Source organism: Streptomyces sp. NPDC088730, assembly GCF_044751215.1.
Classification (GTDB): domain Bacteria; phylum Actinomycetota; class Actinomycetes; order Streptomycetales; family Streptomycetaceae; genus Streptomyces.
The window spans coordinates 1-110974 of record NZ_JBIVLK010000009.1 but is presented as its reverse complement, the minus strand read 5'-3'; the positions used below and the strand labels follow the sequence as shown (position 1 = coordinate 110974).

General features: G+C 71.8%; 103 protein-coding genes, 3 pseudogenes and 1 riboswitch (1 of these 107 cut by a window edge). Of the genes and pseudogenes, 53 read left to right on the top strand and 53 right to left on the bottom strand.

The window, feature by feature from the left end; all coding sequences use genetic code 11:
- Together ACIP89_RS25630 and ACIP89_RS25625 are read left to right on the top strand one after the other, a co-directional pair.
- Positions 1-671 carry the 3' portion of a cytochrome c oxidase assembly protein gene (locus ACIP89_RS25630; protein WP_401928730.1) on the top strand. Its footprint begins 280 nt before the window's first position, so the window shows 671 of its 951 coding nt (coding positions 281-951); its start codon lies beyond the left edge, outside the window; it ends in the stop codon at positions 669-671.
- 66 nt (positions 672-737) lie between these two features.
- Positions 738-896, top strand: a complete 159-nt coding sequence (locus tag ACIP89_RS25625) for a hypothetical protein (RefSeq protein ID WP_390091109.1) — start codon at positions 738-740, stop codon at positions 894-896.
- Between the two features lie 55 nt (positions 897-951).
- Here the strand turns inward: ACIP89_RS25625 and ACIP89_RS25620 are convergent, their stop codons facing one another.
- Positions 952-1350: an SSI family serine proteinase inhibitor gene (locus tag ACIP89_RS25620; RefSeq protein ID WP_402116941.1), complete on the bottom strand. Its 399-nt coding sequence runs from the start codon at positions 1348-1350 to the stop codon at positions 952-954.
- Between the two features lie 881 nt (positions 1351-2231).
- Between ACIP89_RS25620 and ACIP89_RS25615 the strand changes: the two genes are divergently transcribed.
- The 4 genes from ACIP89_RS25615 to ACIP89_RS25600 all read left to right on the top strand — a co-directional run bounded on the left by ACIP89_RS25615 (position 2232) and on the right by ACIP89_RS25600 (position 8160).
- A complete protein-coding gene (locus ACIP89_RS25615; protein WP_402116939.1) occupies positions 2232-3758 on the top strand; it encodes an endo-1,4-beta-xylanase in 1527 nt (508 codons plus the stop codon).
- A gap of 236 nt (positions 3759-3994) precedes the next feature.
- A complete protein-coding gene (locus tag ACIP89_RS25610; protein ID WP_402116937.1) occupies positions 3995-6109 on the top strand; it encodes a glycoside hydrolase family 6 protein in 2115 nt (704 codons plus the stop codon).
- 223 nt (positions 6110-6332) lie between these two features.
- Positions 6333-7046, top strand: a complete 714-nt coding sequence (locus ACIP89_RS25605; protein WP_401928722.1) for a lysophospholipid acyltransferase family protein — start codon at positions 6333-6335, stop codon at positions 7044-7046.
- A 64-nt stretch (positions 7047-7110) separates the two neighbouring features.
- Complete coding sequence (locus tag ACIP89_RS25600) at positions 7111-8160, top strand: NAD-dependent epimerase/dehydratase family protein (RefSeq protein ID WP_401930558.1); 1050 nt, start codon at positions 7111-7113, stop codon at positions 8158-8160.
- Positions 8161-8164: 4 nt separating this feature from the next.
- On the opposite strand, the gene ACIP89_RS25595 is transcribed toward ACIP89_RS25600, so the two are convergent.
- From ACIP89_RS25595 to ACIP89_RS25565, 7 genes are all read right to left on the bottom strand, one after another.
- Positions 8165-8938 carry an urease accessory protein UreD gene (locus ACIP89_RS25595; RefSeq protein WP_402116935.1) on the bottom strand — a complete coding sequence of 258 codons (774 nt, stop codon included), beginning with the start codon at positions 8936-8938 and terminating at the stop codon, positions 8165-8167.
- Positions 8935-9612: an urease accessory protein UreG gene (gene ureG, locus ACIP89_RS25590; RefSeq protein ID WP_402116933.1), complete on the bottom strand. Its 678-nt coding sequence runs from the start codon at positions 9610-9612 to the stop codon at positions 8935-8937. Before ureG ends, ACIP89_RS25595 begins: the two co-directional genes overlap by 4 nt.
- A 73-nt stretch (positions 9613-9685) precedes the next feature.
- On the bottom strand, positions 9686-10348 hold the full coding sequence (locus tag ACIP89_RS25585; RefSeq protein ID WP_402116931.1) for an urease accessory protein UreF: 663 nt from the start codon (positions 10346-10348) through the stop codon (positions 9686-9688).
- A 59-nt stretch (positions 10349-10407) separates the two neighbouring features.
- Positions 10408-12129, bottom strand: coding sequence for an urease subunit alpha (locus tag ACIP89_RS25580; RefSeq protein ID WP_401930550.1), 1722 nt, complete (start codon positions 12127-12129; stop codon positions 10408-10410).
- Positions 12122-12433: an urease subunit beta gene (locus ACIP89_RS25575; RefSeq protein WP_401930743.1), complete on the bottom strand. Its 312-nt coding sequence runs from the start codon at positions 12431-12433 to the stop codon at positions 12122-12124. Before ACIP89_RS25575 ends, ACIP89_RS25580 begins: the two co-directional genes overlap by 8 nt.
- A gap of 13 nt (positions 12434-12446) precedes the next feature.
- Entirely contained in the window at positions 12447-12749 is a 303-nt protein-coding gene (locus tag ACIP89_RS25570) for an urease subunit gamma (protein WP_402116929.1), read from the bottom strand.
- Positions 12750-13099: 350 nt separating this feature from the next.
- A complete protein-coding gene (locus ACIP89_RS25565; protein WP_402116927.1) occupies positions 13100-13384 on the bottom strand; it encodes a type II toxin-antitoxin system Phd/YefM family antitoxin in 285 nt (94 codons plus the stop codon).
- Between the two features lie 100 nt (positions 13385-13484).
- On the opposite strand from ACIP89_RS25565, the gene ACIP89_RS25560 reads away from it, so the two are divergent.
- From ACIP89_RS25560 to ACIP89_RS25550, 3 genes are all read left to right on the top strand, one after another.
- Positions 13485-14120, top strand: a complete 636-nt coding sequence (locus ACIP89_RS25560) for an ATP-dependent Clp protease proteolytic subunit (RefSeq protein WP_402116925.1) — start codon at positions 13485-13487, stop codon at positions 14118-14120.
- A gap of 7 nt (positions 14121-14127) precedes the next feature.
- Positions 14128-14436, top strand: coding sequence for a hypothetical protein (locus tag ACIP89_RS25555; RefSeq protein WP_401928706.1), 309 nt, complete (start codon positions 14128-14130; stop codon positions 14434-14436).
- A 329-nt stretch (positions 14437-14765) separates the two neighbouring features.
- Positions 14766-14938, top strand: a riboswitch (cyclic di-AMP (ydaO/yuaA leader).
- Positions 14939-14941: 3 nt separating this feature from the next.
- Complete coding sequence (locus ACIP89_RS25550; RefSeq protein WP_401928704.1) at positions 14942-15415, top strand: C40 family peptidase; 474 nt, start codon at positions 14942-14944, stop codon at positions 15413-15415.
- A gap of 34 nt (positions 15416-15449) precedes the next feature.
- Here ACIP89_RS25550 and ACIP89_RS25545 read toward each other — a convergent pair whose 3' ends face one another.
- Positions 15450-16106 (bottom strand): LysE family translocator, encoded by a 657-nt coding sequence (locus ACIP89_RS25545; protein ID WP_402116923.1) that lies wholly within the window; start codon positions 16104-16106, stop codon positions 15450-15452.
- A gap of 72 nt (positions 16107-16178) precedes the next feature.
- On the opposite strand from ACIP89_RS25545, the gene ACIP89_RS25540 reads away from it, so the two are divergent.
- The gene (locus ACIP89_RS25540; RefSeq protein ID WP_401928700.1) at positions 16179-17096 is read left to right on the top strand and encodes a LysR family transcriptional regulator; all 918 of its coding nucleotides are present in this window, start codon (positions 16179-16181) and stop codon (positions 17094-17096) included.
- 18 nt (positions 17097-17114) lie between these two features.
- Here ACIP89_RS25540 and ACIP89_RS25535 read toward each other — a convergent pair whose 3' ends face one another.
- Positions 17115-17546, bottom strand: coding sequence for an ATP-binding protein (locus tag ACIP89_RS25535; protein WP_401928699.1), 432 nt, complete (start codon positions 17544-17546; stop codon positions 17115-17117).
- Between the two features lie 225 nt (positions 17547-17771).
- Between ACIP89_RS25535 and ACIP89_RS25530 the strand changes: the two genes are divergently transcribed.
- Positions 17772-18632 (top strand): helix-turn-helix domain-containing protein, encoded by an 861-nt coding sequence (locus tag ACIP89_RS25530; RefSeq protein WP_402116921.1) that lies wholly within the window; start codon positions 17772-17774, stop codon positions 18630-18632.
- Between the two features lie 25 nt (positions 18633-18657).
- A complete protein-coding gene (locus tag ACIP89_RS25525) occupies positions 18658-18864 on the top strand; it encodes a DUF397 domain-containing protein (RefSeq protein ID WP_401928695.1) in 207 nt (68 codons plus the stop codon).
- A 48-nt stretch (positions 18865-18912) separates the two neighbouring features.
- Here the strand turns inward: ACIP89_RS25525 and ACIP89_RS25520 are convergent, their stop codons facing one another.
- Entirely contained in the window at positions 18913-20055 is a 1143-nt protein-coding gene (locus ACIP89_RS25520) for an 8-amino-7-oxononanoate synthase (RefSeq protein ID WP_402116919.1), read from the bottom strand.
- Positions 20056-20197: 142 nt separating this feature from the next.
- On the opposite strand from ACIP89_RS25520, the gene bioB reads away from it, so the two are divergent.
- From bioB to ACIP89_RS25500, 4 genes are all read left to right on the top strand, one after another.
- Complete coding sequence (gene bioB, locus ACIP89_RS25515) at positions 20198-21415, top strand: biotin synthase BioB (RefSeq protein WP_402116917.1); 1218 nt, start codon at positions 20198-20200, stop codon at positions 21413-21415.
- Positions 21408-22712 (top strand): adenosylmethionine--8-amino-7-oxononanoate transaminase, encoded by a 1305-nt coding sequence (locus ACIP89_RS25510; protein ID WP_401930533.1) that lies wholly within the window; start codon positions 21408-21410, stop codon positions 22710-22712. The genes bioB and ACIP89_RS25510 overlap by 8 nt, the downstream gene beginning before the upstream one ends.
- 1 nt (position 22713) lies before the next feature.
- Positions 22714-23403, top strand: a complete 690-nt coding sequence (gene bioD / locus ACIP89_RS25505; protein ID WP_402116915.1) for a dethiobiotin synthase — start codon at positions 22714-22716, stop codon at positions 23401-23403.
- A gap of 98 nt (positions 23404-23501) precedes the next feature.
- The gene (locus ACIP89_RS25500; protein ID WP_402116913.1) at positions 23502-24200 is read left to right on the top strand and encodes a class I SAM-dependent methyltransferase; all 699 of its coding nucleotides are present in this window, start codon (positions 23502-23504) and stop codon (positions 24198-24200) included.
- A 54-nt stretch (positions 24201-24254) separates the two neighbouring features.
- Here the strand turns inward: ACIP89_RS25500 and ACIP89_RS25495 are convergent, their stop codons facing one another.
- Together ACIP89_RS25495 and ACIP89_RS25490 are read right to left on the bottom strand one after the other, a co-directional pair.
- Positions 24255-24626: a hypothetical protein gene (locus ACIP89_RS25495; RefSeq protein WP_024493430.1), complete on the bottom strand. Its 372-nt coding sequence runs from the start codon at positions 24624-24626 to the stop codon at positions 24255-24257.
- Positions 24623-24850, bottom strand: coding sequence for a hypothetical protein (locus ACIP89_RS25490; RefSeq protein WP_030921856.1), 228 nt, complete (start codon positions 24848-24850; stop codon positions 24623-24625). Before ACIP89_RS25490 ends, ACIP89_RS25495 begins: the two co-directional genes overlap by 4 nt.
- A gap of 279 nt (positions 24851-25129) precedes the next feature.
- Between ACIP89_RS25490 and ACIP89_RS25485 the strand changes: the two genes are divergently transcribed.
- The 7 genes from ACIP89_RS25485 to ACIP89_RS25455 all read left to right on the top strand — a co-directional run bounded on the left by ACIP89_RS25485 (position 25130) and on the right by ACIP89_RS25455 (position 34384).
- Positions 25130-26407, top strand: coding sequence for a cytochrome P450 (locus tag ACIP89_RS25485; RefSeq protein ID WP_402116911.1), 1278 nt, complete (start codon positions 25130-25132; stop codon positions 26405-26407).
- Between the two features lie 83 nt (positions 26408-26490).
- Positions 26491-26916: a GNAT family N-acetyltransferase gene (locus ACIP89_RS25480; protein WP_402116909.1), complete on the top strand. Its 426-nt coding sequence runs from the start codon at positions 26491-26493 to the stop codon at positions 26914-26916.
- Between the two features lie 168 nt (positions 26917-27084).
- Positions 27085-28422 (top strand): hemolysin family protein, encoded by a 1338-nt coding sequence (locus ACIP89_RS25475; RefSeq protein WP_402116907.1) that lies wholly within the window; start codon positions 27085-27087, stop codon positions 28420-28422.
- Positions 28419-29438, top strand: coding sequence for a hemolysin family protein (locus tag ACIP89_RS25470; protein ID WP_402116906.1), 1020 nt, complete (start codon positions 28419-28421; stop codon positions 29436-29438). Before ACIP89_RS25475 ends, ACIP89_RS25470 begins: the two co-directional genes overlap by 4 nt.
- A gap of 190 nt (positions 29439-29628) precedes the next feature.
- Entirely contained in the window at positions 29629-30471 is an 843-nt protein-coding gene (locus ACIP89_RS25465; protein WP_401930521.1) for an SGNH/GDSL hydrolase family protein, read from the top strand.
- An 832-nt stretch (positions 30472-31303) separates the two neighbouring features.
- Positions 31304-33169 carry an ABC transporter ATP-binding protein gene (locus ACIP89_RS25460; RefSeq protein ID WP_402117070.1) on the top strand — a complete coding sequence of 622 codons (1866 nt, stop codon included), beginning with the start codon at positions 31304-31306 and terminating at the stop codon, positions 33167-33169.
- A 177-nt stretch (positions 33170-33346) separates the two neighbouring features.
- Entirely contained in the window at positions 33347-34384 is a 1038-nt protein-coding gene (locus ACIP89_RS25455; RefSeq protein WP_402116905.1) for a GNAT family N-acetyltransferase, read from the top strand.
- Positions 34385-34811: 427 nt separating this feature from the next.
- On the opposite strand, the gene ACIP89_RS25450 is transcribed toward ACIP89_RS25455, so the two are convergent.
- The 3 genes from ACIP89_RS25450 to ACIP89_RS25440 are packed head-to-tail and all read right to left on the bottom strand — an operon-like array spanning position 34812 to position 37189.
- Positions 34812-35606 (bottom strand): MerR family transcriptional regulator, encoded by a 795-nt coding sequence (locus ACIP89_RS25450; protein ID WP_402116903.1) that lies wholly within the window; start codon positions 35604-35606, stop codon positions 34812-34814.
- Positions 35607-35621: 15 nt separating this feature from the next.
- Positions 35622-36383, bottom strand: a complete 762-nt coding sequence (locus ACIP89_RS25445) for an ABC transporter permease (RefSeq protein ID WP_401928672.1) — start codon at positions 36381-36383, stop codon at positions 35622-35624.
- Entirely contained in the window at positions 36380-37189 is an 810-nt protein-coding gene (locus ACIP89_RS25440; protein WP_402116902.1) for an ABC transporter ATP-binding protein, read from the bottom strand. The genes ACIP89_RS25445 and ACIP89_RS25440 overlap by 4 nt, the downstream gene beginning before the upstream one ends.
- A gap of 69 nt (positions 37190-37258) precedes the next feature.
- Between ACIP89_RS25440 and ACIP89_RS25435 the strand changes: the two genes are divergently transcribed.
- Complete coding sequence (locus tag ACIP89_RS25435; protein ID WP_402116900.1) at positions 37259-37645, top strand: hypothetical protein; 387 nt, start codon at positions 37259-37261, stop codon at positions 37643-37645.
- A gap of 413 nt (positions 37646-38058) precedes the next feature.
- Here the strand turns inward: ACIP89_RS25435 and ACIP89_RS25430 are convergent, their stop codons facing one another.
- Positions 38059-38799: a class I SAM-dependent methyltransferase gene (locus tag ACIP89_RS25430; protein ID WP_401930511.1), complete on the bottom strand. Its 741-nt coding sequence runs from the start codon at positions 38797-38799 to the stop codon at positions 38059-38061.
- 476 nt (positions 38800-39275) lie between these two features.
- Positions 39276-39974: a TetR/AcrR family transcriptional regulator gene (locus ACIP89_RS25425; RefSeq protein ID WP_401928666.1), complete on the bottom strand. Its 699-nt coding sequence runs from the start codon at positions 39972-39974 to the stop codon at positions 39276-39278.
- A 134-nt stretch (positions 39975-40108) separates the two neighbouring features.
- Here ACIP89_RS25425 and ACIP89_RS25420 point away from each other — a divergent pair, with 134 nt between their 5' ends.
- Entirely contained in the window at positions 40109-41239 is a 1131-nt protein-coding gene (locus ACIP89_RS25420) for an FAD-dependent oxidoreductase (protein ID WP_402116897.1), read from the top strand.
- Between the two features lie 464 nt (positions 41240-41703).
- On the opposite strand, the gene ACIP89_RS25415 is transcribed toward ACIP89_RS25420, so the two are convergent.
- The gene (locus ACIP89_RS25415; protein ID WP_401928662.1) at positions 41704-42522 is read right to left on the bottom strand and encodes a hypothetical protein; all 819 of its coding nucleotides are present in this window, start codon (positions 42520-42522) and stop codon (positions 41704-41706) included.
- A 6-nt stretch (positions 42523-42528) separates the two neighbouring features.
- Positions 42529-42915, bottom strand: coding sequence for a hypothetical protein (locus tag ACIP89_RS25410; protein ID WP_401928660.1), 387 nt, complete (start codon positions 42913-42915; stop codon positions 42529-42531).
- Between the two features lie 62 nt (positions 42916-42977).
- On the opposite strand from ACIP89_RS25410, the gene ACIP89_RS25405 reads away from it, so the two are divergent.
- The 3 genes from ACIP89_RS25405 (at position 42978) to mug (ending at position 50076) form a co-directional block, all read left to right on the top strand.
- Positions 42978-47645, top strand: a complete 4668-nt coding sequence (locus ACIP89_RS25405; protein WP_402116894.1) for a CHAT domain-containing protein — start codon at positions 42978-42980, stop codon at positions 47643-47645.
- 405 nt (positions 47646-48050) lie between these two features.
- Positions 48051-49493: an adenylosuccinate lyase gene (gene purB, locus ACIP89_RS25400; RefSeq protein WP_073736229.1), complete on the top strand. Its 1443-nt coding sequence runs from the start codon at positions 48051-48053 to the stop codon at positions 49491-49493.
- A 19-nt stretch (positions 49494-49512) separates the two neighbouring features.
- Positions 49513-50076, top strand: a complete 564-nt coding sequence (gene mug, locus ACIP89_RS25395; RefSeq protein WP_402116892.1) for a G/U mismatch-specific DNA glycosylase — start codon at positions 49513-49515, stop codon at positions 50074-50076.
- 240 nt (positions 50077-50316) lie between these two features.
- Here the strand turns inward: mug and ACIP89_RS25390 are convergent, their stop codons facing one another.
- Together ACIP89_RS25390 and ACIP89_RS25385 are read right to left on the bottom strand one after the other, a co-directional pair.
- Entirely contained in the window at positions 50317-51054 is a 738-nt protein-coding gene (locus tag ACIP89_RS25390; protein ID WP_402116891.1) for an ABC transporter permease, read from the bottom strand.
- 2 nt (positions 51055-51056) lie between these two features.
- Positions 51057-51992 (bottom strand): ABC transporter ATP-binding protein, encoded by a 936-nt coding sequence (locus ACIP89_RS25385; RefSeq protein ID WP_402116890.1) that lies wholly within the window; start codon positions 51990-51992, stop codon positions 51057-51059.
- 108 nt (positions 51993-52100) lie between these two features.
- Between ACIP89_RS25385 and ACIP89_RS25380 the strand changes: the two genes are divergently transcribed.
- The 3 genes from ACIP89_RS25380 (at position 52101) to ACIP89_RS25370 (ending at position 55354) form a co-directional block, all read left to right on the top strand.
- On the top strand, positions 52101-53273 hold the full coding sequence (locus ACIP89_RS25380; RefSeq protein ID WP_402116888.1) for a sensor histidine kinase: 1173 nt from the start codon (positions 52101-52103) through the stop codon (positions 53271-53273).
- Positions 53274-53277: 4 nt separating this feature from the next.
- Positions 53278-53928, top strand: coding sequence for a response regulator (locus ACIP89_RS25375; RefSeq protein WP_401928650.1), 651 nt, complete (start codon positions 53278-53280; stop codon positions 53926-53928).
- A 268-nt stretch (positions 53929-54196) separates the two neighbouring features.
- Positions 54197-55354 carry an ROK family transcriptional regulator gene (locus ACIP89_RS25370; protein ID WP_401928649.1) on the top strand — a complete coding sequence of 386 codons (1158 nt, stop codon included), beginning with the start codon at positions 54197-54199 and terminating at the stop codon, positions 55352-55354.
- Positions 55355-55407: 53 nt separating this feature from the next.
- On the opposite strand, the gene ACIP89_RS25365 is transcribed toward ACIP89_RS25370, so the two are convergent.
- Both ACIP89_RS25365 and ACIP89_RS25360 read right to left on the bottom strand, forming a co-directional pair.
- The gene (locus tag ACIP89_RS25365; RefSeq protein ID WP_402116887.1) at positions 55408-56175 is read right to left on the bottom strand and encodes a GntR family transcriptional regulator; all 768 of its coding nucleotides are present in this window, start codon (positions 56173-56175) and stop codon (positions 55408-55410) included.
- A gap of 373 nt (positions 56176-56548) precedes the next feature.
- Positions 56549-57433 (bottom strand): RNA polymerase sigma-70 factor, encoded by an 885-nt coding sequence (locus ACIP89_RS25360; RefSeq protein WP_402116886.1) that lies wholly within the window; start codon positions 57431-57433, stop codon positions 56549-56551.
- A 153-nt stretch (positions 57434-57586) separates the two neighbouring features.
- Between ACIP89_RS25360 and ACIP89_RS25355 the strand changes: the two genes are divergently transcribed.
- Positions 57587-58417: an alpha/beta fold hydrolase gene (locus ACIP89_RS25355; RefSeq protein ID WP_402116884.1), complete on the top strand. Its 831-nt coding sequence runs from the start codon at positions 57587-57589 to the stop codon at positions 58415-58417.
- A 57-nt stretch (positions 58418-58474) separates the two neighbouring features.
- Here the strand turns inward: ACIP89_RS25355 and ACIP89_RS25350 are convergent.
- Positions 58475-59323, bottom strand: a pseudogene (locus tag ACIP89_RS25350) (DMT family transporter); the annotation flags it as partial.
- A gap of 47 nt (positions 59324-59370) precedes the next feature.
- Here ACIP89_RS25350 and ACIP89_RS25345 point away from each other — a divergent pair.
- The 4 genes from ACIP89_RS25345 (at position 59371) to ACIP89_RS25330 (ending at position 66566) form a co-directional block, all read left to right on the top strand.
- Positions 59371-60840: a PLP-dependent aminotransferase family protein gene (locus tag ACIP89_RS25345; RefSeq protein ID WP_402116883.1), complete on the top strand. Its 1470-nt coding sequence runs from the start codon at positions 59371-59373 to the stop codon at positions 60838-60840.
- A gap of 116 nt (positions 60841-60956) precedes the next feature.
- Complete coding sequence (locus tag ACIP89_RS25340; protein ID WP_401928641.1) at positions 60957-62330, top strand: SWIM zinc finger family protein; 1374 nt, start codon at positions 60957-60959, stop codon at positions 62328-62330.
- Entirely contained in the window at positions 62327-65011 is a 2685-nt protein-coding gene (locus ACIP89_RS25335; protein WP_402116881.1) for a DUF6493 family protein, read from the top strand. Before ACIP89_RS25340 ends, ACIP89_RS25335 begins: the two co-directional genes overlap by 4 nt.
- 115 nt (positions 65012-65126) lie before the next feature.
- Positions 65127-66566, top strand: coding sequence for a GNAT family N-acetyltransferase (locus ACIP89_RS25330; RefSeq protein ID WP_402116880.1), 1440 nt, complete (start codon positions 65127-65129; stop codon positions 66564-66566).
- Here ACIP89_RS25330 and ACIP89_RS25325 read toward each other — a convergent pair.
- Positions 66496-67746 carry a trans-sulfuration enzyme family protein gene (locus tag ACIP89_RS25325; RefSeq protein ID WP_402116878.1) on the bottom strand — a complete coding sequence of 417 codons (1251 nt, stop codon included), beginning with the start codon at positions 67744-67746 and terminating at the stop codon, positions 66496-66498. The genes ACIP89_RS25330 and ACIP89_RS25325 overlap by 71 nt on opposite strands.
- Before the next feature lie 59 nt (positions 67747-67805).
- On the opposite strand from ACIP89_RS25325, the gene ACIP89_RS25320 reads away from it, so the two are divergent.
- Entirely contained in the window at positions 67806-68324 is a 519-nt protein-coding gene (locus ACIP89_RS25320) for an Lrp/AsnC family transcriptional regulator (protein WP_401928636.1), read from the top strand.
- A 38-nt stretch (positions 68325-68362) separates the two neighbouring features.
- Positions 68363-70048, top strand: coding sequence for a DUF885 domain-containing protein (locus tag ACIP89_RS25315; RefSeq protein WP_401930459.1), 1686 nt, complete (start codon positions 68363-68365; stop codon positions 70046-70048).
- A gap of 56 nt (positions 70049-70104) precedes the next feature.
- Here the strand turns inward: ACIP89_RS25315 and ACIP89_RS25310 are convergent, their stop codons facing one another.
- The gene (locus ACIP89_RS25310; RefSeq protein ID WP_402116877.1) at positions 70105-70593 is read right to left on the bottom strand and encodes a rhodanese-like domain-containing protein; all 489 of its coding nucleotides are present in this window, start codon (positions 70591-70593) and stop codon (positions 70105-70107) included.
- 93 nt (positions 70594-70686) lie between these two features.
- On the opposite strand from ACIP89_RS25310, the gene ACIP89_RS25305 reads away from it, so the two are divergent.
- The gene (locus ACIP89_RS25305; RefSeq protein WP_401930456.1) at positions 70687-71133 is read left to right on the top strand and encodes an Lrp/AsnC family transcriptional regulator; all 447 of its coding nucleotides are present in this window, start codon (positions 70687-70689) and stop codon (positions 71131-71133) included.
- On the opposite strand, the gene ACIP89_RS25300 is transcribed toward ACIP89_RS25305, so the two are convergent.
- The 3 genes from ACIP89_RS25300 to ACIP89_RS25290 all read right to left on the bottom strand — a co-directional run bounded on the left by ACIP89_RS25300 (position 71123) and on the right by ACIP89_RS25290 (position 76127).
- Positions 71123-74200 (bottom strand): AAA family ATPase, encoded by a 3078-nt coding sequence (locus tag ACIP89_RS25300; protein ID WP_402116875.1) that lies wholly within the window; start codon positions 74198-74200, stop codon positions 71123-71125. The two genes, ACIP89_RS25305 and ACIP89_RS25300, sit on opposite strands and share 11 nt — an antisense overlap.
- Positions 74197-75363 (bottom strand): exonuclease SbcCD subunit D, encoded by a 1167-nt coding sequence (locus ACIP89_RS25295; RefSeq protein ID WP_401928627.1) that lies wholly within the window; start codon positions 75361-75363, stop codon positions 74197-74199. The genes ACIP89_RS25300 and ACIP89_RS25295 overlap by 4 nt, the downstream gene beginning before the upstream one ends.
- A 137-nt stretch (positions 75364-75500) precedes the next feature.
- Positions 75501-76127 carry a YigZ family protein gene (locus ACIP89_RS25290; protein WP_401930451.1) on the bottom strand — a complete coding sequence of 209 codons (627 nt, stop codon included), beginning with the start codon at positions 76125-76127 and terminating at the stop codon, positions 75501-75503.
- 59 nt (positions 76128-76186) lie between these two features.
- Between ACIP89_RS25290 and ACIP89_RS25285 the strand changes: the two genes are divergently transcribed.
- Together ACIP89_RS25285 and ACIP89_RS25280 are read left to right on the top strand one after the other, a co-directional pair.
- Complete coding sequence (locus tag ACIP89_RS25285; RefSeq protein WP_401928623.1) at positions 76187-76597, top strand: CoA-binding protein; 411 nt, start codon at positions 76187-76189, stop codon at positions 76595-76597.
- A gap of 64 nt (positions 76598-76661) precedes the next feature.
- Positions 76662-77519 carry an aminoglycoside N(3)-acetyltransferase gene (locus tag ACIP89_RS25280; RefSeq protein ID WP_402116873.1) on the top strand — a complete coding sequence of 286 codons (858 nt, stop codon included), beginning with the start codon at positions 76662-76664 and terminating at the stop codon, positions 77517-77519.
- A 22-nt stretch (positions 77520-77541) separates the two neighbouring features.
- On the opposite strand, the gene ACIP89_RS25275 is transcribed toward ACIP89_RS25280, so the two are convergent.
- From ACIP89_RS25275 to ACIP89_RS25265, 3 genes are all read right to left on the bottom strand, one after another.
- Positions 77542-78102: a YbaK/EbsC family protein gene (locus ACIP89_RS25275; RefSeq protein WP_402116872.1), complete on the bottom strand. Its 561-nt coding sequence runs from the start codon at positions 78100-78102 to the stop codon at positions 77542-77544.
- A gap of 44 nt (positions 78103-78146) precedes the next feature.
- Entirely contained in the window at positions 78147-78719 is a 573-nt protein-coding gene (locus tag ACIP89_RS25270; RefSeq protein WP_401928618.1) for a helix-turn-helix domain-containing protein, read from the bottom strand.
- A 154-nt stretch (positions 78720-78873) separates the two neighbouring features.
- Positions 78874-79611 carry an acyltransferase gene (locus tag ACIP89_RS25265; RefSeq protein WP_401928616.1) on the bottom strand — a complete coding sequence of 246 codons (738 nt, stop codon included), beginning with the start codon at positions 79609-79611 and terminating at the stop codon, positions 78874-78876.
- 169 nt (positions 79612-79780) lie between these two features.
- Between ACIP89_RS25265 and ACIP89_RS25260 the strand changes: the two genes are divergently transcribed.
- Positions 79781-80311 (top strand): gamma carbonic anhydrase family protein, encoded by a 531-nt coding sequence (locus ACIP89_RS25260; RefSeq protein ID WP_402116870.1) that lies wholly within the window; start codon positions 79781-79783, stop codon positions 80309-80311.
- A gap of 121 nt (positions 80312-80432) precedes the next feature.
- Here the strand turns inward: ACIP89_RS25260 and ACIP89_RS25255 are convergent, their stop codons facing one another.
- Together ACIP89_RS25255 and ACIP89_RS25250 are read right to left on the bottom strand one after the other, a co-directional pair.
- The gene (locus tag ACIP89_RS25255) at positions 80433-81092 is read right to left on the bottom strand and encodes a DedA family protein (protein WP_401928613.1); all 660 of its coding nucleotides are present in this window, start codon (positions 81090-81092) and stop codon (positions 80433-80435) included.
- Between the two features lie 155 nt (positions 81093-81247).
- On the bottom strand, positions 81248-81685 hold the full coding sequence (locus ACIP89_RS25250) for a DUF4442 domain-containing protein (protein WP_401930738.1): 438 nt from the start codon (positions 81683-81685) through the stop codon (positions 81248-81250).
- 154 nt (positions 81686-81839) lie between these two features.
- On the opposite strand from ACIP89_RS25250, the gene ACIP89_RS25245 reads away from it, so the two are divergent.
- On the top strand, positions 81840-82934 hold the full coding sequence (locus ACIP89_RS25245) for a hypothetical protein (protein ID WP_401928611.1): 1095 nt from the start codon (positions 81840-81842) through the stop codon (positions 82932-82934).
- A 54-nt stretch (positions 82935-82988) separates the two neighbouring features.
- Positions 82989-84293 (top strand): MFS transporter, encoded by a 1305-nt coding sequence (locus ACIP89_RS25240; protein ID WP_402116869.1) that lies wholly within the window; start codon positions 82989-82991, stop codon positions 84291-84293.
- Here the strand turns inward: ACIP89_RS25240 and ACIP89_RS25235 are convergent.
- Positions 84255-85100 (bottom strand): spermidine synthase, encoded by an 846-nt coding sequence (locus ACIP89_RS25235; protein ID WP_402116867.1) that lies wholly within the window; start codon positions 85098-85100, stop codon positions 84255-84257. The two genes, ACIP89_RS25240 and ACIP89_RS25235, sit on opposite strands and share 39 nt — an antisense overlap.
- A gap of 111 nt (positions 85101-85211) precedes the next feature.
- A complete protein-coding gene (gene tuf, locus ACIP89_RS25230) occupies positions 85212-86381 on the bottom strand; it encodes an elongation factor Tu (RefSeq protein ID WP_401928605.1) in 1170 nt (389 codons plus the stop codon).
- A 475-nt stretch (positions 86382-86856) separates the two neighbouring features.
- On the opposite strand from tuf, the gene ACIP89_RS25225 reads away from it, so the two are divergent.
- Both ACIP89_RS25225 and ACIP89_RS25220 read left to right on the top strand, forming a co-directional pair.
- Positions 86857-87570 (top strand): TVP38/TMEM64 family protein, encoded by a 714-nt coding sequence (locus ACIP89_RS25225; protein ID WP_401928604.1) that lies wholly within the window; start codon positions 86857-86859, stop codon positions 87568-87570.
- A gap of 184 nt (positions 87571-87754) precedes the next feature.
- A complete protein-coding gene (locus ACIP89_RS25220; protein ID WP_401928603.1) occupies positions 87755-88627 on the top strand; it encodes an undecaprenyl-diphosphate phosphatase in 873 nt (290 codons plus the stop codon).
- A gap of 460 nt (positions 88628-89087) precedes the next feature.
- Here the strand turns inward: ACIP89_RS25220 and ACIP89_RS25215 are convergent, their stop codons facing one another.
- The 4 genes from ACIP89_RS25215 to ACIP89_RS25200 all read right to left on the bottom strand — a co-directional run bounded on the left by ACIP89_RS25215 (position 89088) and on the right by ACIP89_RS25200 (position 93226).
- Positions 89088-89513, bottom strand: a complete 426-nt coding sequence (locus tag ACIP89_RS25215; RefSeq protein ID WP_402116865.1) for a hypothetical protein — start codon at positions 89511-89513, stop codon at positions 89088-89090.
- A gap of 201 nt (positions 89514-89714) precedes the next feature.
- A complete protein-coding gene (locus ACIP89_RS25210) occupies positions 89715-91223 on the bottom strand; it encodes a hypothetical protein (protein WP_402116864.1) in 1509 nt (502 codons plus the stop codon).
- A 557-nt stretch (positions 91224-91780) separates the two neighbouring features.
- Positions 91781-92350, bottom strand: coding sequence for a GNAT family N-acetyltransferase (locus tag ACIP89_RS25205; protein ID WP_401928597.1), 570 nt, complete (start codon positions 92348-92350; stop codon positions 91781-91783).
- A 36-nt stretch (positions 92351-92386) separates the two neighbouring features.
- Positions 92387-93226, bottom strand: a complete 840-nt coding sequence (locus tag ACIP89_RS25200; RefSeq protein ID WP_401930424.1) for a hypothetical protein — start codon at positions 93224-93226, stop codon at positions 92387-92389.
- 249 nt (positions 93227-93475) lie between these two features.
- On the opposite strand from ACIP89_RS25200, the gene ACIP89_RS25195 reads away from it, so the two are divergent.
- Positions 93476-94045: an excalibur calcium-binding domain-containing protein gene (locus ACIP89_RS25195; RefSeq protein ID WP_402116862.1), complete on the top strand. Its 570-nt coding sequence runs from the start codon at positions 93476-93478 to the stop codon at positions 94043-94045.
- 90 nt (positions 94046-94135) lie between these two features.
- Here the strand turns inward: ACIP89_RS25195 and ACIP89_RS25190 are convergent, their stop codons facing one another.
- The 5 genes and pseudogenes from ACIP89_RS25190 to ACIP89_RS25170 all read right to left on the bottom strand — a co-directional run bounded on the left by ACIP89_RS25190 (position 94136) and on the right by ACIP89_RS25170 (position 97869).
- Positions 94136-95086 carry an alpha/beta fold hydrolase gene (locus ACIP89_RS25190; RefSeq protein ID WP_402116860.1) on the bottom strand — a complete coding sequence of 317 codons (951 nt, stop codon included), beginning with the start codon at positions 95084-95086 and terminating at the stop codon, positions 94136-94138.
- A 108-nt stretch (positions 95087-95194) separates the two neighbouring features.
- On the bottom strand, positions 95195-95833 hold the full coding sequence (locus ACIP89_RS25185) for a TetR/AcrR family transcriptional regulator (protein ID WP_402116858.1): 639 nt from the start codon (positions 95831-95833) through the stop codon (positions 95195-95197).
- A 133-nt stretch (positions 95834-95966) separates the two neighbouring features.
- A complete protein-coding gene (locus tag ACIP89_RS25180) occupies positions 95967-96125 on the bottom strand; it encodes a hypothetical protein (RefSeq protein ID WP_401928586.1) in 159 nt (52 codons plus the stop codon).
- Between the two features lie 206 nt (positions 96126-96331).
- Positions 96332-97182, bottom strand: a pseudogene (locus tag ACIP89_RS25175) (hypothetical protein).
- A 348-nt stretch (positions 97183-97530) separates the two neighbouring features.
- Positions 97531-97869 carry a MerR family transcriptional regulator gene (locus ACIP89_RS25170; protein ID WP_402116857.1) on the bottom strand — a complete coding sequence of 113 codons (339 nt, stop codon included), beginning with the start codon at positions 97867-97869 and terminating at the stop codon, positions 97531-97533.
- An 875-nt stretch (positions 97870-98744) separates the two neighbouring features.
- Here ACIP89_RS25170 and ACIP89_RS25165 point away from each other — a divergent pair.
- Positions 98745-99926: a PP2C family protein-serine/threonine phosphatase gene (locus tag ACIP89_RS25165; RefSeq protein ID WP_402116855.1), complete on the top strand. Its 1182-nt coding sequence runs from the start codon at positions 98745-98747 to the stop codon at positions 99924-99926.
- Between the two features lie 106 nt (positions 99927-100032).
- Here the strand turns inward: ACIP89_RS25165 and ACIP89_RS25160 are convergent, their stop codons facing one another.
- The 5 genes from ACIP89_RS25160 to ACIP89_RS25140 form a co-directional block, all read right to left on the bottom strand.
- Positions 100033-100974, bottom strand: coding sequence for an SDR family oxidoreductase (locus ACIP89_RS25160; protein ID WP_402116853.1), 942 nt, complete (start codon positions 100972-100974; stop codon positions 100033-100035).
- A 456-nt stretch (positions 100975-101430) separates the two neighbouring features.
- Positions 101431-102744 carry an NtaA/DmoA family FMN-dependent monooxygenase gene (locus tag ACIP89_RS25155; RefSeq protein ID WP_402116852.1) on the bottom strand — a complete coding sequence of 438 codons (1314 nt, stop codon included), beginning with the start codon at positions 102742-102744 and terminating at the stop codon, positions 101431-101433.
- A gap of 778 nt (positions 102745-103522) precedes the next feature.
- The gene (locus tag ACIP89_RS25150) at positions 103523-104140 is read right to left on the bottom strand and encodes a class F sortase (RefSeq protein WP_401928576.1); all 618 of its coding nucleotides are present in this window, start codon (positions 104138-104140) and stop codon (positions 103523-103525) included.
- A gap of 46 nt (positions 104141-104186) precedes the next feature.
- Complete coding sequence (locus ACIP89_RS25145; RefSeq protein ID WP_401930394.1) at positions 104187-104855, bottom strand: hypothetical protein; 669 nt, start codon at positions 104853-104855, stop codon at positions 104187-104189.
- A 271-nt stretch (positions 104856-105126) separates the two neighbouring features.
- Complete coding sequence (locus ACIP89_RS25140; RefSeq protein WP_402116849.1) at positions 105127-106056, bottom strand: helix-turn-helix transcriptional regulator; 930 nt, start codon at positions 106054-106056, stop codon at positions 105127-105129.
- A gap of 56 nt (positions 106057-106112) precedes the next feature.
- Between ACIP89_RS25140 and ACIP89_RS25135 the strand changes: the two genes are divergently transcribed.
- Together ACIP89_RS25135 and ACIP89_RS25130 are read left to right on the top strand one after the other, a co-directional pair.
- Positions 106113-106580, top strand: coding sequence for a hypothetical protein (locus ACIP89_RS25135; RefSeq protein ID WP_402116847.1), 468 nt, complete (start codon positions 106113-106115; stop codon positions 106578-106580).
- Complete coding sequence (locus ACIP89_RS25130) at positions 106577-107125, top strand: NIPSNAP family protein (protein WP_402116846.1); 549 nt, start codon at positions 106577-106579, stop codon at positions 107123-107125. The genes ACIP89_RS25135 and ACIP89_RS25130 overlap by 4 nt, the downstream gene beginning before the upstream one ends.
- Positions 107126-107144: 19 nt before the next feature.
- On the opposite strand, the gene ACIP89_RS25125 is transcribed toward ACIP89_RS25130, so the two are convergent.
- A complete protein-coding gene (locus ACIP89_RS25125; protein ID WP_073736331.1) occupies positions 107145-107522 on the bottom strand; it encodes a hypothetical protein in 378 nt (125 codons plus the stop codon).
- A gap of 154 nt (positions 107523-107676) precedes the next feature.
- Here ACIP89_RS25125 and ACIP89_RS25120 point away from each other — a divergent pair.
- The 3 genes and pseudogenes from ACIP89_RS25120 to lnt all read left to right on the top strand — a co-directional run.
- Positions 107677-107961 (top strand): annotated as a pseudogene (locus tag ACIP89_RS25120) (universal stress protein); the annotation flags it as partial.
- A gap of 112 nt (positions 107962-108073) precedes the next feature.
- Positions 108074-108574 carry a nuclear transport factor 2 family protein gene (locus tag ACIP89_RS25115; protein ID WP_402116844.1) on the top strand — a complete coding sequence of 167 codons (501 nt, stop codon included), beginning with the start codon at positions 108074-108076 and terminating at the stop codon, positions 108572-108574.
- Positions 108575-108715: 141 nt separating this feature from the next.
- Positions 108716-110344: an apolipoprotein N-acyltransferase gene (gene lnt, locus ACIP89_RS25110; protein ID WP_402116842.1), complete on the top strand. Its 1629-nt coding sequence runs from the start codon at positions 108716-108718 to the stop codon at positions 110342-110344.
- A gap of 18 nt (positions 110345-110362) precedes the next feature.
- Here the strand turns inward: lnt and ACIP89_RS25105 are convergent, their stop codons facing one another.
- Positions 110363-110722 carry a hypothetical protein gene (locus ACIP89_RS25105; RefSeq protein WP_402116840.1) on the bottom strand — a complete coding sequence of 120 codons (360 nt, stop codon included), beginning with the start codon at positions 110720-110722 and terminating at the stop codon, positions 110363-110365.
- Between the last annotated feature and the right edge of the window lie 252 nt (positions 110723-110974).

Sequence of the window (110974 nt, the reverse complement as noted above, 5' to 3'; positions counted from 1 at the left end):
TGATCAGCATGCTGTCGCCGATCCTGCTGCTGCTGGGCGCACCCGTGACACTCGCGCTGCGTGCCCTGCCGGTCGCGTCGCGTGGCAGCAAGGGGCCGCGCGAGCTGCTCCTGATGCTGCTGCACAGCCGGTACATGAAGGTCATCACGCATCCGGTGTTCACCATCCCGCTCTTCATCGCCAGCCTGTACGGCCTGTACTTCACCCCGCTCTTCGACTTCCTGATGGGCTCGACGGCCGGGCACCTCGCGATGATGGTGCACTTCCTCGGGGTCGGTCTGGTCTTCTTCTGGCCGATCATGGGCATCGACCCGGGGCCGCACCGCCCGGGTTATCTGCTGCGGATGCTGGAACTGTTCGCCGGGATGCCGTTCCACGCGTTCTTCGGCATCGCGCTGATGATGGCCTCCCAGCCCATGGTCGAGGTCTACAAGAACCCGTCGGCCTCCCTCGGCATCGACGCCCTGTCCGACCAGAACGCGGCGGGCGGGATCGCCTGGGCGTTCAGTGAGATCCCCTCGGTGCTGGTGCTGCTCGCCCTGGTCTTCCAGTGGTACCGCTCGGATCAGCGGACCGCGAAGCGCTCGGACCGCGCGGCGGACCGCGACGGCGACCAGGAGCTTCACGCGTACAACGCGTATCTCGCCTCGTTGCAGGCGCGCGGACAGTAGCGCCGGACATGCCTTCGGGGTGACGATGGCAGTAACGGCCGCGCGGCCGACGAGGAGCGTGCGCGCATGTCCGGATCCACGAAGACCATGGGAGTGCTCACCATAGGGGCCCTGGTGACGGTCACCGGGTACACGGTGGCGCTGGGGAGCAACGGCTGGCTCTGGTTCGGCTGGGTGGTGCTGGGGCTGATCACGATCGGAATGGTCGCCACCCGCGAGACGTGAGCCCGGCAGCCCGGAGCCCGGCGAGGCAGAACGCGGCGACGCGGAACCCAGCGGCTCAGAAGCGGAACACCGGCCCGGTGACCGCGTCCATCAGGCATGCGCTGGAGAACGTGTGCCGCCAGTCGACGGCTCCGCCCTGCCGGACGCCCTCGGCCGTGACGGTCACCGGCTCGTCCTGATAGGTGCACGGATGCGGGTCACCGGCGAGGGCGTCGAAGTCCCCGTCCGCCGCGTCGAGCGCCGCGCAGGCGCCGAGCGCGTCGGGGTGCCGGTCACCGGGGCCCGGCGGGCAGTGCAGGACGACCCCACGGATCCAGGTGTTCCCGCTCCCGGAAACGGTCAGGAGAACCCCCCGGTCCGGCGCCGGATGCGGCGCGGCCGCGGCGGGCACGGCCGAACCGGGGGGCAGCAGGACGGTCAGGACGGCGGTGGCAAGGGCGGCGCGCACGCGCATGTCGGGCTCCGGTGCTCCGGGATCAGTGGCTCGGGACTGCGGGGCCACCCCACCCCGGCACCGTCGCCGTGACAAGGAGCCGCGCCGCGCGCCCCGCCTCCGGATGCCGGTACTCCGCCCGGAAGGGTCCGGCCGGAGTACGGGAGGCGGCACCGGCCCCGCCCGCCGGTGAGGCGCGGCCGCTGCCGCCGCGTGTGCCATCGCGCACGGTGAACGCCGCGCCGGGGACGCCTCGCGGATGGGCCGCCGGGCAGGCCGCCCGTCACTCCGCGTGGCGATCGGTACACGCCTGGTCGGCGCGCGGTACGAGGTGGAGGCTGTCCGGACCCGAGCGTCTCCGCGCCGCGCGGCCGGGGTGCGCCCGGCCCACGTCCCGCCGCCCCCGCTCTCGCGTCCGCACCTCCCGCCAGGCGCTTCTCCCCCGCCTCGCGGTGGACGCTCCCGCCCGGCCCGGCGGCGCGACGTGGCGGCTCCGGGGCGGTCCGGGCGCCGGTGCGCGTCCGACGCGAGGTGACTCCCCCGTCACCATACGCATCCACCCGGGAGGCCCCCGCGTCTGCCCGGGAGGACCGCGCACAGCCGCCACGACGCGGATGCGAACGCCTGCCGACGGAGCCGGCGACCGCGTCCGGACGCCGGCAACCAGGCTCCTTCCAGGGCTCGTTCGACGTATGACCGCGTTAACGCGCCCGTAAGCCAGTTGTGATTTAAGTCTTGACAGGTGCCTATCACCACGCCACTTTGGGAGCGCTCCCACAATCAAGACTTGCACACTCCACCCCCTCCCCTCTCCCCCGATACCGGGTGCCGAGACGGGCTCTTAGGGGCGCAGCCGCGCCCCGGGCCCGTTCCGCGCCGCCCGACAGAGGAAGGCGTTTGTCATGAACTTGGTGAAGCGCTGCGGGCGCGGCCGGACCGGAGGAATCCCGGTCCTGCTGGCCGGCACCCTCGCCCTCGCCTCCACCCTGCTGGGCGGGCCGGCGACCGCGGCCCCACAGGGCACATTGCATGAACTCGCCGCGGCCCAGGGCAAGTACTTCGGCTCCGCCACGGACAATCCCGAACTGTCCGACGCCGCCTACGCGGCGACCCTCGGGTCCGAGTTCGGGCAGATCACCCCGGGCAACTCCATGAAGTGGGACACCACGGAGCCGGCCGAGGGCCGGTTCGACTTCACCAAGGGCGACGTGATCACCGACTTCGCGCGGCAGCACGGCCAGACCGTGCGCGGCCACACGCTCGTCTGGCACAGCCAGCTGCCCGGCTGGGTGGCCGCGCTGCCGTCGTCGCGGGTCGAGGCGGCGATGACCGACCACATCACGCGGGAGGCCACGCACTACCGGGGCGCGGTGGCCGCCTGGGACGTGGTGAACGAGCCGTTCAACGAGGACGGGACCTTCCGCACGAGCCCCTTCTACTCCGCGATGGGCAGCGACTACATCGCCACCGCCCTGCGCGCCGCGCACGCCGCCGACCCGGACGCGAAGTTGTACCTCAACGACTACAACATCGAGGGTCTCGGCGCGAAGAGCGACGCCATGTACGCCCTGGCGAGTGAGCTGATCGACGAGGGCGTACCGCTGGACGGCGTCGGGATGCAGGCCCATCTGGCCGTGCAGTACGGCTTCCCGTACGAGATGCGCGAGAACATGCGGCGGTTCGCCGCTCTCGGCCTCGATGTCGCGGTCACCGAACTCGACGTCCGCATGCAGCTGCCGGCCGACGCGGCCAGGACGGCCACCCAGTCCTCCTACTACCGGCAGGTCGTCGAGGCCTGCCTGGCGGTCGAGCGCTGTGTCGGCATCACCGCGTGGGACTACACGGACAAGTACTCCTGGATCCCGAACACGTTCCCCGGCGAGGGTTCGGCCGGCCTGTACGACGAGAACCTCTCGCCGAAGCCCGCCTACGCCGCCGTGCGCACCGCGCTCGGCGGCGAGGACAGCGGCGGGGAACCCGGCGCGATCAAGGTGCGGTACCGCAGCGGTGACTCCTCTGCCGGTGACAACCAGATCAAGCCGGGTCTCCAAGTCGTGAACACCGGTACCACGGCGGTCAGCCTCTCGGAAGTGACCGTCCGCTACTGGTTCACCGGAGACAACGGAGCCTCCACGTACGCCACTTGGTGCGACTGGTCACCGCTCGGCTGCGCCACGGTCACCCACCGGGTCGCCGCGCCGGGCTCCCCCTCGGCCGGGGCGGACCACTACCTGGAGGTGGGTTTCACCGGCGGCAGCCTGGCGCCGGGCGCCTCCACCGGGGAGATCCAGCTGCGGCTGAGCAAGACCGACTGGTCGGACTTCGACGAGTCGGACGACTACAGCCACGGCTCAGGCACCTCGTACGGCGACACCCCGGAGGTCACGGCCTACGTGGCCGGGGACCTCGCCTGGGGAGTCGAACCCTGACCGTCCGCCGACCGCGGCGGCCACCACACCGCACTCCCGATGGCGGGCCCCATCCGCCCCGCTGAGCCCGCCATCGGGACACCACCACCCGCCTCACCGGAAACACCCCGACCGCCGTCCCCGCCGACGGCGGCCCGAAGGGGGTGCCGGGACCGACCGGTCCCGCCCCCGGCAACACCCCCACGAACCGTCCGCGGGGAGCTTCCGCGGACGTACGAGAGGAGCACGGAGCCGCAATGAGAACCAGAGGCACCATCACGCACCGGCTACGCAGCAGGCTGGCCGCACTCTCCGCCCTGGCCATGGGTGCGGCACTGGCGGTCGCCATTCCCGCCCCCGCCTCGGCGGCGGCGCGGGTCGACAACCCCTATGTGGGCGCCACGGCATACGTGAACCCCGACTGGTCCGCCAAGGCGGCGGCCGAGCCGGGCGGCAGCGCCATCGCCGACGAACCGGGATTCGTCTGGATGGACCGCATCGCGGCCATCGAGGGCTCGGCCGAGGCGATGAGCCTGCGCGAGCACCTCGACACGGCGCTGGACCAGGGCGCCAACCTGTTCCAGGTCGTCATCTACGACCTGCCCGGACGGGACTGCGCCGCGCTGGCGTCCAACGGGGAGCTCGGCCCGACCGAGCTGGGCCGGTACAAGGACGACTACATCGACCCGATCTCCGAGATCCTCGCGGACCCGGCGTACGCGAACCTGCGCATCGTCACGATCATCGAGCCGGACTCGCTGCCCAACCTGGTCACCAACGCGGGCGGTTCGGCCGGCTCGACCGAGGCCTGCGCGACCATGAAGGCGAACGGCAACTACGAGAAGGGTGTCGGGTACGCCCTGCACACCCTCGGTGCCATTCCGAACGTGTACAACTACGTCGACGCGGCACACCACGGCTGGCTGGGCTGGGACTCCAACTTCGTCCCGGCGGCGCAGGAGTTCAAGAAGGCCGCTACGTCGGAAGGGGCCACGGTCTCCGACGTCACGGGCTTCATCGTGAACACGGCGAACTACTCGGCCCTCAAGGAGCCCAACTTCACGGTCGGCGACACGGTCAACGGCACCCAGGTCCGGCAGTCCAAGTGGATCGACTGGAACTACTACGTCGATGAGCTGTCGTTCGCCAAGGCGCTGCGCACCGAGCTGGTGAGCCAGGGCTTCGCCTCGAACATCGGCATGCTGATCGACACCGCCCGCAACGGCTGGGGCGGCAGCCACCGGCCCGCCGGCCCCGGGCCGCAGACCAGCGTGGACGCCTACATCGACGGCGGCCGGATCGACCGGCGCATCCACGCGGGCAACTGGTGCAACCAGAGCGGCGCCGGCATCGGTGAGCGTCCCACCGCCGCACCGGAGCCCGGCATCGACGCCTACGTCTGGGCCAAGCCGCCGGGCGAGTCGGACGGCAACAGCGCCCCCATCGACAACGACGAGGGCAAGGGCTTCGACCGGATGTGCGACCCCACGTACACCGGCAACGGGCGCAACGGCAACAACCTGACCGGCGCACTGCCCAACTCCCCGCTGGCGGGTCACTGGTTCTCCGCGCAGTTCCAGGAGCTCGTCCGCAACGCCTACCCGCCGCTCGACGGCACCCCCGGCGGCGGCACCGACACCCAGGCGCCGACCGCGCCCACCGGCCTGACCGTCACGGCGAAGACCAGCGGCAGCGTCTCGCTGTCCTGGACCGCGTCGACCGATGACACCGGGGTGACCGGTTACGACGTGTTCCGCGGCGGAGTGAAAGTGGGCTCCACCACCACGACCTCGTACACGGACACCGGTCTGACGGCCTCGACCGCCTACAGCTACACGGTCAAGGCCAAGGACGCGGCCGGCAACGTGTCGTCCGCCTCCGGCGCGCTCTCCGCCACCACCTCCGCGGGCGGCGGCACCGGAACGGGCGCACTCAAGGCCCAGTACAAGAACACCGACTCCTCCGCCACCGACAACCAGATCCGGATGGGCCTGCAACTGGTCAACACCGGCAGCACCGCTGTGGACCTGTCCACGGTGAAGGTGCGGTACTGGTTCACCCCCGAGGCCGGGGCCTCCACCTTCGGCACCTCCTGCGACTACGCGGTGATCGGCTGCGGAAACCTGACCCACGGTGTGAAGACCGCCGGTTCGGCGGCCGGTGCCAGCCACTACCTGGAGGTCGGCTTCGGCAGCGGCACGCTCGCCGCGGGCGCCTCCACGGGTGAGATGCAGCTGCGGCTGAACAAGAGCGACTGGTCCAACTTCAACGAGGCGGACGACTACAGCCGTTCGACGACCACGAGCTACGCCGACGCGCCGAAGATCGGCGTGTACGTGACCGGCGCGCTCTCCTGGGGCACCGCGCCCTGACCGTCCCGCCCGCTCCACCCTTCCCGCCCGCTCCACCGCCCCCTGCCGGATGTCCGGCAGGGGGCGGTGTGGTGCCGGGGCGTCCCGGAGCCGGTGCCGACGCACCGGCATCGACTCGCCGGGCGCGGGTAGACGGGACGACGGCTGCACATATGGTGTCCTCTGCCGAGATCTCCGCTGACCTGGCAAAACGCAGCTGTGGAGTCGAACTGGGAGCCGCCCCGTGTTCTATTACCTGCTCAAGTACGTCGTCCTGGGGCCGCTGCTGCGGTTGTTCTTCCGCCCCGTCATCGAAGGAACGGAGCACATTCCGGCGGACGGCGCAGCGATCGTCGCGGGCAATCATCTGTCGTTCTCCGACCACTTCCTGATGCCCGCGATCATCAGACGCCGCATCACCTTCCTCGCGAAGGCCGAGTACTTCACCGGTCCCGGTGTGAAGGGCCGGCTGATCGCCGCCTTCTTCCGCAGCGCCGGCCAGATCCCGGTGGACCGGTCCGGGAAGGAGGCGGGGCAGGCCGCGATCCGCGAGGGCCTCGGGGTGCTGAGCAGGGGTGAGCTGCTGGGCATCTATCCGGAGGGCACCCGTTCGCACGACGGCCGGCTCTACAAGGGCAAGGTCGGGGTGGCGGTGATGGCCATCAGGGGGCAGGTGCCGGTGGTGCCGTGCGCCATGGTCGGCACCTTCGAGATCCAGCCTCCCGGCAAGGTCGTGCCGCGCCTCAAGCAGGTCACCATCCGCTTCGGCGAGCCGCTGGACTTCTCCCGCTACGCCGGGCTGGAGAACGAGAAGGCGGCGATCCGGGCGGTCACCGACGAGATCATGTACGCGATCCTGAGCCTCTCCGGACAGGAGTACGTCGACGAGTACGCGGCCAAGGTGAAGGCCGACGGACCGGCGGAACGCCCGGGAAAGTTCCCGAAACTGCGACGCTGACGGCGGATTCGCGGTGGGTGAACCCCGCAGGTCCGGGCTCCGCGCGCCTCATAGTGTGCTCTGCATGAGCAAGGGACACGCATGGGTGCTGGGAGCGACGGGCCAGATCGGGCGGGCGGCGGTGCGCTCGCTCGCCGAGGACGGGTGGACGGTGACCGCGGCCTCGCGCGGCGGCGGCCGTGACGAGCGCTGGGACGAGGGGGTGCGCACGGTCGCGCTCGACCGCGACGAGGAGGGCGCGCTCGCGACGGCGCTCGGGAACGGCTGTGACGTACTGGTCGACATGGTCGCGTACGGCGGACAGCACGCCCGGCAGCTGACGGACCTCGCGGACCGGATCGGTTCGGCTGTCGTCGTCTCCAGCGGTGCGGTGTACGCGGACGAACACGGCCGCAGTTTCGATACGCAGGGCGAGCCCGACGGATCGCCCCGCTACCCGGTGCCGATCCCGGAGTCGCAGCCGACCGTCGAGCCGGGCGATTCGACGTACGGAACCCGCAAGATCCAGCTGGAGCGGGATCTCCTCGCGGCGGGCGAGGCACTGCCCGTCACGCTGTTGCGGGCGGGTGCGGTGCACGGTCCGTACTGCCGCTCACCGCGCGAGCTCTACTTCGTGAAACGCGCCCTGGACGGCCGCGCCCGGCGCGTGCTGGCGTACGGCGGCAGCTCGCGCTTCCATCCGCTGCACTCCTCCAACGCCGCCGAGCTGATCCGGCTGGCCGCCCTGCGTCCGGGCTCCCGAGTGCTCAACGCCGCCGACCCGCAGGCGCCGACGGTCGCCGAGATCGGTGAGGCGGTCGACGCGGTGCTGGGGCGGGAGACCGAGACCGTGCTGATCGCGGGCGCCGCCCCGCCCGAGGGCGTCGGCCTGTCGCCCTGGGGTGCCCCTCACCCGATCGTGTACGACCTCACGGCCGCCGAACGGGAGCTCGGCTACCGGCCGGTGACGGGATACGCCGAGTCGCTCCCGGAGACCGTCGAGTGGATCACCGCGCGACTGGCGGGGCGCGACTGGACGGACGCCTACCCCGCCATGGCGCGGTCCTACGGGACGGGACTCTTCGACTACGCGGCGGAGGACGCCTGGCTGGAGCGGTACGACCGTACGGGGTGAGCCGTCAGCCGGGCCCGTCGGTCTTCAGCTCCTCCTGCGCGTGGTCCAGCACGGCCCGCAGCTCCTTCGCGTCGGCGGCCACCGCGGTCACCAGCACGGCGGGGCCGGCGAGGCGGGTGAGGACGGCGGTCGGCCCCAGCAGCCGGCTCTCCGGCCCCCGCTCCTCGAACGACGGCTCCACGAAGAGCAGTTGTCCGACGGCGCGGTATCCACCGAGCACGGCCGGACCGTCCCAGCCGCCGGGGGCGCCGGGTCCGTGGGCCGTCTGCTGGTCGAGGAGCGGGCGCCCTCCGCGGCGGACGGTGAGCCGGCTGAAGAGGGTGCCGGTGGTCTCCCCGTGGCGGCCGAGGATCTGTTCCTCACGCAGCACCAGGCGTGCGGTGGGCGCGAGTTCGGCGGTGGTCCTCATGATCAGTTCGCTGCCGTGGGCGGAGATGAGCTGCTCCGGCAGCCAGTCGAGCCGGGCCCCCTCCCCCGCCGTCAGACGTACCTCGTAGTGGGCGGGTCCGCTGTCGGACCCCGGACCGGGCAGCGCGACCGTCGCCGCGGCCGAGTCGACGGTGAGCCGGGCGCCCGGCTCGGCCCGGACCTCGATGGCGAGCCGGTCGCCGCCGAGCGGCCCGCTCATCGCGCCGACGACGGTGACGCGGGCCGATCCGGCCGTCAGGGATCTGGTCCGCCGCGGGGCGAGGGGCCCCTCGCTCTCCAGGACGGGCAGCGAGGTGGCGCCCCGGTCGTCGCGGACGGCGGTGACCCGGGCGGTGGCCCGGACGCTCATGCGTTCCAGGAGGCGAGCCGCCCCCGCACCCAGTCGGCCACCGGCCCGACGCCCTCGCCCGAGGTGAGCGAGGTGAGCAGGACGGGCAGTTCGCCCCGCTGCTCCGCGGCGTCCCTGGCCATCCGGCCGATGTCGGATCCGACGTAGGGGGCCAGGTCGGTCTTGTTGATCACGAGCAGATCGGACGTGGTGACCCCGGGTCCGCCCTTGCGCGGGATGTCGTCGCCGCCCGCCACGTCGATGATGAAGATCTGGGCGTCGACGAGTCCTTTGGAGAAGGTGGCCGTGAGGTTGTCGCCGCCGGATTCGACGAGGATGAGGTCGAGCGGTCCCACCGCGTCCTCCAGGTCCTCGACGGCTTCGAGATTGGCGGATATGTCGTCGCGGATCGCGGTGTGCGGGCAGGCCCCGGTCTCGACGGCCTGGATCCGCTCGGGCGGCAGTACCGCGTTGCGCAGCAGGAACGCGGCGTCCTCGCGCGTGTAGATGTCGTTGGTGACGACCGCGAGGGACAGCTGGTCGCGCAGGGTGCGGCAGAGCGCGGCCACGGTCGCGGTCTTGCCGGAGCCGACGGGTCCGCCGAGCCCGATGCGCAGCGCCCGGCGGCTGCCGTCGGGGCGTGCGGCGTCGGCGCCGACGGCAGCCGGGCCGGGATGGGAGTGGTCGAGGTGCATGTGCGGCTCCTGTGCTGTTTCGGGGCGACGAGCGGGTCTGCGGGGCTGGTCTGCGGGCCGGTCACGGGCGGGGTTACGAGGCGAACAGCCGGACCGGCCGGGCCGCGTGGGCCTCGGCGGCGATGTCGAGCAGCGGGGCGGAGGCGGCGGGCAGCTCGTCGATGCTCCCGCCGGCGGCGGCCGCCGCCAGCCCTGCCACGTGGTCGAGTTCGGGAGCGAGCCGGGCGAGGACGGCGGTGGCGTCGAACGGGTTGAGGGAGAGCAGCCTGACCACCGCCGTGGCCGGTCCGCTGACCGCTTCGTAGGCGGCGCAGTACGCGGCGTCCTCGGGACCGAGCCCGGCCGCGCGGGCGGTGAGACCCAGCACGACGGGCTGATGGACGCCACGCGGCCGGGCCCGCGCGAGCGCGTCGAGTTCCCCGCTGGGCCAGGTCGCACGGGCCGCCCGCATCAGTTGGCGGCCGAGCCTGCGGGCGACGGCGCGCAGCGCGGGCGAGGGGGTGCGGGCGTCGGCGGCCTCGTCGAGGGCGAGCGGGTCGCGCCCGTGGGCCGCCGCCGCGGCGAGCGCGGCGGCGGTCAGACCGGTGGTGTGGAGGCGGCCCCGGCAGAACGCGGCGAGGTCGTCCGCGTCGCGGACGCGCCCTGCCTCGACGGCGGGTTCGGCGCCGCCGGAGTGGGCGTGGCCACCGGCGGGGAACCGGCCGTCGGCCAGGACGAGCAGGGCTGCTCGGTTCATCAGGGGACCGCTCTCAGAAGGGCCGGAAGGGAGCAGAAGGGGCAGCGGATTCAGAGGAATCAGAAGAGGAAGTAGCGCTGGGCCATGGGGAGTTCGGCGGCGGGCGCCGGTTCGACCGGTTCACCGTCGATGGTGACGGCGAAGCTGTCGGGGTCGACGTCGACCCGTGGCAGCGCGTCGTTCTCCCGCATGTCGGCCTTGCCGACCCCCCGGGTGCTGGTGATCGGGACGAAGCGCTTCCCGAGCGCGAGCCGCTCCGGCAGCCCGTCCTCGATCGCCGCCCGCGCCACGAAGTTGAAGGAGTTGGCGGCCGGGGCCCGGCCGACGGCGCCGAACATCGGCCGGGGCAGGACGGGCTGCGGGGTGGGGATGGAGGCGTTGGCGTCCCCCATCTGCGCGTACGCGATCTGGCCGCCCTTGATGACGGTCTGCGGTTTCACTCCGAAGAACGCCGGTTCCCACAGGACCAGATCGGCGAGTTTGCCGCTCTCGACGGAGCCGATCTCCTGGTCGAGGCCCTGGGCGACCGCCGGATTGATGGTGTATTTGGCGACATAGCGACGGACTCGGTGGTTGTCGGCGCGCCCGTCGCCGGGCAGTGCGCCGCGGCGCCTCTTCATCACGTGCGCGGTCTGCCAGGTGCGCAGGACGACCTCGCCGATGCGGCCCATGGCCTGGGAGTCGGAGGAGATGATCGAGATGGCGCCGAGGTCGTGGAGGATGTCCTCCGCCGCGATGGTGGAGGGTCTGATCCGTGATTCCGCGAAGGCCAGGTCCTCCGGGACGGTGGGGTTCAGGTGGTGGCAGACCATCAGCATGTCGAGGTGTTCGTCGATGGTGTTGACGGTGTGCGGCCGGGTCGGGTTGGTGGAGCTGGGCAGGACGTACGGCTCCGAGACGACGCTGATGATGTCGGGTGCGTGCCCGCCGCCCGCCCCCTCGGTGTGGTACGCGTGGATGGAGCGCCCGGCGATGGCGGCCAGGGTGTCGGCGACGAACCCGGCCTCGTTGAGCGTGTCCGTGTGGATGGCCAGCTGGGCGCCGGTCTCCTCGCAGACGCCCAGGCAGGCGTCGATGACGGCGGGTGTCGCCCCCCAGTCCTCGTGGATCTTGAACCCGAGCGCCCCCGCGCGCAGCTGGGAGTGCATGGCGTCGCGGGACATCGTGTTGCCCTTGCCGAGCAGGCCGATGTTGACGGGGTAGGCCTCCAGCGCCGCGAACATCCGGGCGAGGTGCCAGGGGCCCGGGGTGATGGTGGTGGCCTTGCTGCCCTCGGCCGGTCCGGTGCCGCCGCCGACGAGCGTGGTGATGCCGCTGGAGAGCGCCTGGTCGATGAGGGTCGGCGAGATGAAGTGCACATGCGCGTCGATGGCGCCCGCGGTGATGAACTTCCCGTTGCCCGCGATGATCTCGGTCTCCGGGCCGATGACCAGTTCGGGATGGACACCGTCCATGGTGTCGGGGTTTCCGGCCTTCCCGATCCCGGTGATCCGGCCGTCGCGGATGCCGATGTCCGCCTTGACGATGCCCCAGTGGTCGATGATGACGGCCCCGGTGACGACCGTGTCGGGGGCGCCCTCGGCGCGGGTGGTGCGCGCCTGCCCCATGGACTCGCGGATCACCTTGCCGCCGCCGAACACCGCCTCGTCGCCCGCGAGTCCGGGCCCGCCGCAGCGGTCCTCCTCGATCTCCACGAGCAGATCGGTGTCGGCGAGGCGGATCCGGTCGCCGGTGGTGGGACCGAACAGGTCCGCGTACACGGCGCGATGGAGTTCAGCCATCGAGAGCACCTCCGGTCTCGCCGCGCAGGCCGGGGACGACGCGCCGTCCGGCCAGGGGCACGAGTTCGATGTCGACGGGTATACCGGGCTCGAAGCGGACAGCGGTTCCGGCGGCGATGTTCAGCCGCAGGCCGCGGGCTGCCGTCCGGTCGAACTCCAGACCGGGGTTGGCCTCGGCGAAGTGGTAGTGCGAGCCGACCTGGACCGGCCGGTCGGCGGCGTTGAGGACAGTGAGACGGGTGACGGTGCGGCCCGCGTTGAGCGGCACCGGCCCGTCCGCGTACAGGATCTCGCCAGGGATCATCGGCGGCGGCCCGTCAGACGATCGGGTCATGGACGGTGACGAGTTTGGTGCCGTCCGGGAAGGTCGCCTCGACCTGCACGTCGTGGATCATCTCGGCTATGCCGTCCATCACGTCGTCGCGGCTGAGCACCTTGCGCCCGGACGCCATCAGCTCGGTGACCGTACGGCCGTCGCGGGCGCCCTCCATCAGATGGGCGGTGATGAGGGCCACCGCCTCGGGGTGGTTGAGCCGCAGTCCGCGGGCGCGGCGCTTCTCCGCCACCTCCGCGGCTACGTGAATGAGCAGACGTTCCTGCTCGTGCGGGGTCAGTTGCACGTGTCCACCTCACAGTCGTCCGCCCAGTACCGGCCCTGGGCGCAGCGCGACACTAGCCCCCTTCAACAGACTGTTGAATACAGAACTGGTGTCATGCGGCGAGGTATTGCACGTTAGAGCCGAAGTTTTTCCGGCGCGTTAACTGATCTTTTGCACATCCATGGACATGAGCTCCCACGGGCCGTCCTCCACGCTCCCGGCCCGGCGCCACCGGACATCGCCGTCCGCATGACGAATCGTCCCGAGCCTGCGGCCCCGATGGGCACATCGCGCCGGCCGTCCGGGGGCGTGCCGGACGGTGCGATGCCGTGCGCCCCTGCCCTCCACGGGCGGGGTGCACGGCATTTCCGTCAGCTCCCGGGGTCGTGCCGCCCTCGGTGTTCCGCCGCGATCCCGAAGCGGTTCCGTTCGCCGGGAGCGGAAGAGGAGGAGTGGATCGAGGAGACCGAACTGATCACCTGCTCCTGCTCAGCCGTCTCCTCTCCCTCAAGTCTCTCCAGGTCAGCGGCTGACACCAGGGCCACGAGCGGCTTGCCGTGCCGCGTCACGACCACTCGCTCACCGCCGTAGACGACGCGGTTGATCAGCTCGGCGAGCTCAGCTCGGGCTTGCGTCACCGGAATCTCGTAGGCCATGCTCCACATCGTAACTTCTGTACGTCCTGTACATTTTTTACGGAAGCGTGCGCGCGCCCCCACACGGGCCCCCGCGCGCCCGGAGGAGAGGTCCCGCGCCATGCACCGCCCCGCCGCCCGATACGTACTGCCCGAGTTCACCGAGCGCACGTCCCAGGGGACGCGCACGCTCGATCCGTACTCCAAGCTGCTGGCCGAGCGCGTCGTCTTCCTCGGCACCCCGGTCGACGACATCGCGGCGAACGACCTGGTCGCACAGTTCATGTACCTGGAGCACGACGCACCCGACCGGCCCATCCAGCTCTACATCAACTCACCCGGCGGCTCGTTCGGAGCCATGACGGCGGTGTACGACACGATGACCTACCTCACCTGCGAGGTGGAGACGTTCTGCCTCGGCCAGGCCGGCGCGGGCGCGGCCGTCCTGCTGGCCGCGGGGGCCCCCGGCCGGCGGCACGCGCTGCCCGGCGCGCGGGTCGTGATGCAGCAGCCCGAGCTCTCCGAGCCGGTGCAGGGACAGCCGTCCGACCTGGAGATCGAGGCCCGGGAACTGGCCAGGATGCGCGAGACGCTGACGGGCATGCTGGCCCGCCACACCGGCCGCTCCGCCGAGCGGATCAGCGCCGACACCGAGCGCGACCTCATCCTCGACGCCGAGGGCGCCAGGGCCTACGGGCTGATCGACCACATCGTGCAGAACCGCGGGCCCGCACCGCTGCCGCCCGCCCTGGGGTGAACCCCTGATGCAGCCGCCCGAGCTCCCGCCGCTGCCCGCCCTGACCCGCGCGGAGGGCGAGTTCATCGACCGCTACCTGGAGGTCGTCGACCAACTGGGCCGGATCAACCCGGCCCGCGCCGACGACACCTACGGGGCCCTGCGCGCCGCGCAGGCGCTCGCCTCGCACGCCGCGGCACTGCGGGACGCGCTCGCGTTGATGCACGAGCGGGGTGAAAGGCGGATCCACTCCGCCACGTTGACGCGGGCGCTACGGGTGCTGGACGGGGAGCGCCGCGCCGGGCGGCTCACCGTGCCACCCGCCCCGCCGAGTTGATCAACTCCCTTGCGCCGACACGCCCGACGGGCGGACCAATTTATCTCGCTCGTTCGGCGTAGGTGTTACCTCTCAGGAGGGACAGCTCAACTTGCGCTTTCGAGGTGTGTCATGGGTGAAATCTCCCGTTCCGCCCCTGGTGCCGCACCTTACGGAGAGGTGCGGCACCTCCCCGTATGGCCCCCTGTCCACCCGAACGGGTCAGTGGTGATGAGCCTCACATATCACTGTTTCGCCTCGGAAATCCGGCGTTCGGTGAGTCAAGATCCCTGGGACGACAAGCCCCCGCCACCGCGGCGGGGCGGTCCGGGCGGACGCCGAGTCCTGCCGCTGCCCGGATGCCTGGTCGACAGGAGTGGATCGGCAGGAGTGGAGGACCCGAGCACAACGGGCCGACCGGGGATCCGGTCGTCCCTCGGGGTGAAGCCGCCACGTGCGGCCGGGCGACTTCGCCAGCCCGAACCCGACAGGTCATCCTTCACAGGCGGCTGACGAAGGGTTGCGCATGACTGCGCAGGTTCATGTCCCGTCTCTCCTCACCCGGGCCACGACGGCCTCGGCTCTGACTCTCGCCGCCGTCGGCGGCACGCTGTTCGTCCCCGGCGCCGTGACCGACGCCCAGGCAGCGACGCATTCGATGAAGGCGCTCACCATCGCCGCGTCGAAGAAGGGATCGCCGTACCGGTGGGGCGCCACCGGCCCCAGCCGTTTCGACTGTTCGGGTCTGACGCTCTATTCGTTCAAGAAGGCGGGCAAGAAGCTCCCGCGCACGGCCCAGCAGCAGTACAACAAGACCCGTCACATCTCGGCCTCGAAGCGGCAGCGCGGTGATCTGGTCTTCTTCCACTCCGGCCGCAGCATCTTCCACGTGGGCATCTACGCGGGCAGCGGCAAGATCTGGCACTCACCGAAGACCGGTGCCGTGGTGCGGCTGGAGAGGATCTGGACGAAGAGCGTCTACTACGGCCGGGTCAACTGACACCACCGCCCGCCGCCGGGGCGCGCACCCGGCGTCAGTGCGGCAGGGTGCCCGCCACCAGCACAGCTCCCAGCACGGTGAGTGCCGCGCCGCTGCCGCCCTCGATCGCGCGGGCGGTGCGCGGCCGGCGCAGCCACCGGCCCAGCCGGTCCACCAGGAGCGCCACGGCCGGGAACCAGATCAGCGCGAGCAGGACGACGATCGCGGCGAGCAGCAGCGTCCGGGGCAGCGGGGCGGCCCCGGACGGGACGAACTGCGGAAGCAGGCTCAGGAAGAGCACCGGCGCCTTGGGGTTCAGCGCGTTGGTCAGGAAGCCCTGGCGCAGTGCGCGCCGGGTCCCGTCCGTGGCGTGCGCGCCACCGTCCTGGCCTGCCGCGGCTTCGCCGGCCCCCGTGGCCTGCCCAGGGCGGCGCCGGGCCGCACGCAGGGCGCTGATGCCCAGGTAGAGGACGTACGCCCCGCCCAGGAGCTGGACCGTGCGGAACAGCACCGGCACCGCCACCAGCACGGCGGCCAGCCCGGCGACGGCGAGCGCGGTGTGGACGAGCAGGCCCCCGGCCACGCCCAGCGCCGTCGCCACCCCCGCGGAGCGCGAGGCGAGAGCGTTGCGTACGACGACGGCGAAATCCGCTCCGGGCAGCGCGACCATCACGGCGGCGACTCCGAGGAAGGCAGTCAGTTGGGCATCCATGGCTCCACCCTGGACCCGAACAGCCTTTAGCATGTACTTGCAATCTTGTGGGTCTGCCAAAAGGAATGCTTAATGTACGACCCGACGCGGCTGGCGGCGCTGGTGGCGGTCGCGGAGGCCGGTTCGATCACCCGGGCCGCCGCCCGGCTGGGCTATACCGCTCCCGCGCTCTCCCAGCAGCTCGCCAAGCTGGAGCGGGAGGCCGGCGCCGCGCTGCTGGTCCGGCACCACCGGGGTGCCCGGCTCACCGCCGCGGGTGAGCTGCTCGCGGGCCGGGCCCGGCGGGTCCTGGACGAGATGGACCAGGCGCGCCACGAGCTGGCCCGGCTGGCCGGGCTCTCCGGCGGGCGGTTGCGGGTCGGCACCTTCACCACGGCCGGCGTCCATCTGCTGCCTCCGGTGCTGAGCGCCTTCCGCCGAGCACACCCGGATGTGGAGCTGCTCGTCACGGAGTTCGAGCCGCCCGGCGGGGTGGCGGCCGTGGCGTCGGGTGAGGTCGACCTCGCGCTGACGCACGCCTACGAACCGGCCGCCGCGGAGTCGCTCCCCTCGGGCGTCAGCGCCGAGCCCCTGCTCGTCGAGGAGCTGGTACTGATCACCGCGGTCGGCCAGGTGCTGGCCGACGGCAGCGGACGGCTGCCGGTGACGGACCTCGCGGGCCGCCCGCTGATCAGCAGCGCGCCCGCCCATCCGCCGCGGCGCGGGGTGGAGAGCGCGCTGGCCGAGGCGGGGGCGCTGCCCGCGGTGGTCTGCGAGTCGCCCGGATACGCGCTGGTGTGCGCGCTCGTCAGCGCGGGCATCGGGATCGCGGTGGTGCCCGAGATGGTCGCCGCGATGTCACCGACGCCGCTCTCGGTGCGGAGGCTGGCGCCGGCCGCGTTCCGGCGGACCATCTCCGTGGTGCACCGCGGTGACCGGTCGAGCGCCGCGGCGGCGACCCTGCGGGCCCTGTTGCGCAGCGGATTCAGCCGCTCCGCCGCGCCCCAGTGACCACCGGGCCGGGTGCGGTCAGCCCTGGACGGGGACGTTCCAGGGGAGTGCGATCCAGACGGTCTTGCCGCCCTCGGCGGTGGGTGTGACGGTCAGCCGGCCTCCGTACTCCTTGGCCAGCGAGCGGATGATCACCATGCCGCGCCCGTTGTCCTGCTGGACGGCGGCGGGCAGCCGTCGGGGCCAGCGCGGGTGACTGTCCGTCACCCCGAGGTACAGCTGTTCCTCGCGCTCCAGGCGGAGGTCCACGGTGAAGGTGGGCGACTGGCCGAACGTGTGCTGGACGGCGTTGGTGGCGAGCTCGGAGACGATGAGCCGGACGGTGTCGGCGGCATCGCTCCCCTCCGACAGCCCCCATTCGGCCAATACCCGGGCCACGTACCTACGGGCCGCGGAGACCGAAACCGGCTCGCTCGGCAGCGTGACACTCGCCTCTTGTTGGTCCGCCATGACCGGCCGCCCCTTTCCCGCCCGAAACCGACCCGCGACCGGTCCGCGCTGTGCTGTGCTTCGCGCCAGATTGCCATTGATGCTGCCCTCTGTGACGGCGATCCACCAAGATATGCATATATCTGTCGCTCAAAGCGGTGAACTCTTCGCTGGATACCGTGCGGGAGCGGCACACTGTCCGCTCGGCACGGAGTGGCCGGCCGGGACTGGGAGGGGAGCCACCACATGCAGCACGGCCCCGCGGTGCGACGCCGCAAGCTCGGGGAGGAGTTACGGAGTCTGCGCCACACATCCGGCCTCACCAGCCGGGAGGCCGCTCAACTGCTCGGCTGGCACCAGTCGAAGGTGAGCCGGATCGAGACGGGCGTCAGCGGGGTGCGGCCGGCGGACGTCACCCGGCTGCTGGACGCCTACACCGTGGACGACCCGCAGTTGCGGGAGGTCCTGGAGACACTCGCGGGCTCCGCGGGCGGTGGCGGCGCGGGCTGGTGGCATGCCTATCGCGGGCTCATTCCGCCCCAGTACCGCGACTTCATCAGTCTGGAGTCACAGGCGCGCACCGCCCGCACCCTGGAAACCTCGGTGGTTCCGGGCCTGTTGCAGACAGCGGACTACGCACGCGCGGTGACCCGGGCCTCGCTCGACGGCCTGCCGGCCGGCCAGTTGGACTCGCTGGTCGAGGTGCGGCTCGCCCGGCAGGGGGTGCTCAGGAGCGATCCGCCGCTGAGGCTGAGCGCGGTGCTCGACGAGGCGGTGCTGAGACGCGCGGTGGGCGGCGGGCGGGTCATGCGGGAGCAGCTCCGCCATCTCATCCGGCTGGCCCGGCTTCCGCATGTGAACCTCCAGTTGCTGCCGTTCTCGGTCGGCGGCTATGTCGGCCTCACCGGACCTTTCGTAATCTTCTCGTTTCCGAGCACTTCTGATCTGGATGTGGTCGTTCTTGACCACTTGACGAGTAGCCTCTATCTGGAGCGGAAAGAAGACCTTGAGGCGTACAGCTCGGCCTTCCGCGCTCTGCAGGCGCACGCGCTGTCGCCGGAGCACTCGTTGGACCTGATCGCCACGATCGACCGCGGCGGTCAGTAACTACGGACTGCCCGAGGGGGGCGTCATGTCGGATTGCCTCGCACAGCACGCGTTACGTTGGCGGCGCAGCAGCCGCAGCACGGGAATGAACAACTGCGTGGAAGCCGCGCCGTTCGGCGGCAGACGGCTGGCCGTGCGCGACTCCAAGGATGTGTCCAGGCCGCCGCTGCAGTTCTCGGCCGCGGCCTGGACCTCCTTCGTCGCCGGCCTGAGCCTCGGCCCGGTCCGCTGACGCGACGCGGCGGACCGGTCAACGGCGCCGGACGACGCGGGTGTCGTCTCAGGCGTCCGGAGCGGTCCGCCGCACGATCGTGACCGCGGTCGCGATCTGCTCGTCCGTCAGATCGGCGCGTGCGGTCAGCCGCAGCCGGGAGATGCCGTCCGGCACCGAGGGCGGCCGGAAGCACCCCACCGCCATACCGGCCGCACGGCAGTCGGCCGCCCAGCGGACCGCCGCGTCGGCCGAGGGCGCCCGCACCGAGACGACGGCCGCGTCCGGGCGTACGGCGGTCAGACCCGCCGAGGTCAGCCGGTCGTACAGTGCGGTGGCGACCGTACGGGCCCGGACGGCCCGTTCCGGTTCGCGGCGCAGCAGCCGCAGGCTGCCCAGTGCGGCGCCGGCGGCCGCCGGGGCGAGACCGGTGTCGAAGATGAACGTGCGGGCGGTGTTGACCAGGTGGTCGATGACCCGGGCGGACCCGAGGACCGCGCCGCCCTGGCTGCCCAGCGACTTGGAAAGGGTCAGCGTGGCCACGATGCCCTCTGCGCCCGCCAGGCCCGCCGCCGCGAGCGTGCCGCGCCCGCCCTCTCCGAGGACCCCCAGACCGTGCGCGTCGTCGACGAGCAGCGCGGCGTCCTCGTCGCGGCAGGCCTCGGCCAGCGCGCCCAGCGGAGCGGCGTCGCCGTCGACGGAGAAGACCGAGTCGGTGACCGCCAGCGCCCTGCCGTCGTGCGCGTGCAGGGTTTTGCGCACCGCGTCCGGGTCGGCGTGCGGCACGACGGCGGTCTCGGCCCGGGAGAGCCGGCAGCCGTCGACGATCGAGGCGTGGTTGCCCGCGTCCGACACGATCAGGGCGCCCCGGCCGGTGAGGGCGGTGAGGGCGGCGAGGTTGGCCGCGTAGCCGGAGGAGAGGACGAGGGCCGCCTCGAAACCGCAGAAGTCGGCCAGTTCCCGTTCGAGTTCGGCGTGCAGCGCGGTGGAACCGGTCACCAGGCGCGATCCGGTGGCCCCCGCACCCCAGCGGCGCGCGGCGTCGGCCGCCGCCTCGGTCACTTCCGGGTGTCTGGTCAGGCCGAGGTAGTCGTTGCTGGCAAGGTCCAGCAGTTCCGATTCCGCGGGCCGGGGCCGGAGCGTGCGGACCAGTCCGGTGTCCGCACGGCGGCGGGCCTCGTCGTCCATCCAGTCGAACGGGGCGAAGGGCATGGGCAGTCCCTTTTGTAGGCAACTCACAGACCTTAACCGGGGGCGAAGCCGGACAGGGTGTGGCCATGCACACACCCTGAAGGCTCTCTGTTGTCCGGTTCTTCCTTGGCTCGGAGGCCTGCGGTGCGTCAGGATCATCGCCATGGACCTCCTGAACACGCTGGTGGAGAAGGGGCTGCGGCGCGAGCTGCCGACCCGTGAAGAAGCGCTCGCCGTACTGGCCACCCCGGACGACGATCTGCTCGACGTGGTGGCCGCGGCCGGAAAGGTACGCCGTCAGTGGTTCGGGCGGCGCGTGAAGCTCAACTATCTGGTCAACCTGAAGTCGGGGCTCTGCCCGGAGGACTGCTCGTACTGCTCGCAGCGCCTCGGCTCCAAGGCCGAGATCCTCAAGTACACCTGGCTGAAGCCCGACGAGGCGTCCAGGGCGGCTGCCGCCGGGGTGGCGGGTGGCGCCAAGCGGGTCTGCCTGGTGGCCAGTGGCCGGGGTCCGACCGACCGGGACGTCGACCGGGTCTCGCAGACCATCGAGGCGATCAAGGAACAGAACGAGGGCGTCGAGGTCTGTGCCTGCCTCGGTCTGCTCTCCGAAGGCCAGGCCGGCCGGCTGCGCTCGGCGGGGGCCGACGCGTACAACCACAACCTCAACACGTCCGAGGGAACATACGGGGCGATCACGACCACCCACACCTACGCGGACCGGGTGGAGACGGTGCACCAGGCTCAGGCGGCCGGGCTCTCCGCCTGTTCGGGGCTGATCGCCGGAATGGGTGAGAGCGACTCCGATCTGGTCGATGTCGTCTTCGCGCTGCGCGAGCTCGACCCCGACTCGGTACCGGTCAACTTCCTGATCCCGTTCGAGGGGACCCCGCTCGCCAAGGAGTGGAACCTGACCCCGCAGCGCTGTCTGCGGATCCTGGCGATGGTGCGCTTCGTCTGCCCGGATGTCGAGGTACGGCTCGCCGGCGGGCGCGAGGTGCATCTGCGTTCGATGCAGCCGCTCGCCCTGCACCTGGTCAACTCGATCTTCCTGGGCGACTATCTGACCAGCGAGGGCCAGGCCGGACAGACCGACCTCGACATGATCGCGGACGCGGGTTTCGAGGTCGAGGGCGCGGGCACCACCACGCTCCCCCGGCACCGCGCGGAAGCGGGCGGTGGCTGCGCCGCGCACTCCGGGGGGGGCGGCAGCACGCAGGCGGACGGCTGCGGTTCGCACTCCGGCGGCTGTGCGCCCTGCGGCGACGGCTCCGGGGCGGAGGCGGCTGCCGCCGAAGCCGCGGAGGTCCCGGCGGCACGCACGGATCTGGTGTCGGTCCGCCGTCGCGGCGCGGGAACGGATCTCGCACCCAATGCCTGAGCCGCTCTCCCCCGCCGGTCTGCGCGCACTGGACCGGGCACACGTCTGGCACCCCTACGGCCCGATGCCGGGCCGGCAGGAGCCGCTGGTCGTGGAGTCCGCTTCCGGGGTACGGCTCCGGCTCGCCGAACCGGCCCACGGGCAGCGCGAGTTGGTGGACGGCATGTCCTCCTGGTGGTCGGCGGTGCACGGCTACAACCATCCGGTGCTCAACGAGGCGGCCCGCGGTCAGCTGGACCGGATGAGCCATGTGATGTTCGGCGGGCTCACCCACGAGCCCGCCGTGCGGCTGGCGGCCCGGCTGGTCGAGATCACCCCGGAGCCGCTGCGGCACGTGTTCCTCGCCGACTCCGGCTCGGTCTCGGTCGAAGTCGCCGTGAAGATGTGCCTGCAGTACTGGCGTTCGGCCGGCCGGCCCGCGAAGCAGCGACTGCTGACCTGGCGCGGGGGGTACCACGGGGACACCTGGCAGCCCATGTCGGTGTGCGACCCCGAGGGCGGCATGCACGAACTGTGGTCGGGGGCGCTGCCACGGCAGGTCTTCGCCGACGAGCCCCCGGCCGGTTTCGACGCGGAGCCGGACGCCGCGTACGCGACACACCTGCGGGAACTGATCGCGCACCACGCCGATGAACTGGCCGCGGTGATCGTGGAGCCGGTGGTCCAGGGGGCCGGCGGGATGCGGTTCCACTCGCCGGGCTATCTGCGCGTGCTGCGCGAGGCGTGCGACGCCAGCGGTGTGCTGCTGGTGTTCGACGAGATCGCCACCGGGTTCGGCCGGACGGGGAAGCTCTTCGCCGCGGAACACGCCGGGGTCTCCCCCGATGTGATGTGCCTGGGCAAGGCCTTGACCGGCGGCTATCTGACGATGGCCGCGACACTGTGCACGAGCGAGGTGGCCGAGGGCATCTCGCGCGGCGAGGTACCGGTGCTCGCCCACGGCCCGACTTTCATGGGCAACCCGCTCGCCTCGGCCGTCGCCTGCGCCTCCATCGAGCTGCTGCTCGGCCAGGACTGGGAACAGGAGGTCAAACGGATCGAGGCGGGTCTGCGCGACGGTCTGGCGGCCGCGGCCGAACTGCCCGGGGTCCGGGACGTGCGCGTGCTGGGCGCCATCGGCGTCGTCCAGCTCGACCACGAGGTGGACATGGCGGCGGCGACCGAGGCAGCGGTGCGCGAGGGCGTGTGGCTGCGGCCGTTCCGCGATCTCGTCTACACCATGCCGCCGTACGTGACCGGTGACGACGACGTGGCACGGATCTGTCGCGCGGTGTGCGCGGCGGCGAGGGAGGGCTGAGATGAGCGTTCTGGTGGTGACCGGCACGGGCACGGAGATCGGCAAGACGATCGTGACCGCTGCCGTGGCGGCGGCCTCCGCAGGGCGCCGGGTGGCCGTGCTCAAACCGGCCCAGACGGGGCTGGAACCCGGTGAGCCGGGTGACGTCGCCGAGGTCGTACGACTGGCGGGCAGCCATGTGACGGGCCTCGAACTGGCCCGTTTCCCCGAACCGTTGGCGCCCGCCACCGCCGCCAGGCGGGCCGGCCTCCCGCCGGTGCGCCCGTACCAGGTGGCGGAGGCGGCCGAGAAGCTGGCGGCCGAGCACGATCTCGTCCTGGTCGAGGGCGCGGGCGGACTGCTCGTACGGTTCGACGACGAAGGGGCCACCCTGGCGGACGCGGCACGGCTGCTCTCGGCGCCGGTCCTGGTGGTGGCGCCGGCCGGACTCGGCACGCTCAACTCCACGGCACTGACCTCGGAGGCCCTGCGCGCCCGTGGGCTCGACTGCCTCGGGGTGGTGGTCGGCAGCATGCCCGAGGAGCCGGATCTGGCGGAGCGCTGCAATCTCACGGATCTCCCGGTGGCCGCGGGGGCCCCGCTGCTCGGTGTGATCCCGGCGGGTGCGGGGGCGCTGCCGCCCGCGGAGTTCCGTGCGCGGGCCGGCGGCTGGCTGGCCGCCGGGCTGGGCGGGATCCGTCCGCCGGACTGACGGCCGCAGCCGGCGCGGGACGCTGCCGTCAGCCCGGCGGACCCGGGTGGTCCGGTGCAGAATCGGGGTAGCGGGGGACAACGCGGAGGAGGCCCGTCATGCGGTTGCGGAGTGCGAAGACGCACCGGGACGCGGTGCACCACCCCGTCTTCGCCCGCTACTACGCCCGGGTGAGCGTGGCCGCGGAGACCACCGCGGGCATCGCCCCGGTGCGAGCGGAGCTGCTGTCCGGTCTCTCCGGGCAGGTCATCGAGATCGGGGCGGGCAACGGTCTCAACTTCGCCCACTACCCGCCCGCGGTCCGCGAGGTGGTGGCGATCGAACCGGAAGCCACCCTGCGGCGGCTGGCCGTACGGTCCGCACTCGGGGCCGGAGTTCCGGTGGATGTCATGCCGGGTACGGCGGAGGCGCTGCCGGTGCGGGACGGGGTGTTCGACGCCGCCGTCGTCTCGCTGGTGCTGTGCACCGTGCGGGATGTGCGACGGTCGCTCGCGGAGGTCAGGCGGGTCCTGCGCCCTGGCGGCGAGCTGCGCTTCTTCGAACACGTGCGGGCCGACAGCAGGGGCATGGCCGCCGCCCAGCGGCTCCTGGACCGGACCGTGTGGCCGCGGCTCACCGGAGGCTGCCACACCTCGCGTGACGCGCTGGCCGCGATCGAGGCGGCCGGATTCGTGGTGGAGGCGCACCGGGGCATCCGGATCCCCGAGCGCGGTGTCCGGCTCCCCACCTCGGCCTGCGTGGTCGGGGTCGCGCGACGGGCCCGGGCAGCCGAGCCGGCGCGGTCCGCGGACGGCTGACCGCTCGGCACACGTACCGGGCCGGTACGCACAGCTCCGGGAACGGCCGACCGCTCACAGGCTCCACTGGCGCAGTTCGTCGGCGATCGCGCGGACGTCCGCCTTGCCCTCCTTGACCAGCAGCGCCAGATCGCGGACCTGCTCGGGCGAGGTGATGACCTTCAGGCCCGACGCGACGAGATAGGCGTAGGCAACGGCGGAGGCGAACATCGCGTTGGACCGTTCCAGCGCGGGAACGTGCAGCAGCAACTGCAGCAGTGACGCGGCTCTGGAGTGCGGGTCGCTGTAGACGGGGCTGCCGAAGATCTCCGCCTCGTGGCGGGCGACGGCGGCGACGAGCGCACCCCAGTCGGTGACCTGCGGGTCGCCGGGCGTCTTGTGCTCCGCGACCATGAGCAGCCAGGAGAGATGGATCCGGAGATTCAACGGGTGCCTTTGCGCTCCGGGCCGAACTCCTCGGCGAACACCGATTCGTACTGCTTCATGAAGTCGGCGGCTGCTTCGACGAAGGTGTGTCCGACCTCGCCCGCATCCTGTTTGACGAGCTCCTCTATATAGCGGTTCACACTCATCCCCCTCTGGAGCGCGCGCTGCCGCGCGGCCTCGGCGGTGGCCTCGTCCACTCGTACGTTCAGCTGAGTCTTGGGCACCCCATCACGCTAGCGCGGGATCACTAGCACCGGCAAGGGGAACCGGTGTGCGGGGTGCATCCGCGCAGGCCGCCGGGCCCGTCCCGGCACAGCCGTGGGCACCCCGGCGCGCCTATGGCCGGAAGATAACCGACGGATACCCCACCCAACCGCTCCCCCGCCCGAACAAGTAGTCATAATTCCAGGTCAGGCAGGCGACGCCGGTGCGGTCGGCACCGTCCAGGCGTCGACTCGCGTGCCGGCCGTCCAGCATCCCCGCGACTACTCATGGAGTCCACATTGAGTACGACGTTCCGTTCTCGTATCACCGCCAGGTTCGGCCGCAGCTACCTGGCCAGGATTCAGAAGCACGGAATCGGATCCTCCACGATCAGGCTGCTGCCCGAGGATCTCCTGATGCTGCTGCGCAGGGACGGTCTGGACCCGGTCCGGCAACTGGCCACGGCGCGGTCCGCCGCACCGGTGTTCAGGGTGTCGCTGCCGTTCGGCATGGACGCCTGGGTGGTCACCGGATACGAGGAGTCGAAGGCCGTGCTCGGCTCCGCCGACGGATTCAGCACGGACTTCGCCCACCTCGCCACGAACGCCGGGATAGCCGCCGAACAGAGCCCCGGCGGACTGGGGTTCAGCGATCCGCCCGTGCACACCCGGCTGCGCCGCATCCTGACCCCGGAGTTCACCATGCGCCGGCTCCGCCGGCTGGGTCCGAGGATCGATGCCATCGTCGAGGAGCGACTGGCCGCGATGGAGGCCGTGCGGGGCCCGGTGGACCTGGTGCACGAGTTCGCGCTGCCCATCCCCTCACTCACGATCTGCGAACTGCTCGGCGTGCCGTACGAGGACCGCAACGACTTCCAGCAGCTGGCCATGGACCGTTTCGACCTCTTCGGCGGAACGACCGCACCCTTCGGTGCCATGTCCGCATCACTGGACTACTTCAGGGGGGTCGTCAGGGCGCAGCGCGTGAAGCCGGGCGACGGCCTGCTCGGCATGATCGTGCGGGAGCACGGCGACAGCGTCGACGACGAGGAACTCGCGGGTCTCGCCGACGGCGTACTCACCGGCGGGTTCGAGACCACGGCCAGCACGATCGCGCTCGGCTCGCTCGTCCTGCTGCGGAACGAGGACGTGCTCAACCGGCTGCGTACGGACGACACCAGCACCGTGCCGTTCGTCGAGGAGGTGCTGCGCTACCTCTCCGCCGTACAGATGGCCTTCCCCCGGTTCGCCCGCCGGGACATCGAGATAGCCGGGGTCGTCATTCCGCGCGGGGACATGGTCCTCTGCTCCCTGAGCGGCGCCAACCGGGACGAGTCCTACGTCATGGACGACGGCCGCTTCGACCCGGACCGCGCCACCGCGTCGCATCTCGCCTTCGGCCACGGCATCCACCGCTGCATCGGCGCCGAACTGGCCCGGATGGAGCTGCGGTCGGCCTACCCGGCGCTGGCCCGGCGGTTTCCCGGTATGCGCCTCGCCGTGCCGCCGCAGGATCTCGCCTTCCGCAAGCTGTCGATCGTCTACGGCATCGAGTCACTGCCGGTGCACCTGCGCTGAGGCCGGCGCGGTCCCCGCCCGTGGCGTGCGGCCGGGCAGGTATTGGCTGGCGGCGCGGGGCGGCACTCTGCTTGGCTCACCGGATGAGTGATCTCCACATCAGGTGCGCCGCGGCAGCCGACATCGACTCCGTACTGCGGTTTTGGCGTACGGCGGCAGAAGGCACGAGCATCACCGACGACCGCGCCGGAGTGGGGCGGCTCGTCGCCCGCGACCCCGAGGCCCTGCTCCTCGCGGAGCGTGACGGGGTCCTGGTCGGCACCGTCATCGCCGGTTTCGACGGGTGGCGGTGTTCCGCCTACCGGCTGGCCGTCGCTCCGGACCGCCGCCGGCAGGGCATCGCCACCGCGCTGATAGACGCGGCGGAGCAGCGGTTCGCCGCGCTCGGCGGTCGCCGCGCCGACGCCATGGTCCTGGAGGCCAACGAGCGAGCGCACCACACCTGGGACGCGGCCGGCTACCGGCGCGAGGACCAATGGCGGCGCTGGGTGAAGCCGCTGGCGGGGTGAGAGGCCGCAGGACAGGGCGACTTTGCTGATCCTTTACCATGGGTGTTCCCCTGCCGATCCTTACGAAAGGTGTGAGCGTCCATCCATGGGCGAGCCTCCCAGTAGCCGACATCGCCGATACCGCGCGATCCTCCCCTCCCTGCCCGATCATGGGACGGAGGTGAACCGATGACCGAAGTGCTTCTGCTGCTCGTGGCGGTACTGCTCTCCCTTGCCTGCGGCGCCTTCGTCGCGGCGGAGTTCTCCCTGACCACCGTCGAACGGGGACAGCTCGAACGGGCTGTCGAGCAGGGTGAACGTGGCGCTTCGAGCGCCATGAAGGCGGTGCGCAGCCTCACCTTCCAGCTCTCCGGGGCCCAGCTGGGCATCACCGTCACCAATCTGGTGGTCGGCATGCTCTCCGAACCCTCGATCGCGAAACTGATCCGGGGACCGATCGAAGCCGTCGGGCTGTCCTCCGGCGTGGCGTCGTCCTTGGCGCTCGTGATCGGTACAGCCCTGTCCACCGTGTTCCTGATGGTCGTCGGCGAGCTCGTCCCGAAGAACTGGGCGATCTCCTCGCCGCTGGCGGTCGCGAAGACCGTGGCCACCCCGCAGCGGGTCTTCACCGCCCTGTTCCGTCCCTTCATCAGCCACCTCAACAACACGGCCAACCGGATCGTGCGCCGCTTCGGACTCGAACCCGCCGAGGAGCTGGCGACGGCCCGCAGCCCTCAGGAGCTGGTGGCCCTGGCCCGGCACTCGGCCAAGGCCGGCGCCCTGGAGGCGGACACCGCAGAGCTCTTCGTCCGTACCCTGAACCTCGCGGAGCTGACCGCGGAGAACGTGATGACTCCGCGGGTCCAGGTCACCGCGCTTGAGGTGCTGGCCACCGCCGAGGACGTCGCCAACGCCACCCGGGCGACCGGCCTGTCCAGGTTCCCCGTGTACCGGGGCAGCCTCGACACCGTCGTCGGCGTCGCCCACATCAAGGACGTGCTGGCGATCCCCGCCGAGGAGCGGCCCCGTAAACGGATCGGTGACATGCTGCGCGAGCCGCTGCTCGTACCGGAGACACTGACCGTGGACCGGTTGCTGGACCGGCTCTCCGGCAAGCTCGCCATGGCGGTCGTCATCGACGAGTACGGCGGTACGGCCGGCGTGGTGACGCTGGAGGACATCGTCGAGGAGGTCGTCGGCGAGGTGCGGGACGAGCACGACCCGCACGAGACGCCGGATCTCGCGCCTGCCGGCGAGGACGCGGACGGACGCACCCTGTGGTCGGCGGACGGCGCCGCCAGGACCGACCAGCTGGAGAGGATCGGACTGCGCGTGCCGGACGGACCGTACGAGACGCTTGCCGGGCTGATCGCCTCTGAAGTGGGCCGGATCCCCGTCGCCGGTGACGTGGTCGAGTTCGCCGGCTGGCGGCTCGACGTGGTGGACGCCTCCGGGCGCCGCGCCGCGCGGGCACTGCTGCACGCCCCGCTGCCCGGCACCGACGAGGCGCCGGAGGACGGCCGATGACCGCCGTACAGCTCTTCATCGGGCTGCTGACCCTGGTCGTGAACGCCTTCTTCGTCGGCGCGGAGTTCGCGCTCATCTCCGTACGGCGCAGTCAGATCGAGCCGCAGGCGGAGGACGGGAACCGGCGCGCGCGCAGTGTCATCTGGGGACTCGAACACGTCTCCGCGCTGCTCGCCGCCGCGCAGCTGGGCATCACGCTCTGCACCCTGGTCCTCGGTATCGTCGCGGAACCGGCCATCGCGCACCTGCTGGAGCCGGTCTTCGACGCCGTGGGTATGCCGCACGGGCTGGTCCATCCGTTCTCGTTCGTGATCGCGCTGTCCGTGGCGACGTATCTGCACATGCTGCTGGGCGAGATGGTGCCGAAGAACATCGCGCTCGCCGAGCCCGTGCGGACCGCGCTGCTGCTGGGTCCGCCGCTGGTGGCGCTGGCCCGGGCACTGCGTCCGGTGATCTTCGCGATCAACGCCTTCGCCAACGCTCTGCTGAAGCTGCTGCGGGTGGAGACGAAGGACGAGGTCTCCGCCACCTTCTCGGACGACGAGCTGGCCCGCCTGGTGAAGGACGCGGGGGATGCCGGCCTGGTCGACGACCGGGCGGCGGAGCGGCTGCACCACGCGCTGGAACTCGGCCGCCGGCCCGTGCGCGATGTGGTGCTGCCGGTGGACCGGGTGATGTACACGAGGGTCGGTACGAGCCCCGAGGAGCTGGAGCGGCTCTCGTCGGAGACCGGGTTCTCCCGTTTCCCGGTCATGGACGGCGAGCAGCGGATCCTGGGCTACCTCCATGTGAAGGACGCCCTCGATGTCACGCCCCGCGACGAGCCGTTCCCGGTGACGGCGATGCGGCCGATCGCCCGGGTCCGGGCGTCCACCCCCCTCGACGACGTGCTGACCGCGCTGCGGCGCAGCCGTACGCACCTCGCGGCGGTCGTCGACGAGGACGACCGGCTGGCCGGAATGGTGACGATGGAGGACGTACTCCGGGAACTGGTGGGACGGCCACAGGCACGGTGATCCGCCCCGGCCCCGGCCGCTGCCCCTTGACCGGGGCCGCGGCCGGGGGCCGTGCTGCCCCGCCTCGCGCTCGGGAAGGGCCGGGCGGGCCGCTTGGCCAGGAGGGGCCGGGCGGCTCCGTGCTCGGGAAGGGCCAGGGGGCTCCGTGCTCGGGAAGGGCCGGGGGGCTCCGCGATATCATCGCATCGCCATGGAAATGAATGCCACCTACACCAGTCTCGTCGCGATCGGCGACTCGTTCACCGAGGGCATGTCGGACCGGCTCCCCGACGGTTCGTACCGGGGCTGGGCCGATGTCCTCGCCGCCCGGCTCGCGGCCCGGACGCCCGGATTCCGGTACGCCAACCTGGCCGTCCGCGGGAAGCTCATCGGCCAGATCGTCGACGAGCAGGTGGACGTCGCCGCGGCCCTGCGGCCGGACGTCGTGACGCTGGTCGGCGGGCTCAATGACACCCTGCGCCCCAAGTGCGACATGGGCATGGTCCGGGGGCGGCTGGAGGAGGCCGTGGAACGCCTCGCGCCATCGTGCAAGAAGCTGGTGCTGATGCGCAGCCCGGGGCGCAACGGGCCGGTGATGGAACGGTTCCGGCCCCGGATGGAGGAGCTGTTCTCCCTGGTCGACGAGCTGGCTGCCCGGCATGGCGCGGAGGTCGTGGATCTGTACGGGGCACCGGTGCTGGGCGACCCCAGGATGTGGGACGTCGACCGGCTGCACCTGACCGCCGAGGGTCACCACAGGGTGGCCGAGGCGGTGTGGCAGACCCTCGGCCTGCCCGCGGAGAACGACTGGCGGACGCCGCTGGCCGCCGCCGTCCCGCCGCGCTGGGCCACGCGGCGCGTCGATGATGTGCGCTTCGCGCGTGAGCACCTGTTCCCCTGGATAGGGCGGCGGCTGACCGGCCGCTCCTCGGGGGACGGACGTTCGGGGGCACAGTTCAGCGCCGAGCAGGGGCTGGCCTTCTGGGTGACCCCTGACGACGCCGCCACCCCGGGTCCGGTTGCCACGTGGCGCCGCGTGGACGCGGGCGAATAGCGGTCCACCGCCACTTCCCTCCGTTAGCCGTCCTCCGTGAGCTGTTCTCCGTTAGCTGCTCTCCGTTAGCTGCTCTCCGCAGTACGGATCCGGGGTACGGACCGTCGGCAGGCCGTCGCCGTACGACGCCGGGCCGCGACACCATCGGGGTGCCCGGCGCCGGGCCGGTCCCGGGCCGCGCGTTTCACGGCTGCCCGCATGACGCACGGGGCGAGCTGACACGTCTCGCCCCGGAGCGCTCCGGGGCGTCCGCCGAGCGCGGCCCGCCCTCCCCGGCCGCCTCCGCCGCTCGCCTCCGGTCGAGCCGGACACGGTGCGCCCGACCGCCACCACGAAGATCACTCCGGGGTCGTGCCTCGTCCTCGCCGCGCCCCGGTCAGTCATGCCGCCACACCGGCGCCGCGGCCTGCATGGCAATCCCCCGGAAGAGTGACCGGCCGCGTCGAACTGATTTCAACGCCCAGCGCCGCACCCTGCCCGCCCAATCCGCCCAATCAGAACGTGTGTTCACAAAATGAGCCGTGACGGAGCCCGAACCGAGGCGTTATTAGAGCACCAGTGCCACTTCGCCGCCCGGATGGAGCAACGCCATGCATCCCGCCCCCACTCGCGTACATCAGCCCTCTGGAATCGAACGGCGCCCTGCCGCCGCGACGAGGGGCCGCACCGACCGCACCCGCTGCTCAGCCTGTCCGGACACGGGGTGGGAGGCATGAGTGAGTCGACGGATGAATCGACCGGCAGCGTCCCGGGGCCGCGCCCCACCCCGCAGGACCCGTCAGCGGAACACATGACGGCCACCGGGCCGGAGCAGGCCTCCGCCGTCCCGGAGATGCGGTACGTGGACCTGACGGGCAGCCGGGAAGCGGCCGGACGGTCGATCCGGATGCGCGACATGGCCCGCCGCCTCCCCCAGCTGGTCCGGCGGTCCCTCGCTCTCGCCCACCGCGTCGACCGACGGGCCACCATCGGTCTTCTGCTGTGCCAGACGGCGGCCGGCGTGATGCAGGCACTGGGCCTGATCGCGATCAGCGGCACCCTCACCGCGCTGCTGACCAGCGGAGACGTCTACCACCGGCTCCTGCAGGCGTGGCCGTCCGTGGCCCTGCTGGCCACCGCGTCCGGAGTACGGGCCCTGCTGGGGATCACCGTCAGCTGGCTCTCCTCCCGGCTGAGCCCCCTCATGTCACGCGAAGCCGAGCAGATGCTGCTCAACGGCTGCGCCACGGTGGAGCTCTCCGCCTACGACGACCCCGACTTCAACCGCGACCGGGAGGCGGCCGACCGCGGAGCGCAGGTCACCGGCGACCTGATCAACGAGGGTCAGGACCTGATCGCCTCGACCGCGTCCTTCCTCGCCGGTGCCGCCGTGCTCGCCGGGGTGAACTGGACGCTCCTCCCCCTCCTGGTCGCGGCCAGCCTGCCGCAGGCCCTCGCGCAGGTCAGCGCCGCCCGCGTCCGCTACCTGGCGAACCTCCGCAGCAACGGCGACAACCGCATGCTGTCGGTCCTGCGCTGGCACATCTTCACCCGGGAGGCCGCCGACCAGATCCGGGCCGGCACGATGGCCGCCTTCCTTTCCGGCCGGTACCGGCAGACAGTCGCCCGGATCAACCGCGAGGACCGCACCGCGGCCGACAAGGGCGCCCGCATGTCGCTGCTCGGCGCGCTCTGCGGCGGCCTCGGCTCCGCCGTCGTGTGGGCGGCGGTGGTGTGGTTGCTGGCCACCGGCCGCATCAGCGTCGGGCACGCCGGGACGGCCGTCTTCGCGCTGCAGACGGTGGGCCAGTCGGTGCGCGGGCTCGTCGCCGTCGGAGCCAGGGCCGTGCGCACGGGCCTGTACATGGACGACTGGTCACGATTCCTCGACCTCGCCGGCGGGTACGCCATGCGCCGCGGCGAGCACCGGCCGGAGCCGCCGGACGAGATCGAGATCAGGTCCGTCTCACACCGCTACGCCGGAAAGGACCAGGACGCGCTGTCCGACGTCTCGCTCACCCTGCGCCGCGGCGAGGTCACCGCACTGGTCGGCTTCAACGGCTCCGGGAAGTCGACCCTGTCGAAGCTGGTCAGCGGTCTCTACCTGCCCACGGGCGGGCAGGTGCTGTGGGACGGCGTCCCCACCGGCGACGCCGATCCGCAGGCGCTCTGGCAGCAGGTGGCCCTGGTGCCGCAGGACTACGCGCACTGGCCGCTGACCGTGCGGGAGAACGTGACCCAGGGGCAGCCCACGGCCCGGGGCGACGCCGCGGTCCGCGAAGCGTGCGACGCCGCCGACGCCGACGAGGTCATCGACAAGCTGGGCGCCGGCCTGGACACCCTCCTGGCCCGCGAGTGGCTGAACGGCGAGGAACTGAGCGGCGGACAGTGGCAGCGCATCGCCCTCGCGCGGGCGTTCTTCCGTGAGGCCGGACTCCTGGTCCTCGACGAGCCGACCGCCAATCTCGACCCTCGCGCGGAATACCGGATCTTCCAGCGACTGCGGGACCTGGCCCGGGACCGGGTCGTACTGCTGGTGACCCACCGCATCACGAACGTGGCCGTCGCCGACCGGATCGTGGTCCTCGACGGGGGCAGGGTCGTGCAGGAGGGCACGTACAAGGCTCTTGCCGAACAAGACGGCCTGTTCAAGCAGTTGCTGTCCTACCAGGTCACCTCCGAGGCGAACGACGACACGAGCGGGGCGACCCGCGCGTGAGGGCTCCCCCAGTGCGGAACAGAGGCGGTCAGCGCGCAGGGCTGCGTACGTGCCGTGGTGGGAGTCCCTGCGCCGCATGACCGCATCGTCCCGACGGACGCCCACGAAAGGCCGGCGGGGTACGCCCCGGCCGCGCGCCGAGCGCCGCCCATCCAACTCGACGACAGGAGCTGTTCCATGAAGCGCGACCTCGCCCCCGCCGCCACGGTGGGGCCGCAGGCCGGGACCGAGCGCCCGGTCACCCGCGCGGCCGGTCCCGCCGACGCCGAGGGCATCATCGCTCTGCGGTCGGAATTCATCCTCTCCGAGCCCCTCGACCCGCAGTGGACCGCGCGGTGCGCCACCCAGCTCGCCCGCCGCCTGTCCCCGGGAGGAGACGCCCGCGCCCAAGTCGCACTGGCACCGGACGGGTCGATCGTCTCCTGCGCCCTCGGCCTGATCCATCCGGTCCTCCCTGCGCCCGCCTACCCCAAGGGCCTGGCCGCGCGGGTGCACGCGGTGGCCACACGGCCTGAGTTCCGCCGCCTCGGCCTCGCCAGGGAGATGTTGCCCGCCCTGCTCGACCGCCTCCAGGCGGACGGGGTCACGCTCTTCGAACTGCACGCCGGCGAGGAGGCCGCACCGCTGTACCGGGACCTGGGGTTCGCGGCCGATCCCGCGTTGATGCGGATGACGCGGCTTGAGGGGGCGGCCGCCCGCGTCGAGTCCCCCGCCGGCCGTGTGCTGCTCCCACCGGAGGAGTACGCCTCTTCCGTGCCCAAGTCGACCGGATCGGCCTTCATCTTCTTCACCGACCAGGACAACCGTCCGGTGCAGTTGCGGGCAACCTACTCCGAGGCGCATCCCTGGCAGTTCCCGGGCGGCACGATGGACCACGGCGAGCGGCCCTGGCAGACGGCGCAGCGCGAATGCCGTGAGGAGACCGGGCTCGACGTGGCGGGGCCGCCCCGACTGCTCGCCTCGGTCTTCGGACCGCCCGGGGGCGACTGGCCGTACTCCACCACGGGTTGCGTCTTCGACGGTGGCCGGCTCTCCGACGCACAGATCCGGTCCATCGTCCTGGACCCGGACGAGCATGACGCGGTACGTGTCCTCACGGTGAAGGAGTGGGAACCGCTCATGCCCCCGCAGGACTTCGCCCGCCTGGACGCCGTGATGACGGCCCGGCTGACCGGCACAACCGCGTACTTCGACTCCTGGGGCTGGGGCAGCTGACCTTCGTGCTGTCGGGCGACCTGCGGGAGGCCGATGGCCTTGGACCCGCCCGCACCCAGTGATCAGACGTCAGGAACCGTACAACGGTGAGGGGAGCGACACGTCGAGGCAGGTCCGGAAGGAAGCCTGGCAGGAGCACCTGGCCCCGGAACGCCGCGGCCTGCCCGGCCTGTCTGTCCGTCTGTCTGTCCGTCTGTCTGTCTGTCTGTCTGTCTGTCTGTCTGTCTGGACTGCCCGGTCCGGCCGAAGGGGATGGGAGGGGTGGACACGACCTGGTCACCCTCCGGCTGAGCCTCGCCTTCTTCCGGAACCGGTCGTCCGTGCTGCGTGCTCTCGGGGCGCGGTTGCGTGAAGATGCCCGCGTCGGCCCTGTTCCGCACTGAGGCAGACGGCTGTCCCCAAGAAGCACGTGCACCCCCAAATAGCTTCACGATGGCGGCAGCTCAGTGCTGGGGCTCTCGGCAGGCACTCGCTGGATGCGGGTCCAGCCCCTCCAGCCCCGCTCCTCCAGGATCGCCAACAGCCGCGCGGCGTGCGGTGAGAACTCGACCATGGTCGCGTCCAGCAGATCGACGAACTGATCGTCCATGCCGTCATCGGCACCCACCTCCCCGGCCTCCACAGCGCGAACCATCAAGCGCTCCATGATGTCGGCGACCTCGACGATCCGCGGGTCGTCGGCCGGCCAGTCGAGTGCCCCGCTGAGAAGGCTGTAGAGCCTCACCATGTAGGGATCGTCCAGCTCCTCGTGCTTCTTGGCGATCACGGAGTCGATCGAATGCGGCACCTGGGCGGCGATCATGATCCAGGCATCCCGCTCCATCCCGATGTACCGCTCCTCAACGCCGAGACCGCGCAGCCGGTCGAGGTAGTCCACAACGCTCTGCGGAAGCGCAAGATGCGCTCCGCCGGCAAGCCGGGCGAGTCGGCTGCGAGTGTCCTGCAGCCGCCGGATCTCGGCACGCAGGGCCTTGTCGATCTGCTGGACGCCGTCGGCGAATTCCTCCGGGCCGGCGGCGAGGAGTTCCTGTACCCGGGCCAGCGGCACACCGGCGTCTGCGAGGGTGCGGATCCGGATGAGTCGCACGACCGCGTCAGCGTCGTAGATCCGGTATCCGGACCGGTCGCGCTCGGGCTCGGGCAGCAACCCAATCCGGTGGTAGTGACGTACCGCCCGCACCGTCACCCCGGCGTACGCCGCGAGCTGGCTGATGGTGAGCATGGGTCTCAGCCTGCCTCAGGCGATCTTCCGGCGGTAGGCGGCCATCGCGAAGATGTACGCCACCACGAGAATGCCGACGCACCACGCGAGGGCGGTCCAGATGCTGTCACCGACCGGCTGCTGGGCGAACAGGTCGCGGATCGTGTTGACGATCGACGTCACCGGCTGATGTTCGGCGAACCAGCGCACGGGGCCGGGCATCGTCCTGGTGGGAACGAACGCCGAACTGACGAACGGCAGGAAGATGAGGGGGTAGGCGAAGGCGCCGGCGCCCTCGACCGACGACGCGGAAAGCCCGGGGATCACGGCGAGCCAGGTAAGCGCCAGGGTGAACAGGAGCAGAATGCCGGTGACCGCGAGCCATGCCGGCACTCCTGCCCCTGAGCGGAAGCCCATGAGCACAGCGACGCCCACGACGAGCACGAGCGCGATCAGATTGGCGACCAGAGAGGTGACGACGTGGGCCCACAGCACACCCGACCGCGCGATCGGCATGGACTGGAATCGTTCGAAGATCCCGCTTTTCACATCGGTGAACAGCCGGTACGCGGTGTATGAGATGCCCGATGCGATGGTCATGAGCAGGATGCCGGGCAGCATGTAGTTCACGTACGGAACCGATCCGGTGTCGATGGCGCCGCCGAACACGTAGACGAACATCAACATCATGGCGACCGGCGTGATGGCAGTCGTGATGATGGTGTCCATGCTGCGTGTGACGTGGCGCAGGGTCCGCCCCGTGAGCGCGGCAGTGTCGTTGAAGAAGTACGCGGTCATCCTCGTCCCCCAGTTGTTGTGCCAGTGACATCGCTCTTGTCGTTGCCCCCGATGACTGCGAGAAAGATGTCCTCAAGGGTCGGCTGCTTCTCGACGTACTCGACCTTGGCGGGTGGGAAGAGCTGCCTGAGCTCGGTGAGGGTGCCGTTGACGATGATCCGACCCTGGTGGAGGATCGCGATCCGGTTGGCCAGCTGCTCGGCCTCCTCCAGATACTGCGTGGTGAGCAGCACCGTCGTTCCGTGGCCGGCGAGTTCCTTGACCGCCTCCCACACCTCGATGCGCGCCTCGGGGTCAAGACCGGCCGTCGGTTCGTCCAGGAAGATCACCGGAGAATTCCCGATGAGGCTCATCGCGATGTCCAGTCGGCGGCGCATCCCACCCGAATACGTGGACACTCGCCGCGCGCCCGCCTCGCTCAGCGAGAATCGCCTCAGCAGGTCATCCGCGGTCGCGCCGGGGTCCTTGATGTGGCGCAGCCTGGCGACCAGAGCGAGGTTCTCCCGACCGCTGAGGATCTCGTCGACGGCCGCGAACTGTCCGGTGAGACTGATGGACTCCCGCACGTCCGCCGCCTGCGTGGCGACGTCGAAGCCATTGACGTTCACCGCCCCCGCGTCGGCTCTCAGGAGCGTGGCGAGGATCCTCACGGTCGTGGTCTTGCCCGCTCCGTTGGAACCGAGCAGGGCGAAGATGCTGCCCGACGCCACGTCGAAGTCCACACCGCGCAGCACTTCGAGCTGTCCGTACGATTTCCTGAGACCTTGCACGCGAATCGCCGGACCGTCGATCGATTGTGCTGTCATGGTCATCCGCCTCCTTCGCGGAGCTGTTCCAGGCGACTGCGCGGAAGCTCCTCCCGGAAGGATGGAGGGTTGACCCAGCGTCAAGGTCAAGGCCTGTCCGACCCCGGCATCCAGATCGCCAGCCGGCCGGACGGGCTGGCTGCGCGTGTGGAGGAGGCCCATGACATCACCGTGCTGCACGATGACCGGCCGGGCATGCGCCGCATCTCCCCGGTCGTCCGCGTCACCGAATGGGACGGCGAGCTCGCGTTGGGGGAGCCGGAGAAGTTCGTCCGCTGGACGTGGCACCCGCCGCACATCCTGGCCACGCTCGGAACGATCTTCATGCCCTCCGTCCCATCCCTGAACGCGGTCTTCCCCGGGGTGCTTCCGGGGGCTGCCGCCGGTGCACTCCTGCCCGTACCTCTCCGCCGTCCCGCCCGTGCCGGGCGAACCGTCGCAGGGCAGAGCTCATGACGCACCCGGTCAACGAGCTGTCCGGCGGTGGCCCGAACCGGCTCGCCCCCTCGCTGATGGGCATGTTCGCCCATCCCTACGACGAGTCCCTGTTGGCAGGCGGTGTGCTCGCGCGGAGCTTCGCCGACGGTGCACGCACGGCGGTCGTCACCACCACGTGGGCGCCGGACAGTCTCCGCGCGGCTGAACTCAGCGACGCCCTGGGTGCGCTCGACGGCGGTATGCCGCGCATGCCCGGCCACGCCGATGCCCGCAACCCCTCGTCCACCCCCGGCCGGGTTGGGATCGTGGATGTACCGCTCGACGAGGTCGTCGGCTCATACCCGGCCCCGTACCGGACGATCCCCACCCGCGGTCCGTCGCCGGCCGACCCCTGCCGACCCCGGTGCGGCGCTGTGGCGCTGTGGCGGTGCTTACGGTTTGTGGGTTACCCAGAGCATTTCAGCCGGCCAGCGATGTGCCCAGTCAGGCGGGTCGGTCTGGTTGTAGCCGTTGGCCGTTCCGGGCTCGGGCCGCGGCTCGATGAGGTCGTCGATGACGAGACCCGCGTCGCGCAAAACCCTGATCCAGTCGCCGTAGGTGAGCTGATAGCTGACGGCGCCCTGGCCTTCGGCGATGGTGTCCAGCCCGAAATAGTCCTGCTGCAGCGTCGTGGTGGCACGGCTGGCGGCTTCGTCGTAGCAGGCTTCGAACCATGGACTGGCGACGTTGAACACCAGGCGCCCACCACGGCGCAGGATGCGTGCGGCCTGCGGGACGGCCAGGTGCGGGGACGCCCAGCTGAGCCCGCCGTAGTCACAGAACACCAGGTCGAAGCTGTCGGCGGCGAACGGGAGGTGTTCGGCGGCGCCCTGCACCAACGGGTAGCGGGCCGCTCCCATCGCGTGAGCTGCCGCGGCGAGCTGGGCTTCGGACAGGTCGAGCCCGACCACGGTGGCGCCCTCGGCGGCGAGCGCCCTGGACCACTGGCCGGCGCCGCAGCCGAGTTCGAGGACGCGCTTGCCGGTGACGTCGCCCAGGGCGTGCAGGTGCGCGTCGGGGATGGCGTACGTGCCCCACAGCCGGGGCGTCGCGCCGATCTGCGGGTCGTGCTCGTGCTGGTAGGAGCTGCTGATCCGGTTCCAGAATTGCCGGTTGGCCGAGATGCTGTTCACGCGCCGACCCAAGCACTGCCTGCCCGGGACGGTCAACACGATTGTGCCGCTACCGGGAAGGTCCACCGGTTCACGGGTGTCCTCTCCGACCGCCGATGCGATTGAGTGGGACGGGTCAGCCCGATCCAGCGGCAGGAGGCTTGGCGACAGCAGGGGTTCACGTCCCCAGGATCGGCGACTGCGAGGGTCAGAAGCCGCAGCAGATCATCCGGCGGGGCGCACGAACGGCGTGCGCTGCCTGCGGCGATAGTCCAGCCGGCCTCTGCGGGCGGCGATACCTCCCGTCGCTCACCTTGCGGTTGACCGTTCCAACGTCCGCCACGCACTCCCGACACCGATGAGCGGGGCCTCAGCCGGACCCACTCGGCCTTCCTCAGATCGCTCCGTCCCACGGTCAACTCGTCCCAAGAGCACCCCGTCCCGTGCCGGCGACAACGTTCCGGACTCCGGCAGTCACGTGGTGCGCCGGAGAGTGCCTAGTCCGCTCCAGCTCCGCGCCCACCGTTCACGGCCTCGATACCGGCGAGGATGAGGTCGACACCGGCGAGGAATTGCGCACGGTCGTCGTGTTCCGGCAGACGCTTCGCCGCGCCGCGCGCCCAAGGGTGCTGCACGGGGTCGAGCTGGGCCCACTGCGCGGCGATCTCCGCGAGCAGCCGGTCTCGATCCGCCTCGGCACCGGCGAGCACGCGGGCGTTGGCGGCGTTCTGCCCGGCGACTCCGAGGATGTAGTTCACGAGAGCCCCCGCCGAGTCGAACACGGCCTCCTCCGGCACATCGAGTGCCTGCAACTGCTCAGCGACGCTCTTGTAGACCTCCAGCAGCGTGGGGCGCCAGGGCTCCCGGGTGAGCTGGGCACCGACCCAGGGGTGCGCGTCGATCGCGTCGAACAGGCCGAGGGCGAGGGACCGCAACGCTTCCCGGGGCCCCGCGTCGGCGGCCGGGCCGGCCACGACGCGGTCGATCACACGGTCGGCGGCCGCCGAGAGCAGGTCGCTCTTGTTGGCCACTCGGTGATAGATCGCCCCGTAACCCGTGTGCAGGTGGCGGGTGAGCGTGCGGAAGGTCAGCGCCGCCTCGCCGTCGGCGTCAAGGATCTCGGTCGCGGCCTGGACGATCACCTCTTTGGACAGTGCGTCGGTGCGTCGCGCTGCCCGGTGGCCCTTGGTTGTCATGCCTTCATTCTGTCACGTTGGATCGTTGCTCCAAAAAGGACTCCAACCAGTGTACGTTTCATTGGAGCGACGATCCAAAGAAGCTCTGGCAGTTCGCGGTTCGATCAGCTCTGGAGAATGAGGAGAGGAAGAAGATGACGGCACCAGTTGTCACGGTCATCGGAGCGGGCCTCGGCGGTCTTGCCCTGGCCCGCGTGCTGCACGTACACGGCATCCCGGCCACCATCTACGAAGCGGAGGCCTCCGCGACCGCACGCGCCCAGGGCGGCATGCTCGACATACACCCCTGGAACGGCCAGCCCGCGCTGGCGGCCGCCGGGCTGATCGAGGAGTTCCGCGGCCTCGTCCTGGAGGGGCGCGAGTCCTACCGGGTCCTGGACCGGACAGGATCCGTACTCCTCGACCTGCCCGACGACGGGACGGGCTCACGTCCGGAAGTACAGCGCGGTCAGCTGCGGCAGCTGCTGCTCGACTCGTTGCCGGACGACGCCGTCCGGTGGGGGCACAAGGCCACGGGCGTACGGTCCCTCGGCAACGGCCGCCACGAGGTGCGCTTCGCCAACGGAGGCACCGCCACCACAAGTCTGCTGGTCGGGGCCGACGGGGCGTGGTCACGGGTCCGGCCGGTCCTGTCGGACGCCACCCCGACGTATGCGGGCGTCACCTCCGTCGAGACCTTCCTGTCCGACGCGGACGCCCGTCACCCCGCCGCCGCGGAAGCGGTGGGTGCCGGCTCGTTGTTCGCGCTCGCGCCGGGAAAGGGATTCCTCGCCATGCGGGAGGCCGATGGGAGCCTGCACTCCTACGCGCAGCTCGTGAAGCCGCTCGACTGGCCCTCCGACACCGATGCCGCAGACGCCGCGGCCTTGACGGCACGGGTCGTTGCGGAGTTCGAAGGATGGGCCCCGCAGCTCACCGCCCTCCTCACCGACAGCGACACCGCGCCGCTCCTGCGCCGCATCCATACCCTCCCGGTGGGGCACCGCTGGGATCCGACGCCCGGGATCACGCTGCTGGGCGATGCCGCCCACCTCGCCCCGCCGAACGGGGAAGGTGCCAATCTGGCCATGCTGGACGGCGCCGAACTCGGCCGGGCCGTCGCCCGGAATCCCGACGACATCGAGAAGGCGCTGGCTGAGTACGAGCAGGCCATGTTCGCGCGCGCCGTCGAAGCGGCGGGTGAGGACGTCTACGACATCATGCTCGGCGACGACGCGCCCCACAGCTGGATCGCCATGATGACTGAGGACGGGCAGCCGTCATGAGCGCGGCGGTCGTCAACGCCGGAAGCCTCGCCCAGGCCGGCGCAGCGGCACGACGGCCCCGCAGACCGCCGCCGCTCCCCGCGCCGGGCACGTACCGGCTCGGTTCCCGCAGCACGGGGACGGGCCGGGCCCCGCTGCCCCCGCGCCGGGCCCCGTTGCCCTCGCGCTGGGCCCCGTTGCCCCCGCGCCGGGCCCCGTTGCCCCCGCGCCGGGCCCCGTTGCCCTCGCGCCGGGCACGGGCCGGGTTCGTTCCACACGCCGGGCACGGGCGGGCTCCCGTTCCCCGTGCCGGGCACGGGCCGGGCTCTTTCCCGCGCACCGGCGCGGGTCGGGCGCCGTTCCACGCGCTGGCACGGGTCGGCTCTGTTCCGGCACGGTGGGCGCGCAGGTCCTGCGCGGTGCGCACGCCCTTCCCGTGGAGTGGGGGTGCCGGAGGCTTCGCTGTCGCGCACCCGCCGTCCTGCTCATGCCTGCCCGCCCGGCTCCCCCGTCCCGCGCAGCGTGAACGCCGCCTCCGTAGTACGGCACAGCGCCTGCACCGCATGGCGCAGGGAGCGCCAGGAGGCCAGGCCCAGGAGGATCCCGAAGGGTGCCGCGGGCCACCACCAGGCGCCGAGCACCGTGAATGCCGTGCTCCAGACGAGGCCCTCGCAGGCCGCGTCATAGGCGTCACGGGCCTGGGCCAGCGCCGCGCGGGGCTGATCGGCGGCACTGAGCAGGAGGACGGTCCAGCCTCCGGCGACGTCCTCGCCGGTCTGCCGTCCGACGTTCTCCTCGGTGTGGCGGAGGCGGTCGCCGGACCAGGTCGGGGACTTCGGCCGCCCGCCCGTTCCGGCCCGTGCGGCCCGTGCGTCGAGCCGGTCGGCACGCAGCGCGTGGCCGTCGGCGCGGGCCCGCACGGAACGCCGGGCAAGCACGTCCGGTTGGGTCCAGCGCCGCACCCGCCACCTGGTCACCCGCCGGCCCACCGGCATCAGCCACCACGGCCAGGCCCCGGCCGCGAGAGAGCCGATCGAGGCCGCCGCGTAGGGCACCGCGAAGGCGGCTCCCAGCACCGGCACCGCGACGAGTACGAGCGAGGCGACGGTGTCCGCCGTCGGGCCGGCGCCCGTCCGCAGGGCGTCGGCCATCCGCTCGCGCGCGAGGGCGATGTCGTTCCAGTGGGCATGGCCCAGGTCCCCGCCGCCGACGGCAGCGACGACGACGAACAGCGCGGCGGGCAGCAGCCGTCGCAGGAACCAGCCGTCCGGTATCCGCTTCTGCAACTCGATGAGCAGGCCCATCGCCCGTCAGCCGTCCACCAGTCGCATCGGACCTCCGGCCAGGTCGCAGACCGGTGTGGCGGTTGCCGTTGCGGCGCGCAGTTCGACCCGGCCGCAGCGGCTCGTGGGGCAGACCCAGCCCACTGACTGCGGGGTGGGTGCGCCGGGCCAGTCGCCGACACCCATGGTGGCGGGCAGTCCGAGCCCGTTCGGGACGCCCGCCGACTCGACGGCGTCGTGCAGCGCCCGTACGGCGTCCCGCCACTCGGCACCGGCCGGATCGGCGTCCCGTACGACCGGGAAGGCCGACTCCCATACAGCGGACGGGATGAGCGGACGCAGTTCCTCGACGTTGCGGCACAGGTATTCCACGGCGTCCTCGTACACACCGCGCGCCTTCGCTCCTTCGCCCACTCGACCCCCTAATCCTGCGTACACCAAGCTTCCTGACTGTTGATCAGACTAATGTAGGTGTGATGTCCGAGCTTCGGGAACGAGTGGTCGAACGTCTCACCGCGGCGTTCGGCACCGGCGACGCCACCCCTCTGCGAGGCCAGGAGGCGGTGGCCGAGGCGCTGGCCCTGCTCGCTGAGGTGACAGCCTCACCGGAGGACTCGATCGATCTCGACGCGGTGGCCACCGTGTTCTGGACGTTCTGGGGCCGCCACCAGGGCGCCGGGGATCCGGACGCCGCGCAGAACACGGAGGTCGCGGTCTGCACCTTCGGCTTCCTCTGCCCGCGCCTCCCCTCGGAGGCGGGACTCCCCGAATCGCTGAAGGAGGGCTTCGACGCCGCCGACCCGTCCCACGAAACGCGCTTCGCGCACCTGGTGTGCTCGGTCCACGCCGGCGTCGCGCTGGGCGGAGCGCCTCAGGAACGAGCGGCCGCGCTCGACCGCGCGCTCGCCTGGTCGGACGCCGCTCTTGAACTCGTGGGCGCCGACGACCAGGTTGCGTTCGTGGAACTGGCCATCTACGCACACGACTTGTGGATGCTCCGGTTTCAGACGCAGGCCGACCCGGACGGGCTGGCCAATGCCGCCCGTTACGGCCGGGAGGTGTGCAGGCGGATGGCCGCCGCACCCGGCCTGTTCGACTCCGACGCAGCGCGTGCCGCGACCTCGGCCTGCCTGCGCACGGTGGTCGACTCCGCCCGGCTCCTCGGCTCCCCCGGACTCGCGCAGGTCGAACGGCTGGTCGCTGCGGTGCCGGAGGACGTCGTCACCCCGGAGACGGCGGAAGGGCTGCGGTTCCTGAGGATGCTGAACGCCCAGCCCGTCACCTGGCCCGGTGAACTCGACCTGCACGTGGGTACGGCGATCGCTGACGCGGGCATCGCCGAGCAGGACGCGGGACGTGTCGCGTGCGGCGTGCGCCGGCTGCGGGCGGCGTACGCCGACACTCCGGCCGGTCACCCCGAACGCGACGCGGTCGCCGCAGCCCTCGGCCGGGCGCTCAGTGCGCTCGCCCAGGCGTGCGAGGACGACGACACCGCTCTGGAAGCGGCCCTCCTGCTGGCCGCGGCCGGTGCGTTGAGCGAGGAGCACAGCGAGATGCTCGCCACGTACCAGGAGTTCGAGTCGTTGCGCGAGAGCGGGGACCCGGATGCCACGAGACGGGCCGCACCACTCCTCGACCGCCTCGCCGCACAGGAAAGGGCGAGTGCAGCCCGCGAGGGCCGGCCGATCGACCTCGACGTCGAAGCCCTCTCGCTGATCGGCGGATTCGACCCCTACGACCCTTACGACCCCGACGACCCAGACGACCTCGACCACCTCGACGGCAGTACCGACGACGCCGATGTCACGACCGACGCGAACTCCGCAGAACGCGCCGACATCGATGCCGGCTCGGCCTCCGACTCCCACTCGGACTCGGACTCGGACTCGGGCTCCGGCTCCGGCTCCGGCTCCGGCTCCGGGGAACGTGCCGCTCTGCGCGCCGACGAGCGCATCCGCCGCTACCGCTCCGCCCTCGCTGTCCTCCCGGCCGATCATCCCCAGCGGCATGCTCACATCGCGGTCCTGGCCGCCCTCACCGGGTTGCGCGCGCAGGCCCTGCACACCAGGGCGCCCGCCCGCGCCGGACTGCTGGACGTCGAGTCCCGCGAGCTGACCGAGGAGGCGCTCGCCACCGCCCCGCCCGGCTTCCCCGCGACGGACCTGCTGCGCCGCGGGATCCTGGACGTGGCGCTGCCCGTCGCGGTCCTCGCCGTCACGGCGGACATCACCCGGGAGGAGGACATGCCCGACGAGTTCCGCCGGACCCTCGACGCACTGTCCCGGATGTCCGGAATCCGCCTCGATCGTCCGGAACACCTCGACTCCGCCATCTCGACCCTCCGCGAGATCCTCGACTCCATGGACGATGCCGACCCAGAGCTGCGTCGGCACCTGGCGGGAGCCCTCGGCAGCGCGCTGTCCGCCGGCACCGCGGAACGGCCCGATCCCGCTGTTCTCGAAGAGGTCGTCCGGCTGCTCCGCGAGGCCGGCGCCAACTCCGGTGACTCACCCAGCGAGTACGACCGGATGCTCGCGCACGCCCTCGGCGTTCTGTCGCTCGGCTCCCACGACGCGGAGGGCGCGCGTGAGGCGGCGGCGCTGCTCGCCTCCGCTCCCCCTCCGACTCCCGAGGAGGCGGCGCTTCAGGAGGGCGCGGGCCTGACCCGGACCGATCAGGCCGTGCTGGCCGCACGCACGGAGTTCCACAACGCCCTGCAGAACTACGTGTTCGGCCATGACCCCGCACAGCTGGAACGGGCCCGACGGATCGCCCACGAATTGCGGGAGATCACCCGGGCAGGGGCGTCCGACGACGCGGAGAACCCGCCCTGGTACGACCTGATGGGCGACGCCTATGTCGACCTGGTCGAATCCGTGGGGCCGGGAGGCCCGCGGCCCGATCTCGACGACGCGGTCGTCGCACAGTGCCGCGGGACGTTCGCGGCGTGCCCGGTCGGACATCCGATGCGGCTCATGACGGCGATGACACTCGTCAGGGTCCTGATGCAGCGTTCCGCCGCCCTCCGCATCAGCGAACCGGAGAGGGCGCGGGCGCTGCTCACCGAGGCGCGGGCGCTGGAGAGCGTGCTGAAGGACGTGACGCCGGACGAGTCACCGGTCGACCTGGCCAGCGTGTTGGGCCCGATGTTCGACCTCATCGGCCTGGACCGCCTCCCGGAGATGTCCGCGCCGAAGCCCTCCGGCCCCGTGCGCCACCCGGAGGTGTCCGGGACGGCCCACGCATCCGGCCCCGCATCCGGCTCGGCCCCCTCCGGGGCGGACGACGAAGCCTCGGAGCCGGCACGGGGTGCCGGTGTCCTGCTCGGCCCGCTCGCCGCCTTCGCGGACGGCCTCCGCTCCCGCCTCGAAGGCCGTGAGCCCGCTGCGGGCTGGGACGACCTCGTCGGTTCCGCGTGGATGCGGGCCAACGGCGAGATCGGCGCGGCGGCCCGTGAGATCGGTCGCGGGGAGCAGGGAATCGGCCCGGCGCTGGCGCATCTCGAAGCGGCGGTCGAGGCGATGACCGGGGTCACCGACCGGGGCAGTGACCAGACGTCCGCCGAGCACGGCCTGTCCATCTTCGAGGGCGACATCAGAGGGCTGGTCGAGCTGATCCTCTGCACCCTCGAACTGCGCGAGTCCGCGGCGCGGATCGCGGAGCGGGTGCGGCTCACAGAAGGGTACGTGCGAGCGCTGAAGGCAGGACGGACGCCCGGCCTCGACGGCTTCCCCGCCCTGGACCACACGGTCCGGGGACCTGACGTGGCCCGTACCGCCGAACTGCTGGAACGCGGCCGCGGCCTGCTGCTGGCGCGCCGCATCGAGGCCCGCGCCGACATCAGCGATCTGCAGGCCGCCTTCCCGGAACTGGCCGCATCCTTCCAGCGGTTGACTGACCGGCTCGACGCCCGCTCCGAACCTGACACCGGGGCTCCGGGGGCCGCCGAGTGGGCCCGCCTCGCAGCCCTGCGCGCGTCGAACGAACTGGACGATCTCGTACGGCACATCCGCACCCGGCCGGGGTTCGAGGGCTTCCTGCGGCCATTGACCGAGGAGAGGTTCAGGGCGCTCGCCGCCGATGGCCCCATCGTCGTCCTCAACCAGGGCAAGCGCCACTGCCACGCCCTCGTCATCACCCCGCAGTCGGTCACCTCGTTGCTCCTGGCCCCCGGGGCCGACGAGATCACCGACTGGGCGCGACGGCTGCGCGACGCCGTCGATGCCATCAACGCCAGGGGCATGGCCCGCCCCTCCCCTCTTCAGATCGTCGCCGCGGGCAGGACGGTCCGCGAGACCCTGGCGTGGACCTGGCACCAGATCGTGCGCCCGGTCCTGGAGTCCGTCGGACCGGTGGAACCCGTCCCCCGTGACGGCGCGTGGCCGCGCGTCTGGTGGGTGGCAACCGGCGCGTTCAGCGCCCTGCCCCTGCACGCGGCCGAATGTACGGCGCCCGACTGCTCGGAGGACGGCTGCGGCGCCGCCCTCGACACCGTGATCTCGTCGTACGCGCCCGGCCTGCAGACCCTCGCGTACGCGCGGGCGCGCGCCCGGCAGCGTGATACGGCCGACCACGGCAGCGCGCTGCTCGTCGCCGCCGCCGAGGACGATCTCCCCGGCGTGGCGGCCGCGGCGGCCCACGCGGCCGAGCTTCTCGGTGCCCGGCCACCGCTGATCGGTCCGGCCGCCACCCGCGAGGCCGTACTCGCCGCGCTGCACGAGGCCTCGTGGGCGCATTTCGGCTGCCACGCGGCGTCGGACCCGGCGGAACCCTCCGGCGCCCTGCTGCATCTGCCCAGCGGCGAGCCGGTCTCCGTCCTGGAGATCTGCCGGGTCCGCCCTCGCTCGGCACAGCTCGCCTTCCTCGCGGCCTGCGGCACCGCCCGCACCGCCGAACGCCTGGTGGACGAGGCCATCCACATCACGAGTTCATTCCTGCTTGCGGGCTTTCCGACGGCGGTCGGCACGCTGTGGAAGATCGACAGCGTGCACGCGGACCACATGACGCGGGATTTCTACCGCCGCACGACCGCCCCCGGCAGTCCCGGTGCCGCGCACGCGCTGCACGACACAGTCCGCCAGTTACGACGCCGCATCCCGGAGAAACCGCACATCTGGGCAACGTACGTCCACGCGGGGGCGTAGCCGGCGCACACCGTCAAAGCCCCGTGCCGCAGGCTGCCCACCTGGGCACCTGGATACCTCCGCACCGATCACACCACGCATTCCGCTTCGCCTCGTCACTCCACGTGCTCGAATGGGCAGCCCGCGACGGCATCGCTCATGGCCGCACCGTGCTTCGAGGTAGCGCGCACGGAGCGGGGTGCCTGGTTCCGTGCGCTGGCTACGGTCGCGCGGATCCGGCTCCTCTCCCCGGAGCGGATTCCCCTTACGGTCCCGCCGGGGCCGTAAACACCGCCCCAGGGGCCGTTTCGTCCCACGGATGTCTCACATGCTGCATGTGGCCGGGCCCAGAGGCCTCCGACCTGGACCTTCTAGAGTCGGTGCACGCTCACGAGCCGCTGAAGAAGGCAGGTAAGCTCACGACACGTGACTGCTGTGTCTGCGAAGCCTCGCATCCCCAATGTCCTGGCCGGCCGCTACGCCTCCACGGAGCTGGCTGTCCTTTGGTCCCCCGAGCAGAAGGTGAAGCTGGAACGTCAGCTGTGGCTGGCGGTGCTGCGCGCCCAGAAGGACCTCGGGATCGAGGTACCCGACGCCGCTCTCGCCGATTACGAGCGCGTCCTCGACCAGGTCGACCTGGCCTCCATCGCTGAGCGCGAGAAGGTCACCCGGCATGACGTCAAGGCCCGCATCGAGGAGTTCAACGCCCTCGCCGGCCATGAGCAGGTCCACAAGGGCATGACGTCCCGGGACCTCACGGAGAACGTCGAGCAGCTCCAGATCCGGCTCTCCCTTGAACTGATGCGGGACCGCACCGTGGCCGTGCTGGCCCGGCTCGGCAGGCTGGCCGGCGAATACCGCGAGCTGGTCATCGCCGGTCGCTCCCACAACGTGGCGGCGCAGGCCACGACGCTCGGCAAGCGCTTCGCGACAGCGGCAGACGAGCTGCTGGTGGCCTACGGCCGGCTGGAGGACCTGCTGGGCCGCTACCCACTGCGCGGCATCAAGGGCCCCGTCGGCACCGCCCAGGACATGCTCGACCTGCTGGGCGGCGACGCCGGGAAGCTGGCCGACCTGGAGCAGCGCATCGCCGGCCACCTCGGCTTCGCACAGGCCTTCACCTCCGTCGGTCAGGTCTACCCGCGCTCGCTCGACTACGACGTGGTGACCGCGCTGGTCCAGCTGGCCGCCGCTCCTTCCTCGGTCGCGAAGACCATCCGGCTGATGGCCGGGCACGAACTGGTGACCGAGGGTTTCAAGCCCGGTCAGGTCGGCTCGTCCGCGATGCCGCACAAGATGAACACCCGCTCCTGCGAGCGCGTCAACGGTTTGATGGTGATCCTGCGCGGCTACGCGTCGATGACCGGTGAGCTGGCGGGCGACCAGTGGAACGAGGGCGATGTGTCCTGCTCCGTGGTGCGCCGGGTGGCACTGCCGGACGCGTTCTTCGCGTTCGACGGTCTGGTGGAGACCTTCCTGACGGTGCTCGACGAGTTCGGCGCCTTCCCCGCCGTGGTCGCCCGTGAGCTGGACCGCTACCTCCCGTTCCTCGCCACCACCAAGGTGCTGATGGGCGCGGTGCGTGCGGGTGTCGGGCGTGAGGTCGCCCACGAGGCCATCAAGGAGAACGCGGTCGCTTCCGCTCTGGCCATGCGTGAGCAGGGCACGGAGCGCAACGAGCTGCTCGACAAGCTGGCCGCTGACGAGCGCATTCCGCTGGACCGCGCCCAGCTGGACGAGCTGATGGCCGACAAGCTCTCGTTCACGGGTGCCGCGGGTGACCAGGTCACAGCCCTCGTCTCGCGGATCGAGGAGATCACCAAGCAGCACCCGGAGGCTGCTGGGTACGCGCCCGGCTCCATCCTCTGATGTCGCGCGGCCCCGGACGATGACACCCGAAGAGCTCCAGGCCGCCCGTGGCCGCACTGTTCCCGATGTGGCCGCGGGCGGCCTTCGCGTGCTGTTCTGCGGAATCAATCCGAGTCTGATGACTGGTGCCACGGGCCACCACTTCGCTTTCCCCGGCAATCGCTTCTGGCCGGTACTCCATCTGTCGGGTTTCACATCACGGCAGTTGAGGCCCTCCGAGCAGTCCGAGCTGCTTCAGTACGGGCTGGGCATCACCAACGTGGTCGCCAGAGCCACAGCCCGCGCCGACGAACTCACCGCCGAGGAGTTCCGCGCCGGCGGCGAGATCCTCACCGCCAAGGTCGAACGGCTACGACCGCAGTGGTTGGCGGTGGTCGGCATCACGGCCTACCGAACGGCATTCGGTGAACGGCGGGCCCAAATCGGACGGCAGGAACGGACGATCGGCGGAGCCCGCGTCTGGGCCCTGCCCAACCCCAGTGGACTCAACGCCCACTGGACCGCTCAGACGATGGCCGCGGAGTACGGACGGCTCCGCGGTGCTGTCACCGCGGGCTCTCTCACCAACACCGCCGAGACCTGAGCTCCGGGGACCGGGATCCCGGCCCCCGGATCCGACACGATCAGCACGGGCGCGGTTGCCCGCCCCCCCCCAGAGGCCTGAAGCGATACGCGCACCTCACAGCGGGTACACGTGCATCACGACGACGGTCAGCTCGCACCCGGCCCGTCCGCCTCCAAGCAGAGCCCCCGCCCCATCCGCAATTCCCGGGTGGGCTCCGACCCCCGCCGCCGCGTCCGCATCCCGGCGAGACTCCAATGTTCAGGCGTCACGCCGTCGGAGCGCCCACCATCCGGCCAACAGCGTCATCGCGGCCCAGCCGGCGGTGACGGCCAGTCCCGTCCATGGGCCCAGACTGCCCTCCGGGTGCTGGTGAAGCACCAACTGTCCAGCCCGGTCCGGCAGATAGCCGGCCGCACCGCCGGCTATGTCCCCGACGACGAACGAGACGATCAGGATGAAGGGGATGAGCAGACTGAGCACGGCAGTCGCGCTGCGCAGCAGGGCGGTCAGCCCCGCCGCGAACAGTGCCATCAGCGCCAGATATATCGCTCCTCCGAACGCCGCTCTCAATGCGCCTGGTTCGCCGAGGCCGATGGCGTACTCCCCCATGAAGAGCTGTCCCGAGAGGAACGAACTGAAGGTGGTGATGAGGCCGACGGCCAGCGCCGCTCCTCCGACGAGCGACATCTTGACCAGGTAGAAGTGGGTACGGCGCGGAACCGCCGCGAGCGACATACGCAGCGCGCCATTGAGGTACTCGGACGAAATCGCCGTCGCGCCGAAACTGATGGCCGCGATCTGACCGAAGTTCAGCGCGTAGAAGGCGCCGAAGACGAGTTCGGCATCCGCGTCGCCCGCCTCGGCCCGGCCGACAGTGGCGAATGTCAGCACGGTGACGACCATGGTGACGAGGAAGACGGCGAGCAGGGATCCTGAGACGGAGCGCAACGATCTGATCTTGATCCACTCGGAGCGCAGGACCGCGGTTGTCGACATGGTCAGGCCTCCTGAGGTGGGGTGGGCGCGGTGGCAGAAGTGAATTCCGCCGCACCCGCGGTGAGATCCAGGTAGGCCTGTTCCAAGGTGGCCTGCTCGTCCATGAGCTCCAGGACCGCGATGCCCTCTCTGGCTGCCATCGCTCCTATCTCCTGCGCCTTGACGCCCTCGACGGTCCACCGGCCGTCCTCACCTTGAGCGGCCCGGTATCCGCCGCGTGCCAGAACTTCGCCGAGCCTGGCTGGTTCCGTCGTGCGCATCCGCACCCTTGGCCGGCTACGGGAGTCGAGGAACTCCTGCATAGGCAGATCTATGAGGAGCCGTCCGCGCCCGAGCACGATCAGATGGTCGGCGAACGACGACGTCTCGTTCATCAGGTGACTGGAAACGAGCACGGTGCGGCCCTCGCGGGCGAGTCGCTTCATCAGCTCCCGGATCCAGACGATGCCCTCCGGATCCAGCCCGTTGGACGGCTCGTCCAGCATCACCACATCCGGGTCACCGAGCAGTGCCGCCGCTATGCCGAGCCGTTGGCGCATGCCGAGAGAGAACGTTTTGATCCGGCGTCCGCCCACCTGGAGGAGGCCGGCCTGCTCCAGCACCTCCTCGACGCGGCCGCGGCCCATGCGGTTGCTCGTCGCGAGCATCAGCAGGTGGTCGCGGGCTGTCCGCGAACCATGGGCGGCCTGCGGATCGAGGAGCACCCCAACCCGGCGCAACGGCTCGCTGAGGGCCGCGTAGGCCTGACCACCGACGGTGGCGGAGCCGCCCGTGGGCCGGTCCAGCCCGAGGACCAGCCGCATGGTGGTGGACTTTCCCGCCCCATTGGGCCCGAGGAATCCGGTGACCCTGCCGGGCCGCACGCTGAAGGTGAGATGGTCCACGGCGCGGGTCCCGCCGTAGTCCTTCGTGAGCTCGTGGACATCGATACTGGTCATGTCCTCAGCCTTGCCGCCCTGCCGGCGACGATCCTCCCCCGCAGGAGTGGACCATCTCCCTCGCTCGGGGGAGCCGCCGTCCCCGAGCACGCTGGCACGATGGGCGGCATGCTCCGCTTCCTCCACCCGTTGACCGCGCAGGTCACCTACACCCGCTGGCTGCATCTGCTCATGCCGTCCGCCGCCGTGAGCGTGTGGCTGTTCATCTCGATGGACACGCCGTGGGTTCCCGTCGTCCTCGCGGCGCTGGTCGGCCTGATACCCGGCATGCGGCTCGCCGAGGGGATCCAGGCGCAGCTCCTGCTCACGCCCGCGGAGCGCGGCGCACCCTACGCGACCATTTCAGTCGCACCCTCCACTTCCTGGTCCGAACGCTGGCGGACCGCGCTCTGGCTGGAGGTGCGGCTGTTGTGTGCGGGCCTGGCCGGTCTCGCGACGGTGTGGCTGCCGGCCACGACTGTCGACCTCGTCCGCTCGTCGCTCGGCTCGGAACCGAGCGACGAATGGTTCGCCACCGGCCTCGGACCGCACTGGTGGGCTGCGGTCCTCGCGCCCGTTCCCCTGCTGATCATGTTGGCGGTGATCGTGGGCTGCGGAGAGCTGATCACTGCGGCGGCCCGCTGGCTGCTGGGACCGACGCCGGTCCAGCGACTGACCGTGCTGGAGGAGCGCACCGAACAACTCCTGGAACGAAACCGGATCGCGCGCGAACTGCACGACTCGATCGGGCACGCCCTGACGGTGGCTGTGGTGCAGGCGGGGGCCGCCAGGGCGGCGCACGACCCTGAGTTCACCGAAAAAGCACTGGTGGCGATCGAGGAGACCGGCCGCTGCGCGCTCGAAGACCTGGAGCGAGTGCTGCGGGTGCTGCGGGAGTCGGGTACGCCGCCGGGGCAACGGCCGTCTCTGATCGAGGCGGACCGCTTGCTGGACTCCGCGCGGGGAGCCGGGGCCAAAGTCGATGCGGAGGTGTCCGGGCCGCTGGAGCAGGTACCGGGGTCGGTGTCGCGTGAGGGGTACCGCATCCTTCAGGAGTCCCTCACCAATGCCCTGCGGCACTCGGGGGCAGCCCCCGTCCGGGTCCGGATCAGCGTGACGGAGGGCCGTCTGGAGTTGGAGGTAACCAACCCGTTCACGGGTTCGACCGGTACGCCCGGGAGTGGAACCGGGCTGCGGGGAATCCGGGAGAGAGCGGCCCTGCTGGGCGGAAACGCCAAGACGGGCCTGTACGGAGGGAAATGGATGGTGCACGCGAGCCTTCCGCTGGACCGCATACGCTGACCGGATGCCGGTTACCGTTCTTCTCGTCGATGACGAACCCCTGGTCCGCGCGGGTCTGCGCGCGGTCCTGGAGGCCCAGCCCGATATCGAGGTCGTCGGTGAGGCGGGGGACGGAGCCGCGGTGATCCCCCTGGTCCGTCAGCTGAGGCCCCATGTCGTCGCGATGGACGTCCGGATGCCGCTCATGGACGGGATCGAGGCGACCAGAGTGGTGTTGCGCACGGTGCCCGATCCGCCGAAGATCCTGGTGGTGACGACGTTCGAGAACGACGAGTACGTCTATGAGGCGCTGCGTGCGGGGGCGGACGGTTTCCTCCTGAAGCGGGCCCGGCCAGCCGAGATCGTGAACGCGGTCCGGCTGGTGGCGGAGGGCGAGTCCCTATTGTTCCCTGCGGCGGTCCGGCAGCTGGCCGCCGCGTACGGCACGAACAGGGCGCGCGAGGCCATGGACCGGGCTTCGCTCACCGAGCGTGAGGCCGCGGTGCTGCGGCTGATGGCCCGGGGGCTGTCCAACGCGGAGATCGCGGACAGGCTCGTGGTGGGTGTGCAGACGGTGAAAACCCATGTCAGCGCCGTACTGGCGAAGTTGGGGGCCCGCGACCGCACGCAGGCCGTCATCGCCGCCTATGAGTCCGGATTCGTCGCACCCAGCTGAACCCGGACCGCACCAGGAACAGGAACAGGAACCCAGGCCGGACCCGGGGCTCGGCCCCGGACCCGGACCAGAAAACAGGCCGAAGCCGGGCCGAAGCCGGACTGGAACCCGGACGGCAGTGGGACGGCAGCGGGACGGCCAGCTCCGAATCGGGCCGAGCACCGGATGGTCCCGGTCCTTGGCGTGCGGCGTCGCGTCCCGCAGTCGCCCCGCCCCTGTGCAACGAGTACCATCCGCCTGACATGCGCACGAGCTGGGAGGACACACCGTGAGCCGGCTGACCGGTGGGGACCCGTCGTTGCTGCGTCGGATCAATTCCGCGGTGGTACTGCACGCCCTCAGGGGCGCCGGTTCCCCGACCCTCACGGACCTGACGCGGATCACCGGCCTTTCGCGGCCGACGGTCGAGGGCGTCGTGGAAGGGCTCTTCGAGGCCGGCCTGGTCGTCGAGTCGGCGCCCGACGGTGCCGAGGCACGACGGCAGGGGCGTCCGGCCCGGCGTTTCCGGTTCCGGGCCGAGGCCGGGCACCTGCTGGGCATCGAGATCGGCCCGCACCGGGTCTCGGCGCTGTTGTCGGGCCTGGACGGCCGGATCATCGGCGCCGGCTCACGCGCGGTGTCCGAGACCGCCTGTGCCGACGACCGCCTCGACAAGGTACGGACCGTGGTCGCCGAAGTCCTGCGGCGGACCGGCGTGGCCCGCAGCAGCCTGCGGGCGGTCGGGGTCGGCAGCCCCGGCATCGTGGAGGCCGACGGCACGGTCAGGCTGGGCACCGCGCTGCCGGGCTGGACGGGCCTGGCTCTCGGTGAGCGGCTGCGGCGGTCCTTCCGCTGCCCGGTGCTCGTGGAGAACGATGCGAACGCCGCAGCGGTCGCGGAGCACTGGAAGGGCGCGGCCACCGAGTCCGACGACATCGTGTTCGTGCTGGCGGGGCTGAGTCCCGGAGCGGGATCGCTGATCGGCGGACGGCTGCACCGCGGCTTCGGCGGTGCGGCGGGCGAGATCGGTGCGCTGCATCTGCTCGGCCGTGACGTCACACCCGAGCGGCTGCTGTCCACGACGGACACACCCCTGGACCCGCTCGACGAGCACGCGGTGGCTGCCGTGTTCGCGAAGGCGCGGCACGGCGACGAGCAGGCGCAGGCGGCGGTCGAGCGGTTCATCCAGCGGCTGGTCCACGATGTCGCCGCGCTGGTGCTGGCGCTCGATCCTGAGCTGGTGGTCGTCGGAGGGTGGGCAGCCGGACTGGACGGGGTGCTCAATCCGCTCCGCGGGGAGCTGGCCCGCTACTGCCTGCGGCCCCCACGGGTGGCGCTGTCACTGCTCGGCGAGGCGGCTGTGGCGACGGGGGCGCTGCGGCTGGCGCTCGACCACGTGGAGGAGCAGTTGTTCGCGGTGGAGGGAACGGTGACGGCCCGCCGCTGAGCGCGACGGGCCGTAGGGCACGCGTCCCGGCGGGCCCGCCGGGAGACAGCCGGTCAGGAGGCCTGGCGCTCCTGGTCGTGGTGGCTGATCTCCACGTCGCCCGAGTCACCGAAGGTGAGCCGGCAGGTGTCGGCCCGGTAGGTGGCGATGGAAACGGCGGCGGTCCCGCCTGCGGCGAGGTAGCGGGTGGTGACGACGAGGACAGGGGCCCCCGGAAGCCGGTCGAGCTCCTTGGCATCGTCCGCGCGGGCCGAGCCGAGCTCCACCGAACGGTCCTGCCCGTCGAGCCCGAGCCGGTGCAGTTCACGCACGACACCGCGGGCCCTGGCGGAGCCGGACGGCGCGTCTATCGCGGAGAGCTCGGGAACGGAGGACGACGAGACATACAGCAGCTCCGCCGCGACGGCCTGCCCGTGGGAGACGCGGATCCGTCGTACGACGTGGACGAGGTCGTCGCCCGCCACGTCGAGCGCGTCGGCCACCGCCGCAGGGGCGGTCGCGGTCCGGCAGTCCACCGGCTGCCACGCCTCGCCGGCGCCGCCTCCGCTCCAGTCGTGCTGAGCGGTGGAGACGGCCACACCCAGGCGCGGCGGCGCCACCGTGGTCCCGACCCCCCGCCGGCGCTGCAGTCTGCCTTCGAGTTCGAGCTGCTCCAGCGCCTGCCGGAGCGTGGCTCGGGCGACGCCGAACCGGGCGGCGAGCTCCCGCTCGTTGGGGAGGATCTCCCCCACCGCAAAGTCCGAGTCGAGTGCCTCACTGAGCACGGTCTTCAGGTGCCAGTACTTCGGCTCCGGTACCGATTCCAGCTGCGTGGTCCCCACCCTTGTCCTCCGCAATCGCCCAGCGGCTTTTCCGCGACGTTATTTATTAAAGGTTCCTGTCTTAACGTTGCGACCATAGGACGGCACACCCCCTTGGTCAAGACCAATCCTTAGCCGGTAACCCTGTGAAACGAGGCGCTGTCGCAGAGCGTTCACAGGGCGTTCGCGGACCGGTGCGCCGTACGCAGCACAAAGCCCCACGTCCGAGCAGGTCCGTGGGGCTTCGGGGCCGTTCTGCGCACGGGCGGCAGGCGGCGGCATGCGGGGGCGACCGGGCGGCGGCTTCACACAGAGAGAGCCGAAATACTATGCGCGGATATCGGACGGGATGGACAGGACTCGGACGATTACGGCAAGCAGTGGATCCCGTCGGCTACGCGCCACCGAACGACGTGAGCTTGTCGGGGTTTCGAACGATATACACGCACTGGATGAGTCCGTCCCGTACATCCACCTGCATGGCGGAATCGGGCTTGCCGTCGATGAGGACCAGCAGCGCGGGCCCGCCGTTCAACTCCAGGCTCCGGATCTCCAGGTCCGGGATCGGTTCCTGTGCGATGGCGACGAGGAAGCGGCTGACCTTGTCCGCGCTCTCCAGGATCCGCAGCGGCGCCTTCGACTTCCCGCCGCTGTCACCGACGAGCCGGACGTCCGGCGCGAGGAGCGCGAGCAGCGCATCGATGTCACCGCCCGCGGCCGCCGCGAGAAAACGCTCCGTCAGGTCACGGCGCTGGACGGGATCGACGTCGTAGCGCGGTTTGCGCTCCTCCACATGGCGTCGGGCCCGTCCGGCGAGCTGGCGGACGGCGGCCTCCGTCCGGTCGAGCGTCGCGGCGATCTCGCCGTACGGAAAGCCGAAGGCCTCGCGCAGGACGAAGACGGCGCGCTCCAGCGGGGACAGCGATTCGAGGACGACGAGCACCGCGACGGAGACGGAGTCGGCGAGCACGGCCCGCTCAGCCGTATCGGGCACCGCGGGGCCGAAGTCGGTGACGAGGGGTTCGGGCAGCCAGGGCCCCACGTACGCCTCGCGCCGCGACCGGAGCTGACGCAAGCGGTCGATGGCCAGCCGCGTGACGGTCCTGACCAGGAAGGCGCGTGGCTCGCGGACATCCTCGCGCACCACGGCCGACCAGCGGAGCCACGCCTCCTGGACCACGTCCTCCGCGTCGGCGATCCGGCCGAGCATGCGGTAGGCGACCCCGGTGAGCACGGGTCTGTGCTCTTCAAAGACGTCGGTCACGATGTCGGTTGTCACCGCCCCATCCCAGCCGACGGGCCGCACGGTGTCCAGTTCGAATCGCGAGGACCTCTTGAACTCGAAGCTACCTGACGGTAATTGTTGTTGACGACTTGTCTAAGTCGTCGACAGGCGCGGCCGCCCCGTGCCGGAACATCTGGGAGCATCTCCATGGCAACCACGGTCTCGTTCACCGTCGGCTCACCCGGCGGGCCCCGGGCCGTGTCCGTCGCATACGAGCGGACAGGTGCCGGGGAACCGCTGCTGCTTCTCCACGGCATCGGCCACCATCGCCAGGCCTGGGACCCGGTGATCCCCGTCCTCGCCGTGGAACGGGACGTCATCGCCGTCGACCTGCCGGGCTTCGGTGCCTCGCCCGCACTGCCCGACGGCCTCCAGTACGACGTGACGACCGTGGCGTCCGTGCTGGACGCCTTCTGCGAGACGCTGAACCTGGACCGCCCCCATGTCGCGGGCAACTCGCTCGGCGGGCTGCTGGCGTTGGAGTTGGGGCGCAACAAGCGGGTGCGCTCTGTGACGGCGCTCTCGCCCGCCGGGTTCTGGACCGAGCGCGAGCGGCGCTACGCGTTCGGCACGTTGCGCGCCATGCGGCTGGCCGCCGGTTCCCTACCACTGCCGCTCATAGAGCGGCTCTCCCGCACACCGGCCGGCCGGGCGGTGCTGACCAGCAGCATCTACGCCCGGCCCGGCCGCCGATCACCTGAGGCTGCGGTCCGGGAGACGGTCGCCCTGCGCGAGGCTGCCGGCTTCCACCAGACGCTGGCCGCCGGCCGCGGGGTCGTGTTCACCGACGACGTGCCGGGGCTGCCGGTGACCATCGCGTGGGGCAGCGGCGACCGGCTGCTCCTGCGCCGCCAGGGGATCCGGGCCAAGCACACCGTTCCCGGTGCCCGGCTGGTCCGGCTGCCCGGCTGCGGCCATGTCCCGATGAGCGACGACCCCGCTCTTGTGGCGCGGGTCGTTCTGGACACCAGCCGCTGAGTCCGGCACGGGCACGGCCCCGCGCCGGCCCAGGACGCCAGAACCGAACGCCACGCCCAGCCCGACCAGGCAGCTGCCGGCGGCCTGCGCGACCCCGTAGGAGCCGGTGCCGACCAGGGGAGCGGTGAGCGCGGCGGAGACCGGGACCAGCCCGCAGAAGAGCGTGGCGCGCTCGGCACCGATGCGCGCCAGGCCCATGTACCAGCAGACGAACCCGATGACCGTGACAACGGCGGCCTGCCAGACAAGCGCCAGCGCCTCACCGCCCGTGGGCATCGGCAGGAAGTCTCCGCCGTCCAGCAGCAGGCCCAGTATCACCGACTCCACCGCGGCGATCACACAGACCGTGGCGGACAGCAGCCGCGGGCCGAGCGGGCGCAGGACGGGTACGGCGATGACCGCGAAGCCCACCTCGCCGGCCAGCGCGCCGACGGAGCAGAGGATGCCGGCCAGGTCGGTACGGCCCCAGCCCTGGACGGTGAAGGCTCCCGCGGCGACCAGCCCCGCCGCGTAGATCACGGGCCGCGTCGGCCGCCGCCCGTCCAGCAGCGGCACGAGCACCGCCACGACGATCGGTGCGCACCCGACGAAGACGCCCGGAACAGCAGGTTCCGCGCTCCGCTCCGCGGTCAGGACGGCCAGGTTGAAGCCGACCATTCCGACCGCCGAGAGCAGGCCGAGCCGCGCCCACTGGCGGCCGCTGAGCGTGCGCAGCGTGGCCGTGGGCGGGGGCGCCCCGCCCCGTCGCAGGAGAGGCAGGAGCAGCAGGCCCGCCAGTCCGTAGCGCAGGGCCTGGCCGCCGGCGTACGGGTAGTCGCCGAGGACGCTGTTGGCGGTGAAGGAGGCACCCACGAGGGTGCAGGCGAAGGCGGCGAGCAGGGCGCCGCGCAGAGATGTCGAATTCATGGTGACAACGCTAGGGAGCGCGGCGGTCCGGTTTAAGGTCCACTTCCATGACGTCTTCGGGGACCAATCCAGTACCGGACAGCCACGGCACCGGGGGCGGCGACGACCGGGAACCGGTCTCCGCCGCCTGGGAGCTGCTGCTTCCGGCGGCGTCCGCCCCGGCCCGCGGCCGCGGTCGCGCCCTTCAGTCGGCGTTGCGCGACGCCGTCCGCTCGGGCCGTCTGACGCCGGGGACCCGGCTTCCGTCCAGTCGTGAGCTCGCGGCCGACCTCGGCGTCTCACGGGGTCTGGTCACCGAGGCGTACGAGCAGCTGACCGCCGAGAGCTATCTGCACAGCGGGCGCGGGGCGGGTACCTGGGTGAGCGGATCGGCGCGGGCCGCCGCGGACCGGGCCCGGGACCTCGCGCCGCGCGGCCCCGGTACCCTCGTCGACTTCCGGCCCGGTACGCCGGACCTCTCGCTCTTTCCGCGCAGTGCCTGGGCCGCCGCTCACCGTTCGGTGCTCGGCAGGCTGCCGCACACCGCCCTTGGCTATCCCGATCCACGCGGGCTGCCCGAGCTGCGGGTCGCGCTGGCCGCCCTGCTGTCGAGGCGTCGCGGGGTGGTGGCCGATCCGGAGCGCCTGCTGGTCTGTTCGGGCGTGGCGCAGGCGACGACGCTGCTCGGGTTCGTACTGCGCGAACGCGGGGTGCGCACCGTCGGTGTCGAGGATCCCGGAAGCCCCGAACACGCCACGCTGTTCGCTTCGACGGGCCTTGCCACGGCCCGGCTGCCGCTCGATGACGAAGGGCTGGCCACGGAGCCGCTGACGCGCTCCGGGGTACGTGCCGTGATGACCACCCCGGCCCACCAGTTCCCCACCGGAATCGCGTACTCCGCCGCCCGCCGGAGTCGGCTCCTGGACTGGGCGAGGGATGTCGACGGGGTGATCATGGAGGACGACTACGACGGTGACTTCCGTTACGACCGGGCGCCGGTCGGAGCGCTGCAGGGGCTGGATCCGGAACACGTCGTGTACACCGGGTCGGTGAGCAAATCGCTGGCTCCCGGTCTGCGGCTGGGGTGGCTGCTGGCGCCGGCGTCGCTGACGGACGAGATCGTCGACCGCAAACGCACGATGGACCTCGGTAATCCTGCCGTCGACCAGGCGGTTCTCGCCGATTTCATCACCAGGGGCGGCTATGACCGTCAGCTGCGGCGCTGCCAGCGTGCCTACCGGGCGCGCCGCGACACCCTCACCGCCGCGCTGGCCGAGCACTTCCCCGGCGCCGAGGTCAGCGGTATCGCCGCCGGGCTCCACATCATCGCCCGGCTGCCCGAACGCTATGGTCCCGAGGCCGGTTTCGCCGCCCGCGCCGCCGAGGCCGGAATCGCGCTGCGGCTGATGAGTGACTGCGGAACCGTGCGTCCCGCGGACCGTTCCGTGAGCCTGGTGCTGGGATACGCGCAGCTGGCACCGGTGGACATCGCGCGGGGTGTACGGCTGCTGGCGGAGGCTCAGCGGGTTCTGAGCTGAGGGAAATCCGGAAGGGCCTTCCAGCACGCGCTCGTTCGGCCGGCCGGCAGCTGCGGAACGGGGCCCGCGACCTCGCTCCGGGCCCGTTGTCAGTGGTGGGTCCTACCGTTTTCCTCATGACCCGATCCGTACAGGCGCTGGCCTACTCACGACCGTCCGTTCTCAAGTCCTCGCAGGCCGGGCAGTTGCTCGGCCTGGAGACGGCTGGCGGTCTCACGCCGCGCGGCGCCGAGCCTCATCCCCGGTTCTTCGAGGGTTTCCTCACCTCGCCCCGGATCGCGGCCCGCGGGCTGCTCGCGGTGGCGGACGTGGCGTCCGCGCGCTACTACCAGCGGACGCTGGTGTCCTCGCTGGATCCGGTGGTGACGGGAAACGGCGACCGGCTGCGGTTTGAGTCGTTCTCCGGCTGCTGCGGGGTGTACGCCCGCCTGGACGTGCTGCGGGACGGCCTGGACGGGACGGAGACGGGACACGGCACGACCAATGTGGATGTGAACAATCCGCTGCGCGAGGCGCTTTCACGGATAGCGGGCGACGATCCGCTCCATCTGCGGGTGGGACCGCAGGAGATGGCGGTCACCACGCTGGAGGGCCGTGTGGTGGAGAAGAAGGTTCCGCTGCCGGACCGGTGGCTGCGGGGTTTCGCCGAGGCACAAGTAGCCTCCGCGGCCTTCGATCTGCGGGCCGAGCTCCCGGCGGCGGAGGCCGTCCGGTTCCTGCGGTCGCTGCCCCGTTCGCCGGGCAGCGCTTCGCGGGGCGCCCAGTGGGTGATTCCCGCCGGGAAGACCCTGCGGCCGACGACGCGGCCCGTGGCGGGGGCCGTCTGCCTGCCTGGTCCGGAGCGGCTGGTCACGCTTCAGCGGGTCCTCCGGCACGCGACGGCGCTGCGGGTGTACGGCCCGGCGGCGGAAGGCGCGGCGACCGCGAGTGCCTGGGAGGTGGTGCTCCCCGGCATGCGGCTCACGCTGACGCTTTCGCCCGATGCCTCTCGCGGTTTCTCCGGTGAGGGCGGCGTACTGGAGGCGCTCGCCACCGACGACGCCGCGTCGGACGCCGAGCTGGTCTCCGTGCTGCTGGCCTGGGAGCCCCGGATCGACCCCGCCGACCTGGCCGAGCAGTCGGGCCTGCCGGTGGAACGCGTGCGGGCTGCGCTCGTCCGGCTGGGAACGGCGGGCCGCGTGGGCTACGACCTCGCGGACGCGGCCTACTTCCACCGCGAGCTGCCGTACGACGCGGACCGGGCCGAGCGGCACAACCCGCGCCTGGTGGCCGCGCGTCAGCTGGCGGAGTCGGGCGCGGTCGTCCTGGACGGCGATCTGGCGTCCGTGGCCTCAGGAGACCACCGCTACCAGGTCCGCGGGAGCGGCGGCACGCTGAGCTGCACCTGCCAGTGGTGGGCGGACTACCGGGGCCGGCGTGGTCCGTGCAAACACGCGCTCGCGGTCCGGATGACCCGCCGGGGCACGACCGTGGCAGCGGGTGCGCGATGAAGGAGTTGCTCGCAGCCGTGCGCGAAGGCCGCCATCGCGACGTGCCCGCCCTGGTGGCCCCGCTGGACCGGGCCGAACGCAGGCTGGTCCTGGCCGAGTTGAAAGCAGTACGCAAGGAGGCCCGCGACTGGGACTGGCGCGAGCGCACCAGAACGCTGAAGGCCGTGCTCGTCGCGGGCGCCGGCTGTCACACCGGGGCGGCGGGCTGTGCGGCCTGGATCGGCGCCCGGGAACTGCGCGAGTGGGAGCATTCGCCCTATCCGTGGGTGCTGAAGGCGCTGGCCGGCCGCGATCCGGTCTGGCTCGCCGATCTCGCCCGCCGGCTGGCCGCCCGTTCCGTCGATTCCGAGGCGGAGTACCGGTTCGTCGTCGAACTGGTGCGGATGGCGGACTGCCCGCTTCCCGCCTCCGACGGCATCGTCCGCGGCTGGGCCGAGCGGATCAACTCCGCACGGTGGCGGCAGCGGCCGCACCCGCCGCTGACCGGCATCCTGCGCGCCGAACCGTACCTCGGCGTCCTCGCGCCACATCTCCTGGACATGCCGGAGCTGCCCGCTCCCGTGACCTGGGCCGGATACCCGGACCCGGAGGACAGCTGGGCGGCCGCACTGACCACCCTCACCACGGAGGGCCTCCTTGACCGGACCCTCCTCCTAGAGCGCTCCACGACCCGCCTGCTGCGTGGCGGGAAGAGCTCCGACCTGCGCTTCTGTCTACTGCTGCTGCGCGGTCTGGAACCCACCTCGCAGGAGGAGGCGGACCGGGCCGCCGACTGGATCGCCATGGCCGCGGACGGTCCCTCGCCGGTGGCCGGACACGCGCAGGAGGTGCTCGCCCGGCTGGACGGTCACGGCCTGCTGTCCGTCGCCCAGCTGGCCGACGCCTCCGGTCCGGTGCTCTTCCGCACGGAGAAGAAGCTGGTCCGAGCCCAGCTGGTGCTGCTGGGAAAGGTCCTGCGCCGCGACCCGTCGGCTGCCGGACAGCTGCTGCCCGTGGTGGGCGAGGCCTTCGGCCACCCGGACACCGGGATCCAGGAACGGGCGCTCAAGCTCACCGCACGCCATCTGTCCTCGACCCCGCCCGCCGTCCGTCAGGACCTGGCGGAGATGGCAGCACAGTTGGGTCCGGCACACCGCCCGGCGGCCGTCGCCCTCTTCGGTGATCTGCTCGACGACGGGCTGGATACTGACGTCCACGAGGAGATCCTGCCACCGGCTCCCGTCCCCCAACGCCTCGCGCCGGCCACGGAGAACACCGCCGAGCTCGTCGAGGAGGTGGTGGCCCTGGTGCGGTCCGGGTCACGGAATGTGCCCGAGTTCGAGCGGGCCCTGGACGGGCTGATCCGGTGTGCCCACACGAACCGGACCGCCCTGGCCGAGGCCCTGCGCCCGGCGGTCGCCGGGATGTGGTGGGCGGCTTCGGGTGAACAGAGCCAGATCGACTGGCGGTTCATCAGGAATCAGGACGGTCCGCACGTGGTCGTGGCGTCGCTGCTCGGACAGGTCCCGGAGCGGGCCTTTGCCGAGAGCCGGGCCCGGTCGGCGGGTGCGGGCACCTGCTTCCACGCCGCGCTCAACGGGGTGACGTACGCGCGGCTGTGGGAGGCCGCTGCCGCGATCCGGGCCGGAGCGCTGCCCTTCCTGCTGGCCACCCCGACCTGGCACACCGGCTCCCTGGATCCGGTGGAGCTGGTCGACAGGCTCCACCGGTACCGGGAACTGGGGATCGAGCCGGCCCCCGCGGACTTCGCGCAGGCCCTGCTGCGCGTCCGGCGCACGGGTGGTGACGAGGCCGCCGGCCGGGCCGCCGGGCTCGGCACCCCGGAGGGTGACCGGCTGGCCGCCTGGATCCGGGCCGACGAACCGGTGGCGCCGGTTCTCCGCCACCATGTGGAGGCGGAAGCGCCCCCGTCCGGGGGCTGGTTGCGGCAGTCCGCGGCCGGAGCCCGGCGCATCCTGCTGGCCACCAAGGAGCGCCTGGTCATCCAGCAGGAGTTCCCCCGCGCCTTCCACTGGCTCGGACGCCCGCACTCCCCGGGATCGCAGACCTGCTACCACTGGGGCAGTGGCTCCCCGCAGTGGACGGCGGTGCTGCCCGAGGACAGTGAGACGCTGGCGGCCTGGCTGCTGCCCTTCATCGCGTCATCCGCCGAGGACCACCGCGGCGGCGCGTCACCCCTGCCGGGCCTCGTCGAGACCGGAGCACCCGCGGGCAGCGCCATCCACCTCGCGCTGGGGTACGCGCTCGGAGCCCGCTATCCGGAGGACCGGCTGTCGGCCGTCGATGCCCTGCTGGTCCTCGCCGCCCGGGGGCAGCTCGACGCGGAGCTCCTGGGCGGGGAGCTGACCGTACTCATCGACCGGGAGCTGGTGAAGCCCGGACGGCTGGCGAGCTCGGCGGCGGCCGCGGCGGATACCGGCGCGTACCGGACCGTGCTCGCGGTGCTGGTGCCGGTACTGTCCGCGCTGCTCTGCCGCGAGCGGGCGCCCCGGGGGCTGAGCGATCTGCTGGGCGTGGCCGCGGAGTGCGCGGAGCGCTGCGGTCCGCAGGAGACCGGCCCGATAGCCGGCCTTGCCTCCACAGCCGCCCGCGGCGGCTCGACGCAACTGGTGCGGCAGGCAGCGCGGCTGCAGATCGCCTGGGCCCGGCCGGAGGCAGCCGGAGCACCGGCCGGGGCGTGACTCGAACGCCCCGGCCAACCGACGAAAAACCGACGAAAGGGCACTAGATCCACACTTAACCCATCGGTCACAAGGCGTTCGTGATCAGGCAACACCGCTCCGTCACAGTGAAGGCATGACTGATGCGACATCTGCCAGGAGCGCCCGCCGCGCCCACCACTGGCGTCGGGATCTGATCGAACTCGCCGCCCTGTTCACCGCGGTCGCCGTGGCCGACGCGATCGCCAACTTGATCGGGCACCAGCCGGACGGGCCCTATCTGCTCATCGCCTCGGCCCTGGCGCTGACCGCGACCGCCGCGTTCCACACCTGGTGGGCGCGGCGGCACAGCCACGCGCCGCCGCCGGATACCGACGGCGGGGCAGGGCCCGAGGCCGCCGCCCAGCGGCCGTCCGTGGCCGCCGTCCACCTGAACCCGGGCCCGGAATCGGCACCGGCATCGGGCACCGAGTCCACCGAGACGGCGCTGTGGCGTATGCGCACCACGGTCAGGGACGCACCCGGCAGCCTGGCGGCCCTCTGCATCGTGCTGGCCCAGCACCGGATCGACATCCTGACCCTGCAGACGCACCCGCTGGCGAAGGGCACGGTCGACGAGTTCCTGCTGCGCGCCCCCGCCGCGCTGCCGGCTTCGCGGCTGACCCGGGCGATCTCCGCCGCCGGCGGCAGTTCCACCTGGATCGAGCGCGCCGACGCGCATGACCTGGTGGACGCTCCGACCCGGATGCTCGGCCTCGCCACCCGCACCGCGCTGGACGCCGCCGAGCTCCCCCTCGCCCTGCGACAGCTGCTGGGCCGGTGCACCATCCACTCGCTGCCCGCCGTCCCGGTCACCGGACGCGCCACCGGTGAGACCGCGCCCGTCGAAGGGGTGCTGGAAGAGACGGTGATGCGACTGCGCGACCCGTCGGGCGGCGTCATCACGGTGGAGCGCCCCTATCTCCCGTTCACCCCCACCGAGTTCGCCAGGGCCCGCGCCCTGGTCGAGCTGGACGCCCGGCTCGGCCACCGGGTCCCGCGCAGCGAGCACGTGCTCACCCTCCCCGAGGGCAACGAGATCACCGTGCGCCGGGCGGACCACGCCGATCTCGAAGCGGCCCGCGCCATGCACGACCGCTGCTCGGAGCAGACGCTGCGGCTGCGCTACCACGGCCCGGTCCGCGACGCCGACCGCTACCTCGACCACCTGCTGAGCCCGCGCTTCGGCCGCACCCTCGCCGTACAGACGGCCTCTGGCCGACTGGTCGCCCTCGGCCACCTGCTCTGGGACGGGGACGAGACCGAGGTCGCCCTCCTGGTCGAGGACGACTGGCAGCGCCGGGGCATCGGCTCCGAGCTGCTCGGCCGACTGGTCGCGCTCGCCGCCGAGGCCGGCTGCGAGAGCGTCTATGCCGTCACCCAGGCGTCCAACACCGGCATGGTCGCCGCCATGCGCGCACTCTCGCTGCCGCTCGACTACCAGATCGAGGAAGGCACGCTGGTGATCACCGCCCGGCTGAGCGCGGCGCCGGAGCGGTCCCTGCCGCTGCCCCCGCACCTGCGGGCACGCCACTGAATCCCTGGCGCACCACGGGCTCCTCGCTGCTCAGCGCCTGACAGAGATCGGCCCAGAGGTCCTCGACGTCCTCCAGACCGACCGACATGCGCAGCAGCCGCTCGCCCACCCCCGCGGCCCGCCGGTCTCCTTCATCCACAATGCGGTGGCTGATCGAGGCGGGGTGCTGGATCAGACTGTCCACGCTGCCGAGACTGACGGCGGGCGTGATGAGCCGTACCGCGGAGATGACCCGGTGCGGGTCTCCGAAGACCTCGAAGGACACCATCGCGCCACCCAGTTCCGGGTAGTGGACGCGGGCGATCCGCGGGTCGGCGGCCAGCCTGCGGGAGAGTTCCGCGGCGCTCGCGGAGGCGGCCCGCACCCGGACCGGCAGCGTGGAGAGACCGCGCAGCAGCAGGTATCCGGCCATCGGATGCAGCACCCCGCCGGTGGCGAAGCGCACCTGGCGCAGCCGGGCGGCGAACGCCTCGTCACAGGCGACGACTCCGCCCATCACGTCCCCGTGTCCTCCCAGGTACTTCGTCGCACTGTGCAGCACGATCTGTGCCCCGTGCTCGACGGGCCGCTGGAGCACCGGGGTCGCGAAGGTGTTGTCGACGAGCAGCGGCACGGAGCCGCAGGAGTGCGCGACCGCCCGGACGTCCACTTCCTTGAGCGTCGGGTTGGCCGGTGTCTCGACCATCACCAGGCCCGTGTCGGGGCGGATCGCGTCGGCGATGCCCGCCGGATCGGTCCAGGTCACCTCGGTGCCGAGCAGCCCGGCGCCGAGCAGATGGTCACTGCAGCCGTACAGCGGGCGGACGGCCACCACGTGGCGCAGTCCGATGCTCGCGCGGGCCAGCAGGACCGCGGTGAGCGCCGCCATCCCGCTGGCGAACGCCACGGCGCTCGCGGCCCCTTCGAGCCGGGCCAGCGCCGTCTCGAACCGGGCGGTGGTCGGGTTGTCCAGCCGGGCGTAGACCGGCGGCCCGTCCAGCCGGGTGCCGGTGGCGGCGAAGGAGTCGATCCGCTCCGCCTCGGCCCTGGAGTCGTACGAGGGGTAGGTGGTGGACAGGTCGATCGGCGGTGCGTGCAGGCCGAGAGCCGCGAGATCGTCGCGTCCGGCGTGTACGGCTTCGGTGGCCAGCGCCCTGGACCGGGTTGTCGTCGAGGGCGCCATCGAGGCTTCGGTGTCCATGTCACCACTCTGAACAGCTGCCGGGGAATCCGGGCCAAAGGCCGTGCTACGTTCGGCAGATGACCGATTCCATCGCCCTGGACACGGTGGATCTGCACATTCTGCGCCTGCTGCAGAACGATGCCCGGACCACCTACCGCGATCTCGCGGCCGAAGTCGGGGTCGCCCCCTCGACGTGCCTGGACCGGGTCGCCCGGATGCGCCGCACAGGTGTCATCCTCGGTCACCAGCTACGGCTGGACCCGGCCAAAATGGGGCGCGGCCTGGAGGCGCTGCTGTCCGTACAGGTGCGGCCGCACCGCCGGGAACTCATCGGCCCGTTCGTCGAGCGGATCAGGACGCTGCCCGAGTCCCGGGCCCTGTTCCACCTGACCGGTCCGGACGACTATCTGGTCCATGTGGCCGTCACTGATACCGCTGACCTGCAACGACTGGTGCTGGACGAATTCACCTCGCGCCGCGAGGTGGCCCGGGTGGAGACCCGGTTGATCTTCCAGCAATGGGAGTGCGGACCGCTGCTGCCGTCCGCCGCCACCACGGCCGGGCCGGGTACGGGTCAGGCCCCGGAGCCCGGTTGATGGTGACGGGGAGCCCCTCCCCGTACGAGGATGTCCACATGTCAGACACTCCTAGCAGCGCGCTGCCCCGCCAGGTCGCCGACGCCTACGTCGACGCGTTCATCCGGCTCGACCCGATTTCCGGCACCTTTCTGGGTGTCGCGGAAAGCTCGCGCCGCCTTCCCGACTTCTCCCCCGCCGGCCAGGAGGAACTGGCCGGACTGGCCCGCGCCACACTCGCCCGGCTCGACCGCGCTGAGCAGCTGCCCGGCGCCGCCGATGACGCCGAACGGCGCTGCGGCCGTCTCCTCCGTGAGCGGCTGACGGCCGAACTCGCCGTGCACGACGCCGATGAGGCGCTGCGCGCCGTCTCCAACCTGCACTCCCCCGCGCACTCGGTCCGTGAGGTGTTCACGGTGACACCCACCGAGTCGGACGAGGACTGGGCGGCGGTCGTCGAGCGGCTCCGCGCCGTTCCGGCCGCGCTGGCCGGCTACCGCGAGTCCCTCGCGCTCGGTCTGGAGCGCAAGCTGTACGGCAGTCCGCGCGCCACGGCCACCTTCATCGGCCAGCTCGACGAGTGGATCGGGGACGGCGCCACGGGGTTCTTCGAGGACTTCGCCGCCGCCGGTCCGGCAGCGCTGCGCGACGGTCTCGACGACGGTGCCCGGCAGGCCACGCAGGCTCTGGAAGAGCTGCGGCAGTGGATGCGCGAGGTGTACGCCCCCGCCGTCGAGGGCGCGCCGGAGGCGGTGGGCCGCGAGCGGTACGCCCGCTGGTCGCGCTACTTCAACGGTACCGACCTCGATCTCGACGAGGCGTACGCGTACGGCTGGTCCGAGTACCACCGGCTGCTCGCGGAGATGCGGACCGAGGCCGAGAAGGTGCTGCCCGGCGCGGGCCCCTGGGAGGCGCTGGCCCATCTCGACGTCCACGGCAGGCACATCGAGGGCGTCGACGAGGTACAGGCCTGGCTGCAGGGGCTGATGGACGAGGCGATCGAGGCCCTGGACGGCACGCACTTCGAGCTGGCCGAGCGGGTCCGCAAGGTGGAGTCCCGGATCGCCCCGCCCGGCGGCGCCGCCGCGCCGTACTACACGGGCCCGTCCGAGGACTTCTCCCGCCCAGGCCGCACCTGGCTGCCGACCATGGGCGAGACCCGGTTCCCGGTGTACGACCTCGTCTCCACCTGGTACCACGAGGGCGTTCCCGGTCATCACCTCCAGCTCGCCCAGTGGGCGCACGTCGCGGAGAGCCTCTCGCGCTACCAGGCGTCGATCGGCATCGTCAGCGCCAACGCCGAGGGCTGGGCGCTGTACGCGGAGCGGCTGATGGACGAACTGGGCTTCCTGCCCGACGCGGAGCGCCGCCTGGGATACCTGGACGCTCAGATGATGCGCGCCTGCCGGGTGATCGTGGACATCGGCATGCACCTGGAGCTGGAGATCCCGGCCGACTCCCCGTTCCACCCCGGCGAGCGGTGGACGCCCGAGCTGGCCCAGGAGTTCTTCGGCAACCACAGCGGCCGGCCCGCCGACTTCGTGGAGAGCGAGCTGACCCGCTACCTCTCGATGCCGGGGCAGGCCATCGGCTACAAGCTCGGTGAACGCGCCTGGCTGCTCGGCCGGGAGAACGCCCGCGCGGCGCACGGGGACGCCTTCGACCTCAAGTCCTGGCACATGGCCGCCCTTTCGCAGGGGCCGCTGGGTCTGGACGATCTGGTCGACGAGCTCTCCAAACTCTGACCCGGACGGCGGGCCGGACCCGGACCCGGCACGGATCCGGGCCCGGCCCGCCGGCGTCAGCAACCGCAGTCCGCGGAGCCGCCCGGTGCGGTGAGCGGGTCGGCGGCGCGCCGCCCGTGCCCCTGCCGGGTCTCGAACGCGAAGCCCTCGCGTACCCAGTACTCGAAGCCGCCGAGCATCTCCTTGACCCGGTAGCCGAGTCCGGCGAGGGCGAGCGCGGCGCGGGCACCACCGTTGCAGCCGGGCCCCCAGCAGTAGGTGACCACGGGCACGGCCGGATCGAGCAGTCCGTGCGCCCTTCCGGCGATGAGCGGGGCCGGCAGGTGGACCGCGCCGGGAACGTGTCCCTGGTCCCAGGATTCGGTGGAGCGGGAGTCGAGGAGTACGAAGCCGGGGTCGCCGTCGGCCGCCAGTGCGGCGGCGACGTCCGAGACGTCGGCGTGGAAGGCGAGCGAGGCGCCGAAGTAGGCGGCCGCCGTGGCCGGAGCGGCGGGCGGAACCCGGAGTACAGGGTGGTCCGCGGTGATGGCGGGCGTGGGAGTCATGGTCGAAAACCTATGACCGGCGGCGCTCTGCCGGAAGAAGGGATCCCCGGCATCGGACTTGATCCGCCGGGCGATTCCGTGTTCTCTGCGCGTATGACCGACTATTCCCCGGACGATACCGACTGGCGCATTCTCGATGTCCTCCAGCGCGAGGGCCGCGCCACCTTCGCCGACATCGCCCGGACGGTCGCGATGTCGTCGAGCGCGGTGACCGAGCGGGTCCGCAGGCTGGAGGAGGCCGGAATCATCAGCGGGTACGCGGCGGTGGTCGATCCGGACCGGCTCGGGATGCCGATCCTCGCCTTCGTCCGGCTGCGCTATCCGAACGGCAACTACAAGCCGTTCCACGATCTCGTCGCCGGCACGCCGGAGATCCTGGAGGCCCACCATGTCACCGGCGACGACTGCTTCGTGCTGAAGGTGACGGCCCGCTCCATGAGCCATCTGGAGGCGGTGTCGGGCAGGATCGGCACCCTGGGGTCCGTCACCACGAGCGTCGTCTACTCCTCGCCGCTGCCGCGCCGGGCGGTCAGCCGCTGACTCCGTCCGCCGCCCGGTGGCGTACCGCGGATCCGTGGCGCGTCTTCACCACTTCGAGCTGGGCCGGGATGCGCCGGCGCAGATCCGCGACATGGCTGACGATGCCGACGCTGCGGTCCCGCTCGCGCAGCGAGTCCAGCACGTCCAGCACCTCGTCGAGGGTCTGGTCGTCCAGGCTGCCGAAGCCCTCGTCGATGAAGAGGGTGTCCAGCCGGACGCCGCCGGCCTCGTCGGTGACCACGTCCGCGAGGCCGAGTGCCAGGGCGAGCGAGGCGAAGAACGTCTCGCCGCCGGAGAGCGTGGCGGTGTCACGTTCCCGGCCGGTCCAGGCATCGATGACATGCAGTCCGAGTCCGGCCCTGCGGCCACCGGTGCGGGCGTCGGAGTGGACCAGGGTGTAACGGCCGGACGACATCCGCCGCAGCCGGGCCGTGGCGGCCGCGGCCACCTGTTCGAGGCGGGCCGCCAGTACGTAGGACTCCAGCCGCATCTTGCGTTCGTTGTCCGCCGAGGTGCCGGCGGTGAGACCGGCGAGCCGGGCGATGCGTTCGTACTCCTCGCGCACCGGTCCCAGCGCCCGCACCTCGTCCGCCGCGCGCCGGGACAGCCGGCCGAGTTCGGTGCAGCGTTCCCGGGCGGCGGTGTGGGCACCCGCTCCGTCCCGCAGCAGCCGCTCGGCCCTGTCGTACACCGACTGGGCGGCGCCGGGGTCGGCCGGGGGCCGGCCTGCTGCGGTGCGGGCGTCGGCCTCCGCCAGCCGGTCGGTGACGGCAGCGGACTCGGCCTGCCAGGCGTCGATCCGGTGCTGGAGCGCCCGCTGCCGGGAGTCGGGGAGCATCGTCGCGGCGGCGTCCCGCGGAGTGTCGAAGCCGGCCCGGAACGCCGCGTCCGCGAGCCGGTCGTCGGCCTCCTTCAGCCGGGCCGCCGCGCTCTCCTCCTCACGCAGTGCCGCGGCCGCCTCGACGAGCAGCGCGACCCGGCGGTGCAGGAGGGCGGCGTGCTCGGTGACGCTGCCGGAGCCGCCGCGTGCCCGGGCCAGCACCTCCGCCAGGGCCGCCTGTTCCGCGTCGAGTCCTTCGCGCCGGGAGGTGCGGGCCGCGGCCCGGCGTTCGGCGTCCTGCCGGTCCCCGGCCCGTTGCTCCTGTTCGCGTTCGGCGGCGGCGAGGGCCTCGCGCGCCGCGTGCGTCCCGGCGGCGGTCCGGTAGGCCTCCGCGTGCTCCCGGGTCAGGGTGTCCACGAGTCCGGTGAGCGCTCCGACGGTCGGCTCGGAGGCCGCGGACGAGACCCCCGCCTCGGAGTCGGGGGTCTCGTCCGCAGTCTGACCGTCCGGGCCGTCCGCGGCCTCCGCGCGGGCGGCCGCGTACCGCTCGCGGACGGCTCCGAGCGCGTGTTCCGCCTCGGCGCGCGCCTGCTCGGCACGGCGGTGGGCGGCCTCCGCGGCGTCCTCCGTGGCCTGGTCGACGTGTCCGTCCCCGGCCCGTGCGGGCTCCGGGTGGCCGGCCGATCCGCAGACCGGGCAGGCCTCCCCCTCGACCAGTTCCCGGGCGAGCTCGGCCGCGATGTCGCGCAGCCGCCGTTCACGCAGGCGGAGCCAGGTCTCGCCGGTGGTGAGAGCGCCCTCCCGGGCCGTGGCCAGGCGCTCCTCTGCGTCCGAAGCCCGCGCGGCCAGCGTGTCGCGGCGCCGGGCCGCGTCGAGCCGCCGGCGGGCCGGCTCCAGCCGGCCGGCCAGCAGTTCGGCGCGGGTCGCCGCTTCCTGGGCCGCCTCGATGCGGGTGAGGAGACGGTGCCGGGTGGCCTCCCAGCCGGTCAGCCAGCTCTCGGCGTCCCGGATCAGTTCGTCGTCCGCCCTGGCCTGCCGTTCCAGCGCGGTCCGTTCGCTGTCGATCTCGGCGCTGCGCCGCTCGGCGCGACGGGCCTCGTCCAGCGCACCGAGCTCCTCACGGAGCCGCCGTTCCAGCGCGGTCAGCTGCTCGGCGCCCGCGTCGGCCAGCTCTCCGGGCAGCCCGGCCCTGGAGCGGTCACGGTCCGCGCCCGCCCGCCGGTGCGCCCGTCCGGCCTCCTCGCGGAGCTCCAGCGCGGGGGCGACGAGATCAGCCTTACGGGCGCGCCTCAGCCGCTCCTGTGCCTGATCGTGCTCGTCCCGGCCTGCCTCCACCTCCGTGGCGCGCCGCCGGGTCTCGGCGTACCGCTGCTGGAGCCCGGCGAGTTCGCGCTCGGCGTCCAGTGCCTGCCGGGCGGCTGACTGCCGCGCCTCGGCCGCGGACAGGACGCAGGCGGCGATGTCGAGCCGTTCCCGGGCGCCGCTGCGGGCCGTGGCCGCCCATTCCAGTACGGCGTCCGCGAGTCCCGGTTCGCCGGGCTGGAGTCCCGGCAACGGGTGTTCGCCCGCGGCGGGCCCGGCCGCCTGGGCGATCCGCTGGGCAACGGCGAGGATCCGTTCGTCCCCGGCTCTGACCTGGGTCCCGGCGGCCCGGCGCAGCTCGGCGAGGTGCTCCTCCACGGCGGCGAAGCGCCGGGTGTCGAAGAGCCGTCCGAGGAGTTTCCCGCGAGCCTCGGCATCGGCGCGCAGGAAGCGGGCGAAGTCGCCCTGCGGCAGCAGGACCACCTGACAGAACTGGTCCCGGCTCATCCCGATGAGCTGGGTGATCTCCTCGCCGATCTCCTGGTTGGACCGGCTCAGCGCCCGCCATCCCTCTCCGGGGACGTACTCGCGCAGCCGGCTCTGCGCCTTCTCCGTGGTGAAGCCGTCGCCCTTCTTCTTGGGGCGGGGCTGGGCGGGGCTCCGGGTGATCTCCAGCCGGCGCCCGCCGACGGTGAGTTCGAGGCGGATCTCGGTCGGCAGGTCCGCCGGGGCGTGGTCGCTGCGCAGCGAGGTTCCGGGGCTCTGCCGGGCGCCGGGCACGGCGCCGTAGAGGCCGTAGCAGACGGCGTCGAGGACCGAGGTCTTGCCGGCCCCGGTCGGTCCGTGCAGCAGGAAGATCCCGGCTGCGGAGAGGGCGTCGAAGTCGATCTCCTGAGTGGCGCCGAACGGCCCGAAGGCGGTGATGCCGAGTCGGTGGAGCCTCACCGGTTCACCTCGCGCACGCCGTCGTCGACGCGTACGTGCTCGAAGGCGCCGCGCAGCACCGTCCGCTCCGGCTCGTCGATGCCGTAACCGCCGCGGACATGGGCCACGAAGTCCTCCGCGATGCTCTGGTCGTCACGTCCCCGCAGCCGCTCGGCGTAGGAGGTCCGCGGGTCATCCGGGTCGCGTTCCGGTTCGAAGGCGAGGGCGAGCGTGTGCGGGAACCGCTCGGCGAGGCGGGCCATCGGCTCGGCCGGGCGGACCGGATCGGTGAGGGTGGCCTCCACCCAGGACTGCTCGTGCCGTTCGAGGGCCGGGTCGTCGAGGAGGGTGTCGAGCCGGCCGGTGATCCTGGCGAGCGGGCGGGGCACCGGGCAGTCGATCCGTTCGGCGGTGACCGCGCCCGTGCCGTCCAGTTCGATGAGCCACATCGTCTTGCGGTGGCCGGACTCGGAGAAGGAGTACGCGAGCGGGGAGCCGGAGTAGCGGACCCGCTCGGAAACGGTCTGGCAGCCGTGGAGGTGCCCCAGTGCCACGTAGTCGACGCCGTCGAAGACCCCGGCGGGGACGGCCGCCACGCCGCCCACGGTGATGTCGCGTTCGCTGTCGCTCGGCTCGCCGCCCGCGACGAAGGCGTGGGCGAGGACGACGGACCGGGTGCTGTCCGGCCGTGTCGCGAGGTCGGCGCGGACCCGGTCCATGGCGGCGCTCAGCACGGCCTCGTGCCCGGCCCGCTCCGCCCGGAACTCGTCCTTGACGAGGGCGGGCTCCAGATACGGGAGCCCGTAGAACGCCACGTCGCCGTGCGCGTCCGGGATGATCACCGGGGTGGCGCAGTGCGCCGGGTCGGTCCGCAGATGGATGCCGGCGCGTCCGATGAGACCGGCGCCGACGCCGAGCCGGCGCGCCGAGTCATGGTTCCCGGAGATCATCACGGTGGGTACACCGGCCTCGGCGAGCCGGTGCAGCGCGTCGTCGAAGAGCTGGACGGCCGAGAGCGGCGGCACCGCCCTGTCGTACACATCACCCGCCACCAGCACGGCATCGACCTCGTGGTCCCGGACCACCGCCACCAGGTGGTCGAGGTAGGCGGCCTGGGCTTCGAGCAGCGACACCCGGTGGAAGGAGCGCCCCAGGTGCCAGTCCGATGTGTGCAGAATCTTCAAGTCCCGGCTCCGAGCTGCATGTTTCGTTTCCTCCACCCGTACGGCCGCGTCCCCCGCGCTGCGGAGCGGCCCGGACCCTGCGGCCGGTGACGGTGACACCGGCGCGGACCCGCGCCCGCGGCCCCGCACCACACTACTCAGGCGTCCCCGTACGCCTCCTCGCCCAGTTCCAGTTCCGCCTCGCCCGCCGTCGCGTCGGCCAGCCAGCGGCGGAACTCCTCCACATCGGCGTCCGGCAGCCCGATCTCGATGGCCACCGCCTCCGCGTACCTGACCTCGCGCACGGTGCGTCCGGTGGCCCGCAGTTCGTTCTCCAGCCGCCCGGCCCGCTGGTGGTCCACGGTGACCGTCGCGATCCGGAACCGCTGCCGGGTGAGGGTGCCCAGCGCGTCGAGGGCTTCGCCGACCACTCCTCCGTACGCCCGGATCAGCCCGCCGGCGCCGAGCTTCACTCCGCCGTAGTAGCGGGTGACGACGGCGACGACGTACCGCATCTCGCGGCGGGTCAGCATCTGCAGCATGGGAACGCCCGCGGTGCCGCCGGGCTCGCCGTCGTCACTGGCCTTCTGTACGGAGGCGTCGGCGCCGATCACGTACGCGAAGCAGTTGTGGGAGGCGGCCGGGTGTTCCTTGCGGACGGCTGCGACGAAGTCCTGGGCCTCCTGCTCGGTGGCTGCGGGGGCGAGCGCGCAGATGAAGCGCGAGCGGTTGATCTCGGTCTCGTGCACGCCCGCGCGGGCGACTGTCCGGTACTGCTCCTGCATCCGGCCAGCCTATGCGCAGCCCCGGGAATGGTCGGGGGCGGCCGTCCGTTGTGCCGGTCATGTACGCAGACACGGAGACGATCCGCAGGATTCTGACCGGGACGGGCGACACCTGGGCCGTGGTGGGGCTGTCCGACAACCGCTCGCGCGCGGCCTACGGGGTGGCCGAGGTCCTTCAGCGCTTCGGCAAGCGGGTGGTCCCGGTGCACCCCAAGGCGGAGCGGGTGCACGGCGAGGACGGCTACGCCTCGCTGGCCGAGATCCCCTTTCCGGTCGATGTGGTGGACGTCTTCGTCAACAGCGGGCTGGCCGGCGCGGTGGCGGACGAGGCGGTCGCGATCGGCGCCTCCGCGGTCTGGTTCCAGCTGGGAGTGATCGACGAGAAGGCGTACGAGCGCACCCGCGCGGCCGGGCTCGACATGGTCATGGACCGCTGCCCGGCGATCGAGATCCCCGCGCTGAACGGCTGAGGGCACCCGGCGTCCATATGTGCGGGGTATCACACTCCGCTTCGGGCTGGGAGGATGGCCCGCTGTGAGTACCGCCTACGCCCCGAGCGTGTCCGCCGTCCCCCACAGCCGGGCCCGCCTGTCCCGTGATTTCGCCGCGCTCGGCGTCGACCGGGGCGGCGTGCTGATGGTGCACGCGTCGCTGAGCGCGGTGGGGGCGGTGGACGGTGGTGCGGACGCGGCCGTGGCGGCGCTGCGGGAGGCGCTGGGGCCGGAGGGCACGCTGGTGGTCCCTTCCTTCACCCCGGAGAACTCCGACACCTCCCCGCAGTACCGCGCCCGGGTCCACGGCCTCGGCGAGAGGGAGCGGGAGGCCGTGCGGGCGGCGATGCCCGCGTTCGACCCGGCGATCACAGCGGCCCCGTCGATGGGCCGCCTCTCCGAAGCGGTACGCCGCTCCCCCGGCTCGGTCCGCAGCGCCCATCCGCAGACCTCCTTCGCCGCCCTGGGCCCGCTGGCCGGCCACGTGGTTGCGGACCACCGCCCGGACTGCCATCTCGGCGAGGACTCCCCGCTGGCCCGCCTTCACGAACTGCGGGCGCAGGTCCTGCTGCTCGGCACCGGGTTCGGCTCCTGCACCGCGTTCCACCTCGCGGAGTACCGCGTACCGTCGCCGCCCCGTCGCACGTATCGCTGTGTGGTGCGGGACGGGGGCGGGCGCCGGTGGTGGGAGTACGAGGACGTGGCCCTGGACGACGGCGACTTCGCGCGACTGGGTGCGGACTTCGCACGGTCGGACCGGGGTGGCGCCGTCCGCACCGCCGCGGTGGGCTCCGCCACGGGCCGGCTGTTCCGCTTCCCGGCGGCGGTCGCCTTCGCCATGGGGTGGCTGCCGGTGCACCGCGGCCGCGTCCTCGCGCCGGCGTCGAACGCCCCGCGGTAGCTCCGGCCGCGGCGTCAGCGGATCAACCGCCGACGCCCAGACCCTCCACCACCACGGCCCCCGGCAGCGCCGCCAGCGCCTTGCCCGGCACGATCAGCTTGCCCCGCCGGCTGCCGCTGCCGATGAGGACCCATTCCTGGTCCACGACGGCGGGATCGATCAACAGGGGCCAGCCTGCCGGGAGCCCGACGGGCGTGATGCCGCCGTACTCCATCCCCGTGTCGCCGATCGCCGTGTCCATCGGGGCGAACCGCACCTTGCGGGCGTTGAGTTGCCGGCGCACGACTCCGTTCACATCGACGCGGGAGTGGGACAGCACGAGGCAGGCGGCGAGGGTGACCTCTCCCCCGCGCTTTCCGGCCACGACGACACAGTTGGCCGAGCGGTTCAGCAGATCGGCCCCGTGGTGCTCGACGAACACCGCCGTGTCGGCGATCTCGGGGTCGGTGTCGACGTGGATGATCTGTTCGGCGGGGAAGCCGCCCCAGCCCTCCCGGACGGCTGCGGCCACCGGAGTGGTGAGCAGTTCGAGGCGTTCGGCCGCGGGGCTGGCATCCTCGAAGGAGCCGATGGGTGCGCGCATGCGTGTCACGCTAACAGCCCCGCGCACCGGCCCGGTTGGACGTCTCATCTGACGGGCGGGACGGACACGGCCATGGTGGCTTCGACGGGCTCGGAGCCCTCGTTGCGGTAGGCGTGGCGGTGGTGCGCCTCGAACGTGGCGGAGGTTCCGGCGGGGACGGTGTACGAGGCGCCGTCGACGACCAGGGTGAGTTCGCCCGTGGTGACGTGGAGCAGTTCGACGGTGCCCTCGGGGTGCGGGTCGGACGCGCTGCCGTCACCGGGTGCCAGCCGCCAGTGCCAGAGTTCCAGCGGGCCCCGGGCCTCGGTGCCCACCAGCAGGGTGGTGGCGCTTCCGGCCTCGCTGGACCACATCCGTACGGCCTGCTCTGCGGGGACCAGCCGGACCGGGGAGCCCTGTTCGTGGTCGAGCAGCGTGGTGATGGCGACGCCGAGCGCGTCGGCGAGCTTGACCGTGGTGCCGACGCTCGGGTTGGTGCGGGCCTGCTCGATCTGGATGATCATGCCGCGACTGACCCCGGCACGGGTGGCGAGGGCGTCCAGGGTGAAACCCCGCTCCCCGCGCCAGCGCTTGAGGTTGCGCGCGAGGGACTGGGTCAGCTGGTCGAGATCAGTCACATTCCGTCCAAGATTCCGGATGCAATATTTTGGATGCCAGAGTGAAAAATACTGCACTACGGTGTGGTGTACCCACCGTTCACCGCACTGTACTGCGAGGCCTCCGCGTGCCCGTGCCGTCCGCCAGGTGCGGTACTCCTCGCGGCCGGGGCCCTCAGCCCTCGTCGAGCTCCGCCACGGCCAGCAGCTGTTCGGGCGTCACGCCTTCCGGGATCGGCACCGGGGCCGGCGTACGCAGGGGCGGCTGCCAGCCCTTGTCCGGGTCCCAGCCGCGTACGACGCGGGCGGGGGCGCCGGCCACCACCGCGTGGTCGGGCACCTCACCGCGGACCACCGCGCCGGCCGCGACGACCACGTTGCGGCCGAGCCGGGCGCCCGGGAGGATCACCGCTCCGGTGCCGATCCAGCAGCCGGGGCCGATGGCGACCGGTTCCATCCGCGGCCACTGACGGCCGACCGGCTGCTGCGGATCGTCGTAGCTGTGGTTGGTCGAGGTGATGTAGACGTACGGCCCGCAGTAGGTGTCGGAGCCGATCGTCACCGTGGTGTCCGCGACGACATGGCTGCCCCGGCCGAGCACCACCCCGTTGCCCAGGGTCAGGATCGGGTCTGCGCCGAGGTCCAGATCGGGCATGAGGCCCGCCGTGAGGGTGACCTGTTCGCCGATGACGCAGTGGTTGCCGAGCTCGATCCACCGCTCCCCGAACACCGTGCCCTGCGGGAAGGCGAGCCGGGTGCCCTCGCCTATCCGGCCGAACCGCAGCCCGCCGGGGTGGGTGGCCGTCACCGCGCCCGCCTCCCGGACCCAGCGCCAGCAGCGGTGGACGGCCCCGGACAGGGCGCGCCGCCGCCAGGCGGTCAGGGAGGAGACCGTGTCTCGGTTCTTCGGCACCCGCACACGGTAGTCGGGGCGCCCGGAACTGGTATCCGCACCGGCCTGTGATCTTCACCCCACCCGGCCGCCGGCCCGCGCGCCCGTCGCATACCGTTTCCCCGGCGGAACCGGACGGCCCCGGCCGGACGACCGCGCCCCACGACATCGGAGCACGGAGGAACGCGCGATGGCAGAGCAGGCGTTGATCACCGCAATGGGAGGTCAGGAGCCGGACATCGACCCGTCGGCCTTCACCGCACCGACGTCGGTCGTGATCGGCGAGGTCACCATGGCGGCCGGTTCCAGCGTCTGGTACCAGGCCGTGCTCCGGGCGGACTGCGGCCCCATCGTCATCGGCGCCGGTTCCAACATCCAGGACAACTGCAGCGTCCATGTCGACCCCGGTTTCCCGGTCACGGTGGGCGAGCGCGTCTCCGTCGGACACAACGCGGTGCTCCACGGCTGCACCGTCGAGGACGACGTGCTGATCGGCATGGGCGCCACCGTCCTGAACGGTGCGCACATCGGCGCCGGTTCGCTCGTCGCCGCCCAGGCACTGGTCCCGCAGGGGATGCGGGTGCCGCCGGGCTCGCTGGTCGCCGGCGTGCCCGCCAAGGTCAAGCGGCAGCTGACCCAGGAGGAGCTCGACGGCGTGAAGTTCAACGCGGTCGGCTACGTGGAGCTGGCGAAGGCACACCGCGAGGCGTTCGAGGACTGAGCGCGGGGACCCCGGCCGGAGCCTCGCGGGCATCCCCGCGAGAGGCCACGCGGGCCGGCCGGGATCCACAGGGCCAGGCCCTTGATCCGCGCGGCTCGGCCGGGGCCGCGATCCGCACGGGTCAGTCGGCCGCCGGTACGGTTCCCGGCTCGGGCGCGGGCTGGGCGGCGGACCGTGCGGCCGACTTCTTGGCCCGGTTCCTGACGACCAGCATCGAGCCGAGTCCGATCAGGACCGCGATCGCCAGTCCCAGGTAAGAGAACCGCTTGAGCCAGTCCTCCGCGACGACACCCACCGAGTAGATGACGGCCGTGGTGCCGCCCGCCCAGATGATCCCGCCGAGCACGTTGGCGGTCAGGAACTTCCAGTACGGCATGTGCAGGACACCGGCGAGCGGTCCCGCGAAGATGCGCAGCAGTGCGACGAAGCGGCCGAAGAAGACCGCCCACATGCCCCACTTCTGGAACGAGCGTTCCGCCGTGGCGATCTGGCTCTCGCCGAAGTGGCGGGGGAACTTCGCGCCGAGCCAGGCCAGCATCGGACGTCCGCCCCTGCGGCCGATGGCATAGCCGATCGAGTCACCGATCACCGCCCCGGCCGTCGCACAGGCACCCAGGATCCACGGATTGATGCCGTCGTGTCCCGCGGCCAGCAGAGCCGCGCTGATCAGGACGACCTCGCCCGGCAGCGGAATGCCGAGGCTCTCCAGGCCGATGACGATGCCCACCAGGAGGTAGACGCTGATCGCGGGGACGGTCTCCAGCCACTCCTGGATGTGCAACGCCGGTTCCTCCGTAGTGATGTCCTGTCGGCCGCCGGACAACTCCTCGGCGCGCGGGGACAACCCTACCGGCCGCGCCGGCGGCACGGACAGCGCGAAGGGCCGTCCCCGCACCCCTTCCGGGCGGGAGGCGGCCCCTGCCGGGCCGGCCGGAATCAGGCGTTCGGGCGCAGCGTCCAGACCACCGTCATCTCGCCGGTCACCGCGCCGTCCGCGCGCTGGATCCGGACGGACACGGGGAACTCGGGCCGCTTGCCCTCGTCCAGTTCGGCGACGACTTCGGCCACCGGCCTGCCGAGGGTGGCGGTCGCGGTGACATCGCCCATGGCCAGCTTCCGGTAGCCGATCTCCGCCTTCACCGCGAGCGGGACGGCGCGCGTCAACTGGTCCCCGAACGCGGCGATGACTATCGCGCCGCTCGCCGATTCCGCCAGCGTGAACATCGCCCCGGCGTGCGGTCCGCCGACGTGGTTGTGGAAGTCCGCCTGGTCCGGCAGACGGACCACCGCGCGTTCGGCGGTGGACTCCAGGAATTCGAGGTTGAGGGTCCGGACCATCGGGACCGTCGCGGCGACCATCTCGCCCGCGGTCATCTGTTCAGCGCTCATGAGACCGATGTTACCGGCCGGTAGACATGTTTGGCCATGTCCCGGGGATCACTGGGGCCACAGCCGGTCACGTCCTTCACCGTCCGCTCACGGGGGCGGCCGTAGCCGCCCGAGCGGCGCACCTCTATCGTTACTCGCCATGTGGCCAGGACAGCAGCCGCCCGGGGGCGAGCAAAACCCGCAGGACCAGAACCAGAACCCGTATCAGCAGCCGGGTTACCAGCAGCCGAATCCCTACCAGCAGCCGGGTTACCAGCAGCCCGGCGCGTCCGGGCAGCAGCCCGGATACGGCTACCCGCAGCAGGGTCAGCCGGGGCAGCAGCAGGGACAGCCGGGCTATCCGCAGGGCAACCCGTACCAGCAGCCGACCGTTCCGCAGTACGCGGTTCCCGGCCAGCCCGGTCCGCCTCAGCCCGGCAACGACAAGAAGAAGACGACCGTCATAGCCATCGTCGCGGCGATCGCGGTCGTCGCGGCCGCGGTGGTCACCGGCGTCGTCGTGATGAACAAGAAGGACGACGGCAAGGACGGCAAGAACGTCGCCGACGACAAGAAGTCGTCCGCGCCCGCCAAGCCCTCCGAGTCCGCGTCGTCGCCGGAGGCGAACCCGCGCGGCAGCGACGGTGACGCCAAGCCGCTCATCGCCGGCTGGAAGGTGGTGACCAACCCGAAGTGGGGCACGCAGTTCGACGTGCCCGGCGACTGGGAGGTCTCGTCCCCCACCACGTCCTCGTTCTTCGAGGACGACAAGAAGGGTGACGGCTCGCCGCTGATCGGCTTCTCCGCGCCCGCCGACTACAAGAGCAAGTGGTGCGTCGACGACTCCGATCACGACGGCGTGAAGGAGAACAGCAGCCTGGCCGGCACCGGCACCCGCGGCGCCGAAGGTGCCACGGACGCCGATGTGAACGCCAGGAACGAGGCGGGCACCTGGGCATGGGCCGCCTACGCGCAGCACATGCCGAAGAGCACCATCAAGATCAGCAAGCCGAAGCAGTACACCACCAAGTCGGGTCTGACCGGCAGCCTGGTGACCGCCAAGGCGCCCAACGTCACCAAGAAGAAGAAGTGCGACACGGACGGCAAGTCCATCGCCTTCACCTTCAAGAACAGCAACGGCGCGTTCTCCTCCTGGGTTCTGTACGGTGCCGACTCCGTCCCGGACGAGCTGCCGGACGCGACGATCATGAAGATCCTGAGCACCGTGCGCCTGGTGAAGATCACCGAGTCCTGACGCTCCGCGGCAAACCATGTGGCACCACGGGGTCGAGCCAGCGATAGTCCCCTGGTGACAGCCGCCGACCTCGTATCCCCATCGGCCCGCCCCTCCCGGGCGGACCGCAATTACCGGCTGCTGACCGCCGCCGCGATCATCACGGGCCTGGGCACCAACGGCGCGCTGATCGCGGCGGCGTTCGCGGTTCTGGAGTCGGGCGGCGACGCCGGCGACGTCGGGCTGGTGGCCGCCGCCAGGACCGCGCCGCTGGTCCTCTTCCTGCTGATCGGCGGGGCGGTCGCGGACCGGCTGCCCCGCCACCGCGTGATGGTGGCGTCCAACACCCTCAACTGCGTGTCACAGGCCGTCTTCGCCTGGCTGGTCCTGGCCGGTGACGCCCGGCTGTGGCAGATGATGGTGCTCACCGCGCTCTGCGGCACCGGGCAGGCCTTCTTCAACCCGGCCGCAGAGGGCATGCTGATGTCCACGGTCAGCGGCGAACAGGCGAGCCGTGCGTTCGCCCTCTTCCGGATGCCCATGCAGGGCGCCGCCATCGGCGGTGCGGCGCTCGGCGGCGCCATGATCGCCGCGATGGACCCGGGCTGGGTACTGGCCGTGGACGCGGCCGCCTTCGCGGTGGCCGGAGCGCTGCGCTCCTTCCTCGACGTGAGCCACATCCCGGCGCGCGCACCCGGTGGCGGGCTGCTCGCCGATCTCCGGGACGGCTGGCGGGAGTTCGTCGGCCGCACCTGGCTCTGGGCCGTCCTCGCGCAGTTCTCCGTGGTGGTCGCCGCGGTCGGGGCCGCGGAGGCGGTCTACGGGCCGCTGGTCGCCAGGGACGAACTCGGCGGCGCCCGCCCCTGGGGCCTCGCGCTCGCCGCGTTCGGCGTCGGCACCCTGGGCGGCGCGGTGCTGATGATGCGGTGGAAGCCGCGGCGGCTGCTGCTGGCCGGAACGCTCTGCGTCTTCCCGCTGGCCCTGCCCTCCGCGGGGCTCGCCGTGCTTCTCCCGGTGGCCGGACTCTGCGCGGTGTTGTTCGTCAGCGGCGCCGCCATCGAGGTGTTCGGCGTGTCCTGGATGACGGCCCTGCATCAGGAGATTCCGGAGGAGAAGCTGTCGCGGGTCTCGGCGTACGACTGGTTCGGCTCTGTGGCCATGGTGCCGCTCGCCACCGCGCTCGCCGGTCCGGTGGAGTCGCTGGCCGGGCGCAGCCAGGCGCTGTGGGGCTGCGCCGCGCTGGTCGTACTGGTCACCGGTGCCGTCCTGTTCGTGCCGGACGTGCGCAACCTGACCCGCAGGACCGCCCCCACCGAGCTGGTGGCGAGGGGCGCCCCGGCGTCAGCCGATGCCGAAGGAGCCGTCGGGTGGCTCGGGTGAGTCGACCGCCTCGTCGTCACCGACCGGCCCGGCGCCCCTGACGAGCTTGGCCACGGCGGCGCCGTGCTCGACACGGGCGGGGAACGCGTCGGCGGCGCAACGGCGGGTCAGCGCGGCCGTGTCGAACGGGGCTCGGGAAGCGACCAGGACGACGTTGCCGAAGCGCCGGCCGCGCAGTACGGCCGGCTCCGCGATCACCGCGAGCTCCTCGAAGACGGCCGCGAAGGTGGCCAGCTGCGGGCGCAGGAAGTCGAAGGGCGCCCCGTCCGCGAGGTTGGCGGCGTAGACCCCGTCGGCTCGCAGCGCCCGTGCCGCGGCCCGCGCGTAGGGCAGGGTGGTCAGATGGGCGGGCACCCGCGAGCCGCCGAAGACATCCGCGACCAGGACGTCCACGGAGCCGGGTGCGGTGGCCTCCAGGTGTTCGCGGGCGTCCGTGCCGTGCACGGCGATCCCGCTGCCGTCCGGCAGCGGAAGGTGCTCGGCCACGAGGGCGAGCAGCCCCCGGTCGGCCTCCGCGACGTGCTGCCGCGATCCGGGGCGGGTCGCGGCGACGTAGCGGGGCAGGGTGAGGGCGCCGCCGCCGAGGTGCAGGACGTCGAGCGGCGCGCCCGGTTCCGCGGCGCAGTCCACGACATGGCCGAGCCGTCTCGCGTATTCGAACTCAAGGTGTCCCGGCGCGTCCAGGTCGACGTACGACTGGGGCGCCCCGTCGACGGTCAGCAGCCAGGCCCGCTCCCGGTCCACGTCGGGGAGCAGTCTGGCGGTGCCCCGGTCCACGTCGCGGATGACCGGTATCGACTCGTTCACTCCCCCATTGTGCGGTGCCCGGCCCGCTGTTCCTGACCGCTGCGCCCGGTGCCCGGTCCGCCTCCCGCGGGTTCGGGAGGCGGACCGGGCCGTGCGGCGTACGCTCCGGGCTCAGAGCAGGCCGGTGACCGTACCGGCCCCGATCGTGCGGCCGCCCTCGCGGATGGCGAAGCCGAGGCCGGTCTCCAGCGGCACGTCCCGGCCCAGCTCGACGGTCATGGTGACCGTCTCACCGGGGCGCGCCACCGCCGCCGCGCCGAGGTCGACGTCACCGACGACGTCCGCGGTGCGGATGTAGAACTGCGGCCGGTAGCCGGTGGCGACCGGGGTGGTCCGGCCGCCCTCCCGCCCCGACAGGACGTACACCTGCGCGGTGAAGCGCCGGCTCGGCGTCACACTGCCCGGCGCGGCCACGACATGGCCCCGGCGGACCCGGTCGCGCTCGACCCCGCGCAGGAGCAGCGCGACGTTGTCACCGGCCTCCGCGGACTCCATCGGCTTGCCGAAGGTCTCCAGACCGGTGACGACGGTCTCGACGCCGGCGCCGAGCACCTCCACCCGGTCACCGACGCGCACGGTGCCGCGCTCCACCGCGCCGGTGACGACCGTCCCCCGGCCGGTGATGGTCAGGACGTTCTCCACCGGCAGCAGGAACGGCGCGTCGGTGTAGCGCACCGGCATCGGTACGTAGGTGTCGACGGCGTCGAGCAACGCCTCGACCGCTCCCGTCCAGCGTGGGTCGCCCTCCAGCGCCCGCAGGCCGGAGACCCGCACGACGGGCACGGTGTCGCCGCCGTAGCCGTGCGCGGAGAGCAGCTCGCGCACCTCCAGCTCGACCAGGTCGGTCAGCTCGGGATCGCCCGCGTCCGCCTTGTTGAGCGCGACGACGATGTGGTCGACGCCCACCTGACGGGCGAGCAGCACGTGCTCGGCGGTCTGCGGCATGATCCCTTCGAGCGCCGACACGACGAGGATCGCCCCGTCGAGCTGGGCGGCGCCGGTCACCATGTTCTTGATGTAGTCGGCGTGTCCGGGCATGTCGACGTGCGCGTAGTGCCGGGTGCCGGTCTCGTACTCGACGTGCGCGATGTTGATGGTGATGCCGCGCTGCGCCTCCTCCGGCGCCCGGTCGATGCGGTCGAACGGGACGAAGGTGCCGGTGCCGCGGTCGCTGAGGACCTTGGTGATGGCGGCGGTCAGGGTGGTCTTGCCGTGGTCGACGTGGCCCATGGTGCCGATGTTGAGGTGCGGCTTGGTGCGCACGTATGCCGTCTTGGGCATGGCTCTTTCCTTGGTTCTCGAAGCTGAGAGAGAAGACCCCAGGGCCCCGCCGACCCTCCCCTCACGGGGTCCGCCGGACTGTCGGGGGAGGGTCAGCTTCGGGCGCCGCCGATGGGCGCCGCGGCAGCGGTGAAGGCTGCCGTGACTGCTGCGGTGGCAGGGCTCACGGCAGCCTTCGGCGCGTCCGCGACTGCGGACTGCGCTGCGAGGAAGGCGAACCGGAACATGGGTCGATCATGTCCGACCGCGGCGGGCCCGTCGAGCGATTTACGGGCGGCGGCAGGTGAGTTGCGGTGCCGGCGGAGGGGGTCCGGGCCCGCCGGTCACGGGCGGCACACCCGGGCCGGCAGTGGCGTGCGGCACTCCCCTGCCGTGGGGGCGGACGGTTCGGCCCCGTCCCCGCAACGGGATTCGACTCCGCCCGCATAACAGTCACATTACGACGATCACACCTACTGTCGGATACTCTCCCCGAATGCTCGACCACGTCCCCGCCACCCGGCCCGCCGTCGGTCTGTCCGCGCGCTGCACACGGGTGCTGTTCTCGCCCTGGTCCAGGTTCTCGCTGCTCGTGGCCGTGCTGCTGGCCGCCGCGACCACGATGCTGCTCCTCAAACCCCAGCGGCTGCTCGCCTCCGGCTGGCCGGACCAGCTGAGCGGCGGCGCCGCCGCGGTCGTGATGTTCGGCCTCGCGTACGGCGTGTGCACGGTGGCGTTCGTACCGCGTCCGCTGCTCAATCTCGCCGCCGGGGCGCTGTTCGGCACTCAGGCAGGTCTCGCGGCTGCGCTGGCGGGCACGGTGCTCGGCGCGGGCATCTCGTTCGGGCTGGGCAGGGTGCTGGGCCAGGACGCGCTCCGTACGCTGCTGCGCGGGCGCTGGATGCGGGCGGCGGACGGACAGCTGAGCAGGCACGGATTCCGCTCGATGCTGGCGCTGCGGCTCTTCCCCGGAGTGCCCTTCGCCGCCGCCAACTACTGCGCCGCCGTGTCGCGCATGGGATATCCCCCGTTCCTGGTGGCGACCGGTCTCGGCTCGATCCCGAACACGGCCGCGTACGTCGTGGCGGGGAGCGAGGCCTCCTCACCGACCTCACCCGCGTTCCTCGCGGCGATGGGGTTCATCGTGCTGACGGGGCTCGGCGCGGCGGTCGTCGCCTGGCGCAGGCGACACCGGCTGGGCGCCGGGTGACGCGGCGGTACGGCCGGGGGTTGTCGTAATCCTGTTCACCCGGGGGCGATACGCTTCCCGCGACCGACAGACGATCTCCGGGCCCCAGGCGGCCCCGCCCTCACACGACCGCAACCCGCACGCCGCCGACCGGCTCCGATGCCCGGCGGACGATGCATGATCACTTCAGGATGGCCCAAGCCCCATGAGCTGGTTCGAATCCTTCGTCCTCGGCCTCGTTCAGGGACTGACCGAGTTCCTGCCGATCTCCTCCAGCGCGCATCTGCGGCTCACCGCGGCGTTCGCCGGCTGGCACGATCCGGGAGCGGCGTTCACCGCCATCACCCAGATCGGCACGGAAGCCGCAGTCCTCATCTACTTCCGCAAGGACATCGTCCGGATCGTCGGCGCCTGGTTCAGGTCACTGACGGACCGCTCGATGCGGAGCGACCACGACGCCCAGATGGGCTGGCTGGTCATCGTCGGCTCCATTCCGATCGGCGTACTGGGCGTGACGTTCAAGGACCAGATCGAGGGCCCCTTCCGCGACCTGCGGCTGATCGCCACCACGCTCATCGTGATGGGCATCGTGCTCGGCGTCGCCGACCGACTGGCCGCCCGTGACGAGACCGGCGGCAAGCACCGGGCGATCAAGGAGCGCAAGACCCTCAAGGAACTGGGCGTCAAGGACGGCCTGATCTTCGGCTTCTGCCAGGCGATGGCCCTGGTCCCGGGCGTCTCCCGGTCCGGCGCCACGATCAGCGGCGGTCTGCTGATGGGCTACACCCGCGAGGCCGCGGCACGCTACTCGTTCCTGCTCGCGGTCCCCGCGGTCCTCGCCTCCGGCGTCTTCGAGCTGAAGGACGCCGGCGAGGGGCATGTGGCCTGGGGGCCGACGATCTTCGCGACGTTCATCGCGTTCGGAGTGGGGTACGCCGTCATCGCCTGGTTCATGAAGTTCATCACGACGAAGAGCTTCATGCCGTTCGTGATCTACCGGATCGTCCTGGGCGTCGCGCTGTTCATCCTGGTCGGCGCGGGGTCCCTGAGCCCGCACGCGGGTGAGTCCGCGGGCTGAGCCGGGCTCTCCGAGCAGCGGGCGCACACCTCCGACCCAGGCCGTCCAGGACATGCGTCACCGCCCCACCGCGGACCTCACCCGGCTGCCCGGACCGCACGTCCCGCCGGCGGGGCGTGCGGTCCGGGCAGCCGCTCGCCACGGTCACAGGTATCCCCCGGTGGGTACGGTCCGGATGCGGCGCCGACGCCGACGACGGTGGATGTCGAGGGGCCGTGCCGCGCGAGTGGCCGGTCGGCTGTAGTCGGCGGGGATGCGTCGCATGCGTCGTATGCGGGACGGCTCGGGGCCGGCTTCGGGCACGTTCGCCGCTTCCATACGTAGTCGTCGTCCTCACCACGGTGTGCTGAGCCCAGGTCAGTTCCCGGTCGGTGCCGGCCGCGGAGTCCATGAACCTGCGAGATCCGCGGCGCCGCCGTCCGGAAGGCGTGAACCACCGGCGCCGGTGCCTGGCTCCGGGTCAGAAGTCGGGACAGAGGTGCTTGTGTACAGCGTCCTGGATCTTCTTGCCCGTCTCGGGGTTGCTGATCTCGGGGAAGCGGGACGTGATGGTGAAGCGTTCGAGGGCCAGCGCGCTGAGCTCGGCCTCGTCCTTGGCCGTTCTGATCGAGCCGCACTGGTTGAGCCCTCGGCTCACGTACTGTTCGTCGGTGCCGGGCTTCGAGATGCGCGGGTCGATCGCGTCGAGGGCTTCGAGGAAGGCGTACCGAGCCGTGGGGACGGGCTCGGCCGGCAGGCCGGCGGCCTTCCGTGCCGCATCGCGGTCTGCCTGGCTGACGGTCCTGCTGGGCGCCGCGGCCGGCTTGTCGTCATTGCCGCTGCCGCACGCGGTGAGCGTGAGGAGCGTGCCGGCAGCGACGGCTGCCGCAGTGGTGCGGATGCGCATGAGTCCCCCTGGTGTCGATGTGGGGACATTGTGGCGGATGCGGGGGAACCATCCGTACGCACGGGCTCACCCGCCTCCATCCCCAACGCGCCTGCCCCGCCCTGTGGGGGTCCCGTCGTCGACGTACCGGACAGCGCACCGCTCCCGGGCCGACGGCCGCCCGCATCCCGCCTCCCGCCTCCCGCCGAGTGAAGCGACGGTCTAATCCCTGACCTTGAGGAAGCGCATCCGGGTTGCGCCATTGCTGTCGGTGCCGCCGGCCTCGGCGTTGGAGATCTTGCCGCCGGTGAGGACGAACATCAGGTGCAGGCGGACCGTCCGGGGGCCGGAGGCGGCCGTGTACTCGGTCATGATGTGTGTGGTTCCGCCTTGCTGCTCCTGCCTCTCCGCGTTGATCGCCGCGATCTGGGTGAAGCTCGTCAGGAGCGTGTCCGTGGTCTCGTCCCTGAGCCAGCCGATGATGTAACCACTGCCGCCGGTGGCGGAACCCAGCGCGTACCGCACATCGCTGTCGATGTGGTACACCCCGGCTTCCGGAAGCACGATGTCCGACTCGGGGATCGGGACGTCGCTGCCGGTCCGGGCCAGGAGGTTCGCGTTCTGCCGCTCGGCGTTGCGGAACGCGCTCACCGGCGTGAGGCGGGCGCCGATCTCCCACGTTTCGGGGCAGCCGGGCGTGCCGGTGACGTCGATGTCCACCGACCGTTCGATGCCGATGTTGCCGCCGGGAGCGATACCCGTCAGGCCGATCCGGGGCACGAGCAGCCCACCGGTCGTGTTCCGTGCGGCATTGCACGGGGACGGGTCCAGAGCGGGCGTGTCGGGCGCGTACAGGCATCCGTCGCTGCCCCGGGTGATGGCGTTGCCCCGGTCGGTGGAGATGCACGGAGGCAGGGCGGTGGAGCAGCCGTCCTGGCAGGAGGCGACCGGAATGACCGGCGGGACCGGTGCATAGGGAGTCGAGCCGTCGAGGGTGTCGGTCGTGCAGGTGACCGCGCCGTCGCAGTTGCGGCAGGTCGTCCGGAGGAAGGGCCTGCCGCAGCCCGGAGCGGACGCCCGGACGGTGAGGACGAAGCTGTCGACGGTCCACTGCTTGGGGCCGACTCCGCAGGTGTCGTCGTTGCCTGTTTCCAGGTTGAGCTCGACGACGACCTTGCCCGCGAGGACGTCCGCGAGGGGCACGGTGGTCGGGGGGATGACGGCGTTGTCGTCACCGCCCGCCGGCAGATCGGGTGGGCCCAGGAGATCGGTACTGATCGGGACCGTGCCGTTCCACAGGGCGAAGCGGCCGTAGAGCCGGCAGGCCGTGTTCCTGCCGTCGTTGTGGACATGGACCGAGGCGCTGACGGTGACGCTGGTGGGGTTGCCGCGCAGTGCTGTGGGATCGATGTGCACGACGCCGGCGAGCCAGGTGTGCAGGCCGTTGTGCGTCCCGTCGTCGGCCGGGAACGTGCCCGTACCACTGTTCAGGATGGTCTGCGCGACGACGGGGTCCAGCGCGGCATGGGTGTTGGCGATGGTGTAGTACGGCGTCGGGTCGGTGCTGCTCGCGGTCGCCGCGACCCGGTACGGCGCGGAGTCGCGCAGTGGGGTCGTCTCGCAGTGCTCGCACGGCTTGGTACCGGGACAAGCGGTCGGGGGACAGGCCGGCTTGGAGGGCTGACAACCGCCGATGGTGACGGGGGACGGCCCGCAGCCGCATCCGCTCATGGGTCAACTCCTTCTGTGGGGTGGAGTGGTGGCAGTGGCGGGGTGCGCCCTGGCCGCTTTGCGGCGGTTGGGGCATGAGCGGGTGATGCGCTCGTCGGCCTGAATGGGTGAAAGCCGTTGCGGCGCAAGCGCGTTGAGGGATTCCGGCGGAACTGGAGTCGACCGCTCAGCCGAGGAGCGGAAGGGAGGCAGGCCGTCCGGCGGACCGCTGGCCGGGCGGTGGGGACATGACGTCGGCCGTCATCCGGCTACGGGTGCCCGCAGCCGGTCATGTCCTTGGGGTGGGAGACAGAAGCGGCCGCGTCGGCCCCTCTTCGCGATCCTGCTGCTGGTGCTGGGCAAACCGCGTCGGGCGGCTCGGACACGGGACATGAAGCCCAGTCAGTCGTCTTCTTCGTTGCCACCCCTAATGTACTATCCCGTGATCTGTCGGGCATTAACCCGTTAGGGTGGCCGATTTCACCGTCAAGGTGACCGGAGGGGCGACCGGATCCAGGTCCAGCAGCTCCCCCGCGCCCCGCCGTGTCCGCGCCGGTGGCACTCGGGGTACCGGGCGGTCAGGGGCGGGGAGCGCCTCCGGCGGGTGGTGCGGGGCGGTACAGCCGCCAGATCACTTCGATCCCGGTCCCCGAGGGTGCCGTGGGCGGTGCGGCGAGTTCACGACGGACCACGGTAAAGCCCAGTCGGCGCGGTATGGCCGCGCTCGCGGTGTTGGCCGAGTCGTGCGCGATCTCCAGATACCGCACAGCGGGCAGCGTGAACATCTCGCTGATCAGTGCCGCCGTCGCTCTCGTCGCGATGCCCCGGCCGGTGGCGGAGGGGTGCAGCCAGTACCCCACGAACCAGCCCGTCGGGTCGGCCCCTCGGTAGGCCTGGCACATGCCGACGAGGGTGCCGTGCTCGGTGACGGCGTAGTTGTACACCCGGCCACCGGCCCAGCCGGAACCGGACTTCGCCAGGAACCCCCGGGTGTTCTCCTCGCCGTGCAGGGCGACCCACGGCTCCCAGGGGCTCAGGTGGTCCACGGACTCCTCGATCAACTGGTGCGCCGAGGAGAAGTCGCGCTGCCCCCGCCAGCGGCGGAGGGCGACATCTCCGCACTCGATGACGGGCCTCGGTCGTTCCATGGCAGCCATGATTGTGCGTGAACGGGCCCGCCGCAGCTATTTTTCCGGGTCCGGTGGCTTCACCGGCTCGCTGCCGGTGGCGTACACCGTGGCGATGATGCCGTCGGGAAACCGCTCGTTGCGCAGCAGGACCCAGGTGTTCCCGTGCCCGTCCTCGATGACTGCCTCCTCGGTACGGGGCCAGTGCGGCAGGACGTCGTCCGCCAGGTGGGCGGCGAGCCGCCGCGCGATCCCGTCGATGGTGTCACGGGTGACCTTCAGGCCGAGGGTGTGCCTGGCGTACAGGTTGAGGGCCTTGCCGCCGATGGGCAGCGGGACGTGCCTGGACACGGCTTCCCGCTTCCAGGCCGCGAGACCCCCGGAGCCGCTGATGCGCGAGGTGACACCCGTGCGGTATTGGGCCCAGGTGCGTTCCGCGTGACGGGTGCAGTAGCGCAGGACGTGGCTGCGGTCCGCGCTGATGACCAGGCCGTATCCGTGCTTGCGGAAGTAGATCCGCCACGTGCCGGTACCGCTCCGCTCAGTGGTGGCCTGCTCGGAGATGAGGTCTTCGAGCAGGGATCGGATCTGCGTCTCGGCGATCTGCGGAGCGACGGCGTGCACTCTGCTGTACGTGGCGACGGCGCCAGGCGTGACGTCCACTTCGTACGCCTCGTCGGAGTCCATGCCGAGGGCGCCGGGTGTCCAGGCACCGGGACCCCACCGCCACTCGGAGCGGCGCGGCCCGGCGGCGTCACGGGTCACGGCGGGCGTCACGGTCGTGTAGCCGTCGCACCGGCCGCACCAACCGTCGGCGCGGTTGGTGGTGTTGGAGCACGCGGTGCCGTCGGCGGCGTATCGGCGGCACGGGCGCCGGGGCGGTGCTGGGGTGATCAAATCACCTCTCCTGTCCGGTCGGTGTAGCCGGCGGTGCGGGCTGCTGCCACTCCGTTGAGCGTAGGCGCCGGATGCCCGTTCGGTCCCGGATTCGCGCGGCCTTCCCGTGCGGGCCTCACGCGCGGTCGACGAAGTGCCTACCTGGCGTCCACTACTTGGTCACAACTTCATCACCAATGGAATGGACGGCTCACACCGGCCCGTACGGGCTCGCTACGGTCATCCCCCACCGCACCGCCTGGGGGACCCATGTCACGCACTCCGCCGCCGCAGCAGCCGCCCTGGGGGCAGCCGCCCGAGCCCACCGGGCCCAACCCGTATGCGCCCGTGGCGCCTTCCGGGGGCCGGCCGGGCGGGACGAGGAAGCGGATCATCATTCCGGCGGCGGTCGTCCTGCTCTTCGTGGGCGTCGCCATCGGCGCTTCCGACGACGGCACCAGGACGGAGAAGGCCGCCGAGGCGAAGGCCGCGCCCGCGGCAACCGTCACCACAACGGCGACGGCAACGGCGACCGCATCCGCCGAACCCCTGCCCGCCGTGACAGAGACCGTCACCGCCACCCCGAAGCCGGTCCCGGCCGTGACGAAGACGAAGACCGTCCGGGTCACCGTCGCGCCCGATTCCGGTACGTCCGGCGGGTCCGGCACCTCGGGCGGGTCCGGCACCGCGGGCGGCTCCGGGTCCGGCGGTGGCTCCGATTCGGCGTACTACGCCAACTGCACCGCCGTCCGGGCCGCCGGCGCCGCCCCCATCCACGCCGGGGAACCCGGCTACGGACGGCACCTGGACCGCGACGGCGACGGAGTCGGCTGCGAATAGGCGAACAGGCGCCCGGTTACCGGACAGCTCGGGGCTGCGACGGGGCTGCGACCGGAGCTGCGACGGGGCTGCGAAGCTCCGGCCGCCGCGTCACCGGTGGCGCGCGGCCACGAACTCCCGGATCGCCAGCGCCAGCCGCTCCGGCTGGTCCAGCGGCACGAGCGTCCGGCTGTCGGGGATCTCGGCCAGCCGCCCCTGCGGAAGGAGCTCCGCGAGGCGCCGGCCGTGCGCGGGCGGCATCACGCGGTCACCGGCCGCCCAGACGACGAGCGCGGGGCGGTCGAAGGAACCCAGGGCGCCGGCGGCACCGGCCAGCCGCCTGGCGTCCTCGGCCGCCGCCCGCAGTGTCCGGACCGCGTCCCGGCGGATGCCCGGCCGGGTCATGACGGGCCGCGTCCACCGCCGGGTGGCCGCGTCGCCCCGGCGGGTCAGCCAGCCGAACGCGACCGGGAGGCGGCGGACCGGACGCAGCCGCATCTGCTGCATGAACAGCCCGAAGAGACGGGGCGACAGCCGGCCCGCGAGCGCGAGAGTCCTGCCGGTCACCCGGGCCGGATAGTTGTCGAACGCCTCGCAGGAGACGAGCACGATCCGCCCCACCCGCGCGGCGCGGCCGCCGTCCCCCTCGGCGATGAGCAGTTGGACCAGGGCCCCGCCCGTGTCGCTGCCGACGAGCGTCACGTCGCGCAGGTCCAGCCGGTCGAGGAACTCCGCGACCAGCCGGGCCGTCCCGCTGAGCGACAGATCGGCGTCCGCGCCCATCGGGTGCGGATGCGCGCCGAGGGGCAGCGTCGGCGCCAGGCACCGGTGGCCGGCGGACAGCCCGGACACCGTCCCGTCCCACAGGGACGCATCCATCATCAGCCCGTGCAGCAGGACCACCGTCGGTCCGTCGCCGCCGGTGTCCTCGTAGGCGACCGTCCCGGCGGAGAGTTCGATCTCCTTCGTGCCCGTCGTGTTGGTGGTGCCTCCGGGGCGGCGGGCCGCTCCCCGGGCGCCTGCGACGGATGGGACCTTCTGGGGTTCCGCGGACGTGCTCATGACGGCCTCCGGGTGGGCGGGATGCATCCCTCCCAGAAAGTGAACCATGTGGTTCACATCGTGTCCATCGCCCGGCTGCCCCCGCTCCGCCGTCCCGGGCCCGGACACTCACTCCCCGGCCGCCTCCTCCCGTTCCAGCGCGCGCACCAGCGCTTCGAACCCAGCGGCGACCCCCGCGGTGTCGCCGCTGGTCCGGGCGTCCACCAGGAAGCCGCGGAGCGTCGCGAGGACCATCTCGGCGACCTCCAGCCTGCGGTGCCCGGACCAGTGCTCCGGGCAGACCGCGAGCAGCGTGGGCAGATACTGCCGGGACGCCTCGCGGCCGAGTGCGGCGTAGCGTCCGGAGTCGTACATCGCCAGGCCGATGGCCTGGTCGAGCACCGCCGCCTCGTCGTCGCTCAGCAGAATGGGCCAGATCGCCCGCACCCAGTCCCCCAGCGACCGGCGGGCCCCTTCCTCGGTGGCGGCGGCCAGTGCCTTCCCGATGCGACGGCGGCGCAACTGGACGGTGGCCTGTACGAGAAGGTCGTCGGCGCCGTCGAAGTGGTAGAGGAGCACCTTGTGCGTGGTGCCGGCCGCACGTGCGGCGCGCCGCAGCGAGAAGTCCACGATCCCGTTGGCCGCGAGGTCCTCCGTGACGCGGTCCAGCAGTTCCCGGCGCCGGGCCTCACCGCGCGGCGATCCCGCCGATCGCCGGTAGCCCGCTCGGTCCGGGGAGCCTTCGCCGGCAGAGGCAGAGATGTTCATGCCGACAGCTTCCATCACGGGCCGCGCACGCACAGCCGGGGGCCGCCCCTGGTGCGGGGCCGGTGCCCGGTACGGGGCTGCCCCGTACCCGCTCGGCGGGTACGGGGCAGCCCTGAGCCCGGTCCGGCAGCCGTCACTCGGTCTCGACGAAAGGCGGAAGATCGGGTTCGACGAACAGCCCCTGGTAGCGCGGCGTCGGTTGGGCCTCGTCACGGCCCGGGGCCTCGGCCGCCGAGCCAGCGGCGCTCTCGTCCGAGCGCCGCTGAACCTGGCGGGGCGGGGTATCAGCCATCGGGTCTCCTGTACATCGCAGTTGTGGTGAGAGCCCCGTGGCCGACCGGTCCGTGGACCGCGGCGACGACGGGGGTGTGGCATCGTCCCGGTCCCACACCCACCAGGGCACCGGTATCCGACGAGGCTTGCAGAGACTATCCGTTGCCGCTGGTCCGGCCGTCGGCACCGTCGCCGGTGCGCCCCGTGTCCGTCTTCACGGCCGCATCAGTGAGCGGCGACCGCCCGCACCAGCGCTGCCGCGACAGCCGCCGCGTAGCAGCCGGCGGCGGCCCGCACCACGGACACGCGGGTGTGCGGGCTCCACGATGTCATGGCCAGGAGGCGTGCCAGTACCGGGAGCACCAGGACGGCGTGCGGGCTGACGCCGTGCAGGGGCTTGAGCAAGGCCGTGGAGGCGTATCCGGCCAACTGGTGCCCGGTGCGGGTGAGATACACGCCGCGCGCGATCATGGCCGCGACCGGCAGCAGCCCGATGAGGAGGATCCCGCAGCCGGCCCGGAGCGCGAGCGCCATGCCGGGCGGGCCGCCGGGCCGCCGCAGGAACGCGGCGGCCGAGAGCGTGGAGAGAATGGCGACCAGCCCCCGCCGCCGACGGCCGGCGTCATGGAGATCCCGGTGCCGAAGGGGGTCTCCATATTGAAGTGGAACGGCACATGCCGCCAGGCCTGCACGGTGATCCCGGCGACCTCCCGTACACAGTCCGCGGCGAACAGCCCGAGCAGCACGGTCCGGGTGCGGACACCGATCCGCAGATCCGAGGAGACCCAGGCGATCGCGATGAGCGTCAGGCCGAAGGAGAGGCCGAAGGAGAGGCCGAAGGAGAGGCCGAACGTGACGGGCTTGCGCCAGGACACCGGACCGCCCCAGGAGCCGCCGCCGACGAGCAGGACGACGAGGTGGACCAGCCCCGACGCGATCAGCACGGCCCCCGTCGCGCAGCAGAGCCGTTCGACGGGCCGCCGCACCCCGCTCCGGCTGCGGAAGGGTGCGGGCCGGCCGGGGACGTTGCTGTCCGCCCGTCCGGCCGGGGCTGTCGCTGGCGTCCGGTTCTCCATGTGCCGCAGGATCCCCCGGCGTGCGCCGGCACGTCGCCGTACACCGGAAGGCGGTGGCCGTACGCCCGGTGGAGTAGCGGCGGGCGCCGGAGGCTCCCGGCACGCGGACCGGGAGACTCCGGTCCGCGGCCGGCGATCCCGCCACCCGCGGCGGCCGCACCCCCCGGGCCGGGTCCGGGCCCGGCACCCACGGCCGTGAACGCGCTGACGCCGCGGGGGAAGCCGGTCGGCGTCGCGCACGCGGGTGCCTCCGAAACCTTGGCAGGCGATGCGGCGTCGCTCACGCGGGTGCCTCCAGGACCTGGTCGATGATGCGGCGCCGCCTCTCCGGCCAGGGCGAACGGTCTTTCAGTCCGCAGGCGGCGAGTCCATCGGTTCGGTGGTGCGGTGGTGTTCCGCGTTGATGCGCCGGGCCTCTTCGAGCTGGTCTTCGAGGATGACGATGCGGCAGGCGGCTTCGATGGGGGTCCCTCGGTCGACGAGCTCCCTGGCGCGGGCTGCGATGCGCAGCTGGTAGCGGGAGTAGCGGCGGTGGCCGCCCGCGGAGCGGAGCGGGGTGATCAGGCGGGCCTCGCCGACGGCTCGGAGGAAGCCCTGAGTGGTGCCGAGCATCTCGGCGGCCCGGCCCATGGTGTAGGCGGGGTAGTCGTCGTCATCGAGACGGCCGAACGAGTCGTCCGCTGTCACTTGCACCTCTCTACGGAACGCGTGGAGGGGCCCTGGTGCCATTGGCACCAGGGCCCCGAAGGAACTGCTACACCATCTGCCGGCTTCGACACCGCGCCGGCTGTCTGTTTCCGCCGACCCGACCTGAACTCTGCCGGGAAAGCGGGGATCGCGGTTGCTTGACCGGAGACCACCTCACTATCGATGTCCTGCGGTACCCGGGCCCAGTGATTTCCGCCCGGGCGATCCTGATGGCGATCGGCCCCTCCGTTCTTTCCCTCTGGAATCCTTCGCCTGCGTACTGCTGGTGATGCGTACCACTCCGCGGCCTGTGACAGCGCCACTCTTCGGCATCCGGCTCCGTCGCCCGTCGTGCGTCCGCTCCGGCCCGGAACCGGTCCTGTCCACGGTGTCCCCTGATCACTGCGGGCCACCCGGTGCGGTCGTCAGTCCCGTCGCCGTCCTGCAACCACCCTGGCTCCGGAACTCCACCACCGCACCGTCCTGCGACTACCGGTACCGCTGCCCGCCAGTTCGTCTCCGACGAGCCTTGCTGTATCGGCTACAAGAGAAAAGCTAGACCACATCACTGCCCAATGTCTACTCTCGCCGACACAGTTTTCCATGTGTCCGAGAGTGAGGTAATCATCCAGCTCCTCCTCGCGCACCCCCGCCCCGACCCCCGTATCGGCCTTGGGCGGCCGCACGTCCATGCGCTCGGCCGCGCGTCCTTCCGCCCCTGAAGGAGACCGGCACTCCGCCAAGCGCAGGAAGATCCGTCCCCGGCGCGGACCCGGTCCAGCGACAGCGCCTCCGCAAATACACGCGTGTTCATAAAGGGCCGGGCGGGCAGGAGGATGTCTGAAATCTAGGAGGCTGTTGTGACGAGTACGCGCATGGGACTGGCTGAGGTGCTGGCGGCGGCCGAGAACGCGGCGCCGGTGGCCTCTCTCGATGTCGTGGCGGGCAATCTCCGCGACCGCTTCGGCGCGCAGTACGTGTCGTTCCTGTTCGTCGACCTTGTCGGCCAACGCCTTCTGCGGGTCAGTGACACGGCGCCGCAGGCGCGCCGGACCGGGCAGATACCCCTGCCCGGCAGCAGCTTGTACGACGAGGTCCTGCGCACCCAGAAGCCGGTGCGGGCATCCGAGAACGGACACGGCCAGCGGGTACTCGCACCGGTCACCAATCGCGGCGACACCATCGGCGTCGTGGAACTCTTCCTTCCCCAGGTCACTCAGGAGGTGCTGGAACAGGTCGAGGAGGCCGCGCACGCGCTGGCGTACATCATCGTCACCGACCGGCGCTTCACCGACCTCTACCACTGGGGCAACCGCACCACTCCGGTCAGCCTCGCCTCGGAGATCCAGCGCCAGCTCCTGCCCTCCGCCCCCTCCTGCGAGGGGGCGGAGTTCGCCCTGGCCGGCGCCCTGGTCCCGGCCTCCGACATCGCCGGGGACACCTACGACTACAGCCTGGACCGGGACACTCTGCACCTGTCCCTCACCGACGCCATGGGCCACGACGTCGAGGCATCCCTCATGGCCACCCTCCTGGTCAACGCATCCCGCGGCGCCCGCCGCGCCGGGACCAGCCTTGCCGAACAAGCCCGACAGACCCACCAGGCCCTCCTCGACCACGGCCGGCGCACCTACGCCACCGGCCAGCTCATCCGCATCAGCCTCAACGGAGCAGGCGCCCAGATCGTCAACGCGGGCCACCCCCGTCCCCTGCTGCTGCGCGACGGCAGGGTCGACGAGGTTCCCCTGACCGTGGACCTGCCCTTCGGCGTCGCCGGACAGGGCCCGTACCGAGTCCAGGACCTCGACCTGCGGCTCGGCGACCGCCTGCTGCTGTATACCGACGGCATGCAGGAACGTGAGGCCAAAGCCGTTGACCTGCCCGGACTCATCCACGACACCGCCGCCGAGCACCCTCGCGAGGTAGTGCGCGCTCTGGTCGCCGCGGTCACGGCCGCCTGCGCCGGAAACCACGCGGACGACGCCACCGTCCTGTGCCTGGACTGGCACGGCCCCACCAGACCGAGCCGCGGCTCCGGCATCTCAACCGGCACCTGATCTCGCGGCGCCCCGTCCCACAGCGAATGACCGCCGGGCGGTGACAGCCGCTCGCCGCCCCGGCGGACGTCGGGAGCGCGGGTGCCGCAGGGCGGCGCGGACCGGACTACCGGTCGGGGGGCGGACGGAAGCGGCCGGCCCGGTAGGAGTCCCAGTCGGCCCGCCCTCCGACGCCCAGGACCTCAACGGGGCGAGACAGCGTGCCGCTGGGCCGGCCCCGCAGTTCGCGCCGGGTGATCCGGGCGACGAGTGCCGGAAACACGGGGCGCAGAGGTTGGCACACGCGGAGCCACGGCGGGGCATAGATGTACGGGGCGCGGTGGGTGATGCCCTGGGTGAGCCACCGGGCTACCTGGTCGGGGGTGTGCACACGGCGGGCGACGCGGGGCTGGTTGCGTCGCAGGGCGGTGAGAACGGGATCGTCGTCGATGCCGGTGAGCATGTCGGTGCCGGTCCAGTGCAGGTAGGCGATGCCGACCTGGACGCCGTCCGGCTGGACCTCACCGCGCAGTGCGAGGGCGAACGACTCGGCTCCCGCCTTGGAGGCGCAGTAGGCGCTCATCATGGGCGCGGCGCCGAACGCGGCCGTGGAGGCGATCTGGAGGAAGTATCCGCGGGTCGACGCGAGCTGGGGCAGGAACACCCGGGCGGTGTTCGCGGACCCCGTGAGGTTGACGTCGATGACCCGCTGCCAGAGTTCGGCGCCCGTACGGTCGAACGGCCCGCTCACGGCGATGCCGGCGTTGGCCACGACCACGCTGGCGGGACCGAGTTCGGTCTCCACCCGGCGTGCGGCGTCCGCGAGCGCCGCGCGGTCGGTGATGTCGGACTCCACACAGATGGTCGGGCCGGGCAGGGTTTCAGCGGCTTCCCGAAGAGTCTCCTTCTCCCGTCCGAGCAGGGCTACGCGCATACCGGCGTCGGAGAGGCCCCGTGCGAGTGCCGCACCCACGCCACGAGCGGCGCCGGTGACGACAGCCACGCGCCCGTGCAGCGGAGGGGCAGGAGCGTGGCGGGTCCGGCGCCGCCCGTCAGAGGTGTCGTGCATCGTCGTCTCTCCTCGCTCCCGTACCGGACGCCTTCGCGGCGACGTGCTCCCTGCACCACCGTCAGCCCACGAGCTGACTACCGCCACCCGGGCCCGGCCGGTGTCGGGAGGCGAGCGGGACACCGGCCACCGAACGGCCCGACCCGCTCGGCCTCACGGCCGGCGCCGGTGGCGCTCACCAACGCGTCGGCGGAGCCCCCGAAAGCCTGGTCGGCAAGGCTCCAGCGGGCCCGTCGGAGTCGCGGGGGACGGGAGCAACGTCCTGGAGCAGACGTGCGGACCGCCCATCGCCGGTCGACGGCCCCTGATCAGACCTTCGGTGATGTCCGGAGAGCCCGGTACTGGAGCCCGGTAGCGGGCTTGACCGGGTGCTGCCGGGGCACTGGCGGAGCGGCCTCCGGAGCGGCGGCGAGCGGACGGGGCCGTCAGGTGTCGGCCCCGTCCGCCGGCCGTGGGTCAGAGCCGGGCGGGTGTGGCGGCACCGGTCGGCAGCTGGAGCCCGAGGTTCTCGCGCAAGGTGGTGCCGGTGTAGTCGTCGGCTACGATCTTCCGCCGGCGCAGCTCGTGGAGGAGGCCGTTGACGGCGAAGTCGTGCTGCTTCGGGTCCGCGAGGCCGTTCAGTGAGATGACGTCGAGGACACCCGCCCGGAACCGTTCCTCGACGGCGTCGGCCAGTTGCTCGGGGGTTCCCGCGACGGCCCAGTGGCCGGTGTCCTGGGCCGCGACGACGAGTTCCCGCAGCGTGTAGCCCTGTCGCGCGTAACGGGCGAAGATGTCGACCCGGCCGCGCCGGCGGTTCACCGAAGTGACGTCGGGCAGCAGGCTTTCCGGAAGCTTCGAGTCGAGCGGCACCTCCGACAGGTCGATCCCGCCGCCGAGCATGTCGGCCACCTGGGCCCGGCCGTGTTCGAAGTCGATCGCCTCGCGCCTCTCCCGTACGAGCCGCCGCGCCTCCTCCTCCGTGGCACCGTACGTGGCGTGGAACGAGCTGAAGACCAGGGGCAGTCCGCCGGGCCGCCCCAGCTGCGCGGCCCGGTCGCGGATCCTCTGGGTGAAGTCCACCGCGGCGTCGAACGTGGGGAGCGAGGTGAAGACGATCTCGGCGTATCGGGCGCCCAGTTCTCTCCCCGCCTCGGACTGCCCGGCCTGCATCTGCACCGGGCGCCGCTGCGGCAGCGGCGGGATGTTCAGCGGGCCGGCGACGGTGAAGTGGGGGCCCGAGTGGTGGATGGGACGCACCCGCTCACGATGCAGTACCGCCCGGCCGTCCGGGCCGACCCGTAGCGCGCCGGGTTCCCAGCTGTCCCACAGCGCATTGACCACATCCAGCGTCTCCGCGGCTCGCGCGTAGCGCTCCTGCGGGCTGGGCAGCTCTCCGGGCCCGAAGTTCTCCTCCCCGACGGAGGAGGTCACCAGGTTCCAGGCCGCCCGGCCGTTGCTGACGTGGTCGAGGGTGCCGAAGAGCCGGGCCAGGTTGAAAGGGTGGTGGTACGTCGTCGAGACCGTGGCGATCAGCCCGATCCGTGATGTCACCTGGCTCAGCGCCGACACGAAGACCAGTGGCTCCTGCGATCCAATGGCGCCCTGGGCGTCGAAACTGAGCAGATCGGCGGTGAACAGGGCGTCGATCCGGGCCTTCTCGGCGAGCTTCGCCACCCGTACCGCGGTGTCCAGCGTGGATCGGGTCGGGTCGACCGCGAGATCGTACGTCTCGGAGGTGCCGCCGGCCGCGGTCACCGTCTTCAGCGTTCTGGGCCGTACCGCGCTCATGACTCTCTTCCCTTCTCGCCGGGCCGGGGTGGTTGTACGTGCGGCCTCCAGCGCTCCGCCGGGCGGGTTACGGAACATGTCTGAGCGGCTTGTTCGGCGTGCCCGCACCTCGTGGCAGAGCGCCGAGCGCGCGGACACCCTGGTCCTGCTCGACGGAGGCGACCGCGGGGCCGGCAGCCGGGTCTCCTGCGCTCGGCTCCCTTCACGGTGCGTACTGCTGACATCGGGAGGGCCCTCCTCGATCGGGCGTGCGCCATGAAGTCCGGCACGTGCTCGGCTCGGACGCGGCACAGGAGACCGGTGCCGCAGAGCGACGATGCGCCGACGCCGGGCAGCGCGGCAAGGTTCTCGTTCCAGATGTCATGGGCTGGACACAGAGCGCCCGCGTGCTTAGCACCGCGGCAACATGGGCGACCGGGACCTCACGGCCGGGGCCGGCTCTGTACACCCCGCTGGACCCGGCCGCTTCGCCTCCGCCGGGCGCCTTCCGCCCGGGTCCGCGGCGGGAGCCGAACCCCGGACGACCGTGATCCCCTGACAGCTCATCGCCCCGGCCCCGCCCGCACGGCGGTGCTCGGGGCGCGGCAGGGAGGCGCCGGCCGCCGCCCACCGCTGGTGCGGGCGTACTCGGAGACTGCGAGGTCGTCCCCGGAGGGTGCCGCGGACACGTATCGCGGTCGGCACCGCCCGGCGCCGGTCAGCGGCACGCCGCGGGGAGACGCGGACGGCCGGTACCTCGCCCCCGAGGTACCGGCCGCTCCCGTGCTGCTGACGGCTTTCAGGCCGCCTGCTTCTTCAGTGATGTCAGGTGGGCGAAGACGACCACGTTGGCCGAGTAGCCGCTCTTCTTGTTGAAGCGCCCGCCGCACGTCATGAGTCTGAGCTCCGGGCGGTTTGTGGTGCCGTACACCTTGTCGTCCGGGAAATCGTCCTTCGTGTAGGTCTTGACCTCGTCGACGGCGAAGACCGCGGTACGCCGGTCGGCCCTGGAGACCCTCACCTTGTCGCCCCGGTGCAGGGCGTTGAGGTTGAGGAAGATCGCCGGCCCCGTTTCGGTGTCGCGGTGACCGACGATCAGAGAGGTTCCGGCGTCACCGGGTGAGGGGCCGTTCCGATACCAGCCCACCACCCTCGGCGTGCTCAGCGGCGGGGCGCCGAGATGACCCTTGGCATCGAGCCCGAGACCGATGACCGGGGCCTCGATGAAGATGCCGGGAACCGCGATCTTCACCGGTCGCGAGGGTGACAGGGGCGGCTGCTTGACCCGCCGCGCCGGCAGGTCTCCGCCGCCCGCGGCATCGCCGCCGCGGGTGGCGGAGACCGACGGGTCGTCGGACGAGTCCGAACTCGCCCAGACGATGCCGGCCATCAGTGAGGAGAACACGCACAGTGTCATCGTGAGACGGCATGCACGGGTCGGCCCCCGTCGTCGTCTGCGGGCCCTAGGCCTCGTTGCGGGCACGACGGCGTGCGGATCGGCGGACCATGATCAGGCCTGCGGCTCCGACCGTCCCGGCGGCCAGGGCGGCGGTCGTGCCGACGCTCCAGTCGCTGTCGGAGCTGAGGTTGGTCATGTCCGGGACGCCGCCGCCACCGGCAGGCACGCCACCGGACGGCTTCTCGTAGTTCGACTCGGCACCGGAAGCGGACGAGTCGCGGTCGTCCCTGTCCGCGCGACCGCCGTTGTTGGCGGGCTTGGAGCAGTCGACCCGGAAGCTCTTCTGCTTCGGGCCCGCCGGGACGATCCACACCAGCTGGTACGTGCCCTCCGGGAGCAGGTACTCCTGGCTGCGGGCCGAGCCGTTCACGAGGGGCAGCGTGCTCTGCAGGGTGTCGCCCGGGGGGACGGTCGGGGGCTGCGCGGTGATCGTCCAGGGAACCGCCGGGAACGACTCGAAGTTGCTCGCGTTGAGGACGAACTTGCAGACCTCCACCCCGTCGTGGCCGCGCGAGTTCCAGCCGACCGAGCGGACGTCGATGTTGCCGCTGTCGCCCGGGGCGGCGTAGGCGGCGGATGCTCCAGCCAGCGTCGCTCCGGCGATGGCGACCGCGGCAACCGCGGCACCCCCCACACGGGCACTGCGGGTACGGACGGAAGCGGAAATACGCATGCTGAACTCCTTCAAAGCAGGACGATTGTCGTACTGATCGGTTGATCGCCTAAGAGATCGCATGAATCAGTGCGAAAATATGACTTAACACTCTGAAAAAGTCGATGCATACCCTGAGTAGCCGATAGCGGCGGGGTCGAGAGGGCCCCGTGCGGGCGATGCCGGGCCCCTGTCGGCGGCCGCCCCGCGTGTGGCGTGGACGGGCGGCCCGATGGCTCCGCTCGCGCACATCAGGCACCGGCGTCCGGTCCGGAGAGCCCTCCGCCCGGGGTCACCCTTCGTAGCGGGCGGCCAGGGTCCGTACCGTCTCGGCGATGCGGTCGCGGAGTTCAGCCGGTGCCACGACCTCGACGTCGGCGCCCAGCCGCAGGAACTCCCCTTGGGCGTGGTCGATCGACTCGATGGGCACCCGGACCTCCGTCCAGCCGGCACCGGCGGATGGGACACCGAGGCGGCGGGCACCCTCCGGGGTGAGCCGCAGCAGCGCCTCCCCGGTGTGCAGTCGCGCCCGGAAATCGGCCAGATAGCTGTTCCAGTGCCTGGTCAGGTCGAACCCGTCCTGGACGACGAACTCTTCTTCCAGCGGCCGGAGTTCGAGGATCTGGTCGATCCGGTAGGAGCGGATCCCGGATGGTCCGTCGGCGACCAGATACCAGCGGCCGGCCTTGAGGACGAGCCCGTACGGCTCCACCCGCCGTTCGATCTCCTCCGGCGCCCGCCAGCGCCGGTACCGCAGTACCACGGCCCGCCGCGCCCACACCGCGGCGGCGGCCGCGGCCAGGTGAGGTGTACGGTCGGCGTCGCCGTACCAGCCGGGGGCGTCGAGCAGGAAGCGCTCCTGGATCCGCTCGGCGTGCTCGCGCAGCTCCGCCGGAAGGGCGGCCCGCAGCTTCAGCCGGGCGGTGGCGAGCGCCTCGCCGAGGCCGAGCTCGGCGGCGGGGCCGGGAAGTGCGGCGAGGAACGCGGCCTGCGACTCGTCCGCGGTCAGTCCGGTGAGCCGGGTCCGGTAGCCGTCGACCAGCCGGTAGCCGCCCGCGTGTCCGGCGTCACCGTACAGCGGGATACCCGCGGCGCCGAGCGCCTCGACGTCGCGGTAGACGGTCCGTACGGAGACCTCCAGTTCCCCGGCCAGCTGCCGGGCCGTCATCCGGCCCCGGTTCTGGAGCAGCAGAAGCAGGGTGACCAGCCGGCTCGCACGCATGCCGCTCAGTATCCACTGACAGAGGATGTCAGTGGAGCGGCCCTAACCTGCGGCGCATGGACGACTTCGACTTCCTGCACGGCTCCTGGGACGTGGCCGGGCGCCGTCTCACCGCACCGCTCGCCTCGGACCCCGGTACCTGGGCGGAGTTCCCCGCTCCCCCGGTGGTCCGGCCGCTCTTCGGAGGCGCCGGCAACACTCACGAGGTCACCTTTCCCGCCCTCGACCGTCAGGGCGTGGCCCTGCGCCTCCTCGACCGGGAGCCGGAGCGGTGGTCCCTCCGCTGGCCCGACAGCCGGACGGGCCGACTGGATCCGCCGGTGACCGGCGGCTTCACCGGTGACCGCGGGGACTTCCACGGAGAGGACAGCCACGACGGCCGACCGATCCGGGTGTACTTCGCCCGGCACCGCCTCGGCCCGGACACGGCCCGCCGGGAGCAGGCGTTCTCCGCCGACGGCGGCCGCTCCCGGGAGTTCAACTGGATCATGGACCTCGCCCGCACGGGGCAGGTAGCCGTATGAGCATCGTCGAACTCCGGCAGTACACCCTGCGTTCCGGAGCCCGGGAGACGCTGATCGAGCTGTTCGAGCGCGAGTTCGTGATCGGTCAGCAGGCGGTCGGCATCACCGTCGGAGGCCGTTTCCGCGACCTCGACGACCCGGACCGTTTTATCTGGCTGCGCGCGTTCCCCGGCATGGCGCACCGCCGGCGCGCGCTGGAGGCGTTCTACACCGGCCCGGTCTGGCGGCAGCACCGCGACGCGGCCAACGCCACCATGGTCGACAGCGACAACGTCCTGCTGCTGAGGGGTCCGGGCTTCGTGCCTCCGCCGGGCTCCGGTGAAGTGCTCGCGACGGTCTGCCACCCCGCCGACGCCGCTGCCTTCGACGCGTACGCCGCCCGACATCTGAATCCGGTCCATGCGCTGCACCGCACCGAGCTCGCCGAGAACGACTTCCCCCGTCTGCCCGTCCGCACCGGAGAGGACGTCCGGGTCTGGTTCGGCCCGGCCGAGCCACCGCCCTGGCCGACCGGGCGGCTGCGGCTGGCACCCGTGACGCCTTAGCCTGGGGCTTCCGGGAGGTTCAGACTTCCGTCTCCCCCGGCCCCTCGGTGCCGAACTGTTCGGCCCTCAGCGCGAGGTCCTGCAGCACATCGGCGGACGACACCTCCGTCTGGCCGGAGTCGTGCACCTGCGCCAGCATCGCGAACGCCAGGGTGAACGCTCCGACCAGTTGCTCCACCGCGCCGCCGACCTCACGGCCGACCAGGCCCACCACGTCCTCGATGGTGGCGTCCTCCGGGATCGCGATCCGCGGCATCGTCTCGTTCAGGAGGGCGGTCACCACGGTCGAGTCGTTGCTGGGATCACCGCGGTCAGGGCTCTCCTCCAAGAGCCTCCGCATCTCGCCCGCTTCGGTGAGGATGCCGATCACACGCTTCACGACTTCGCTCTGCTCCATCCCGTGAGCATAGGTGCAGGCGCGACGGCAGACGAGGACAACAGCGTCCATGTCATTCGTGATCTCCGTCGCCCGGCTCCCCCGCCCGGTGGCACCACCTGGCTCTCCCCCGCCCCACCGTGCCGGGCCCCTGGACGGGGGTTCTCCTCGATGCTTGTCCGGCGGCCGCGTCTTCGACCGGAAGGCTGCCGCCGGCTCGGCCGAGCACACTCTCGCCGAGCTCACGGCGGGCCGGCGGGAGGACTACCCGCAGGTCGAGGCCGTGATGAAACCCGTCAACGGCTCCGCGTCGCCACGCCGGCCGCGGCATCGGCGACCGCGGGCCCTGACGGTGATCGGGCGGCGCAGGGGCGGCGAGTCGCTCGGCCTCGGCCCCTCCCCGGTGGCGCGGACCACGCTCAGCCATGCGCGGGGCCCGGTGGCCGTGGTCCCCGGCTGACCCCGTCGGCCCGCGCCCCGCCGGACCCGGCGGCGCCTCTTCGCGGCCGGCCGGGGTCCGCGGCCGGTGCACGGCTCTTGGCCCCTGGCGCCCTTGGGCCCAGACTGACCCGATGACGCAGCGTGTGGACCTCTCGACCGTGATGGACCGGATCTCCATCGACGCAGTGATCACCGGCTACGCGGTGGCGGTGGACGACGGCGAATGGGCGGACTACCGGGCGCTGTTCGCCCCGGACGGCCGCGCCGACTACCGCACCGCGGGCGGTATCGAAGGGCCCGCCTCCGAGGTGGCGCAGTGGCTCTCGCAGACCATGCTGCTCTTTCCCGTACGGCAGCACCTGATCGTCAACCGCCGGCTCGACCTCCAGGATCTCGGCGGCTATCCGGGGGACGGCGCCCGGGTGCAGGCCGACTACATGAATCCGATGCGGCTCGCGAAGGACGACGAAGGCGCCGGGAGCGGTACGGACGAAGCCCGTACCGCACCGAACTTCGTCTCCGGCGGGCGCTACGCCTTCGAGCTGGTCCGCACGGAGGACGGCTGGCGCATCCGGGGCGTGACCGTTCAGGAGAAGTGGCGGAGCATGACGGGCGCCCTCGCCGCCGGCTGATCCGCGCCGGTCCGCTTCCGCTGCCCCAGACTGGGGGAGAACACGGGAACGGGTTCCCGGGAGACCGGGTTTCCGAGGACCGGGTTCCGAGGGACCGGGCGGCGCGGGCAGGACGATGCGGGCAGGACGAGGAGGCGCTCCATGTGGACCGGGGCCGGGCAGCGGCGCGAGTGGGGCGAACGGCTACTCGGATCCACCGTGTGGCGTGGCGGCGTCGCGCTCCTCGCCGGTGCGCTGCCGGCGCTGGCGTTCCCCGCCCCCGCGCTGTGGTGGTTCGCCTACGTCGCCCTGGTGCCCCTGCTGCTGCTGATCCGGTCCGCCGGCACGGGCCGCCGGGCGGCCGTCGACGGGTGGCTCGGCGGCACGGGATTCATGCTGGCCGTGCACCACTGGCTGATGCCGAGTCTCCATGTGTTCATCGTGGTGCTGGCGGCGCTGCTCGGTCTGCTGTGGGCGCCGTGGGGGCTGCTCGTCTCCCGTCTGCTGGGCGGGCGGCTGTCCGGTACGGCGGCGGTGGCGGCCGTGATCCTGGTGCCGTGCGGCTGGCTGATGATCGAACTGGCCCGCTCCTGGGAGGCGCTCGGCGGCCCCTGGGGGCTGCTGGGCGCGAGCCAGTGGCAGGTGGCACCGGCGCTCCGGCTGGCCTCCGTGGGCGGGATCTGGCTGGTGAGCCTGCTGGTGGTGGCGGTGAACACCGCGCTCACCGTGCTGCTGGTGGCCTCTGCCGCCCGCACGGCGGCGGTCGTCTCGCTCGTGGCGGGCGCCGTGGTGGTGGGCACGGTGTGGGTGTGGGCGCCCCGGCCGGAGCGGTCGGGGGTGGCGCGGATCGCCATCGTCCAGCCCGGCGTCATCGAGGGGCCCGGCAGTGTGCAGCGCCGGTTCGCCCGCAGTGAGGAGCTGACGCGCTCGCTGGCGGGCCGGGATCTCGACCTGGTCGTGTGGGGCGAGAGCAGTGTCGCGGTGGATCCGGTCCGGCGGCCGGATGTCGCGGCCCGGATCGCGGCGCTGTCGCGGCTGGTGGGCGCGGACGTGCTGGTGAACGTGGACGCGAGGCAGACCGACGCCTCCGGCCGGACCGGCATCTTCAAGAGTGCGGTGCTGGTGGGCCCGCACGGGCTGACCGGGGACCGTTACGACAAGATGCGGCTGGTTCCGTTCGGCGAGTACGTCCCGGCCCGTTCGGCACTGGGCTGGGCGACCTCGATGGGCAGGGCAGCGGGCGAGGACCGGCTGCGCGGCGCCCGGCAGGTGACGATGGCGCTGCCCGGTACGGACCGGCCGCGCATCGGCCCGCTGGTCTGTTTCGAGTCCGCGTTTCCCGACATGAGCCGGCAGCTGACCCGGGACGGTGCGCAGGTGCTGGTCGCCCAGTCCTCCACGTCGTCGTTCCAGCACGGCTGGGCACCCGCCCAGCACGCCTCGCTCGGCGCGCTGCGGGCCGCGGAGAACGGCCGCCCGATGGTGCATGCCACGCTGACCGGCGTCAGCGCGGTGTACGGCCCGCAGGGCGAGCGGATCGGCGCTCCGCTCGGTACGGGCACGAGCGGAGCCGAGGTGTTCGGCGTGCCCATGGCCGGCGGCACCACGCTCTACGTCCGGCTGGGTGACTGGCCGTTGTACGGCGCGCTGGCGGTCCTGGCCGCGTTCTGCGCGTTCGAGGGGGTGCGGTCCGTGCGCGGCAGGCCCGGCCGGTCCGTGCCGGTGGGGGCGGTCTCCTCGGGCGGCGGGGCCCCGGACGGAGTCGCCGCGGTGACCAGGTCCGCGCGGTGAGGCGTGACGGGTGCGCGTTCAGTACGTGTTCCGGCCCGGACCGTTCACGGCGACGATGTCGCCCATGGCGTCGACGGTGAGTGCGATCCGTTCGACTTTGTTGGTCACGCCGAGCACCAGCCACGCCACGCCCCACAGGAAGCAGCTGAAGACCGTCAGGACGGCGTGCAGGACGTGGTTCAGGGGGCGGCCCCTGACCATCACGACCTGGGTCTCGGAACGGGACTCCACGCGCCAGCCGCTCGCGATCCGCTGGCTGACCGCCCAGTCGAGGATCAGGGCGCGCCGCATGGCGTCGGGCGGACGGCCGTCCGCCGAGTAGTAGCCGGGCGGGGGCTGGAGCGCGCTCCAGCCCTGGGACTCGTGGCGGGGCTTCACGAGGTCACCTCCACGGGCCGGGGGTCCATCTCCCCAGCCTGCATCGCCCCCCGTCCGCACGCATCCGCAGGACCGGCGGGCGGCCCCGCGCAACGCTCACAGGGCCTGTCGTCAACCTGTCGGCGCCGCGCGGTACGCGGCGGTTCGACAACAGGTCCTAGGGCGTGTCCGGAAAGTCATGGGAGCCAGAGTTGGAGGCAGGCGAGGGTGACCATGGCTTGGTAGTGGGTGGCGCGTTTGTCGTAGCGGGTG

Excerpts from the sequence above, each read along its gene's own strand:
- ACIP89_RS25625 (WP_390091109.1), top strand. The coding sequence starts at position 738 with ATGTCCGGATCCACGAAGACCATGGGAGTGCTCACCATAGGGGCCCTG.
- ACIP89_RS25620 (WP_402116941.1), bottom strand. The coding sequence starts at position 1,350 with ATGCGCGTGCGCGCCGCCCTTGCCACCGCCGTCCTGACCGTCCTGCTG.
- ACIP89_RS25615 (WP_402116939.1), top strand. The coding sequence starts at position 2,232 with ATGAACTTGGTGAAGCGCTGCGGGCGCGGCCGGACCGGAGGAATCCCG.
- ACIP89_RS25610 (WP_402116937.1), top strand. The coding sequence starts at position 3,995 with ATGAGAACCAGAGGCACCATCACGCACCGGCTACGCAGCAGGCTGGCC.
- ACIP89_RS25600 (WP_401930558.1), top strand. The coding sequence starts at position 7,111 with ATGAGCAAGGGACACGCATGGGTGCTGGGAGCGACGGGCCAGATCGGG.
- ACIP89_RS25595 (WP_402116935.1), bottom strand. The coding sequence starts at position 8,938 with ATGAGCGTCCGGGCCACCGCCCGGGTCACCGCCGTCCGCGACGACCGG.
- ureG (WP_402116933.1), bottom strand. The coding sequence starts at position 9,612 with ATGCACCTCGACCACTCCCATCCCGGCCCGGCTGCCGTCGGCGCCGAC.
- ACIP89_RS25585 (WP_402116931.1), bottom strand. The coding sequence starts at position 10,348 with ATGAACCGAGCAGCCCTGCTCGTCCTGGCCGACGGCCGGTTCCCCGCC.
- ACIP89_RS25580 (WP_401930550.1), bottom strand. The coding sequence starts at position 12,129 with ATGGCTGAACTCCATCGCGCCGTGTACGCGGACCTGTTCGGTCCCACC.
- ACIP89_RS25575 (WP_401930743.1), bottom strand. The coding sequence starts at position 12,433 with ATGATCCCTGGCGAGATCCTGTACGCGGACGGGCCGGTGCCGCTCAAC.
- ACIP89_RS25565 (WP_402116927.1), bottom strand. The coding sequence starts at position 13,384 with ATGGCCTACGAGATTCCGGTGACGCAAGCCCGAGCTGAGCTCGCCGAG.
- ACIP89_RS25560 (WP_402116925.1), top strand. The coding sequence starts at position 13,485 with ATGCACCGCCCCGCCGCCCGATACGTACTGCCCGAGTTCACCGAGCGC.
- ACIP89_RS25555 (WP_401928706.1), top strand. The coding sequence starts at position 14,128 with ATGCAGCCGCCCGAGCTCCCGCCGCTGCCCGCCCTGACCCGCGCGGAG.
- ACIP89_RS25550 (WP_401928704.1), top strand. The coding sequence starts at position 14,942 with ATGACTGCGCAGGTTCATGTCCCGTCTCTCCTCACCCGGGCCACGACG.
- ACIP89_RS25545 (WP_402116923.1), bottom strand. The coding sequence starts at position 16,106 with ATGGATGCCCAACTGACTGCCTTCCTCGGAGTCGCCGCCGTGATGGTC.
- ACIP89_RS25540 (WP_401928700.1), top strand. The coding sequence starts at position 16,179 with ATGTACGACCCGACGCGGCTGGCGGCGCTGGTGGCGGTCGCGGAGGCC.
- ACIP89_RS25535 (WP_401928699.1), bottom strand. The coding sequence starts at position 17,546 with ATGGCGGACCAACAAGAGGCGAGTGTCACGCTGCCGAGCGAGCCGGTT.
- ACIP89_RS25530 (WP_402116921.1), top strand. The coding sequence starts at position 17,772 with ATGCAGCACGGCCCCGCGGTGCGACGCCGCAAGCTCGGGGAGGAGTTA.
- ACIP89_RS25525 (WP_401928695.1), top strand. The coding sequence starts at position 18,658 with ATGTCGGATTGCCTCGCACAGCACGCGTTACGTTGGCGGCGCAGCAGC.
- ACIP89_RS25520 (WP_402116919.1), bottom strand. The coding sequence starts at position 20,055 with ATGCCCTTCGCCCCGTTCGACTGGATGGACGACGAGGCCCGCCGCCGT.
- bioB (WP_402116917.1), top strand. The coding sequence starts at position 20,198 with ATGGACCTCCTGAACACGCTGGTGGAGAAGGGGCTGCGGCGCGAGCTG.
- ACIP89_RS25510 (WP_401930533.1), top strand. The coding sequence starts at position 21,408 with ATGCCTGAGCCGCTCTCCCCCGCCGGTCTGCGCGCACTGGACCGGGCA.
- bioD (WP_402116915.1), top strand. The coding sequence starts at position 22,714 with ATGAGCGTTCTGGTGGTGACCGGCACGGGCACGGAGATCGGCAAGACG.
- ACIP89_RS25500 (WP_402116913.1), top strand. The coding sequence starts at position 23,502 with ATGCGGTTGCGGAGTGCGAAGACGCACCGGGACGCGGTGCACCACCCC.
- ACIP89_RS25480 (WP_402116909.1), top strand. The coding sequence starts at position 26,491 with ATGAGTGATCTCCACATCAGGTGCGCCGCGGCAGCCGACATCGACTCC.
- ACIP89_RS25475 (WP_402116907.1), top strand. The coding sequence starts at position 27,085 with ATGACCGAAGTGCTTCTGCTGCTCGTGGCGGTACTGCTCTCCCTTGCC.
- ACIP89_RS25470 (WP_402116906.1), top strand. The coding sequence starts at position 28,419 with ATGACCGCCGTACAGCTCTTCATCGGGCTGCTGACCCTGGTCGTGAAC.
- ACIP89_RS25465 (WP_401930521.1), top strand. The coding sequence starts at position 29,629 with ATGGAAATGAATGCCACCTACACCAGTCTCGTCGCGATCGGCGACTCG.
- ACIP89_RS25460 (WP_402117070.1), top strand. The coding sequence starts at position 31,304 with ATGCGGTACGTGGACCTGACGGGCAGCCGGGAAGCGGCCGGACGGTCG.
- ACIP89_RS25455 (WP_402116905.1), top strand. The coding sequence starts at position 33,347 with ATGAAGCGCGACCTCGCCCCCGCCGCCACGGTGGGGCCGCAGGCCGGG.
- ACIP89_RS25450 (WP_402116903.1), bottom strand. The coding sequence starts at position 35,606 with ATGCTCACCATCAGCCAGCTCGCGGCGTACGCCGGGGTGACGGTGCGG.
- ACIP89_RS25445 (WP_401928672.1), bottom strand. The coding sequence starts at position 36,383 with ATGACCGCGTACTTCTTCAACGACACTGCCGCGCTCACGGGGCGGACC.
- ACIP89_RS25440 (WP_402116902.1), bottom strand. The coding sequence starts at position 37,189 with ATGACAGCACAATCGATCGACGGTCCGGCGATTCGCGTGCAAGGTCTC.
- ACIP89_RS25425 (WP_401928666.1), bottom strand. The coding sequence starts at position 39,974 with ATGACAACCAAGGGCCACCGGGCAGCGCGACGCACCGACGCACTGTCC.
- ACIP89_RS25420 (WP_402116897.1), top strand. The coding sequence starts at position 40,109 with ATGACGGCACCAGTTGTCACGGTCATCGGAGCGGGCCTCGGCGGTCTT.
- ACIP89_RS25415 (WP_401928662.1), bottom strand. The coding sequence starts at position 42,522 with ATGGGCCTGCTCATCGAGTTGCAGAAGCGGATACCGGACGGCTGGTTC.
- ACIP89_RS25405 (WP_402116894.1), top strand. The coding sequence starts at position 42,978 with ATGTCCGAGCTTCGGGAACGAGTGGTCGAACGTCTCACCGCGGCGTTC.
- mug (WP_402116892.1), top strand. The coding sequence starts at position 49,513 with ATGACACCCGAAGAGCTCCAGGCCGCCCGTGGCCGCACTGTTCCCGAT.
- ACIP89_RS25390 (WP_402116891.1), bottom strand. The coding sequence starts at position 51,054 with ATGTCGACAACCGCGGTCCTGCGCTCCGAGTGGATCAAGATCAGATCG.
- ACIP89_RS25385 (WP_402116890.1), bottom strand. The coding sequence starts at position 51,992 with ATGACCAGTATCGATGTCCACGAGCTCACGAAGGACTACGGCGGGACC.
- ACIP89_RS25380 (WP_402116888.1), top strand. The coding sequence starts at position 52,101 with ATGCTCCGCTTCCTCCACCCGTTGACCGCGCAGGTCACCTACACCCGC.
- ACIP89_RS25375 (WP_401928650.1), top strand. The coding sequence starts at position 53,278 with ATGCCGGTTACCGTTCTTCTCGTCGATGACGAACCCCTGGTCCGCGCG.
- ACIP89_RS25355 (WP_402116884.1), top strand. The coding sequence starts at position 57,587 with ATGGCAACCACGGTCTCGTTCACCGTCGGCTCACCCGGCGGGCCCCGG.
- ACIP89_RS25345 (WP_402116883.1), top strand. The coding sequence starts at position 59,371 with ATGACGTCTTCGGGGACCAATCCAGTACCGGACAGCCACGGCACCGGG.
- ACIP89_RS25340 (WP_401928641.1), top strand. The coding sequence starts at position 60,957 with ATGACCCGATCCGTACAGGCGCTGGCCTACTCACGACCGTCCGTTCTC.
- ACIP89_RS25335 (WP_402116881.1), top strand. The coding sequence starts at position 62,327 with ATGAAGGAGTTGCTCGCAGCCGTGCGCGAAGGCCGCCATCGCGACGTG.
- ACIP89_RS25330 (WP_402116880.1), top strand. The coding sequence starts at position 65,127 with ATGACTGATGCGACATCTGCCAGGAGCGCCCGCCGCGCCCACCACTGG.
- ACIP89_RS25325 (WP_402116878.1), bottom strand. The coding sequence starts at position 67,746 with ATGGACACCGAAGCCTCGATGGCGCCCTCGACGACAACCCGGTCCAGG.
- ACIP89_RS25320 (WP_401928636.1), top strand. The coding sequence starts at position 67,806 with ATGACCGATTCCATCGCCCTGGACACGGTGGATCTGCACATTCTGCGC.
- ACIP89_RS25315 (WP_401930459.1), top strand. The coding sequence starts at position 68,363 with ATGTCAGACACTCCTAGCAGCGCGCTGCCCCGCCAGGTCGCCGACGCC.
- ACIP89_RS25310 (WP_402116877.1), bottom strand. The coding sequence starts at position 70,593 with ATGACTCCCACGCCCGCCATCACCGCGGACCACCCTGTACTCCGGGTT.
- ACIP89_RS25305 (WP_401930456.1), top strand. The coding sequence starts at position 70,687 with ATGACCGACTATTCCCCGGACGATACCGACTGGCGCATTCTCGATGTC.
- ACIP89_RS25290 (WP_401930451.1), bottom strand. The coding sequence starts at position 76,127 with ATGCAGGAGCAGTACCGGACAGTCGCCCGCGCGGGCGTGCACGAGACC.
- ACIP89_RS25285 (WP_401928623.1), top strand. The coding sequence starts at position 76,187 with ATGTACGCAGACACGGAGACGATCCGCAGGATTCTGACCGGGACGGGC.
- ACIP89_RS25275 (WP_402116872.1), bottom strand. The coding sequence starts at position 78,102 with ATGCGCGCACCCATCGGCTCCTTCGAGGATGCCAGCCCCGCGGCCGAA.
- ACIP89_RS25260 (WP_402116870.1), top strand. The coding sequence starts at position 79,781 with ATGGCAGAGCAGGCGTTGATCACCGCAATGGGAGGTCAGGAGCCGGAC.
- ACIP89_RS25250 (WP_401930738.1), bottom strand. The coding sequence starts at position 81,685 with ATGACCGCGGGCGAGATGGTCGCCGCGACGGTCCCGATGGTCCGGACC.
- ACIP89_RS25245 (WP_401928611.1), top strand. The coding sequence starts at position 81,840 with ATGTGGCCAGGACAGCAGCCGCCCGGGGGCGAGCAAAACCCGCAGGAC.
- tuf (WP_401928605.1), bottom strand. The coding sequence starts at position 86,381 with ATGCCCAAGACGGCATACGTGCGCACCAAGCCGCACCTCAACATCGGC.
- ACIP89_RS25225 (WP_401928604.1), top strand. The coding sequence starts at position 86,857 with ATGCTCGACCACGTCCCCGCCACCCGGCCCGCCGTCGGTCTGTCCGCG.
- ACIP89_RS25220 (WP_401928603.1), top strand. The coding sequence starts at position 87,755 with ATGAGCTGGTTCGAATCCTTCGTCCTCGGCCTCGTTCAGGGACTGACC.
- ACIP89_RS25215 (WP_402116865.1), bottom strand. The coding sequence starts at position 89,513 with ATGCGCATCCGCACCACTGCGGCAGCCGTCGCTGCCGGCACGCTCCTC.
- ACIP89_RS25210 (WP_402116864.1), bottom strand. The coding sequence starts at position 91,223 with ATGAGCGGATGCGGCTGCGGGCCGTCCCCCGTCACCATCGGCGGTTGT.
- ACIP89_RS25205 (WP_401928597.1), bottom strand. The coding sequence starts at position 92,350 with ATGGAACGACCGAGGCCCGTCATCGAGTGCGGAGATGTCGCCCTCCGC.
- ACIP89_RS25195 (WP_402116862.1), top strand. The coding sequence starts at position 93,476 with ATGTCACGCACTCCGCCGCCGCAGCAGCCGCCCTGGGGGCAGCCGCCC.
- ACIP89_RS25190 (WP_402116860.1), bottom strand. The coding sequence starts at position 95,086 with ATGAGCACGTCCGCGGAACCCCAGAAGGTCCCATCCGTCGCAGGCGCC.
- ACIP89_RS25185 (WP_402116858.1), bottom strand. The coding sequence starts at position 95,833 with ATGAACATCTCTGCCTCTGCCGGCGAAGGCTCCCCGGACCGAGCGGGC.
- ACIP89_RS25180 (WP_401928586.1), bottom strand. The coding sequence starts at position 96,125 with ATGGCTGATACCCCGCCCCGCCAGGTTCAGCGGCGCTCGGACGAGAGC.
- ACIP89_RS25165 (WP_402116855.1), top strand. The coding sequence starts at position 98,745 with ATGGGACTGGCTGAGGTGCTGGCGGCGGCCGAGAACGCGGCGCCGGTG.
- ACIP89_RS25160 (WP_402116853.1), bottom strand. The coding sequence starts at position 100,974 with ATGCACGACACCTCTGACGGGCGGCGCCGGACCCGCCACGCTCCTGCC.
- ACIP89_RS25155 (WP_402116852.1), bottom strand. The coding sequence starts at position 102,744 with ATGAGCGCGGTACGGCCCAGAACGCTGAAGACGGTGACCGCGGCCGGC.
- ACIP89_RS25150 (WP_401928576.1), bottom strand. The coding sequence starts at position 104,140 with ATGACACTGTGCGTGTTCTCCTCACTGATGGCCGGCATCGTCTGGGCG.
- ACIP89_RS25145 (WP_401930394.1), bottom strand. The coding sequence starts at position 104,855 with ATGCGTATTTCCGCTTCCGTCCGTACCCGCAGTGCCCGTGTGGGGGGT.
- ACIP89_RS25140 (WP_402116849.1), bottom strand. The coding sequence starts at position 106,056 with ATGCGTGCGAGCCGGCTGGTCACCCTGCTTCTGCTGCTCCAGAACCGG.
- ACIP89_RS25135 (WP_402116847.1), top strand. The coding sequence starts at position 106,113 with ATGGACGACTTCGACTTCCTGCACGGCTCCTGGGACGTGGCCGGGCGC.
- ACIP89_RS25130 (WP_402116846.1), top strand. The coding sequence starts at position 106,577 with ATGAGCATCGTCGAACTCCGGCAGTACACCCTGCGTTCCGGAGCCCGG.
- ACIP89_RS25125 (WP_073736331.1), bottom strand. The coding sequence starts at position 107,522 with ATGGAGCAGAGCGAAGTCGTGAAGCGTGTGATCGGCATCCTCACCGAA.
- ACIP89_RS25115 (WP_402116844.1), top strand. The coding sequence starts at position 108,074 with ATGACGCAGCGTGTGGACCTCTCGACCGTGATGGACCGGATCTCCATC.
- lnt (WP_402116842.1), top strand. The coding sequence starts at position 108,716 with ATGTGGACCGGGGCCGGGCAGCGGCGCGAGTGGGGCGAACGGCTACTC.